This window comes from Novosphingobium sp. B1, assembly GCF_900176395.1.
Classification (GTDB): domain Bacteria; phylum Pseudomonadota; class Alphaproteobacteria; order Sphingomonadales; family Sphingomonadaceae; genus Novosphingobium.
On record NZ_FWXL01000002.1, the window covers coordinates 403,180 to 518,522 of the forward strand.

Sequence of the window (115,343 nt, forward strand, 5' to 3'; positions counted from 1 at the left end):
TCGGCCGCGCTCGACGGTCCTACCGAGCAGACGAAGGCGAGGACGCGCCATTCGGCAAGCGTAAGGGAGAAGTCTTCCTGCAGGTGTCGCGCGGTTTCACGATCGAGCATGCGCGCCAGCAGCAAGATGCGATGCGGCAGGTGCGCCTCATCGAACAGGTCCCAGGTTGGTGGCAGCGTCATGCTGCCTGCGCTGCCAAACCCCAAGGCAGAATGCAAGAGTATGTGTTGACAGATCAACATGTGCGATCATAGGTTCGCAGCATGACGAGCCCCCACCCCTTTCAGCCCACGCTGGATTTCGCCTTCACCATTTCGATCACGCTGACCAAGCCGCACTGGATCACGCCAACGGCGCGGGGCGAGACGCGGGCGGCGATCTATGCCGCGGAAGGGGAAGTCGATGGGCCGCTGCTCAAGGGCAGGGTCATCCCCATGTCCGGCGGCGACTTCCCGCTGACCCGGCCGGGCGGAGTCATCGATTTCGATGCGCGCTATCTGCTGGAGGCCGAGGACGGCGCGGTGATCTATTTGGAGAACCGCGGCTTTCGCTGGGCCCGCAGCGAGGAGATCGCCCAGCGCATGAGCCGCAACGAGCCGGTGGGCTTCGACGACTACTACATGCGCGTGACGCCGCGCTTCGATGCGCCCGAGGGGCCGCACGCCTGGATGTCGCGCCACGTCTTCGTGGGCGTGGCCGAAAAAATCCCGGGTGCCAACCGCATCCATTACTTCGTCGTGCGATAGGCCTGTGGCAGTGCGCTATCCGGTGATCATGCGGCCCGGCGTCGATCCCCACACGGCGCCCAACAAGCCTCCGCTGCCGCCGCCGAACCATGACTTGCGGACAGAACGCGGCCTGCTGATCGAACGCAACTGCCGCATCCCGCTGCGCGACGGGGTGGAAATCCTTGCCGACATCTACCGGCCCGAAGGCGCGATGCGGGGCGTGCCGGTGCTGCTGGCGTGGGGACCTTATGGCAAGCATGCGCTGACCAACAAGGTGTTCTGGCCGCGATCGGGCGTGGACCCCGGCTGGCTTTCCGACCTGACCGCCTTCGAGGCGCCGGACGCGGTGTTCTGGGGGGCGAAGGGCTTCGCCGTGGCCGTCGTCGATCCACGCGGGGCCTGGCTTTCGGGCGGGGACTTTCACCACAACGGCATCCAGGAAGCTGAAGATTGCGCCGACGCGATCGAATGGCTGGCGGGCCGCGCGTGGTGCAGCGGGCGCGTGGGGATGACCGGGGTGTCCTACCTTGCGGCGATCCAGTACCTCGTCGCTCCGCTGCGGCCACCGGCGCTGGCCGCGATCAATCCATGGGAAGGCTTTTCCGACTGGTATCGCGAATTTGCCTATCATGGCGGCATTCCCGAAACCAACTTCGTGCCGCGCGCCTCGGACAACATACGCTTCTCGCTGGGCCGAACCGAAGACACCTGGGCCAATGTCCAGGCGCACCCGCTGATCGATGACTACTGGCAATCGAAGGCGCTCGATCTCGAGGGGATCGTGCAGCCGGCCTATGTCGTGGCGAGCTGGTCGGACCAAGGGCTGCACTTGCGCGGGACGATCGAGGCGTGGAAGCGCATGTCCTCGGCACAGAAATGGCTGGACGTGCACGGGCAGAAGAAGTGGGCGCATTACTACATGCCCGAAAGCCGCGAGCGGCAGTTGGCGTTCTTCGACCAGTTCCTGCGCGACCGGACCGGAGCGATCGCCGCATGGCCGCCGGTGCGGCTGGAGGTGCGCGAGCGCCACGGGGTGCAGGTGGAGCGGGCAGAGACGGCTTTTCCGCCTGCAGACACCCGCTATGCCAAGCTTTTCCTCGATGCAGCGAGCGGGGCGATGCTGGAGGCGCCCGCTGCCGATGCCGTGACAAGCTATGCCGCGTGCGAGGGCCGCGTGGTCTTCGACCTGCGCTTCGATGCCAAGACGGAAATCACCGGCCACGCCGCGCTGCATCTGTGGGTGGAAGCCGAGGGCAGCGACGACATAGACCTGTTCGTCGCCCTGCAGAAGCTTGATGCGGCTGGCGAGGTCGTCGGCTTCACCTTCTACGCCTTCTTCGAGAACGGACCGGTGGCGCTTGGCTGGCAGCGGGTGAGCCATCGCGCAACCGTGCCCGAAGCATCGACGCCCGAGCGGCCGCTTCATGCCCATGATCGCGAGGAGCGACTGGTGGCAGGGCAATGCGTGCCGGTGGCCATCGAGCTCTGGCCATCCTCGACGCGGTTCGCAGCCGGGGAAACGCTGCGCGTGGTCATCGCCGGAGCGGATATCTACCGCAAGGAGGAAGGGGCGATGCTGCCGTTCCCCTTGCACGAGGCCACGCGCAATCGCGGGCGTCACATCATCCGCACGGGCGGGGCGCATCCGTCGCACCTGATCGTGCCGATCATTCCGGAAAGGGACCAGCAAGCATGATGCCCACATTCGCCGATTGCCGGCTTGAGCACGTGTTCGACATCGAGGTGCACTTCGGTTCAGACAGGCAGATATTCGGACCACTGCCAGGCGGTGCGAAGCACGGGTACACCCCTGCCATCGGCGGAACGATCACGGGCCCGCGCCTGCAGGGCAGCGTCGTGCCGCACAGCGGGGCAGACTATGCCGTGGTGCGCGGCGACGGCACGATCGAGCTCAATGCCCACTACCTGCTGCAGGCCGATGACGGGCCGATGATCTACATCCGCAACATGGGCTATCTGGTGCCGGCGCAGCCGGGCAATGCGCAGCCGTCGTACTTCAAGCTGACGCCCTATTTCCGCGTGCAGGAGGGGCCGCACGACTGGCTCGGCCGCACGGTGATCGTCGGCGGGGGCGAGCGGCGCAGCGGGCCGGACCGTTCGCTGTTCCGCTATTACGCGCTGGTCTGAACCGGCGCTTCCTTGAGGCCGCGCGCGGCCTGGAGGAAGCAGGCCGCGGCGATGAGCAGGACGGCGACCGCCAAGGACAAAGCCGTCTGCAGGCCGCTGGCCGAGGCGCGGTGGCAGGCTTCGACCATCGCCGCCGCTGCGCCCGGAGCAGGCAGTCCGCGAGGGCAATCGACCAGATAATTGCCGGCATAGGCGGCACTGGCGAAATGATCGCTCAAGCCTCCGACGAAGACCGGCCCGAGGCCAGAGCCGATCAGCGTATAGAGCAGCGTGTAGAGCGCGACGCCGCTGCTGCGCATCTGCGCCGGAAGGAGGTTCTGGATCATGCCGGCGGTGGGGCCATAGAACACCAACAGCATCGCGCCGGCCACGAGCAGAATCGCGAAGGCCAGTTGCAGGCTCTCGGCATGGAAGGCCAGCCAGTAGAGCGGCGGGGCAAGGCACAGTCCTGCAGCGGCGCCCCATGCCGGCCATCGCGGATCGCGGCGGAGCAGGCGGTCGGTGCCGAAGCTTCCGGCAAGGAGGCCGATGCTGAGCGAGATACCCGAGATGGCGCCGAAGGACGCTGCGGCCTGGCGCACGTCGAGATCGAAGCTGCGCGCCAGGAACATCGCGAGGAACTGCGAGACCGAGGTCATGCCGAACCCGGCGATGCTGCCGCCGGCGATGACCCAGGGCAGCGCGCGGGACTGGCGGACGGTGCGCAGGAATTCACCCAGCGACGGCATCTGCGGCGAAAGGCTCCCAGGTTCGTCCTGCTGGCCGCGCGCCGGTTCGGCCACCAGCCAGACAAGTGCTGCGGCAACGAGGAAACCGGGCAGGGCAAATGCGAAGAAGGCGACGCGCCAGTTGTAGGCGCCGGCAATCAGTCCGGCGAGCGTTGCTCCGGCAAAGGCGCCGAACGGGCTGCCGAGCTGGACCACGGCCATGGTCGAGGCGCGGCGAACGCGGGGCACGACATCTGCCACCAGGGAGGCTGCCGGTGGCGTGAAGCCCGCTTCCCCGAGACCCACGGTCAGCCGGGCGAGGGCGAGTTGCACGAAGCCCGCGGCAAGGCCCGTGGCGGCGGTGGCCGCTGACCAGACGACAGTGGCGGCAGCGATGATGCGGGTGCGCGAAAGGCGATCGGCAAGGCGGCCGATGGGCATGCCGGCAATGGCATAAAGCAGAGCAAAGACGAGGCCCTGCAACAGGCCGAGCTGCAGGTCGGTCAGCCGCAGATCGGCCTTGATCGTCTGGGCAAGCGCCGAGAACACCGAACGGTCGGCAAAGTTCAGGACCGAGGCGAGAAACAGCACGAAGATCAGCGTGCGCCGCCGGGCTGGCGTGGTGCCGTTCTGCGGCTGGTAGGTAGCTCTCATTGGGCAGGATCCTTGCGCTTGACGGCATGGCGCAGCGTGGTGGCTTCGATGCTGGTGAAGCGGCCATCCGCCGTCTGGTAGAGGGCCATGCTTTCGAGCATGAGGCGGTCCCCGGTTGCGAGCACTTCGCCTGCGAGCGGCACGTCATCCTCGAGCGCGGTGAATGTCGATGCCAGCGCTGCGGCAAGGCACTCCTGGCCGACGAGGACTGCGCGCAATTCCATCACGCGGTGCAGGCGCAGGCGGACGCTGGCGTAGAAATCGAGGATCGCCTCGCGGCCTTCCAGCACGGTGCCGCCGCCATTGCGCAGCACGACGTCAGGTGCGTAGAAGGCTCCGTAGACTTCGTCATCGCCGCGGTTGAAAGCTTCGACATAGGCGGCAAGATCAGGGACGGCAGACAAGCGGATTTTTCCTCGACAGGCAGCGTGACTTGCAGCATTCACGAGTTGTGTTGATAGATCAACAATAATATCGGGAAGGGGATGCGGATGGCTGAAGCACCGAAGGGAGCTGCCGAGCGCCTGGCCTATCTGCTGCCGTTCATCGCCAGCGGTCCTGCCCGCTTCGGCCTGGGCGACCTGGCAGAGAGGGCGGGCCTCCCGCAGAGTTCGGTGCACCGCTTGCTCAAGGTCATGCTGCGTTTCGGACTGGTGGAGCGGGGTACCGGACAATCCTATCGGCCCGGTCGTGAATTGCAGCGCATGGCATCGCAGATCGTTTCGCGCTTCGACCTGGTTCGCAGCGCACGGCCGATGCTGCAGCAACTTGTCGATTCATGGCAGGAGACGGCGGTGCTGTGCACTTACAGTCCCGTCTCACGCAAGGCGATCATTGCCGATGTCGTTCATACTCCACACCCGCTGCGCTATGCCGTCGAACGCGATGGCGAGATCACGCTGCCGTGGGGATCGCTGGGGCGTGCAGTGCTGGCCTACCTGCCGCGCGGCGAACAGGAAGCGATCATCCGCCAGTCGAACGCCGGACCGCTGACCGGGCGTCCGCGCTCGAAAAGGGCAGAACTGGATGCCGCGCTGGAGTCGATCCGGGCGGAGGGCGTATCGCGCTATTACGATCCGCAGATCGATATCGCCGGGATCGCCGGGCCGATCTTCGGGCCCGAGGGCGAGATCCTCGGCTGTGTCGGCGTGACCATGCCATCACGCCGGTACCAGCTCCATCTGGCGGATGACCTTGCCAGTGCCGTGGGCAAGGTAGCGCGCGACCTGACCGAACTGGCATCCATGCAAGGCGCTTGAGAGAATTCCGCAATCTGGAAATGTGCTTTCACAATCTGGAAACACGCTTGACAGTTGATTAATCAACATCATGATCAGATCCCGGACCTGCCGCAAAGGATGCAGGCTTGTTTGGGAGAGAGGGAATGGGCTCAGCGAAGTCATCGATGCGCACGACCGTGGCAAGGGCAGCGCTCCTCGTCGCAGCCTTGGCCGCTTCGCCGGCCATCGCACAATCCGCGCCACAGGACCCGCAGGCCGAGCCTGCGCAAGGCAATGCCGAAATCATCGTCACGGCCCAGTTCCGCAGCCAGAAGCTGCAGGACGTGCCAATCGCGATCACCGCAGTGACCGGCGAGACGCTGGAGCAGCGCGGGCAGACCAACCTTGCGGACCTTGGCACAAATGCCCCCAATGTGACCTTGCGGCAGAGCGCGGCCAGCTTCGGCCCGGCGGTTGTCGCCTATATCCGTGGCGTGGGTCAGCGCGATACCAACTTCGCCCTCGAACCCGGCGTCGGGCTTTATATCGACGACGTCTACCTGCCGACCATGCATGGCTCGCTGCTGAACCTTGTCGATCTTGACCGCGTGGAAATCCTGCGCGGTCCGCAAGGCACGCTGGCCGGCCAGAACTCGATCGGTGGCGCGATCCGGCTCTATTCCAAGAAGCCCAGCGCCGATACCGACGGCTATGTTTCGGCGACATACGGGCGGTTCAACCGGCTCGAACTGCGCGGCGGGGCGAACTTCACCCTGGCGCCAGACCAGTTGTTCGCGCGCATCTCCGGTGCCTCGGTCAACAAGGACGGCTACATCACGCGCTACGACTACCGCTGCACCCATCCCGGCAGCACGATCCCGAGCACGGTGACCGGCAAGGACTGCAAGCTCGGCACCGAAGGGGGCAAGAGCTATGTCGCGGGCAGGCTTGCGCTGCGCTGGACGCCGTCTTCGATGATCACGGCAGACATTGCGGTCGACGTTACGCGCGACAACAGCGAGCCGGGGGCATCGACGCTGCTTTACGTTGGTCGCCAAGCCGCGCCGGGCGTGGTGCTAAACGGCCTCGCCACGCCGACGCTGCCGGCCTACGTCCTCAACGGCAATCTCTTCGGCAACGCCACGGGCTCGCCCTATGTCAGCTATTCGCCGTTCGGCAACTTCGCGCAGGATACCTTCAGCAACAGCCCCTACATCAACTACGAGAACTACACCGATACCGCCCCGCGCGACGGGTCGGCGCCCTGGTCGGCCCCGCTCAAGGCGGCGCTCAATACCTGGGGCATTTCGGGCACGCTGACGGCTGACGTTTCGGACAACCTGCAGTTGACGTCGATCACCGCCTATCGCGAATTCGATGGCATCTACTCGACCGGCGATGGATCACCGTTCAATCCGTCGCTGCAGGCCAACAAGGTGTTCAACCACCAGTTCAGCCAGGAACTGCGCGCCTCGGCCAAGGTCGGCGACATCGCCAACATCACGGTGGGCGGCTACTATTTCAACAAGACCAGCCGCTATGAAGCACGCATCACGCTGACCACGCTGGCCTTCCTTGAAGAAGACACGATCCCGGCAACCACCAAGGCCGTCTTCGCCAATGCCGATGTCAGCCCGATCGAGAACCTGACGATCCTTGGCGGCATTCGCTACACCGATCAGTCCAAGTCTTTCCGCTATGGCCGGTTCGGTGTGCCGGGATCGGCTTCGGGCGGGGCGGTGCCGCCATCGCTGGCCCCGCTTAACGGTCTGGTCGGCAAGTTCTCGGGCAGCCGGGTCGATTACCGCGCGGGCGTGCAATATCGCTTCACACCCGAGATCATGGGCTATGCCCAGTTCTCGACCGGCTTCCGCGGTGGCGGCGTCAACCCGCGCCCGTTCTTCCCGCAGCAGGCGCTGCCACACGATCCCGAAAAGCTGAAGGCCTACGAAGTCGGCTTCAAGACCGACCTGTTCGACCGGCGCATGCGGCTGAACACTTCGGCGTTCATCAACAAGTACACCGACATTCTGGTGACCGTGGCCAACTGCCCGATCACCGGGGCCCCTGCGGCACCGTGTTCGCTGCCGCTCAATGCCGGCAACGCCACGATCAAGGGCTTCGAGGCGGAACTGGCGCTGCGCCCGGTCGATGCCTTCACCATCGAAGCCTCGCTCGCCTATCTCAACTTCAAGTATGACTCGATCAGTGCAGCCGCTGCCAATTCCGGGATCGGCCGCGAGGATCGGGGGCAGTATATCTCGCCCTGGCAGTGGAGCCTTTCAGCACAGTACGCGCTGGACCTCGGCGGTGCCGGCACGCTGACGCCGCGGGTCGATGTTTCGCACATCGACAGCTTCAACCGCAACGCCAACAACGTCGATGCCGTCAGCGGCGGCCGCGACATCTTCGGCGAGATCAAGGGCTACACCCTGGTCAACGCGCGGCTGGCCTATGCCACCGAGGACCGTGACTGGGAGATCGCGCTGGAAGGCCGCAACCTGACCAACAAGCTCTACTACGCCGACGTTTTCGACAACCGTGGCTCGACCGCTTCGGTTCAGGGCACCCCGGCCGAGCCACGCACCTGGGCGGTGACGCTCAAGCGGCGCTTCTGATTGCTTAACCCCCATCCCCCGGACACCCCTCCCGTCCGGGGGAAACCCTTCCTGTTTCCTGAAAGGCGCCGCCATGGGCACGCAACCAGTTTCTCCCCTTCGCCCTGCCCCCGGCGTACCGCTGGCGGCCGGACTGCCGATGCCGGCATTCCGGCGCATCACCGTGGAACCGCTGAGTGGCGCGTGCGGCGCCGAGATCGGCGGGGTGGATCTGTCCCGCCCGCTCGATACGGAGACGACCGCCGAGATCATGGCCGCGTTCCAGCAGTTCCTGGTAATCGTCTTCCGCAACCAGGACCTGACCCCGGACCAGCACAAGTCCTTTTCCCGCCTGTTCGGAGAACTGACCGAACTGCCGCAGGCGCCGACCTACAACGGCGACCGCGAAATGCAGGAAGTGCGCCGCGAGGCGGACGAGCCGGTCAACGTCGTGCCTTCGTTCGAGCACTTCCACACCGACAGCCCGTTCCTGCCGCAGCCGCCCAAATGCATCGTCATGCGCGCGCTCGATTGTCCGCAGTGGGGTGGCGATACGGCTTTCTCGAATGCCTATCTGGTCTACGAGAACCTTTCAGAAGGCCTGCGCACGCTCGTCGACGGGTTGCAGATCATCTATTCTGGCAAGGACATCTGGCGCAAGAACGAGAGCCTGCCGCCGGAAAAGCGCCTGCGCTTGCGCGAGACGCACGGTTTCAGCGAAGACCAGCTCGAAAGCATCCACCCGGCGGTGCGGGTCCATCCGGAAACGGGCCGGCGGGCAATCTTTGCCAACACTGCCTATTTCAAGCGCTTCGTCGGCTGGACCGAGGAGGAGAGCCGCGCCTTGCTGGATTACCTCCAGAGCCAGGCGCAGCAGTTGCATTATCACTGCCGGGTGAAGTGGCAGCGCGACACGCTGATAGTGTGGGACAACCGCTTTACCCTGCACCGCGGGGTGCACGACTTCATCTATGAGCGCCGCCACCTGATCCGGACCACCGTCATGGGCGAGCGTCCGCTGGGGCCGGCAGACTGGAAGCGGGCTGGCTGAGCGCGATGAAAGTCAGCACGGCCATTGCCGAAATCCTCGTCCGTGAAGGCGTGGACACGATCTTCGGCTACCCGCGCAACGCCGTGCTGGAACAGGCAGCGGCGCGCGGCATCCGCACGATCATCGTGCGGCAGGAGCGCACCGGCCTGCACATGGCCGATGCCTATTCGCGGATGACGCGGGGCAAGCGCATGGGGGTGTTTGCCATGCAGCACGGCCCCGGCACCGAAAACGCCTATGGCGGCGTGGCGCAGGCCTATTCGGAAAGCGTGCCGGTGCTGGTGCTGCCGCAGGGCTATGCGCGCAGGCTGGCTCACGTGCGCGACAACTACAATGCCAGCCGTTCGATGCGCGACATCACCAAGCTGGCCGAACCGATCCTGCGGGCAGAGGATACCCCGGCGATCATGGCGCGCGCCTTCACTGCGCTGCGTAATGGCCGCTTCCGGCCCGCCCTGGTGGAAATGCCGTGGGACGTGCTGGGCGAGGAGATCGGCAGCAAACTCGATTACCAGCCCGTGGTTTCGACGCGGTGCGGCCCGGACCCCGAGATGGTGGAGCAGGTTGCCGAGCGACTGGTGGCAGCGCGGCGGCTGGTGATCCATGCCGGGCAGGGCGTGCACTGGGCCGAGGCCTATGGCGAACTGCGCGAGCTTTCGTCCCTCCTTGGCGCTCCGGTTTCGACCAGCCTTGAAGGCAAGAGCGCGTTCGACGAAACGCACCCGTTGGCACTGGGATCGGGCGGCGCGGCGATCCCCGGGCAGTTGCGCCATTTCCTCGATGGTGCCGACCTGATCCTCGGCATCGGTTGCAGCTTTGCCGAAACCGCGTTCGGCGTCGCCATGCCGCGCGACGTGGAGATCATCCACGCCACGCTCGACCCTGCGGATTTCAACAAGGGCGTGCGGTGCACGATGGCGCTGGCAGGCGATGCGAAGCTGACGTTGCGGGCGCTGATCGAGGCCTGTCGGCAGCGGTTGCAGGCTGCGCGCGATCCTTCCGCGACGATCGCGGAAATCCGTGAGGTGGAGCAGCGCTGGCTGGCGCAATGGTTGCCCCTGCTCGAGTGCGACGATGCGCCGCTCAATCCCTATCGCGTGCTGTGGGACCTGCAGAAGGCGGTGGGCGGGCGCGACATTGTCATCACGCACGACGCCGGTTCGCCCCGCGATCAGTTGACGCCGTTCTGGAAATCGCGCGCGCCGCTCAGCTACATCGGCTGGGGCAAGTCGACGCAGCTTGGCTATGGCCTGGGCCTGGTGATGGGCGCCAAGCTGGCCTGCCCGGAAAAGCTGTGCATCAACGTCTGGGGCGATGCCGCGATCGGCTTTACCGGCATGGATTTCGAGACCGCGGCGCGCGAGCGGTTGCCGATCCTTTCGATCCTGCTCAACAATTCAGCCATGGCCATCGAGCTTGACCAGATGCCCGAGGCGACGCGGCGGTTCCGCGCGACCGACATTTCAGGTGACTATGCCAAACTGGCCGAAGCGCTGGGCGGATATGGCGAGCGGGTTACCCGGCCCGAAGACATCATGGGCGCGATTGCGCGTGGCATCGCCGCCACCGAGGCGGGTCGGCCTGCGCTGCTCGAATTCATCACCAGCACGGAAACGCGGGCCTCGCGACTGTGACAGGCAAGAGCTGATGCTGCGCCCCGCCTTGCGAGAACTGCGCCGCGACGAGGCGGACGCGCTGATGCGAGGAGACGAGGCGGCGTTAGGCGGGCTTCGCGAAGACCTGCTGCGCGTCTTCCGTTCAGGCCCGAGAGCGGTTGTTGTCACCGGGCTTGATCCCGATTTGCTGGGCGAGGCGCGGTTTGCGCAGACTTTGCTGCAGATGGGATCATGGCTCGGCACACCGGCCATACAATCTCCTGCCGGGGAGACCGTTGCGCGGGTGGAGCGGCGTGCAGGCGATGCGCAGGCGCGGGGAACGCATTCCGATAGCGAGCTTAAGGCCCATACCGATCTCCACGATATCCTTGCCTTGGCCGCCATATGAACTGCGCAGCACGGTGGCGACAGCTTCCTGATCAGCGCTGCCGACCTTTACGCGGCGATGCAGCAGACCGCGCCCAACCTGCTCGAGCCGTTGTACGAGGGCTACTGGTTTGGCAGCAATCCGGCGCTGGATTCCGACCACCCCGTGTCCGTCGCCAAGGCGCCGGTCTTCGTGCGGTGTGGTCGGCAGGTGCAGTGCTGCTTCAACCGCTACTTTCTGGGTGCCGCGGCGCAGGCCCGGGCGGAGGCGCTGCCACCTGATCTGGCAACGGCGATAAACGCTTTGCAGCGGACGGCGGCAATGCTGGCGGGCAGGGCCCTTTTCAAGCTGGAGCGCGGCGATGTGTTGTTCTGGCACAACTGGAGCTGGCTGCACGGCCGAACTGCCTTTGCCGACGGTGAAGGTGACGCTGACGGGGCGGGCCGGTTGCTCTTGCGGCTCTGGCTCCATTCGGATCTGATCAAGCCATTGGACCCGCGTCTCGCCGAGCGCGGGAAAGCGATCGACCGGGACCACAAGCGGGCAATGCTGGAAGGAATGCAAGGATGACACCGGACAAGGCACTGCCGACCGACTTTGCAATCGACGGCCCGGCCGAAGCTCCATCGCCGCGCGAGCCGTGGCCTTGGCGAGCGACATGGCCGCTGGCGGCGCTCACCCTGATCTCGGTATTCAACTACCTCGACCGCTCCCTGCTCGGGCTGGCGCTTCCGGCAATCAAGAAGGAATTCGGCGCGTCCGACACGGTGCTCGGGCTGGTGTCGGGGCTGGCGTTCGTGCTGCTCTATTCGGTGGTCGGGGTACCCATTGCCTGGCTGGCCGACCGTTCCAACCGCCGCAACATCGTTGCCGCAGGCCTCGCCTTCTGGAGCCTGATGACGATGCTGACCGGCTATGTTGCCTCGCTCTGGCAGCTTGCCGCGGCGCGGTTCCTGATGGGGGCGGGTGAAGCTTGCGGCATCGCACCATCCAATGCCATGCTGGCCGACCTGTTCCGGCCGGCGCGGCGCTCGCTGGCGATGGCGATCTTCGGGACGGCCAACTCCATCGCCTTCATCGCCTTCTTCCCGGTGGCGGGGTGGATTGCCCAGAACCACGGCTGGCGCGCCATGTTCGTGGCAATGGGCGCGCCGGGTATCGTGCTGGCGCTGATCTTCCTGCTGACTGTGCGCGAACCCGTCCGCCGCAACCCCCCCCCGCCGCGTCTGGGCGGATCGATTGGCGCAATGGCGCGAGACATCCGGGCGCTGTTTGCAAACCGCTGCTTCGGCTGGATCTTTCTTGGCGTAACGCTGATGGGCGCAAACGTCTGGGCTGCCGGGGCGTGGACGCCGACGTTCTTCACGCGGGTGCACCACATGGGCATGGCCGAGATCGCCGGCACGATCGGCCCGGCGCGGGGCGCTGCCGGAGCGCTGGGCATCCTTGCCGGCGGCCTGATCATCGACCGGCTCGCCGCAGACCGGGCGGGTTGGCGCATCGGGCTTCCGGCGCTGGCCTGCCTGCTTTCAGGACCGGCTGAACTGCTGTTCCTGATGGGCGATGCCCAGTCGGTGTGGCTGGCCGGATTTGCGCTGGCGAGCCTGCTTACCCTGGTGCACCAGGCGCCGATCTATGCCGCGACCGTGGGCATCGTGGCAGAGCATCGCCGGGCGCTTGCCATCGCGGTGATCCTGTTTGGCGCAAGCTTCATCGGCAACGTCGTCGGCCCCAGCGCGGTCGGCTTTGCCACCGACCTGCTCACGCCCCGCTTCGGAGAAGAGGCAGTGCGCTATTCCATGCTGATCATTGCCGTCACGCCGATGCTGGCCGGCCTGTGCTTCCTGCGCGCAGCTACGCTGTTCCGCACAAGTTTTGTCCAGACCGAAGCTTGAAAGTCTCAACTGAAACCACTTATAGCCGCGCGCGTTGACAAGACGCGGCCGGCACAGGCGGCGCAGGAGGGGTTTCGAGATGAATGCACCACGCGAGAGCAAGACCACCATCGGGAGCCGCGAACTGCATCCTGATACCCTGATGCTGAACTACGGCTATGATCCCTTTCTGTCGGAGGGCGCGGTCAAGCCGCCGGTATTCCTGACATCGACTTTCGTCTTCCCGACGGCTGAGGAAGGGCGCGACTTCTTCGATTACGTCGCCGGGCGCAAGGAGCCGCCGCCAGGGCAGGGGCGCGGGCTGGTCTATTCGCGCTTCAATCACCCGAACAGCGAGATCGTCGAAGACCGGCTGGCGGTTTACGAAGGCGCCGAGGCGGGCGTGGTGTTTTCCTCGGGCATGGCGGCGATCACCACGGCTATGCTGGCCTTCGCCAAGCCGGGCGAAGTGATCCTTCATTCACAGCCGCTTTACGGCGGCACCGAGACGCTTCTGGCCAAGACCTTTGCACGCCTCGGCATCGCGGCCGAAGGCTTTTCGGATGGTCTCGACGAAGCCGCAGTGATGGAAGCGGCGCGCCGGGCGATGGCGCGCGGGCGCGTGGCGCTGGTGCTGATCGAAAGCCCGGCAAATCCTACCAATGCGCTGGTCGATATCCAGATGATGCGCCGCGTCTGCGAAGCAGTAGGCGCAGAGCAGGGCGATCAGCGCCCGCTGCTGATGTGCGACAATACCCTGCTTGGCCCGGTCTATCAGCACCCCTTGCGGCACGGCGCGGACATTTCGCTCTATTCTCTGACCAAGTACGTCGGCGGGCATTCCGACCTAGTCGCTGGTGCGGCGCTCGGCTCGGCCGCGCTGATGCGCGAAGTGCGCCTTTTGCGCAGCGCCATCGGCACGCAGCTGGATGCGCATAGCTGCTGGATGCTGGGCCGGTCGCTCGAAACGCTGGGCCTGAGGATGGAGCGGGCCAATGCCAATGCGCTTGCCGCCGTGCGCTTCCTTGCCGATCACCCGGCGGTCGAAAGCGTGGCGCACCCGCACATGGCAAGCCCGGGATCGCATGAACACGAGGTATTTGCCCGCCAATGCTCGGGCGCCGGTTCGACTTTCTCGTTCGACATCAAGGGCGGGCAGCCGGCGGCCTTCCGCTTCCTCAACGCGCTGCAGATCTTCAAGCTGGCGGTGAGTCTTGGCGGCACGGAATCGCTGGCAAGCCATCCGGCGACGACGACCCATTCGGGCGTGCCGGCCGAAGCGCGCGACCGCTTCGGCGTGCGTGACGGCACGGTGCGCCTGTCGATCGGGATCGAGAACGAGGGCGATATCGTTGCCGATCTCGAACAGGCGCTGGCCGCCAGCGCGGGCTAGCGCTCAGGGCAGGCGGAACGTCCACTTGCCCGCTTCGGACGCCGGATCGAAGCGGACAAGCCGCGGCGTGCTGGCTCCGACGGCGGCAAGCGCGAGCGGCTTCATCGGATCGGGCGTGTTCCTGGGGATGATCCGGTAGGTTCCGTCGCCCAGCATGTCGATCCGCCAGAGCTGCTCGGGCGCGCCGGTGAACTGCGGAACGGCGACGACATCGCCCGACGGCGTTGCGGCGAGCGCCCTGCTCGTACCTGCAATGACGATCTTGACGTATGGCGCGCCAAACCAACCGCCAGCCCCGGCGACCGGCTCGATCGTCCAGTGCTGGTTGGGGCGGACCTGATAGGCGCCCATGTCCACGGCAATGGCGCCTAGCGGCCAGACGGTGCGGTTCTGCTCCAGCGTCTGGTCGGGTACGGGCTTGACCGGCTCCTTCGGCGCGCCAAAGCCGGTCCATGACCACGGCAGGCGCACTTCGTCCACCGCCAGTTGCAGCGCGCCGCCGCGTTCGGACTGGATCTCGTAGGTGCCGGGCCGCAGGTTTTCCTGTCCCAGCGGCCAGCCGTTCTTCCAGGTGAGCGGCAGGATCGCGAGGACGCTGCGCGCGGAACGGTCCATGTCGGCCTCGTAGTGGAACGAGAACTTTTCGACGCCATCGCCGAGATCGACCAGGCCGAAATGGCCAGCTCCCCGACCCCGACCGTTCGATCCCCACACCAGCTTGCCGCCGCCCTTCAACAAGGGCACGCCGAAGTTGTCGACGTAAGGGCCGAGCGGGCTCCTCGAACGGCCGACGCGAATGTTGTAGGTCGAGTTCGGGCCATCGCAGCAGGTGCCGTGCGTGCCGAGCAGGTAGTACCAGCCCTCGCGGTGGAGCAGGGCAGTGGCTTCCATGTCGATCGCGATATCGACGGGCTGGTTGCCGGGCAGGCGCTCCGCTGTTTTCGGATCGAGTTCGACCATGCGGATGGCGCCGAAGTAGGTGCCATAGCTGAGCCACAGGCGTCCTTCGGCGAGCAGGAATGCCGGGTCGATCGCATCGTTGATCTCGAAGCCGTCGCTCGAGGCCACGGTGCCGACATCGTGGAAGCCGAAATCCTTCGATGCGGGATCGAGCGACTTCGTCCACATGATCTTGACGTCGCTCTTGTGGCCGCCGTTCATGCCGCCGCCGCCTACAGCCCACGCCACGTAGTAGCGGTGGCCAAGCTTGATCACATCGGGCGCGACGCCGCCGCCCGGGCGAACCGGGCCGCTGGCCCATGTCCAGCCATCGGAGGACACGAGGCCACCCTTGCCGGTGCCGAACGTGTAGAAGCGTCCATCAGATTGCACGATCGTGGAGGGATCATGAATCCACGGTTCGCCCTCCATCTGCGCGACGGGGTTGCTCTGCGCAAGAACGGGGGCGGCAATGCCGGCAAGGACTGCGGCGGCGATAAGCTTGGAGTTCATTGCGGCCTCCTTCAGCGCAGCGTGATCTTGAGGTCGCGGATCGGCTGGCCCTTGCCATCGACGAAGCGGACCGCGAAATCGGACAGGCCGGGGCCGTTGATCACCGCACCTTGCAGCACGTTGCGGCCCTTCTTCAGGCCGAGCGCGGGCGAGACGACATCGTCCATGACCATGCGACGATCGCCGAACAAGGCGGCGGCTTCCTTGCCGTTCAACCACCACATCGATGCAGAGTTGGAGCCGACCGCGAGGTGGGAGTCGGGCATGTCGCGCGGGGCGTCCACTACCGTCGTGGCCCAGAAGATCACGCCGTAAGTCGGCTTGCCGTAGGCGGCGGCGAAATAGAACAGCTTGGCATCCCATTGCGCCGCGTCGAGCGCGTGCCAGGTGAGGGATGCGCCCTTGTGCGTCATGGTCTGGCCGTCCGTCGGCAGTTTGCTGCTGAGGCTCGTCGGGCGGTCTTCGGAGAAGGCCTTGCGCACGTAGTCGCTGGTAAAGAGCTGGTTGGTGCGATTGGGCTTGGCGATCGGTTCGAGCAGCATCCAGCGGCGGATGAAACCGTCTTCGTCGACTCCAGTGGCACCGGATGCGGCGGGCGTGAAGTAAGGCGCCAACGAAGGCGCTGTCTGGCCAAGGGCGGGAGCGCCGGCTGCGCACAGCATCGCGCAAGCCGCCGCAAGCATGCGGGACGTTCGAATCATGGCATCCTCTCAAATTTCACAATTGTATGATTTAAAGTGGAAGCTGATTCAACGATAATTATGGCATATAACTAATAAAAAGCCCGCCCTGAACCCCTGAGGTCCAGAGCGGGATTTCCTATTTACTCAGACCATTAATCAGAACCGGTTGAGCATGTTCTCTAGCCATTCCTGACGGCCCGAAACCGGAGCGGGCTTGAGATTCTGCGCCACGGCGAGGTCGGCGATTTCGGCAAGGCTCGACTGGCGGATGGTTGCCCCGAGTTCGCCGTTCCAGCCGGCATAGCGCTCGGCGCGGAAGGCATCGATGCGACCGTCGGCAATGATCGCTTCGGCGCGCAGCAGGGCCTTGGCGATGACGTCCACGCCGCCGATGTGGCCGTGGAACAGGTCAGCCGCATCAACCGATTGCCGGCGGACCTTGGCGTCGAAGTTGAAGCCGCCATCGGTGAAGCCACCGGCGCGTTCGATCTCGATGCAGGCCAACGTCAGTTCCTCGACCGAGTTGGGGAACTGGTCGGTGTCCCAGCCATTCTGCGGGTCGCCGCGGTTGGCGTCGATCGAACCGAATACGCCCAGCGCACCGGCCATGGCGATTTCATGCTCGAAGGTGTGGCCCGAAAGCGTGGCGTGGTTGGCCTCGATGTTGACCTTTACCTCGTTCTCGAGGCCGAAGCGCTTGAGGAAGCCGTATACGGTCTGGGTGTCGAAGTCGTACTGGTGCTTGGTCGGCTCATGCGGCTTGGGTTCGATCAGGATCGTGCCGGCAAAGCCGATCTTGTGCTTGTGCTCGACCACGAGGCTGAGGAAGCGGCCGAAGTTTTCCTGTTCGGTCTTGAGATCGGTGTTGAGGATCGTGTCGTAACCTTCGCGGCCGCCCCACAGCACGTAGTTCGAGCCACCAAGACGATGGGTCGCCTCGAGAGCATCGCGCACCTGGCTGGCGCCCCAGGCGTAGACTTCCGGGCGGGGGCTGGTGGCAGCGCCGGCAAGGTAGCGCGGGTGGCCAAACAGGTTGGCCGTGCCCCACAGCAGCTTGCGGCCGTGCTGGGCCTGCAGTTCCTCGAGATGGTCGACCGCGCGGGCGAAGCTGGCGCGGAACTCGCCGATGCTTTCGGCCGGCGCCATCACGTCGACATCGTGGAAGCAGTAGAACGGCAGGTCGAGCTTTTCCACGAAGGCGAGAGCCGCTTCACGCTTGGCGCGGGCGGCGTTTTCGTCCTGCGGACCGTTCAGCCATGGGCGATCGAACGTGCCGGCACCGAACACGTCGCTGCCGGGCCAGCAGAAGGTGTGCCACATGCACACGGCAAAGCGTAGGTAGTCTTCCATCCGCTTGCCGAAGACCACGCGGTCCTTGTCGTAGAAGCGATAGGCAAGATCGCTGGTGCTTTCCGGACCTTCGTAGCGGACGGTGGCGAACTCGTCGAAATAGTCGGCTGACATGACTTGTTACTCCTTGATCGGGGCGAGCGCGGCATAGGCGGCGCGGAAACGGGCGCGCTTGGGCGCAAGCTGGGCGGCAAGTGCGGGATCGGGTTCGATCACTGCGCGCACCGGCGGGCGGGTGCAGACCTGGGCGGCAGAAGCGCCGGTGACGGCGATCTGCGCAAGGCGTGCACCGCCCAGCGCCGGGCCGACTTCGCCACCGTGGAGATAGACGAGGCGGACGCCGAGAACGCTCGACAGGATGCGCCCCCAGTGTGTCGAGCGGGAGCCGCCGCCAATCACGCAAAGTTCATCGATCTGCGTTCCGGCGTTGCGCAGGGCGTCGATACCGTCGGCATGGGCGAAGGCGACGCCTTCGAGCACGGCAGCGGCCATGCTTCCCGTAGTGCTCTCGTTTCCGAGGCCGAGGAATGCGGCGCGAATGTGGGGATCGTTGTGCGGGGTCCGCTCACCGGAAAGGTAGGGCAGGAATAGCTCGGGTCCGCAGGCCGCGCCGGCCTGTTCGGCAAGGGCAAAGAATTCCGCAGGGCCCGGCACGTTGCAGGCCTTCGCAGCCCAGTCGATGCACGAAGCGGCGGACAGGTGGACGCTCATCTGGTGCCAGACGCCCGGCAAGGCGTGGCAGAAGGCGTGGACGGCTTCTGCGGGGTTCGGCCGGAATGCGGCATTGGCCACGAAGATCACGCCCGACGTGCCGAGCGAGAGCATGCCTTGCCCGTCTGACAGCACGCCAACGCCAAGCGCCCCTGCGGCATTGTCGCCAGCGCCAGCGACCACCGGCACGCGGTCCATGCCCCAAGCCCGGGCGACGTCCTCACGCAATACGCCGGTGCCGTCGGAGCCTTCATGCAAGCGCGGCATGTGGCTTTCATCAAGGCCAGTAGCAGCGAGCATCTCAGGCGACCACGACCGCCGGGCGACATCGAGCCACAGCGTTCCTGCGCTGTCGGACATGTCGCTCGCCTTTTCGCCGGTAAGGGCGAGGCGGACGTAGTCCTTGGGCAGCAGGACGGTGCGCGTGGCGGCAAAGACGTCGGGTTCGTGTTTGCGAACCCAGGCCAGCTTCGGCGCGGTGAAGCCCGGCATGGCGATGTTCCCGGTGATTTCGCGCGCCCGGGGCTTGGCGGCTTCGATCTCGGCACATTCGGCAAAGCTGCGGCCATCGTTCCACAGGATCGCCGGACGCAGCGGCTTGTCGTCCGCGCCCAGCAGGGTGGCGCCGTGCATCTGCCCGGCAAGGCCAATGCCGCGCATGGCCTTGCGCAAGCTGGCATCGAGGCCGAGCACCGCCTTGTGCGCTGCGTCCACCCAATCCGCCGGGGCCTGTTCGGACCACAGCGGGTGAGGGCGGGAAACGGTGAGGTCGGAACTGCTTTGCGCCAGGACCTCGCCGGTTTCGGCAGTGACAACCGCCTTTACGCAACTGGTGCCGACATCTATGCCGAGGAACATCAGGCTTACTTCGCTTTCATCGGGTCGATCGTCTGGATCGTGCCGTCGAGGTTGAACGTCAGCTCGGTCACCTTGACGTTGCGCAGGTGGTTCTTGTTGGAGAGCTGCGTGTCGGCATAGAACAGCCACCACTTGCCATCATGCTGGATGATCGAGTGGTGCGTGGTCCAGCCCTGCACTGGCTTGAGAATGTGGCCGACATACTTGAACGGACCGTAGGGGCTGGTGCCGATGGCATAGTTTAGGAAGTGCGTGTCGCCGGTGGAATAGGTGTAGTAGTACTTGCCGTCCTTCTTGAAGACCCAGGAGGCTTCGAAGAACCGGCGTTCGTGATCACCGCCCAGCACAGGCTTGCCGTCGTCCCCGAGAATCACCGCATCGCGGGGGCTTTCGGCGAAGGTCTTCATATCGGCGTTCATCTTGACGACCTTGCCTGACAGCGCGGGCTTGTCGTCCTGCATCAGGTCGGTGTCGGAGCCGTTGGGATCGTACTTGCCGCCGGCCCAGCGCTGAAGCTGGCCACCCCATATGCCGCCGAAATACATGTAGGCAGTGCCATCGTCGTCGGTGAAGACCGCCGGATCCATCGAGTAGGAGCCGGGGATCGCTTCCTTTTCGGCGACGAACGGCCCCATCGGATTCTTCGAGGTGGCGACGCCAATGCGGAACGCGCCGAGGCCGTTCTTGTCCTTCGATTTGTCGCGCGCCGGGAAGTACAGGTAGTAGGTGCCGTCCTTGTAGGCGGCATCGGGCGCCCACATCTGCTGCGAGGCCCAGGGCACGTCCTTCACGTCAAGCGCGACGGGACCGACGGTGACCTTGCCGCCGACCTTGTCCATGCTCAGCACGCGGTAGTCGCGCATCGCGTACTGGTTGCCGAGGTCATCGTCGGCCGTCGGCGTTTCGATGTCGTGCGAGGGATAGACATAGATCTTGCCGTCGAAGACGTGGGCCGATGGATCTGCGGTGAAGATTTCGTTGACCAGCGGCTGGTCGCGGAAGGCGCTGGCGTCTGCGCCGCCATTGGCGGGCTTGGCTTCATTGGCCGCCTTCGAGCACGTGGCCAGCGCGAGCGCGCTCGTCAGGCACAGTGCGACGGTGGTGATCTTCGCCTTGATCATGTCATCCCCTTGCAGGCCGCTTGTCCGGCCTTTCACATATCTGCTGCGACGATGATAGCGCTACCTAAACACGACGGCAATCTGAAATATGCGTTCTAATTACCGACGTTCACCTGCCTTGGCAAGCGCAGTGCAGCAAGATCAGCCGGCAGCGTTCCATGCGGAAACCAGCGCCTCGGCGCGAGTGCCTACTATCGCTGCATCATCGCCGGGCCTGTAGAGGCTGCCCCCCACCCCTATGCCGAGTACGCCTGCTGCACGATATTCGGCCACGTTGGCAGGACCAACGCCGCCCACGGCCCACACGCGTGTTGCGGGCGGCAGGACTTCGCGAATTGCCTTCACGTAGCTGCTGCCAAGCACCGAGCCGGGAAACAGCTTCAGATCGCGCGCGCCCGCGCCAATCGCGGCAAAGGCTTCCGTGGGGGTAAGAAATCCGGGGAGGACGTCCATGCCGAGTTCGAGCGAACGGGCGATGACCGCTGGATCCGTATTGGGCGAAACCATGAATGTGCCGCCAGCGTCCGCAAGCTGTTCGGCAAGCGCGATGCTGGTGACGGTGCCACCGCCGAAGGCGGCACGACCGCCAAGCGCTTCGACCATGGCCCTGATCGAACCGCATGGATCGGGCGAGTTGAACGGCACCTCGATCAAACGGACGCCTGCCTCGACCAGCGCGGTCGCGATGCCGACGGCCTCCTGCGTGCGGATGCCGCGCAGGATGGCAACGATGGGCGGGGCGCCTTGGGCAAGGACTTCATCGACTGTCACGGGCGCAGGCTTTCGGCAAGAGTTATGGCGTGGGCAAGGCCGGCCACCACGGCGTTCTCGCCGTCGACCAGTTGCGATGAACCGCCGTGATGTGCAAGCGCGGTCGCATAAAGTGCGGCAAGTGCGGGATCGCCGATCAGCGTCACGTTCTGCGTGCCCATGCCGAACTGCGCTACTTCCGCGCCGATGAGCACGCCTGACAGATAGCCCTTGGCCCACTCGCGCGAGCGGCCGTCGAGCAAGCGCGACGCGCGTGCTTCGAACAGGGTGCCGGGCAACGGCTCTGCCGAACGGCTCAGGCCGTGCGCGAAGCCATCATCAAAGCTGCCCTCGCCGGGCGTATCCGGGCCCGTCAGCGAGGTGTGGCCGGTGATCGCGGCAAAGACCTCGCCGGTCGGAGCCGTGCGGAAGCCGGTGATCGTGCCGTCGCTGGTGCTGACCCATTTGCCGTGGGTTCCGGGAAGCGCGAAGTCGTGATCGCCAGCGTGCAAGGCAGGGTTCAGCGCCATCGCGCCGAAGACCTGCGTCTCCTCGCCGCGCATCACCTCGGGCACGCCATCGGCGGTCCGGTAGGAAAGCCCCGGCAGGATTTCGACATCGTGGCCAAGCACGCGCAGACGGGTGCGGGCATGGTGCCAGCTCTCTGCATCCACCGGGCACGGGGCATAAGGGGCGATGGCAAGGCCGGCAGGCGATCCGACCATGCCGCAAAGCGTTATCGCTTCGATCGCGCCGGCTGCCAGCCAGACGGAGAGGAGCCGGGCAAGGACGCGCTCTGCCGGTTCGACAAGCTGCGTGACACCGGGTCCGTCGAGACGGGCCGTGGTTTCGCCATTTTCAACGAGAAACAGGCGCAGGCGTGTGCTGCCCCAGTCGCCGATCACGCGCCGTGCGCGGCCCGCCACGATCAATCCTCGAACGGTTCGACGCTGACCCGCGTCGCGCGCAGGAAGGCATCGGCAACAAGGCGCAGCGGATCCACGTCGACATCGCTGCGTCCGGTGCGGATAAGCGTGGCGAAGCGGGCATAGAGGCCGGGATATTCGTGGTCCTCGTCGTGGCTGGTGCCCGAAGGCAGCGTCAGGACCGCGCCGCCGCTCGACAGCTTGAGCGTGCCGGCATCGGTCTCCACGACAATGTCCCAGCTTTGCGGACCGGTTTGCCGCCAATCGAGGTCCATGTGGACGGGCGCGCCAGTGCTGTCGCGGAAGGAAAGGTCGGCTGCGATGGGGGCGGCGCGGTTTCCGGGGATTTCGAGCGTGCCAGACTGCAGGAAGATCGGCCGGGGCAGGATGCGGGTCGCGATCGACAGCGCATTGATGCCGGGGTCGAACACGCCGAGGCCACCCGGCTCCCAGATCCACGCCTGTCCCAGATGCCACACCCGCACGTCCTCGCGCCAGGTGATCTCGACCTTGTCGATGCGCCGTTCGGCAAGCCATGCACGTGCCGGCGCGACCCCTGCGGCAAAGCGCGAATGCCAGGCGGCGAACAGTGTGGCGCCGACCTTGTCTGCCTGAGCTTCCAGCGCGGCGACTTCTGCCAGCGTCGCACCGGGCGGCTTTTCGAGAAACACGTGGACGCCGCGCGAAAGCGCCGTGCTCGCCAGATCGTAGCGCACCTGCGGGGGCGTACACAGCGCGATGGCGTCGACAGCCGGACCGCTCGCCAACAGGTCGTTTAGACTGGCAAAATGGGGCACGCCATCCACCCCATGGTCGTGCGGGCTGACGGTTGCAGCGAGCCCGAACGCGCCATTGCCGACGATGGCGGGCAAATGCTGGTCGCGGGCGATCTTGCCCATGCCGACAACGGCGATCCTGATCGGGTCCATGCCGGTTACAGTACCTGCACCTTGAGCGACGCGGAAGCGTCGCCTGCCGTCTGCGTCAGCGGATTGCGGCACGGCAGCGTGAAGGGCTCAGCCTCGATCTCGAACACGTCGCCCACTTGCGTACGCACTGCATCGCTGAACGACAGCGTGGCAGTGCCGAAGAAGTGAACGTGGACATCGCCGGGGCGGCGGAACAGGTCGTACTTGAAGTGATGGTGCTCCAGGTTGGCGAGGCTGTGGCTCATGTTGTGCTCGCCGGTGAGGAAGGGCTTTTCCCACAAGGCCACGCCATCGCGAAGGATGCGGCTGGTGCCGCGAATGTCGGCGGGGGCCTCTCCGATTAGCAGTTCGGGGCCGAGGGCGGCGCGCCGCAGTTTGGAGTGCGCCAGCCACAGATAATTGTGGCGCTCGGTGACGTGGTCCGAAAACTCGTTGGCGAGCGCAAAGCCGAGGCGGAACGGCGTGCCGTCCGGACCGATCAGGTAGATGCCGGCGAGTTCCGGCTCCTCGCCACCATCCTGCGCGAAATTCGGCATTTCGAGCGGCTCGCCGGGACCGACCAGTTGGCTGCCATCACCCTTGTAGAACCATTCGGGCTGCTGGCCGACGCTGCCGTCGCCGGGCTTGCCGCCTTCGAGACCTTCGAGAAACATGCGCATGGAGTCGGTCTGGTGGGCAGCTGCCGCAGCCTCGCGATGCATCCTGTCGCGCCCTTCGGCCGAGCCGAGGTGGGTAAGGCCGGTGCCGGTCAGGGCAAGGTGGGCCGGATCCTCGTGATCGATCGGTGCGAGGAGGCGTCCTGCTGCGAACTCCGTCGCAAGATCCACCGGCACGCCGGCCGAACAGGCCTTCGCCTCCTCCGCCAGCGTGGTGCCCGCAGAGATCGCGCGGCGGGCGAGATCAGTCGTGCGCTCGACGCCTGAAAGGACGTGTGCTGCATCGCCATCGGCAAGGATGACGCTGCGCGTGCCGTCGCTGGCGCGGTGCTGCAGGAGGCGAAGTGACATTGCGTGGTCTCCCGTCAGGCGCTCAGAGCGTCAGCGTCCCGTCGATCAGGCGCGGCGCGCCATCGCCGCGCGCATCGTCGCGCAGTTCGGGCGGCAAGAGATCGGCGGCAAGGTTCTGGTAGCTGACCGGGCGCAGGAAACGGTCGATGGCGAGGCTGCCGACCGAGGTTGTGCGCGGATCGGACGTTGCCGGGAAGGGGCCGCCGTGGACCATGGCATGGCATACCTCGACGCCGGTAGGCCAGCCATTGGCAAGGATGCGCCCGGCCTTGAGTTCCAGCACGGGCATCAACCGCGCAGCGAGTGCATCGTCGGTGGCGTCCATGTGGAGCGTGGCCGTCAACTGGCCCTCGAGACCTGCGAGGACCGAGGTGAGTTCTGCCTCGTCAGCGCATACCACGACCACTGAGGAGGCGCCGAACACTTCGTGGCCCAGCGCCTTGTCGGCGAGGAACGCCTGCGCGGTGGTGCGGAACAGCGCCGCGTGGCCCTGCATGGCATCGCCGGCAACGCCCTCGGCCAACTTTTCAACGCCGGCCGCCGCTTCAAGCGCCGCAACGCCCGACAGGTAGGCCTTGCAGATGCCGCCGGTGAGCATGGTTTGCGCAGTCGCGCCGCTGACGGCTTCGGTAGCAGCGGCGATAAAGGCTTCAAGGCCTTCGCCTGCTATCGCCAGGACGAGGCCGGGATTGGTGCAGAACTGGCCCGCACCCATGGTGAGCGAGCCGACGAATGCGGTGCCGAGCGCCGGGCCACGAGCCTTCAGTGCTTCGGGCAGAAGCAGGACGGGATTGATGCTCGACATTTCGGCATAGACCGGGATCGGTACGTCACGGCCCTGGGCGAGGCGGACAAGCGCAAGCCCACCAGCGCGCGAGCCGGTGAAGCCCACGGCGGCGATGCGTGGATCCTGCACCAGTGCCGCGCCAAGTTCGTTCGATGGGCCGACGAGATGGCCGAAGACGCCAGTCGGGAGACCACAGGAGGCAACCGCGCGCGTGATGGCAGCTGTAACCAGCTCTCCGGTGCGCGGGTGGGCGGGGTGACCCTTGACCACCACCGGGCAGCCCGCTGCCAGCGCCGAGGCGGTGTCACCCCCGGCCGTTGAGAAGGCGAGCGGGAAGTTCGATGCGCCAAAGACGGCAACCGGGCCGACCGGGATCATGCGCAAGCGGATGTCAGGCCTGGGCAAGGGCTGACGATCGGGCATTGCCGGATCAATGCGCAGCTGCTGCCACGCGCCCTTGCGGACCACATCGGCAAATAGGCGCAACTGGCCCACGGTGCGGCCGCGCTCGCCTTCGAGGCGGGCGCGGGGCAGGCCGGATTCGCTCATCGCTGCTTCGATCAGATCGTCGCCGATGGCGAGGATTTCCGATGCTATGGCTTCGAGAAAGGCAGCGCGTTCCTCGCGGCTGGTGGCGCGGTAGGTGTCAAACGCGGCGGCGGCGGCGGCGCAGGCGGCATCGACTTCGGCGGGGCCGTGGACGGCAAAGGCAGGGCCGATCGGCTCACCCGTGGCGGCGACCACGGAACGGAATTCTGTCATCTAACATCTCCTGATTTAGTCTGACATATTATCAGAAAGGCCGGAACGCAATCTCATGCGTCCCGGCCCGATTGCGTTCATAGCTATGCATCAGGCTGGATCGGCGGTGGTCTTCGAACCCCACAGTGCATAGAACAGGACATACAATTCGCATGCTGCCGTCAGCAGGAACGAGGCCTGCAAGCCATAGGCATCGGCCAGCCAGCCCTGAACGACGACCAGCGCGCTGCCAGCGATGGCCATGATCAGCAGGCCCGAGCCCTCCTCGGTCAGCGGGCCGAGGCCCTTGATGCCGAGCGTGAAGATCGTCGGGAACATGATCGAGTGGAACAGGCCTACCAGAATCAGCGCCCACATCGCGGCAGGGCCGGTGGTAAAGACGGTGACGAGCATGACGACGAAGGCGCCAACCGAGAAGGCGGCAAGCACGAGGCCCGCGTCAACCTTCTGCATGATCGCCGAGCCGAGGAAGCGCCCGACCATCATGCCGCCCCACAGGAAGGTCAGGTACTGGCCGGCCTTCTCGTGCGTCAGGTTGGCGATATCGGGCTGGCTGACGAAGTTCACGAAGAGGTTGGCTACACCGATTTCGGCGATCAGGTAGATGAATATCGCCGGAATGCCGAAAACGAGATTGCGGTGCTTCTACAGCGAAAGCTTGGCTCGCTCCTCAGGCGCGAGGCGCTGCGTTGCGCTGCCCATCGAAGGGAGCGGAAAGCGTGCGATCACAATGGCAAGAACGACGAGAACGACCGCAACCAGGCCGTAGGGCAGGATCACTGACTGCGCATCAGCAAGGCGCTCGGCCTGGGTCAGCACGACATCCGATGTGGCTGTGCCGCCCTTCGAGCGACCGAGGATCAGGTAGGCGCCGAACATCGGTGCGAGCATCGTGCCCGCCGAGTTCATCGCCTGGACCAGGTTCAGGCGGGAGGACGCCGTTTCCGGCTTGCCAACCACGGCGACGTAAGGATTGGCCGCTACCTGTAGCAAGGTGATGCCGCTGGCGATCACGAACAGCATCGCCAGCGTCACGCCATAGGATGGGATCGAGGCCGCCAGCATCATGCCCAGAGCGCCCGCCGCCATCACCAGCAACCCGATCACCAGCGACTTCTGGTAACCGATCTTCTCGATCAGCTTTGCCGACGGGATCGAGGCGACGAAGTAGGCTATGAACCACACCGATTCGATCAATGTTGTCTGTGTATAATTCAGATCGAACACGCTGCGCAGGTGCGGCAGCAGCGTGTTGTTGATGACCGTGATGAACCCCCACATGAAGAACAGGCTGGCCAGCAAGGTCAGCGCGGGACCATAGCGTACGCCGGAATCGCCCTCTGTCACGGTGTTTGCCTGGGTTGAAGCCACTGGTGGCATGGACTTGCGCTTCCTCTCTCTTGCCCGGGGCGCGCTGCGGTACGCTTACCGTCTTGCGCAATTTCTATTTGTCGGACTATATCGGCACGCAGACCGCGTCAATGGGCGCAAGAGTGATGCATGTTTTCCGAAAGGACCCTGAGGATGAGGATTGCGGGCAAGCCGAACAACGGCACCCTGCTGGTGCTGGCACTGTCGGCATCGGTTGCCCTGCTGGCACAGACAGCCAGCGCAGCCGAGGCGAAGCAGCAAAGCGCTGGCAAGCTGGCCGACGGCACCGAGGCTTTCGCGATCACGCTGAAGGCTGCCAATGGCGTTTCCGCCCGCGTGCTGACTTATGGAGCAACATTGCAATCGCTGATGGCGCCCTCGCGCGATGGACAGATCGCCGACATCCTGCTCGGCTACGATGATGTCCAGACCTATGAGGCAAAGCCCAACTTCTTCGGCGTAACCGTTGGCCGCTATGCCAATCGCATTGCCAAGGGCCGGTTCACGCTCGACGGCAAGGCCTATCAGCTTGCCCAGAACAACCTCGGCAATTCGCTGCACGGCGGCACCAAGGGCTTCGACAAGCGCAACTGGAAGATTGTCTCGGTCAAGTCGGGCCCGGTGGCGAGCGTGGTGCTGTCCTACGTCAGCGCCGATGGCGAGGAAGGCTATCCCGGCAAGCTCGACACCAGGGTGACCTACACGCTGGACGAACGCGGCAACCTTGGCATCACCTTCGAAACGGCGACCGACAAGCCGACGATCGTCAACATGACCAATCACGCGCTGTTCAACATGGCGGGTGAAGGCGCGCCGATGGGCGCGATGGGCAATCGCCTGATGATCCCGGCGTCGACTTACACCCCGGTGGATGCCACCCTGATCCCCACCGGCGAGCTGCGCAAGGTTGCCGGGACCGTGTTCGACTTCACGAAAGCAAAGCGCATCACCAACGGCCTGCGCGATGGGCGAGACGAGCAGATCGCCATTGGCCGCGGCTATGACCATAACTTCGCGCTCGACAAGGGAGTGACCGCAACGCCGCAGCTTGCCGCAAGGCTGGAAGACCCTGCATCGGGCCGTGTGCTGGAAGTCTTGACGACCGAGCCCGGCGTGCAGTTCTACACCGGCAACTTCCTCGACGGGACGGTGCTGGGCAAGCAGGGGCATGTCTATCGCATGGGCGATGGGATCGCGCTCGAACCTCAGAAGTTTCCGGATGCACCCAACCGGCCCAGCTTTGTCTCGACGCGGATCGAGCCTGGCAAGCCCTATCGCCACCAGATGATCTATCGCGTCAGCGTTGCGCCCAAGGCCCGCTGACCACCCCTCGAAAAAGCCGAAAGCAGCAATGACCGACTCCTCCCCAAAGGCCTCGAAGCTCCGCTCGCGCGCGTGGTTCGACAATCCCGACAATATCGACATGACCTCGCTCTATCTCGAGCGTTACCTCAACTTCGGGTTGAGCCTCGAGGAACTGCGTTCGGGCAAGCCGATCATCGGGATTGCGCAGACCGGCAGCGATCTATCGCCATGCAACCGCCACCATATCGTGCTGGCAGAGCGCGTGCGCGAAGGAATCCGTGAAGCAGGCGGGATCGCGCTGGAGATCCCGGTGCATCCCATTCAGGAAACGGGCAAGCGCCCAACGGCAGGGCTCGATCGCAACCTTGCCTATATCGGACTGGTCGAGGCGCTCTATGGCTACCCGATCGATGGCGTGGTCCTGACCACCGGTTGCGACAAGACCACTCCGGCGCTGCTCATGGCGGCGGCCACGGTCAACATTCCGGCCATCGCATTGTCGGTCGGCCCGATGCTCAACGGCTGGTTCAAGGGCGAGCGCACCGGTTCGGGCACGATCGTTTGGAAGGGCCGCGAACTGATGGCCAAGGGCGAACTGGATGAGGAAGGCTTCATCAAGCTTGTCGCCAGCTCCGCGCCCTCGACCGGCTACTGCAACACCATGGGCACGGCGACGACGATGAACAGCCTCGCCGAGGCGCTGGGCATGATGCTCCCCGGTTCGGCCGCCATTCCCGCCCCCTATCGCGATCGGCAGGAGTGTGCCTGGCGCACCGGCAAGCGCATCGTCGACATGGTGCACGAGGACCTCAAGCCTTCCGACATCATGACGCTGGATGCCTTCCATAACGCCATCGTCGTCAACTCCGCGATCGGTGGATCGACCAATGCGCCGATCCATCTTGCTGCCATCGCCCGCCACATCGGCGTTGATCTGCCGCTGACAGATTGGCAGCGCCTTGGCCACAAGGTGCCGCTGCTTGTGAACCTGCAGCCTGCCGGCGAATACCTTGGTGAAGACTATTACCGCGCCGGCGGCGTTCCGGCAGTGGTGGGCCAGTTGATCGCGCAGGGCCTGATCGCCGAGAACGCGATGACCGTCAACGGCAAGACCATGGGCGAGAACTGCCGTGATGCCGTAATCGAGGACGAGAAGGTGATCCGCCCGTTCGGCCAGCCGCTGGTCAAGGACGCCGGCTTCCTCGTGCTGTCGGGCAACCTGTTCGATTCCGCGATCATGAAGACCAGCGTGATAAGCGAAGAGTTTCGTGCACGCTATCTCTCCAACCCGAACGATCCCGATGCCTTCGAAGGCCCGGCCGTGGTGTTCGATGGGCCGGAAGACTACCACGCGCGGATCGATGATCCGGCGACGGGCATCACGCCCGAAACGCTGCTGTTCATGCGCGGAGCCGGGCCAATCGGTTATCCGGGCGCGGCGGAAGTCGTCAACATGCGTGCCCCGTCCTACCTCATCACCGAAGGCGTGACGGCGTTGCCGTGCATCGGCGACGGACGCCAATCAGGCACCAGCGGCAGTCCCTCGATCCTCAACGCCAGCCCCGAAGCGGCGGCGATGGGTGGGCTTGCCATCCTCAGAACCGGAGACCCCGTGCGCATCGACTTGCGCAAGGGCACTGCGGACATGCTGGTTTCCCAAGAAGAACTGGCTGAGCGGCGTGCGGCGCTCGAGGCGGCGGGTGGCTATGCCTATCCTGAATCGCAGACGCCGTGGCAGGAAATTCAGCGCGAACGCGTCGGCCAACTCTCGCACGGTGCCATCCTCGAAGGCGCGGAAAAGTATCAGCGCATTGCCCAGACCAAGGGCCTGCCCCGCGACAACCACTGAAACTGCTGGCCGGGGCCACGGCGGCCCCCGGCGAGACCTCGATCAACGGAGGAAGCCTGCGCGAAAGCCATCACAAGAGCAGCGTGGACGGGCCTGCGCCTTATCGTGGGATCGAAAGGGAACCCGCGCAACTCGGCCTTGTCAGCGCTTGCGCCTGTTCGCCCAGCACAGCCTTGCGCAGGGCAAGCGACTGGTGGAACAACGGGCCGCTGCATGCAAGGAAGCGGGTGGGCGACATCCCGAGGAACTCATGAGCCTCGCGTACGAAGTGGGGATAATCGGTGTATCCTGCGTCGATGGCGAGTGCGCCGCGGCCGGGGCCACCTCCGATCAGGGCATGAAGCGAGCGCAGGAAGCGGGCCCTGCGCAACAGGAACTTGGGCGGAAACCCGAAGACTTTGCGACAAAGGCGCTCCAGCGTGCGGGGAGCGATGCCGGTCTGCTCGCAAAGTCTCGCCACGCTTCGCACCGCCGGGTCGAGCAGGGCAGAACTCAGCACGGTAATGGCATCGTCATCGCGACCGGGCGGGCGAAGCATCTGTTCAAACCAGCGGTCGAATATTGCGCCGATCATCGCCTCGGGAGCGTTGCGCAATTGCTGCGCCAGAACCTGCACCTGCTTGCCGAAGATACTGGCAGCGGGCGTGACGCGATCCGATAGCGTATCGGCAGGCCGATGACCAAGGCGGGACCAGCCAAGCGGCGTTATGCCGGCTCCAAGGACCGTTCCCCGATCGCTACTTGACCAATGAACAGTGCTCGATGGACCGAACAGGGCGACATCGGGGATGCGCTGCGGCACGCCATCGCCCCATTTGATCGTCCACGCAGTTGCGGGGTCCAGGAGCACGCGCAAGTTGAACCATGAAGGCTGGAATGTGTCGGCATGAACTTGGCCTGCCGGCGGCGCGACGGCATAGAGGTGATAGCCGCTTACGATGCCGTCGAGCGTTTTCGCGGGTTGCCGGTAAGCCATGCGCGGTGCTGCTTCGGCTGCCGGCCCCGCCTCGTGTGTCGGCAAAGATGCCGATGTGCCAAACGCCATTTCGCGATCCCCTTTTTGGTCATCCTCCCAATGGGTTACGGCAGATATAACGTCAATGCGGCGCGGATGTGCCCATGGTTCGACCCAAGCCGGTCTATCGCAGGAGTGGCGCCTGTCCGGCCAAATCGTTGCGGATGGCGGTAGCGGCAACCGCAGCCTCGCCCATGGCATGGCTGATCTGGTCGAGGCCCTTGGTCACGTCGCCCGCGGCATAAAGGCCGGCGATGCTGGTGCGTTGGTGGGTGTCGATGATCAGGCAGCCTTCATCGTTGCAGGCAGCACCCAATGAAATGGCAAGTTCGGAGCGGATGACCGAACCCAGAGCCGGGTAGATCGTATCGAAGCCAAGGCTCTGGCCACCGCAGTTGACCATGATCCGCTCGCCATCAAGATGCAGGCTTTCGCATTTCGCTGGTGCCAGGGCGATGCCGAGTTCGCGCGCCGAATCTTGTTGTGCCTCATCCAGACCATGGCCATCGGGCCAGCCGATCAGGGTCACGTCCGAACTGTAGGATCGAAGAAAGCGCGCCTCGCCCAGCCCGCGCTCGCCATGGCCGATCACGCCGATGCGCTGGTCGGTCACCTCATAGCCATCGCATACCGGGCAATAGCGCAGCAGCCCTCGCGCCAGCGCAGCGTCGTGAAGTTCCGGCGCAAGAGGCGGCGGATTGTTGACGACGCCCGTGGCCAGCAGCACGCTCCGGGCATTCCACGTTGCGTCTGCAGAAGCCACGGTGAAGAGGCCGTCCTCCAATGCGATCTTCTCGACGACCGCGCGTTCGACCCGGACGCCGTGACGTTCCGCCTGCTCCGTCATCAGGCCCAGCAGTTCCGTTCCTGCAATGCCGTTGGGGTATCCGGCGTGGTTGTGGGTCCTTGGGATCGTGGCTGCACGGCTGCGCCCGGCGTCCAGAACCGCAATTCGCAGGTGATAGCGGGCAAGGTAGATCGAGGCCGTCAAACCGGCAGGTCCCGCGCCGATCACGATCACGTCGAGCGGCCCGCCGGGCAGGCTGTCAGCGGCGTCTTCGGGAAGGGAGGAGGGGCCTGCGGTCATCCCTGCGCAAGTCGGGTGCGCAGTTTTTGTTCCGCCGAAGCTGCGGCGGACGTGCGCATTGTTTCTGCGATTAACTGTCTTTGGTTGATAATCGGTCGCAACGACGCCGCAAACCCATCCACCCTGTCCTTTAGGGCATAGCCAGATTTCCGTAATTTCGCATTTCCGACCAATTCAGTCGCATTGCCATAATCCAAGGCTTCCAGTCGTTGGGGAGTGAATATGGCGGTCGCCGCGGATCTGCAGGAACGTATCGGTTTCTACGAGCTCGACAGGAACGAGAGCAGCTTTGGCAGGCTTGCCCGTTTTGTCGGACAGACCGTGGATGGCGGTCTCGAGAAGTTCTACGACAAGCTTGGTGCCACGCCGGCGCTGGGCAAGTTCTTCTCGTCCAGCGACCGCGTTCGCCATGCCCGCAGCGCACAGCGCGATCACTGGATCAAGGTGTTCGAGACGGGTCTCGATCAGGCCTACCACGAGCGTGCGCTCAAGATCGGCAATACCCATGCCCGCATCGGGCTGGAGCCGAAGTGGTACATCGGCGGCTATGCGCTGATCCTCGAACACATGATCACTGCGATGATGCTTCGTGGCGCGGGCCGGTTTTCCCCCGCTCGCCGGCGCATGGCGAACGATCTCGTCGCACTGGTCAAGGTTTCCATGATCGACATGGACATCGCGCTGTCGACCTACTTCGAGATGGCCGAGAAAAACACGCGCGACATTGTGCTGGGCAAGATGGGTGTATCCTTGCGGGCCCTTGCCGAGGGGGACCTCGGCACCCGCATGAGCGATCTTCCCGACAGCTTCCGCCAGGTCGAGGACGATTTCAACGCCGCGATGGACAAGCTGTCCGCCACCATCGGCCTGGTTTCGGAGAGCAGCGGCCATATCGCGACGTCGACCGACGAGATCCGCGCTGCGACCGAGAACCTTGCCTCGCGAACGGAGCGCCAGGCCAACAATGTGCAGGATTGCGCGCGCGGCATGGACGAGCTTACCTCGGGCCTTGCCCGCACCTCGCAATCGATGGCCGAGTTGCGGGTCTCCGCGCGCGAGACGGAGCAGGAAGCAACCCAGGGCCGCGAAGCCGTGCGCGAGGCGGTCAGCGCCATGGACGATGCGCAGCAGAGCGCACAGGAAGTGGTTCAGATCGCCGAAATCATCGACGGCATCGCGTTCCAGACGAACCTGCTCGCGCTCAACGCCGGGGTCGAGGCAGCGCGGGTTGGCGAGATGGGCCGGGGTTTTGCGGTTGTAGCTAATGAGGTTCGCGCTCTTGCACAACGATCGTCAGAGGCGGCTGACAACATCAAGAAGCTGCTGTCGTCCAGCCGCGAGCAGGTCGATCGCGGGGCGGATCTGGTCAAGGGCGCGGGCGGGATGCTGCACGCCATCATCGGCAAGGTCACAGACATCAGCAATGGCGTTGCCGAAGCCGCGCAGCTGACCCAGGAGCAGGCAATCAACGCCCAGACCGTGAACAAGGCACTGTCCGAGATCGACCTTGCAACCCAGCAGAATGCCGCAATGGTCGAACAGAGCGCTGCGGCAACGCGCAGCATGGCCACCACTTCGGGCCGCCTGGCGTCTGCCGTCGCCATCTTTTCGAGGGTCAGCCGTTCCGGTCTGGAGGTGATGCGCCGCGCCGCCTGACCGGTCAGCGCAGCTTGCGCAGTTCGAGCAACAGCATGCGGTAGGTTTCGGGAGTTATCGCGTCCTTCAGGCGATCCTCGCCAGCGCGTGAGGCTTCGTGCAGCCGGGGCATTGTCGTCTTGCCCTCTGGCGAAAGGAACAGGCGGATGGTCTTGCCGGCACCGGGCTCGCGAACGATCCAGTCTCGCTCTGTCAGGCGTGTCACCATCGGCACCATGTTGGACCGCTGGATGTTGAGCATCCGTCCAATCGCACTTTGCGTGATGCCGGGGTTGGCCTCGATCGCCATCATGACCGCCGCATCGGGATGGCGGATACCCAGATCGCCATAGGCTTGGTTGACCGCGCGCAGCGCCATCGTGGCAGTGCGCACGAGATGGAAACCGAGCAGGGGATCGAGCGGGTGCTTCATCACATCGCGTGTATCATTGATGCTGCAATGTTGCACACTGCTGGCGGCGCAAAATATTCTACCATATGTTGCTATTGACCATAACAAGGAATCGGGCATACTCCCCAAATCGCTGGGCATCTGGCTGAAGGCTGCGAACCCGAAAAATCGGATCGTGCCAACAGGTGAAAAGCCTTTCGGCCAATAACCGGGCCCGGCGTGGGAGGAGAGGATGATGAAACTGCTTTGCGCGGGCGCGAGCCTGCTTGCCCTTTCGGTTTCGGCACAGGTCCAGGCGCAGGAAAGCCCCCAGGAGGCGCAGGACCGTACACCGACGGCCGACGAGATCGTCGTTACCGCACAGTTCCGCGCACAGAACCTGCAGGACACGCCGCTGGCGATCACTGCCGTCAGCGGGGAATTGCTGGCGCAACGCGGGCAGACCAATGTGTCTGAAATCGCCTCGCAGGCCCCCAACGTCACGCTGAAGCCGCAAGGCCAGGAACTGGGACCGGGCATCATCGCCTTCATTCGCGGCGTTGGCCAGACCGACCCGAACTTCGCGCTTGAGCCGGGCGTGGGCATGTACATCGACGATGTCTATCTTCCGACGCTGACCGGATCGCTGCTTGACCTGACCGATCTCGATCGCGTCGAGGTGCTGCGCGGGCCGCAGGGCACTTTGGCCGGGCGCAATTCGCTGGGCGGCTCGATCAAGCTTTATTCGAAGAAGCCGCAGGGCAGCAACAGCGGTTCGCTCGAAGGCACCTATGGCCGGTACAACCGCATTGACGTGCGCGGGCTGTTCGATCTCAAGCTGTCGGAAAACCTGTTCATGCGCGTGGCTGGCGTTACCAAGAACATCGACGGTTACGTCAAGCGGCTTGATTACAACCTGACCCACCCTGGCACCAACGTGCCGACCTTCGCCAAGGGCGCGGACCCGGTGCTGGGCAAGGTCGGCGGCACGTCGTCGGTTGCGGGCAAGGTCTCGCTGCGCTGGCAGCCCACCTCGACTGTCGATATCAACCTTACGGGCGACTACACGCGCGAGCGCAACGAGCCGGGCGCGAACGTCCTGCTCTATGCCAACACGTCTGCCGTGTTTGACGGACCCAATGCAACCTTCACCGGTGGCCGGCCGTTCCTGGTTGGCACCAATGGCGCAGGCATTCCGCTAAACTGCGCCTTCGTGCCCAATGGCGTGAACAGCTGCGATACGATCTCGGGTTATGACCGGCGCTTCATTTCCTATGCGACCTATGCCGACCCTTCGCGGCCCGACAGCCAGATGCCCTACAAGCCGACGTTCACCGATCCGCATTCGGACCTCGACAACTATGGCGCGGCACTGACCATCGATGTCGACGTTTCCGACCAGCTCAAGCTCAAGTCGATCACCTCTTGGCGCAAATACACGGCGGACTGGTCCTATGACTCCGATGGCTCGCCCATTGCCAACAACAACCTGAACCAGACGCAGAAGAACCGGCAGTGGAGCCAGGAGCTGCGCCTTTCGGGCAAGGTGCTGGATGACAAGCTCGATTTCACGTTCGGCGGCTTCTATTTCGATAGGCGCGGCACGTTCACCGGGCGCATCAATCTGAACTACGCCGGGATCGACTTCCGTCACGGACCCGATCCGACGCCCGCCAAGAACAAGGCGATTTTCGCCAACTTCACCTATGCGCTGACCGATGCTGCGAACCTGACCGGCGGCATCCGCCAGTCTTGGGACGAGAAGGACTATGGCTATGTCCGCAAGAATCCCGATGGCACCAACATCCAGGGTCCGTGCAACTTCTTCCTCGGCGCACCCACGGCCGGCCCGACCGGGCTGGGCAACCAGCCGAACTGCCTGCTGTTCGGACTGGACGGGCTGAAAGCCAGCTTCCGCGACAACCGCGTCGACTGGCGCGTTGCTGCAGACTACCGCTTCAGCCCCGAATTCCTGTTCTATGCGCAGGTCTCGACCGGCTATCGCGCCGGCGGCGTCAACCCGCGCCCGTTCTTCCCGAGCCAGGCAACCGCCTTCAAGCCCGAGACGATCACCGCCTATGAGGCCGGTTTCAAGTCCGACCTGTTCGACCGCAGGCTTCGCCTCAATGTCTCGGCGTTCTTCAACGATTACAAGAACATCATCCTGTCCAGCGTGAACTGCCTAGATTTGGCCAAGGCAGGCCCCGGAGGGTCTTCGCAGGCAACGCCTTGCCTTCGTCCGTCAAACGTCGGGTCGGCCCACGTAAAGGGCTTCGAGGTCGAAACGTTGATCCGGCCGAGCGAGTATTTCACCATCGACGGATCGGTCAGCTATCTAGACTTCAAGTACCAGAAGGTCGACACGCTGGCGACCGGCGTGACGCTGAAGGACGTGACGCCCTATACGCCGAAATGGAAAGCGGCCTTCGGCATCCAATATGACATTCCGGACGTTCTGAAGGGCGTGGTCACCGCGCGTCTCGATGGCGCCTACCAGTCGAAGATATACACCGAAGCCGCCAATCTCGACAGTCTGGCGGTAAGCAGCACCGTGCCGGCCAACAGCCCGGTCACGCCATCGCCGTTCAGCAATGCCGGCGGCGGCGGTCCGATCACCACGCTGCGCCTTTCGAACCGCATCGATGGCTACTTCCTCGCCAATGCACGGCTTGGCTGGCAGTCCGATGCCAAGGACTGGGGCGTCACTCTCGAAGTGCAGAACCTGACCAACAAGTACTACTTCCTGACCCTGCTGCAGGAAGCGTTCGGTGCCGGCACCGCCTCGGGCCAACCGGGCCGTCCGCGCACATGGTCGGTCTCGGTCCGTCGATCGTTCTGATTGCTTGGGGGAGGGGAACGAGCGCGTTGCGGCATCGCGGCGCGCTCGTCTCGATCAGGGCCGCCGCTTGTCCCTGGTGGGCAGGCGGCGGTCTTCGTTCCCGCATCTTCGCTTGGCAGGGCCATGCTGGCGTGCCACGGCGCTTGCCAATCAACGCGCCAGGCGAGGGACAATAGAAGCGATGACGTTGCGGCTGGAAAAGCATGGACCGGTTTCGCATCTGCTGATCGACCGCGCCGACAGGCGCAATGCCTTCAACCTCGCGATGTGGCGGATGTTGCCGGATCTGCTGGCGCAGGCCGCGGCCGATGCCGAATGCCGCGTGCTCGTGGTCAAGTCTGCCAGCGGCGGTGCCTTCTGCGCCGGCGCGGACATAGCCGAGCTTGTCGCAAATCGCGATGACATGGCTTGGCACGAAGAGAACCAGCAGGCCATAAACCGGGCACAGTTCGAACTGACCCGTTTCCGCCTGCCCACGGTGGCCATGGTCGAAGGCGATTGCATTGGCGGCGGCTGCGGCCTTGCGCTCGCGTGTGACATTCGCATCGCTGGTGCTGGCGCGCGCTTTGGCATCACGCCGGCAAAGCTCGGGATCGTCTATCCGCTTCACGACGTGAAGCTGTTGGTCGATCTCGTCGGACCCGGGCAGGCGCGGCGCATGCTTTTCACGGGCATGCTGATCGATGCGGCCGAAGCGCACCGGATCGGCCTGATCGAGGAACTGGCATCCGCCGAGGATGACCTGATCGCCCAGATCTTGGCGGCATCGTCGCACTCCACCCAGGCGATGAAGGGTTTCGTGCGCGCTGTTCTCGATGGTCAGGCGCAGGACGATGCCCGCTCACTGCAGGTCTTCGCCGCGGCGTTCGGCGGGCGGGACTTCAAGGAGGGCACTGCCGCCTTTCTGGAAAAGCGCAAGCCGACCTTCGGCTGATCAGATCGTCAAAACAGTCGAACCGGTGGTGCGCCGCGCTTCAAGATCGCGGTGCGCCTGTGCCACGTCGCCAAGCGCATAGCGCTGGCCGATCGAGACCTTCACCGTGCCGCTCGCAATCATGTCCCAAACCCGCGCCGATCCTGCTGCGCGCTCGGCCGGCTCGGTGTAGTAATGATAGAGCGTGGGCCGCGTCACGAAGAGCGAGCCCTTCTGCGCGAGCGATCCCAGCGCCACGCCGCTGACCGGGCCGGAGGCATTGCCATAGCTGACGATCAGCCCGCGCCGTGCCGTGGAACCGAGGCTGGCTTCCCAGGTATCCTTGCCCACGCCATCGAAGGCCACGCTCACGCCTGCGCCACTGGTCAACTCGCGCACGCGCGGGGCGACATCCTCTCGGGCATAGTCGATCACGTGATCTGCACCGGCGGCGTGCGCGGCCTCGGCCTTGGCCGGGGTGGAGACGGTGCCGATGACCGTGGCGCCGATATGCTTGAGCCACTGCACGAGCATCAGCCCCACACCTCCTGCCGCCGCGTGGACCAGCACCGGCCAGCCTGCCTCGACCCTTGCGCAACGTTCGACAAGAAATTCCACGGTAAAGCCCTTGAGGATGGCGGCAGCGGCAACCTCATCGGCAATGCTATCGGGCAGCTTGAACAGCGCGCTCTGCGCATAGATGCGCGCCGTGGCATATGCACCCAGCTCCGGCCCGAAGGTGGCGACGCGGTCGCCAACCTGCAATCCGGTCACGCCGTCACCCACCGCGACCACGCGTCCCGCCGCTTCCACGCCGAGGCCGCCGGGGATCGGGATCGGATAGAGGCCGCTGCGATGATAGGTGTCGATCATGTTGAGGCCCACAGCGGTATGCTCGACCAGCACTTCGCCCGCGCCCGGTTCCTTGAGGTCGAAGTCTGTCCACGCGATGACTTCGGGGCCGCCGATAGAGGTGAGGCGGACGGCTTTGGCGTGCATGGCAAGCTCCTGAAGGTAAGGGCAAGGTGAGGGCTAGGTCCGGCCAGGGTTAGACCGGCGATGTCGCAGGTGCAATCAGGCTGACCGATGGGCGGATAGAGGCGACGCGTCGGTGCTGCAAAGGCTTGCGCATTGCCACTGTGCGCCTCTTCCAAACTCCCGGAGAAGCGTGGATGCTACGGATCGTCCTTGCCGGCCTTGCCCTTCTGCTTGCCACGCCAGCGTCGGCGCAGGAGGGGGAACTTGCACCGATGCCGGTGTGGCCGTCCGGTGTGCCACCGATCAAGGGATGGCCCGGATTGGCCAAGGTGCCGGTGCAGGAGGAACTGCGCGACAATGGCGAGCAGGTCTGGAACGTGACAGTGCCGACGCTGCAGCCGTTCCTGCCCGATCCGGCGAAGGCCAATGGCATGGCGGTGGTGATAGCGCCGGGTGGCGGCTTTCGCCTGCTGGCGATCCACCACGAAGGCACGCGCGTGGCCCGCTGGCTGGCAGCGCGCGGAGTTGCGGCGTTCGTGTTGAAATACCGCCTCATCCAGTCGCCTCCGGGCGAGACCAACGAGGCGATGCGCCAGCGGGTGCAGGCGACGCTTGCGCCGGGCGTGGGCGGCGTTCCCGGCGTGGAAGACGGAATGGAGGCGCTGCGCATCGTGCGGGCCAATGCCGCCAGGTGGAAGATCGATCCGCATCGCGTGGGCGTCACGGGCTTTTCCGCTGGCGGGCATGTGGCGGGGATGACGATGCTTGCGCCCAACGCGGCAGAGCGGCCGGATTTCGCCGCGCTGATCTATGGCATGCCTTTCGGCCCCACACCGCCGATCCCTCCGGCGAATCTGCCTTCGCCCGACAGCAATGCGAAGAAGCCATGGCTGCTTCCGCCGCCGACCCCGGCACCGGGCCGATTGCCGCCGATGTTCATGGTCATGGCGCAGGAAGACCGTGCCGTGGATCAAGGCTTTCGCGCCTTTTACGACAGGCTTTTCGCCGCAGGATACCGCCCCGAACTGCACCTTTACCAGCGCGGGGGCCACGGCTTCGGCATGGCCACCCGCGGGTCGACGGCCGACCACTGGATCGACGAGTTTGGCTATTGGCTGGATGCGGAGATGGCGCGCAAATGAGGTTGCGCCTGATCCTTGCACCGCTGCTTGCGGCGATTGCCGGGCCAGCGTTGGCCGATGTGCCGGTGCCCGATTACGGGCAGGCGCAGTACTGGAGCACGGTGGACAGCCTGCCGCAGGGCATGGCGACGCCGAAGGGCTTGCGCGGCGTCGACGTGTTCTGGATCCACCCGACGACGACGCGTTCGCAGACAGATTTCAACCACGATCCGCTTGATCCCGCAGTGATCAAGTGGACCGAGGAAAGCGCGGTGCAGCGGCAGGGAAGCGCATTTTCGGCATGCTGCCGGGTATTCGCCCCACGCTTTCGCGCCGCTACCACCAAGGCGCTGGCTGACCCGGCCAATCGCGACAAGGCCTTTGCGCTGGCCTATTCCGACATCGAGCGTGCGTTCGACTGGTACATGGCCCACGAGAACAAGGGCCGCCCCTTCATCATCGCCGGGCACAGCCAGGGCGGGGCGCACACGACCTCGCTGCTGGAAAAGCGGATCAAGGGCACCAGGCTGCAGGGCCGCATGGTGGCTGGTTATGTCATCGGCATCAACCTGATGGAGGGTGACCTTTCCCCTCGGCTTGCGGGCATTCCGTTTTGCAATACGCCTATCCCAGCCCCTACATCGCCGCGGCGGCGATTTGCGCGCTGTTCTTTCTCGCCTCGACCGCGTTCAGCGTCTATTCCGTGCCATACCTCGCCATAGCGGCCGAGCTTTCGAGCGATCCGCACCAGCGCAACCGCATCATGGTGTTGCGCATGTTCTTTGCGACTCTGGGCGTGCTGGTCGGAGTGGGCCTTGCGCAGCCGACAATCGCGCATTTCGGGGGTGGGGCGGCAGGCTGGCGGGCAATGAGCTGGATTTTCGGCGGCCTGCGCCTCATATCCATGCTTACCACGGCGAGTGCCCTGCGGCGCGTACCGCTGATCAACGCAGGTGCCGTGCCGGGCTCGTTGCTTGACCAGTTGCGCACCGTTGCGGCCAACAGGCCCTATCTCGTGCTTCTTGCCACAACCTTCGTTTCGAACACCGGGCAGGCGGCGAGCTACACGGTCATCGGTTTCGTGTTCCTCTATGCAGTGCAGGCGATCTGGCTGATCCCCGCGTTCATCCTGCGCATGTCCGCTGCAAGCCTTGCCTCGCAACCGCTTTGGCTGTGGCTTCCCAGACGCATTGGCAAGCCGCATGCCTACGTTCTGGCTGCTGCAATCTGGGCAGCGGTCACCATTACCTGGCTGTGGGTCGGCAAGGGGGGCACCGATGTCGCCACGCTGCCTGGCGGGCAACCGATAAACACCCAGCACTTGCTGATCCTGCTGCGTGCGGTGATCATCGGTGCATTCAATGGCGGCTTCATTCTTCTGGCGCTGTCGATGATGACAGACACGGTTGACTACCAGCGCCGGATGCAGGGCGTTGCCAATGAGGGCGTTTTCGCTGGGCTGTTCTCGGCTATGGAGAAGCTGGCTTTTGCGCTCGGGCCGGTCATCGCCGGTATCGTGATGAGCGCGTTCGGCTTCGTGTCCTCCACCGGTGGCGCCGCCGCGCAGAGCGACAGCGCAATCACGGGCATTGTCCTGCTGTATAGCGTGATCCCTGCCACCCTGCAGGTGATCGCGCTGCTGATCTTCAGCCGCTATCGCTTGCCCGAGTCCTGAACGATCGGGAATTCGTAGATCGCCGCCGACGTTGCCGGAATGTTCAGGTGCTTTCCCCGCAGCGCTGCGCGCGCCCTGGCAATAGTGACTTCGGTTGGTAGGCCGACCTTGTTGCGGGCGGACAGGCTCCGTGCCGACAGCGACCAGCTTTCGCCTTTCGGGGCTACCGCAGTTCCGGTCAGCGCAAGGTCGAGCGTCTGTTGCTCGAACGTCGCGTTGACGATCGCCAGCCGCAGGAACTTTCCGTCTGGTGTAAGGCCGGCGACAACATCGAGCGGGAAAGTCGGGCTTCCCGCTTCGACCTGCGGATGGGCATTGCCGACGCGGTACTTCATTTTCGGCTGCGGGCTTCCACCCTCGAGCGCCAGCGGCACGACGCCCTTGCCGAACTTCTCGCCATAGAGCTTGAATACCATGCCTGTTGCGTTCAACACGGCCGCGTGCGGCGTAATGTCCATCGTGGACGCTCCAGTCGTGAAAGCGCCCATCTTCAGGAAGTCGCTGTGGCGCAGCATCTCGTTGAAGACCATGGCGTAGGCGAGTGAGGTTTTCAGCGTCGGCTCGCCAGCCATATAGGCGTATTCATCAATGGCGAGAAAGACGTCGGATTTTGCCAGCTGCGGATACTTGCCGCGATAGATCTCCCATTCGAGCGCATCCATGCGGACGTGGTTGGATGGTGAGCGGACGTATTCCATTAACTCGTCCGCCGGAGCAGCCTGTGGTCGCTCCTCGGCACGGTCATACCAATGCTCCGTGATGCCGTCGAACGTGCCCCAGGCTTTGGCGAAGAAGCCGCCAGTCCAGTCGTGCTCGGTACTGAATTTGGACTGGATCGACTCGAGCGAAGAGTTCTCCTTCACGCCCTTTTCGTGAAGCTGATCGGGCATGCCACCTGATGCGATGAGCAGGATCGACGGATCACGCTGCTTCATCTTGCGGGCAAACTCTCGGTGCTTGATCAAATAGTAATCCAGCGAGGTCTTGCCGATCTGCCACCAGCCGAACGGCTCGTTGCCGATGTTCCACCATTTGACCCGGTAGGGTACGGGGTGACCATTGGCAGCGCGTTGCGACCCCCAGTAGGTCGAAGTGGAGCCGTTCAGATACTCCACCTGCTCGGCGGCAGAGTTTGCGTCGCCCAGTCCGGCGTTGACTGTGACATATGGCTCGACCTCCAGAAGCCGGCACAATTCCATCCATTCGTCCATGCCCAGATCGTTGGTCTGCATCGCCGCCCAGGCATGATCGAACATGGGTGGCCGCTTGTCGCGGTCGCCGAGGGCTTCATGCCAGTCCCAGTCGGACAGGAAATTGCCACCCGGCAGGCGCCACATGCCCGAATTGAGGGACCGGGCCAGAGCGGTGGTATCGGCGCGCCAGCCGTTGATGTTGTCGGCTGGCATCAGTGACACCGCAGCCACGCGGAAGCGGCCGGTGCCAGTGCCGGTGATTTCGATCCGGGCGTCGGCACTGGGGCCTGCGGGTGTGAAAGAAAAGGCGGTGCGCGCCCAGTCACGGGTCGGGGCCGGGAGAGCGATGGACTGGCGTTCGTTGGGGCCGTCACCCCAAACCAGCGCGACCGAAACGGTGGCGCTCGCGTCGCCCGAAAGCCAAAGGCTCCCTGTGTATTTGCGTCCCTCCGCAAGCGCGATGCCCGACTGCATCAGTCCACGTGGTTGCGCACTCACCGCGACCGATGGACTCTGCTCTCCTGCAAGCGGCGTGTCCCGGTCCATGACAACGGCATCTCCACCCCCGATCGGGCGCCAGCGCCGCCATTCGGTCCCGGGGCGACCTTCTGCATTGGGAGGGGGCGGAACATCGCGTGCCGCGTCGACCACCGGGAAATAGAATTTCCGATCGTCCAGCATTTCTGCCCACAATGTGCGGGTCATCAGGTTGCCAATCGGCTCGATGAACATGCCGTAAAGATAGGGGGAGACCGGGGCTGACCGCTTTGTTGCATCGATGCGGGCGATTACGGGCTTCGGCGCGGCATGGGCCGGCACGGCAAGCGGTGCCGCGCACAGGAGGGCGGCAGGCAGGGAGTGCTTCATGGCGGGCTCCGCAGGAACTCGGGGGATACAGGGGGGCCGGGCCATGCTGCTCCGGGAGAGGTGGAACGGCATGGCCCGGACGATTGCGCGATGGTGGTTGTGGTGGGCCGCCGCGCAAGGGATGGGATCAGAAGCGGAAGCGGACGCCTGCGCGATAGATCCGGCCAAGCCCGTCATAGAGCGCGGGGTTGGAGAAGATGTTCGTTCGCGCGGGAGCGTTGTCGAACACGTTGTCGACCTTGGCGTAGGCGACGATTTCCTTGGTGATGTTTACGCTGCCGCCGATGTCGAGGTAGAATGCACCGGGCAGGAAGTTCTGGTCGATCGTCGGCCGCTGCGAAGTGGAGGCCGGGCAATTTCCGGCTGAGCATACCACGTATTGGTTGCCGATCACGCCATCGCTGAACCAGCGCTCCTGCACCAGCAGCGAGAACTTGTCGTTCTCGTAGCTCTGGATCAGCAGGAACTTCCAGTCGGGCGTTGCGCCGTTGTTGTTGCCTGCCGTGTCCACCGGCAGCGTGCCTGGAAGGCCGGTGTCGGTGATGAACTTGATCACGTGAGTGGCGAGCCCACGCAAGGTCAGGCTCCCCGGCAGGCCAAGCGGCTGCTGCCAGCGGTACGAGGCCTCGATGTCGAACCCGCTGGTGTTGATCGAAGCCAGGTTGAACGCCTGCACGTTGATGAAGTTCGGCCCGTTGGTGTTGCTCAGGTTGAATGCGCTGCAGGTGGAATTGAGCACCTTCTGGAAGCAGAGCTGGACGATGTCATTGGCACCAAGGCTCGAGATCACGTCCTTGATCTTGATCTGGTACCAGTCGAACGAGACGTTGAGGCCGGGCAGCCACGACGGGTTGGCCAGCGCAATACCTGCGGTGTTGTTGCGGGCAAATTCTGGCGTCAGCGCCGTGTTGCCGATGGTGTGTTCTGGATCGCCAGCACGTTCGAGTTGGTGAACGGATCGAAGAAGTTGGGCAGCGTCGTGGTGACTGGTGCCGCAAACAGTTCCGACAGGTTGGGAGCGCGCACATCGCGTGACATCACGCCGCGGACGCGCAGGCCATCGACGGGCAGTTCCCAGGTGCCGCCCACCTTCCAGGCCCAGACCGTGCCAGAGGTGCTGTAGTCGGTCACGCGGCCAGCAGCGTTGACGTTGAGCTTGCCCGTGCTGTCGGAGTTGAGGATCGGCACGTCGACTTCAAGGTAGGCTTCCTTGACCGTGTAGGTGCCGTTGCCGTTCTTGTAGTTGCCGGCGTACCAGTTGTTGCCACCAGGTATCAGTAGCGGATCGGCCGGATAATCGCCGCCGGCAGGAGTGTTGGCAAAGCCCGCGCCATAAGGATCGGCAGTAACGCGATAATGTTCGCGGCGCCACTCACCACCGAAGGCGACCGAGAGCGGGCCAGCCCACAGCTCGACCGGAGAGCCCGAGAAGTTGATGCTGGCGACATCCTGGGTCTGGCGGGTGCGCTGGTAAGGCCCGGCTTCGGGCATGATGTAGTTGCGCGCAGCCTCGGACGCCTTGTCGCCAAAGATGTTGAGCGGGACGCAGCCGTTGGCGCGGGCAACCGGGTTGCGGCAGACAATCACGCCATTGTCCAGCACGGCATCCATCGCATTGTTGAAGCGGTTGCTCAGCAGGATGTTGTCGACGTCGATCCGCGTGTTGTTAACGCCATGCTCGTAATATGTGTCGTAAGTCCACTCGGTACCGCCGATTTCGGCGGCGCCCTTGGCACCGATCACTGCGCGCACCTGCTCACGGTCCGTGTGGACCTGCGTGTTGCCGAGCGAGGCATTGCTGGTGCCGAAGCGGAAGCTGGTGATGCCGGCATTTGTGCAGGCAGTGGCAATGCTGGCAGGCAGGTAGGGGTTCGAACACTGGATAGTAAGGCCGGGGCGGTTCTGGCCATTCACTGGCTGGTTCTGGGTCTTCACCCGCCCATAGTTGAACGTGGCATAGACCTCGCTGCCCGGTGTGAATTCGAAGCCGATGCGGCCATAGCCGTTGTAGCGATCGATCCGTGACTTGAGCGAACGGCCCGCATCTACGTTGCCGGTCAGATCACCGCCCAGGCAGAAACCGGGGAAACAGCCCGTGATGGTGCCCGCAGCATTCTTGTCGGGCACGCCGTTCGAGCCGTACTGAAACTGAAACGGGTTGCCTGCTGCATCGAATGCGATGCCCTGGAGCGGGCCCGCCGTGATCAGGCCATACTTGGTGAACGTGGTCGACTGGGCGAAATCGCGCAGAAGGAATTGTGGCGAACCGTCGTTGAGGACGCCACGGTTGATCAGCGTCGTCTGCTTGAACCAGTCGCGTCCGTTGGCAAGGCCGATGCCCCATTCTCCGCCGCCAACGCCGCCTTCGTGCGAATATTCGACATTGCCGATCACGCGCAGGCGATCTTCGGCAAAGGCCGTGCCGAATGCGAGTTGGGCGACAGCCTGTTCGTCATCCCCATAATTGGTGATGCCGCCCTGGATGTTGCCCTTGATCCCCTTGAAGCGGGTATCGGTGACGAAGTTGACGACACCGCCTACCGCGTCCGAGCCGTAGGATGCAGATGCGCCCCCGTTCACCACGTCAACCCGCTGGGTCAGGAGCTGCGGAAACAGGCTGATGTCCGGCACGCCGGTGACATTCGCGCCGACGACGCGCTGGCCATCGAGAAGTGTCAGCGTGCGGATCGTGCCCACGCCGCGCAGCGAGAACGAGCTGAGGCCCTGTGCGCCGCTCGAAGTGCTGAAGGTGTTGACCTGCGTACCGCTCGACCCCTGCAGCGAGGGAAGCTGCGAGATCGTGGTGAAGATGTTGGGCTGCGCGTTGGCGGCGATCTGTTCGCTGCCGATTACCGTGGTCGGCGTTGGCGCGGTGAAGCCACTCGTGTTGATGCGCGATCCGGTAACAATGATTTCAGCCGCACTCGGGCGCTCGTCAGGCTCGGCTGCACTGTCTGCGGCCACGGATGGATTGGCCGCATCCTGCGCCTGCGCCGCGATTGGCATCAGTCCGGCAAGCGCTACGACCCCGAGCGATGCGCCTTGCAGCAACAGGCGACGGCAATCCAGCAAGTTCAACAACATCCCACTCCTCCACATAAATTTCGTTAGAGCTGCATCGGTCTGCGCAGCGTTTTAACTGACAAGTCGAATCAGGGAGGGGCGGCGCTGATACGGCGCGATCCATCAAACCACTGCCTTGCGAACCTCTCGGCGCGACTCGGCGGTCTGACAACACCTCTCCAATCGTCGACTTTCCGGGGATTTACTAAGCCACTTTCCCCAAGTAGTGGTAACGTTAACTCATTTTCGTCTACGTTGCGATTCCATGCTTGTCAATAGTCTGACAAATTGGCAATGCGATGGGCGGGTCAGGGTGGGCCGAGCAGGTCACACCGTGCGATCCGGCAAAAGGCCGAGGTTTGGGAGATAATTGGTTGCGCAGCTTGAAGGCTACCCGAATCCGTTGGACGATCATTGCTCTCTTCGTGGGCGCAATGGTGCTGAACTATCTGGCGCGCTCAGTGCTCGGCGTTGCTGCACCGGTCGTGCTGCAGGAGCAGGGCATCACCAGCCAGCAATACGGCTGGATCACCGGCGCTTTCCAGGTTGGCATCATGCTCCAGCCGCTTGCCGGATATTTCCTCGATAGCGCGGGCCTTCGCATCGGTTTTGCGGTCTGCGCGGGCCTGTGGTCGCTGATCACGATGGCGCATGTCTTCGCCTCAGGCTGGCTCAGCTTCGCCGCACTACGCGGCCTTCTCGGCCTTGCCGAAGGCTCGGCCCAGCCCGCTGGTCAGAAGCTTGTCGCCACGTGGTTCCCGGCGCGCGAGCGTGGCACGGCAGGCGGCATCTACAACATCGGGGCCTCCTTCGGCGCTGTCTTCGCGCCGCCACTCGTGGCTTGGGCAGTGCTTGCCTATTCGTGGCGCGCGGCTTTTGTCGTCGCTGGCGGGCTGGGACTGGTCTGGGTCGTGCTGTGGCTACTCTGGTATGAAAGCCCCGCCCGGCATCGCCGCATCGGCGAGGATGAGCGTGCCCTGATTGCCTCGGGGCAGGAGGCGCACCTCGCCGCAAGCGAGCAGCGCGCCTCGATCGCTGCCATCCTGCGGCGCCGAAACCTTTGGGGCATCGCTCTGCCTCGCCTTCTGGCCGACCCGGTCTGGGGCATGCTGTCGTTCTGGATGCCGCTATACCTCGCGCGGGTCCATCACTTCGACCTGACACAGATCGCGATATTCGCGTGGCTGCCGTTTCTTGCAGCAGACCTTGGCTGCTTGTTCGGTCCCGCGGTTGCTTCCGCGCTCAACCGGCGCGGCGTCAACCTGATCGATGCACGTCGCATGGCCTTCACGCTTGGCGCAGTGATGATGACGGGCATGGCCTTGGTCGGAATGGTCAGCAGCCCTTACGTCGCGATAGCGCTGCTTTGTCTCGGCGGATTCGCTCACCAGACGCTGTCTGTCACTGTCATCACCATGGCATCGGACCTGTTCCGCCGCAACGAAGTGGCAACTGCCGCAAGTCTCGCAGGCCTCGCTGCCAACCTCGGCGTCCTGCTCTTCTCGCTCCTGCTGGGCGGGCTGGTTGATCGCGTTGGTTATGAACCCTTCTTCATCGTTCTGGGTCTGCTCGACCTGATCGGTGCAGCCCTTCTCTGGACCTTGGTGCGAAAGCCCGCATGACCCATTTTGCCAATCCTGTTCTTCGTGGCTTCAACCCCGATCCTTCGATCGTGCGTGTGGGCGACGACTTCTATATCGCCACTTCGACGTTCGAGTGGTTTCCCGGAGTGCAGATCCACCACAGCCGCGATCTCGTGCATTGGCGTACGATTGCACGTCCACTTCGGCGCGCCAGCCAGTTGGACATGCGCGGCGATCCGGATTCCTGCGGGGTCTGGGCGCCGGATCTCACTTACGCCCACGGAAAATTCTGGCTGATGTTCACCGACGTCAAGCGTTACGGCCAGACCACCGTGAACGGCGCCACCGGGGCATCCTTGCGCGATTTTCACAACTATCTCGTGACGGCAGACAGCGTCGATGGTGAGTGGTCGGATCCGGTCCATCTCAACAGTAGCGGCTTTGATCCCTCGCTGTTCCATGATGACGATGGCCGGACATGGCTGGTGAACATGATGTGGGACCACCGCCCGGGCAGCAGCCGTTTTGGCGGCATCGTGCTTCAGGAGCTCGATCGAGCGACCAAGCGGCTTGTCGGCAATCGCCACCTTGTCTTCGCCGGTACCGAGCGCGGCTTTACTGAGGCGCCGCACATCTACAAGCGGGATGGCTGGTATCACCTCATGGTGGCAGAAGGTGGCACCGGCTGGGAGCATGCTGTGGTGATGGCGCGTTCGCGTGACCTGCTCGGGCCATACGATGTGCATCCCGACGGCGCGGTACTGACTGCTGCAGGGACGCGCGACGGTGCGTTGACCCGCGCCGGGCACGGCGATCTTGTCGACCTGCCCGATGGCAGCACATGGATTGCCTACCTCTGCGGCCGACCTCTGCCGCGGCAGGAGCGCTGTGTCCTAGGGCGCGAGACGGCGATCCAGCGGATGGTCTGGTGCGAGGACGGCTGGTTGCGGACGCTTGCCGGCGATGCAGCGCCAGAACCCACCCCCGCCTTGCCGAACCTGCCCGCCGCGCCCGATATTGCAGATCCGGCCTGGGACGGCGCTTTCCAGGAAGGCAATTTGCCGTTGCCGTTGCAATGGTTGCGTTCCCCGGTGCCCGAGCGGCTCTTCAGCCTCTCTGCCCGTCCAGGCTGGCTGCGCCTCTACGGCCGCGAAACTGTCGGCAGCTTCTTCGAGCAAGCGCTCGTTGCGCGCCGGCAGGAGCATTTCGTCTTTACCGCAAGCACGCTTGTGGCGTTTGACCCGCAGGACTTCCAGCAATCCGCCGGGCTCATTTGCTATTACAACAGCACAAAGTTCCACTACCTCAACCTCACGATGGAAGGTGATCGCCGGCAACTGCAAGTGCTGTCGGCCGTGCCGGGCGAGGAAACCGTCGCATTCGTCGTGGCCGATGCACTACCCGAAGGGGAGATCGAGCTGCGTGTCGATGTTAGCGGGGCCGAACTGCGCTTCAGCTGGCGTTGCGGCGAGACTGACTGGAGCGAATGGCCCGTAGTCCTCGACGCGAGCGCGCTGTCCGATGAAGTTTCGCTGCCCGGATTGCCCAACTTTACCGGCACTTTCGTTGGCGTGGCCGCGCAGGACTTGTCCGGGGACGGCGCTCATGCAGATTTTCGCTTCTTCCGTTACGAGGGACTCGCATCGGACTGACCGCCGCGAGATTTTGCCAAGTGCATCCTGCCCAAACGTATGTTAACGTAAAACACAGTGCCAGCAGGGATAAGTCTGATTTAATATGAGGGGGCGGGGCAAGAATAGCGGCCACGAGGCGGAACGCCATCAGCGCGGAGCGACCGTAATAGACGTTGCCGCCCGCGCGGGGGTCTCTGCGATGACTGTGTCGCGTGTGATCAATGGGAACGGCCGGGTCAAAGCCGAAACCCGCGAGGCCGTGGAGCGTGCGATAGCCGAACTGGCCTATGTGCCCAACGTGGCCGCACGCAGTCTGGTGAGGTCGACCGAACTGCGCATCGGTGTGGTCTACTCGAACCCCAGCGCGACCTTCATGAGCGACTTTCTCACTGGGGTTTACGAAGAAGCCTCGGCACGTGGCGCACGCCTCATTCTGGTGAAGGGGGAAGGCGGGCAGCCCCCATCCGAAAAGGCCTTGCAGGAACTCGTCCGCTCGGGCGTGCTTGGCGTGCTTGTCACGCCACCGTTGGGCGAATCGCCACGTGTTCTGCGGATTCTTGGCGAAGCTGGCCTGCCGATCGCCGCAGTGGGTGCCTATGGCAGGACGGGCGTGATCCGCGTCCGTATCAACGATCGCAAGGCGGCCTGCGAAATCACCCGCCTCCTTATCGGGCTCGGCCACCGACGCATCGGGTTCATTCTTGGCAATCCCGACCAGGCAGCCAGCGCCGAGCGCATGGCTGGCTTCCACGAAGCGGTGCGCGAGGTCGAAGGCGTTGAAACCATCGTCGTAGCCGGTGACTACCGCTACGAATCCGGTCTGGTCGCTGGTGAACTGTTGCTTGGCAGCGAGAACCCGCCGACAGCAATCTTCGCCAGCAACGACGAAATGGCAGCGGCAGTGGTTTCAGTAGCCCACCGCCGCCAGCTCCACGTGCCAGACGAGCTTACCGTCGTCGGTTTCGATGATACGACCGCCGCCGTAATGCTCTGGCCCCCGCTCACCACCGTGCATCAACCTGTTCACCGTCTCGCCAAGGAAGCTCTTGGCCTACTGGTCCAGCAGATCGAATCCGGTGCGGAAAAGTCCGGTGAAGGGCGCGACGTCATACTCGGCCACGAGATCGTTGTTCGGCAGTCGAGTGCTGCCCCGATTTAGCGTTGCTTCAGGCCACGGATGATGGTGTTCGGCAGAAAGGCGTTGTCCCATTCCGGGCGCCCGTCCTTGGGAGCAGGCGGCGTAGCCCCGACGCGCAGCACGATCAGCCGAAACTTGGGGCTGATTGCAACGATCTGGTTGGAATTGCCGTCGAACAGGAACAGATCCCTATCGAGAAAGGGCTCGGAATGGAGCACTTGCGGCCCCATGGTGCCCGGCGCACCGAAGCCCCGGCGCTGGCGATACGGCTCGCCAAGCCATACTCCCAGTCCGAAATTGGGATTTTGCGCAGTGCCCTTGCGCATTTCGGCCACATAGCCAGCAGGGAGCAGCCGCTTGTTTTGCCATTTGCCATCATTGATCAGCAGGATGGCCAGGCGCAGATAACTGTCAGCCGGCAAATACGTGCAGCAGCCCGAATGGGCGAGGCCGTTCGGCTTGCCGACCCAGATACGTCCGCCTTGCGCCCAGCGGCTTAAGGACCTCGCTGCTGAGGAAATCCCCATAGCGCATTCCGGTCGCTCCTTCGATGACCATCGCAACAAGATCGCTCGGCGCGTTGGCATAGGAATAGCGTGTTCCCGGCTCGTACGGCATGGGGTAGCTGTCGATGATCTTCTTGCCGAACTCTGTATCCAGCAAAGCCAGATTGTATGGATGGGCGGGATCGGCGCTGAACCCTTGGTCGAGCATGCCCGATCGCATGTCGAGCAAGTAGCGGACTGTGATCTTGGCTTTCGCGGTGCCTCTTGCAGAAGGGATGAACTCGGCAATGGACTGATCGAGCGAGCGAATCTTGCCGATCGCCATCGCGCGACCGATGGCGATCGCCGTCAGTGGCTTTGACAGGGACCTCGAGACGAGCGGTGTCCTCGCATCGACGCCCTTGCCATACCATTCGCTTTCAATCCGGCCATTGCGCCAGACGATGAACGCCGTGCTGTTCATCGCCTCCGCGTAGGAGCGGCTTTCGACCAGAGCCTTCTCGGAAATCGAGCGTTGTGCGGGCGTGACAAGCGGAAGCGGGGTCCAGCGATCCACTCCGGCCAGCGGTTCCATCGGGGCGTAGGGGAAGTTTCCGGGGTCCTTGAAGAACGTGGCCAGCCGGTCCTCGTAGACTTTCTGGGCGTCGGACCAATCGGTCTGCGCACTAGCTACAGTTGTCATGAGACAGGCTACAAGGGCTGACTGCAAAATCAGGAGCGCACTTCTTCCGACATTCATGAATTCGTTCTCCGCCTGCCGGTCAGCCCAGTCGCGCCGCAGACGCGGCGCGTGCTGGAATGCGGATATCCGTGCGGCAGCAACGCCCGTTTTCCTGCCTCCCAACCCTTTATCACCGCAAGGCGGATAGTTTGGCGGCTTTGGCCACGTCTCGCAGCGGCCCGGTCCATATCTCCACCAAGAAGTTAGATTGGAGTCCGCTGGATATGACAGGGGTTGAACGGTGCCAGGTGGCGATTGTCGGAGCCGGTCCCGTCGGGACGGTTCTGGCCACGCTGCTGGCCCAGGCGGGGGTGGACGTGGTCGTGCTGGAAGCCGGGGAGGACTGCGCGCAGGACTTGCGCGCATCCACCTTCCATCCACCGACGCTCGAGATGCTGGATACAATCGGCATCACGCCGATGCTGCTGGACAAGGGCCTGAAGGCGCCTGTCTATCATTGGCGTGACAGGACCAGCGGCGAGGTCATCGATTTCGACTTGAGCGAGATTTCGGACGTGACCCGTTATCCCTTCCGCATCCAGTGCGAACAGTATCACCTGTCGCGCGCGCTGGCTGCTGGGCTCGAGAAGTATTCGAACGCCAAGATGCGCTTCAGCACAAAGTTGCTGACCTTCCAGCAAGATGACAGCGGCGTCGATCTCTGGGCAGAAACGCCTTTCGGCATAAACCGCCTCCGCGCCGATTATCTTGTCGGGGCCGATGGCGCCAATTCGATCGTGCGCAAATGGCTTGGCATCGAGTTCGACGGGTTTACCTATCCCGAGCGCTTCCTGTGCCTGTCCACCGATCTGGAACTCGCCGATCATCTGCCGAACCTGGCTTACGTTAACTACGTGTCGGACCCGAAGGAGTGGCTCGTGCTGCTGCGCGTGCCGTCACTGTGGCGGGTGCTGGTGCCAACCGACGGCTCGCTCAGCGATGAAGAACTGCGTTCGGACAGGATCAAGAACGGCATCTTTGACCGCCTCGTGGGTGATGGTGCGGCTGTAAAGACCGAACACCGTACGCTCTATCGCGTGCACCAGCGTGTCGCCAAGTCGTTCCGCGAAGGACGCGTCGTGCTTGTCCGCGATGCTGCGCACCTCAAAAACCCGCTGGGCGGGTTCGGGATGAACTCGGGCGTCCACGATGCCTTCAACCTGTTCGAAAAGCTTGCGCCGGTGCTCAAGGGCACGGCGGCAATGGAACCAAGTCTCGCCCTCTATGACCGCCAGCGCCGAGAAGTGACGCACAGCTTCACCCAGATGCAGACCAAGGAAAACATGGCCTTCATAAAGGGTGGACAGGACGGGGCGCACGAAGCGCGCCGTGCCAAGATGCTGGAAATCAAGAACAATGATGAAACTCGCCGCAACTACCTGATGCGGCAAGCCATGTTCGACAGCCTCGCCCAGGCGGCTGCGATCGTTTGATGCGGAGTGGCGCTGCAGTGGTGGGACTGCGGCGTGGCTTCTTCTGGAGACAAATCCGATGGTCGACGTCCAGGGTTACCGCGCCTGTCTTGGCGTGATTGCCCCTTCCACCAACACTACCGTCCAGCCCGACATGGAGCGCATGCGCCCTGCTGGTGTGACCAACCACTTTTCGCGGATCTTCGTCGAAGACCCGGTCGCCCTGTCGAATGAGGACTTCATCGCAGGCACCACGGCGATTGCCGAAAACACCATGGACGCCGTGCGCTCGGTGATGACGCTTCGCCCGGAATACTTGGTGCTAGGCATGTCGGCGATCACCTTTTACGGTGGTGTAGAGGGCGGCAGGAAGTTCAAGGCTGAGGTCGAGGCGCTGGCTGGCGTTGGCGCGTCGACTGGCTCTGAATCCATCGCCGCTGCGCTGCATGCCTATGGCAATGTGAAGACGGTCAGCTTCGTTTCGCCCTATTATCCGGTTGCCAACGCAGAAGTGCGCCGTTTCCTGGAGGAATCCGGTTTTTCGGTGGTGCGGGACGTGCCCTTGCAATGCAAGCGGTGGACCGACATCGCCAAGGTCACACCGCAGCGATTGCGCGAGGTAATCGACCATCTCAACGGCAGCGACGTGGATGCCATCGTTCAGGTCGGCACCAACCTTTCCATGGTTAGCCTTGCCGCGGAGTATGAGCAGAAGCTCGACAAGCCCGTGATTGCTATCAACACGGCAACTTATTGGCATGCTTTGCGGAACCTTGGCGTCAACGACCGGATCGAAGGCCTCGGCAGACTTTTGTCGGAGTTCTGACGAAACCCCTGCCGGCTCGACGGGAAGGGATAAGTCCATTCCCGCCGCTACTTAACCGCTTCAGAATAGCCCGTCGTCGTCGTCGTCGTCTGTTGTCGCTTCAAAACCTTGGCCGTCTGGTGCCGTGGCGATGCCGGCGTAGCCTTCGCCAAGCGAGCGGTTGTGGACGTCTCGCTCGTCGGCCATCGTGTAGGTGCAGGCGAGCTGTTTGAGGATCGCCTGAATGGCGGCGACGGTGCCAGGTTCGGTGCTAGCGTCACCGCCGGTGATTGCCCGCAAATTGTCGCACATCGCGCGCATCGACTTTCCGGTGGCGGCAGCTTCCTCGAGCAGAGACATTGCCGACGCCAGATGCGCACGCAATTCCTGAGCTTCTGCTACGACCATCGCCATCGCGGTGCGACCGGCCTGATTGCAATCGGCAATGGTGGCCAGAAACCGCGCAAGGAGCTCCCCCGATGCCGCCGCATTTTCGCTCGAGCGCTCCTGAAGCCGGTGGCATGGCCCTGACAGGTGATCCTGGGTCTTCAGGATCGTCTCGGCAATCGCATCGAGCCGTTCCGAATACGTCCTGATCTCGTTGGCGATGACCATGACCGGTCGACCAACCCCCTGAGCGGTGCGGCAACTGAGGCCAATGTTGATCGCCATGTATTGCACATCAAGCCTCAGCATGGCTATCGACCTTGCGCGCCTGGTCACCTCCTCGACCGTTTCGAGGATGAAGGCGAGCGTTGCCATGCCTTCGCTGTTTGCGCGACCAAGCTGGCCAAGCATGGCCCGCGCTTCACCGACGCTGGCTTCGATTCGTCCGAGAATGTCGATGTCGCCTTCATCGGAACCTGCAGGAGCAAGATCGCCAAGTCTGTCGCATTGCGCGCGCAGGCGCATCACGGATGCGGCAAGCTCGGCGGTTTCATGCACATATTCTGCAGTCGCGGCGTCCGAAAGGGCGGCAAGGACTGCCAGTGCGGGTTGAGCATTCTCAAGGGCAATGACCTTGCCGGTCACCGCCCCCTCGATCAGCCCCAGCCCCTTCTGCACGTGTTCAAAGCGCTGGCGCACCCTGTCGCCGATCTGGATGGCGGAGATGGCGCCGTGCAGTTCGGTCTGGATGGCAGTGGCAGTGGCAGAGACCAGCCGCGCCATCTGCCCGAGGTTGCCTTGGTGTGCCTGCAGGTCAGCTGCACCTTGCAGCAGCGCATCGGGGACCTGGGGGAAAACCCTGGAGCACTCCAGATCCAGCAGGCGGTCATTCCGGCCCATGTCATGGAGGCTTTTGGCCAGCGCTTCCAGCATATGCTCAAGTCCGCGAAGGTCCTGTTCGCCCTGGCCAAGCTTGACCCGCATCGCGTCGGCAAAGTCCATGAACTGCGCAAGACCCGATGCGGTGATCTTGACGTTCATGCCATAGATGTCGAGCACCTGGAGGCAGCGCTGAACCTCGCCGATGCTCGTCCTGATCTCGCGGGACGCTTCATGAAGCGAGGCGATTTCGCCCGAGCGCTGGTGCACGGTGTCACGCACGTTGAGCAGTGAGATGGCGGCATTGTGCAAGCCGCTGATGGCATCGCTGCCCACCCCGCCATCCAGCATCCCGGTCACTTCACCAAGCGCATTCACGATCGTCTCGATCTTGCCAACCGCGTGGCACAACTGTGTGCTTGCACTGTTGAAGTTCTCGTTCATCGGCAGCAGAAATGCGGCGACCTCATCGGCCAGGGACGCGATGTCGGCGTCGGGCAAGGGGCGGGAGGTAACGAGCTTCAGGGCCGGCATCGCTCAGCGTGCCGTCGCGCGGAGGATTTCCCCCGCGATTGCCTGAAGGCCGATCACCCGGTCAGCTGCGCCGCGGGCAATGGCTTCCTTGGGCATGCCGAATACTACTGACGATGCCTCGTCCTGCGCAAAGGTGCGGGCGCCGGCCTCCTTCATTTCCAGAAGGCCGCGTGCTCCGTCATCTCCCATGCCGGTCATGATGACGCCCACCGCATTCGACCCCGCACAACGCGCGGCCGATCTGAAGAGGACGTCCACCGAAGGGCGATGTCGCGAGACGAGGGGGCCGTCGCGCACGGACACGAGGTAGCGCGCACCCTGTCGCTCCAGCAGGGTGTGCTTACCTCCGGGTGCGATCAGCACATGCCCGCGCATGACCGTGTCGCCTTCCTCTGCTTCCTTCACAGAAACCTCACAGATGGAATTGAGCCGGTCTGCAAAGGCCTTGGTGAAGCGCTCAGGCATGTGCTGGACGACGACGATGCCCGGCGAATTGGCGGGAAGTGCCTCCAGCACTTCGCGCAGGGCCTCGGTCCCGCCGGTCGAAGCGCCAAGGCACACGACCATCTCGGTCGTACGGCTCATTGCCCGCCCGCTCGGCGGAGGCAGGACGGCATCGGCTGTCAGCTTCGCCTCCGGACGTATGCGCGGCGGTGCTGGCCGGCGCGACGATACGCGGGCGCGCGCGGCGCCCTTGACGACTTCACGGATCGTGGCGCGGGCTTCGGCTAGGTGGTCGGCCACGCCGATGCGCGGCTTGAGGATTACGTCAACAGCCCCTGCCTCGAGCGCCTGGAGCAAGGTTTCCGACCCTTGCTCGGTGAGCGACGAGCACATCACCACCGGCACCGGGCACTGGCTCATCAACTTGCGCAGAAAGGTTATGCCATCCATCCTGGGCATCTCGACATCGAGCGTGATGACGTCGGGAACCTGTTCCTGGATGATCCGGGCAGCAGCAAAGGGATCGGGGGCCGTCCCGATCACTTCGATCTCGGGATCCTCCTCGAAGATGGCCTTCATCGTCTGGCGCACGCTGGCGCTGTCATCGACGATAAGAACCCGGGTCCGTTGTCTTGCGCTCATCACAGGGGCCTCCGGAAGACTGTGCCGGCAACCTGGGTGAGATTGTGGCGAAAGCCGGTGATCGATTCCGAATGGCCAAGGAACAGGTAGCCGCCCGGCAGCAGCTTTTCGCAAAGCCGCAGGACGACGTCCTCCTGAGTCTTCTTGTCGAAATAAATCAAAACGTTGCGGCAGAAGATCAGGTGGAATGTCTCGTCGATGGGGTTGGCTTCATCAATGAGATTGAGACGGCCGAACGCCACCCGTCGCCGCAACTCGGGGGCGATGCGGATTTCCTCGCGAGATGGATCCTTGGGTTCCAGCACGTATCGGCGACGCAAGTGCGCAGGCACAGGCTCTACCTGTTCGCGCGGATAGATGCCCTTCACTGCCGTTGCGAGCACGTCTGTGTCGATATCGGTGGCGATCACACGATAATCCATGCCGCGGCTGCGCGTGGCGAAATCATCGAGCAGCATGGCAAGGGTGTAGGGCTCGGCGCCGGTCGAGCAGGCTGCGCTCCAGCAGCGGATCTGGCGGCAGCTTTCCTCGGCATAAAGCGGCAGGACCGTGTTGGTCAGGTAATCGAAGTGTGCCGGTTCGCGGAAAAAGTCGGTCTTGTTGGTAGTGACAGCATTGATGAGGTGTTCGAGCTCGTTGCCGCCCAGGTTTCCGGCGAGGACGAGATTGCAGTAGTCGCCGATGCTCCCGACCGCGAGCGCGCGGGCACGTCGCCTGAGCCGGCCTTCGAGCATGGTCTGCTTGCTCGACTTGATATTGATGCCGGTCTCAAGCTGGATCAGCTCGGCAAGCGCCTTGAACTGCCGTGCTGAAATCCGGTCGTCTTCGGATGCAAGGCCAAAAGCGTGGGGGCTGAGATCGTTCAAGTCTGCACCTTTCTGAAAGACCGGTTACGGCCAAGCCTCACTTCACGCCGCGCGCCCGAAATCGCTGTCTTCCTTGTCGGCAGCGCCGCTGGTCAGGTCCAGTTCGAAGCCCTTCAGCCGCTCCTTCTGATGTGCAACCGAGTTCGGCCTGACAGCGTTTGCCTTGGCGCGCGGCTTGAGACCTGGCTTCGGCCTGGCAGCCCGCTCGACGCGCGGACCGTCGTGCAAGAAGCTGCGCTCTTCTTCCATCTTGAAGAATGACGTGGTGTGCTGCAGTTCCTCGGCCCGGGCGGCGAGCCCGTCCGACGTCGAAGAAATCTGTTCCGAAGCGCTCGCGTTCTGTTGCGTGACCTTGTCGAGCTGCTGGATGGCTTCGTTGATCTGTGCCGCGCCAATGTCCTGTTCGCGGCAGGCTGCGCTGATCTCGGTCACCAGTTCAGCGGTGCGGCGGATGTCGGGCACCAGCCGTCCCAGCATTTCGCCAGCCTCGCAGGCAGCCTTGACCGTTTGAGCCGAGACCGAAACGATCTCGGCTGCGGCGGTCTGGCTGCGTTCGGCCAGCTTGCGCACTTCGGATGCGACGACGGCGAAGCCCTTGCCATGCTCGCCCGCTCTGGCGGCCTCTACCGCGGCGTTGAGCGCGAGCAGATCGGTCTGGCGTGCGATCTCCTGCACGATGCTTATCTTCTCGGCGATGGTGCGCATGGCGTTCACGGCCTTGTCGACCGTTGCGCCCGAAAGCTCGGCATCTTTTGACGACTGGCGCGCAATCTTTTCGGTCTGCGCGGCATTGTCGGCGTTCTGCTTGATGTTCGCAGCCATCTGTTCCATCGAGGCCGAAGCCTCCTCGGCCGAGGCTGCCTGTTCGGTGGCGCCTTGAGAGAGTTGCTGCGAACTGCTCGCCATCTGGGCGCTGCCGTCGGCAACCTCATTGGCAGCGAGGCTGACGTTGCGGGCAAATGCACGCAGATTATCGACCAGCATGTTCATCGAATCCCGCATCTTCTGGTGATCGCCGTGGCAATCTAGCTCCATCCGCTCGGTCAAGTCCCCAGCAGATAGCTTGCCGAGCACGCGGTTGCCTTCTTCGATCGGCAGGATCGTGGCATCAAGCATGCCGTTGATGCCACTGATCAGCGCAGCAAAATCACCGACGAAGCGGCGCTCGTCGCCACGCTCGCTGAGGCGTCCTGCGGTTGCTGCGCCGATCAGCACCTGGATTTCCGAGGTGATGGCGCGCAGGTTTTCCCGCAGCGCCTCGATCGTGTCGTTGATGAAGGCCTTCTTGCCGGGAAGCTGTTCCATCGGCGCGTTGAAGTCCCCTTCGCCGAAGGCCTTGATACAGGCCATGGCCCTCTTCTTTACCGCGATATGCCCGGCGACCATTTCGTTGATGCCGCGCGCGACTACGCCGAAGTCGCCTTCAAACTTGCGATCGTCGATCACCACATCGATGTCGCCGCGGTCGTGCTCGCTGGCCATGTGCTTCATCTCGGCAATAAGCCCCACGAGATTGCGGCGCAGCATTTCGATGTTGTCGTTTATAAAGGCCTTCTTGCCCGGCAACTGCGCCAAGGGTTCCTCAAAATTGCCAAGGCTGAACTCGCGGACCACGCCCATCGCGAGCTTTTTCACGGCGATGTGTGCATTCACCAGGTTGTTGACATCGGCGGCCATCCTCGCGACCTCGCCGCTGAACCGCTGCGTGGGGATGACCACGTCGATATCGCCGCGCTCGTGTTCGTCGCTCATCTGGCGGATGCTGGCACCAAGGTCGCTGACCGGCAGGAGCGCCTTGTCCAACAACCCGTTGATCGCGTCGAACACGCTCGCCGTGGTGGCGTTGCAGCTGGCAGGCTGCAAACGTGCTTGCAGGTCGCCCCGGGCAATCGCGTCTTCAACCCGCAGAATTTCCTGCTGTATGCGTTTTGCTGAAACAGCTTTGAATGGGTTGATCGTCATTTCCCGTTCCCGTCCTTTTTCCGGCTCACTTTTGCAGCGGCTCCGCGTCCCTTCGTTTCCGCACGTGTGCTACGCGCTTACCAATTGACCTTGGCTGCCGATCCCGACGGCATCCTCGGTCGTGAAGATGCGGGCGGCGTCGACGATGACGACGAAGCCCGTCTCCCGGCGAACGACGCCGGTGATGTATTGAGAATTCCAGCGGATCCCGATGTCCGGAGCAGGTTCGATCTCTGCCCTCTCAAAGCTCGTGACGCTGAGTACCCGGTCGATGACCACGCCCAATGCGAGAAGACGGTCCGGCAGCGGCACGTCCAGAATCAGGATGCGCGTGGCCAGTGTCGGTTCGACCGCGGGCAGGCCCAGACGCTTGCGGAAATCTACGGTCGGCACGCCTTGACCGCGCAAGTCCGTCAAGCCAACAAAGTGCGCAGGGCCATTCGGCAGTTGCGACGGCGGTGCATAGTCGAGGATCTCGCGAACCAGCGTAACCGGGAAGGCAAAGACCTCCTCGCCCAGACCGAACTCGACGACCTGAAGTTCGCCGCCCTGGAGGTCGGCCCCACTCATGCTGCCCTGCCAAAGTCAGCATCGTCGGCATCGGCGCCGCCGTCGGTGAGGTTTAGCGCAAAGCCGGCGAGACGCTCCTGCTGCGCTGCAACCGTGTTGCGCGGCGCCGCCTTGCTCGGCGCGGCCTTTGCAGGGCGAGCCTGCGCAGCGGGCTTACGTGCCGGAGAAGCCGGACGCCTGGCCGGTGCGCTGCGGCGCATTTCGCCGGCATGATTGTTGCCTGTCTGGAAGAAGGCAATGGCGCTCTGCAGTTCCTCGGCCTGCGATGCCAGCTCTTCGGAAGTGGCCGAAATCTGATCAGATGCGCTGGCGTTGATCTGCGTTACCTTGTCGAGCTGCTGGATCGCCTCGTTGATTTGCGATGCGCCGATGTCCTGTTCGCGGCAGGCGGCGCTGATCTCTGTCACGAGTTCGGCGGTACGGCGAATGTCCGGCACCAATCGCGACAGCATTTCACCGGCGTCGGTCGCAACCTTGACGGTGTCGGCAGAAACCGAGACGATTTCGGCAGCTGCGGTCTGGCTGCGTTCGGCCAGCTTGCGCACTTCCGAAGCGACGACGGCAAAGCCCTTGCCGTGTTCGCCCGCGCGCGCCGCTTCCACAGCGGCGTTAAGCGCGAGGAGGTCGGTCTGCCGGGCGATTTCCTGCACGATGCTGATCTTTTCCGCGATCGTGCGCATCGCGCTCACCGCCTTTTCAACGGCAGACCCGGAAAGCTCAGCATCCTTGGACGACTGGCGCGCAATCTTTTCGGTCTGGGCGGCGTTGTCGGCGTTCTGTTTGATGTTGGCAGCCATCTGTTCCATCGAAGCGGAGGCTTCCTCGGCGGAGGCCGCCTGTTCGGTCGCACCTTGCGAAACCTGCTCTGAGCTGGCTGCAAGCTGGCGGCTTCCTGCCGAAACGTTGTCGACTGCCGCGGCGGTGGTGCCGACCACGCTGCGCAGCCGTTCGATCATTGTTGCAAGCGCGGTGCCGAGCTGGTCGTCCGGCGAGCTTGCCCGATGCTCCACGGTCAGGTCGCCATCGGCGATACGGTCGGCCACTGCGGCGGTCTTGCGCAAGTCTGCCACCAGGCCATTGATCGCATCGCGCATTCCCTGGTGATCGCCGTGGCACTGGATATCGACCGTCTCCTGCAGATTGCCGATGCTGAGAAGCCGCAGCACGCGGTTGCCTTCCTCGATGGGCAGGATGATCGCATCGAGCATGCCGTTGATCCCCGACACGAGCTTTGCGAAGTCGCCGACAAAGCGTGAAGCGGTGCCGCGTTCCGAAAGGAGCCCGTCGGTTGCCGCCTTGATCAGTCGCTGCACTTCGGCAGTGATCTCGCGCAGATTCATGCGCAGCGTCTCGATCGTGTCGTTGATGAAGGCCTTCTTGCCCGGGAACTGCTCGAGCGGGGCGTTGAAGTCTCCTTCGCCGAACGCCTTCACACAAGCCATCGCCTTCTTCTTCACGGCTATGTGACCAGCGACCATTTCGTTGATGCCGCGTGCGACTACCTGGAAGTCGCCGTCGAATTTCGCGCTGTCGATCATGACATCGATGTCGCCACGGTCATGCTCGACCGACATGTGGTTCATTTCGGCGAGCAAGCCGGTGAGGTTTGCGCGCAGCGTCTCGATGGTATCGTTGATGAAGGCCTTCTTGCCCGGGAATTGTTCGAGTGAAGCCTGGAAATCGCATTCACCAAAAGCCTTGACGCAGGCCATGGCCTTTTTCTTCACCGCGATGTGGCCAGCAACCATGTCGTTGATACCCCGGGCAACAACGCCGAAATCGCCGGGGAACTTCGCATGGTCGATGACCACGTCGATATCGCCGCGCTCATGCTCAGCCGACATATGGTTCATTTCGGCGAGCAGGCCCGAAAGGTTCGCGCGCAGCGTCTCGATTGTATCGTTGATGAAGGCCTTCTTGCCTGGCAACTGCTCCATCGGCGCAGTGAAGTTGCCCAGGCTGAACTGACGGACGCATTCCATTGCCTGCTTCTTCACGCTGATGTGCGCATCGACGAGTTCGTTGACTTGCGTTGCCATCACGCCAAGCTTGCCAGGTAGGGTCTTCGCATCGATGACCACGTCGATGTCGCCCCGCGCGTGCTCGTCGGTCATCCGCGCGATCTGCGAGGACAGTGCCTCGACCGGTGCGGTGGCACTGTCCAGCAGGCGGTTGAATGCTGCGATGACAGCCTTGGTCGGGTCATTGCCGGCCGTCTCATCAAGGCGCACCGAGAGATCTCCGGCTGCAAGGGCCTGTTCGACCCGGCTGACCTCCTCGAGTACGCGCTGCTCCGAAACTCTGGACAAAATGCTCATCATGCGGCCTCCGCAAGCGATGTGAAGATGGTGGGAAGATCTGGAATGACGATGACCGAACCGGGCTGGCGCACCAGTTCGCGGGCGAACTCTCGGCGCCAGCGCATGCCCAGCAAGGGTGGTTCGCTGCTGTCTGAGCGATTAAGGATAGTGACTTCGTGAACCTTGTCCGACCGCAGTCCGATCTGCAGAGGTTCGCCCCCGATCTGTGTCTCGATCACGACGATGCGGTTATCGGGACTGGCCTCCTCACCAGTCTCGCGCGTCATGCCGAAGGCAACGCGCAAGTCCGCGATGGGAATGATCTTGCCGCGAAAATTGACGACGCTCGCCACCAGCGGCGGTGCGCCCGGAACCGGCGTTTCGGGAAGGAGATCGAGGATCTCCCGAATGCTGACCGCCTCGATCGCCAGCCGTTCGTCGCCGACGTCAAATGTCAGAACCTCCAACTGGCCCGCTTCATCCCAAGGGGTGGAGCTGCCGGTCATGATCGTGTCATCCTGCTGCACGCAGACGCTCCTCGTGGCTCTGGCCCAGTGCAACGAGCTGGACGACATCGAGAATGAGCGCGACCCCGCCGTCGCCAAGGATGGTCGCGCCCGAAAAGCTCGGGATCGACCGGTGCAGGCTCGACATCGACTTAATCACCGTCTGATGGCTGCCGATGATCTGGTCGACGACAAGGCCGACGCGCTCGCCGCCGGTCGCGATTACCACGATCTTCTGGTAGGGGTCGGGCCGCGTGCCCGTCGCGAAAAGCTCGCGCAGCCGAAGGAACGGGACCAGCCGCTCCCGCAACTGGATCATGCTGCGGCCGCGCGAACGGATGTCCTCTTCAAGGCTCAGCTCAAGGCATTCCTCGACCGCGGCGAGCGGAATGACGTACTTTCCGTCGCCCACCCGGACCAGCAGGCCGTCGATGATCGCCAAGGTAAGCGGAATGCGCAGCGTGATAACCGAACCCTTGCCGGCCTCGCTGGTCATGTCGATGTGGCCACGCAGACCCTCGATCGTACGCTTGACCACATCCATGCCGACGCCGCGCCCGGATAGGTTGGTGATCTGGGCTGCGGTCGAAAATCCCGGCTGGAAGATAAGCTGTAGCAGCTCACTGTCGCTCAGCACCTGGCCGGGCTGGATCAGCCCGTTGGACTCTGCCTTGGCGCGGACGCGATCGCGACTGATACCGCGCCCGTCGTCCTCGATGGTGATCAGCACCTCGCCACCGGCCTGCTGCGCGGAAAGCTTCAGGCGCCCGGAAGCGGGCTTGCCCGCCGCAATGCGCTCCTCCTCGGTCTCCAGTCCATGGTCGCAGGAGTTGCGGATCAGGTGGACGATCGGGTCGGCCAGCCGCTCGGACACGGTCTTGTCGATTTCGGTGCTCTCGCCGTCAGTCTCCAGATCAATGGACTTTCCGGTTTCGCGCGCCAGATCGTGGACCAGCCGACGGAAGCGGCCAAACAACGAGGTGATAGGCACCATCCGCAACACCATCATCGTATCGCGCAACTCGTTTGCCAGCCGTTCAACCTCTTCGGAGATCGACCGAAGGGCAAGCTCGCCTGCAGGCCCGGAAACGCCGTTGCCGGCGAGCTGGGCCAGCCTGCTTTGCACGATGACCAACTCGCCAACCCGGTCCATCAGCAAATCGAGCCGGTCCGCCGGTACGCGAACGCTTTCACTGGGTAATCGCGAGGTGGCGCTGGCTTTCGCTTCCGCTACGGGGATTGCATCTGAAGCTGGGGATGCTGCTGCCGCCTCTGCCCTTGCAGTCCGCTCTTCAGGGTGCTTGGGAGCTGCGGCTTGTTCGCTGACTGCCTCGATGGCCAGTTCCATGTCATCGAGCACGAAGATGAAAACGTCCTCGATCTCCTCGCGTGTCACTGAGGCGGGAAGGGCGAGCGTCCAGCCAAGGTGGCATTGCGTGGGGTCGAGTTCGTCAAGCGGAGGGACTTGCGACAGGTCGACTGAGAGGTTTGTCGCTCCGAGATCGCGCAATTCATCGAGCAGGATGAGGGGATTGGTCCCGTTCGCCAGAACTTCGGGCGCAAACCGGAAAGAAACTCGCCAGCCTTGCCTGGGAGCGGAGCAGCCGTCTGCGCTTGCGGGATCTTTGGCGGCATCGACTGCGTCTACGCCGCCGCCGCTATCGCCCAGCAAGGCGTGGAGACGGTCAAGCAGCGCCTCACCTTGATCACCAGCGCTGGTGCCTTCGCGGTCTTCGACGAGCCTGCGCATGTGATCCATTGCCGCAAGGGTGAGCGCGACAAGCTCTGCCGTTGCCGGGACGTGGCCCTTGCGCACGCTGTCGAATGCGGTTTCGCAATGATGCGTGAACGCGGCCAGGGCATCGAACCCGAACATCGCGCCTGAACCCTTGAGCGTGTGCATCCCGCGAAAGACGGTGTCGATCAGGTCGCGGCTGTCGAGAGCGTGGGCAAGGTCGAGCAGGGCCTGTTCTGTAGCGTCAAGCAGCTCGGCTGCTTCAACCCTGAAGGCCGCGATTGGGTCTGCCCCGGTCACTGTCCAAGCACCTTGCGCGTGACCTTTAACAGGGCGTCGGCCACGAAAGGCTTGACTAGCCAGCCGGTGGCACCGGCGGCCTTTGCCTGCTGTTTCATGCCCTCATCGGACTCAGTGGTCAGGAAAATGATGGGCGTGCCGACCTGCTGCGGCAGCTTGCGGATCTCGCGGATCATCTCCAGCCCGTTCATGTTGGGCATGTTGAGATCGGTGATGATCATGTCGAACTTGGCGCCCGAGGCCTTGTCGAGACCCTCTCGACCATCAGCTGCTTCGGTAACCGCATGGCCCGCTCCTGCAAGGGCGAGGCGGATTGCCATGCGAACGCTCATGGAATCGTCGACTGTAAGGATATTGCTCATTGTCCGGCTACTCCGGCGTTGCAGGAATTGTCTTGCCACCCCGGCAGATTGGCGAAACCGGCACGCTCCATCAGGGCGATGACCGCTTCGCTCGGGGGCTGGCTGTGAGTAAGGGATTTGCTGTCGCGCTCCGCCATCTTCGCCGTGGCGGCCAGGACCTGGAGCAGGGTGAGATCAGCCTCGTTAGCCTGCGACAGATCGAGGCTGCAGGCATCGCTCCTGGCCAAAGCTTCGAGGATCGCCTCGGTTATTTCGCGGATGTTGCCGAGGTTGGCTATCGGACCAATGACGACTGCCATACCCCATCTCCCTCTCAACTTGGTGACAGGGCGACATTCTTGGCAAAACTTGTGTTTTTTGGCTCAGCAACGACTAGCTGAAATTACTACGGGATAGCGGGCCTGCAATCACTAACGAAATCGTCCGGATTCTTTACCGAGATTGCGCACGGCTTGCTCAGTCTGACCTCGCGGCGGACAAAGCGGTTCTTCACTATCCACGGCGTTAAGATGTTCACGGCTTTGCTCAAGGACCTGGGCCTTCAGGCCAGATTCTCTGAAATGACGCCAGCCGCCAGAAGACGTTTTATCTCGTCCTGAACAAGACCCAGCTTCTCGGCAAGCACCGCTGCCGTATCCTCGCCCGAGCGCGGCGGCGCATGGCGATAGGTCGCGGGCGATGCCGAAAGCTGCGCTGGAAAACCAAGGACCTTCACCGGTGTACCATCTGACCGCGCCATTTCATGTACTAGGCCACGCGCCTCGATCTGAGGGTGCGCCAAGACTTCGGGAATCTCGTTGACCTTGCCGCCGGGAAGGCCTGCGCCCTGCATCGCCGCGATCAGGTCTGCCGCCTTCCATCGTGCAATGACGGGGCGCATTACGTCCATCAGCGCATCACGATTGAGGCACCTGCCGCTACTGATGACAAACCGCGGATCATCCGCCAGCCCACTGAGGCCGAGTATGTCCATGAATTGGCGAAATTGCCGATCGTTGCCGATTGCCACCAGCACATCGCCGTCGCTGCAGGTAAAATCCTGATACGGAACGACGGTGGGATGCTGGTTGCCCATGCGGCGGGGCGCCACGCCACCGTTGAGCCAGTTCGAAGCCTGATTGGCGAGCAGCGCCACTTGCGTGTCAAGCAGGGCAAGGTCGATCTGCTGCCCCTCGCCAGTGGCGTGGCGGTGGTTCAGGGCCGCCAGCACCGAGATCGTCGCGTAAAGCCCGGTGGTGAGGTCGCTGATCGGGATGCCGACCTTCATTGGCCCGCCGCCCGGCTCGCCATCGGGCAGGCCGGTGACGCTCATCAGACCGCTCATGCCTTGGACAAGGAAGTCGTAGCCCCCGGTGTTGCGCAAGGGGCCGGTCTGGCCAAAGCCGGTGATCGAGAGGTAGATCAGGTCGGGCTTGATTGCGCGCAGCGATGCATAATCGAGGCCGTACTTGGCCAAGCCACCGACGCGGAAGTTTTCGATCACCACGTCGGCCTGCGCGGCGAACTGGCGGATCAGGTCGGCGCCTGCAGGATCAGCCATGTTGATCGCCACAGAGCGCTTGTTGCGATTGGCGCATAGGTAATAGGCGGCATCGCGGCTGCCATCGTCGAGGAACGGCGGCCCCCACTTGCGCGTGTCGTCGCCTTGACCCGGCTGTTCGATCTTGATCACATCCGCGCCAAGATCACCCAGCGCCTGGCTGCACCAAGGCCCGGCCAGCACGCGAGACAGATCGAGCACAGTAATGCCGGCAAGGGGGCCTATTGTCGTCGCCTTGCTCACTCGCCCTTCAACTCTGGCTTGCGCTTTTCGAGGAAGGCACTGACCGCCTCGTGGTGATCATGGGTGTAATGGGCCAGCGCCTGATAGGCGGCGGAGAGTTCCAGCAGCGGTGCCAGCTTCATGTCCTGCCCTTCGCGCATCAGGCGCTTTGCCATGCGCGTAGCGTGACCGGGATTGGCGGCGATGGAATGTGCGACTTCCAGCGCGCGGGCGAGCAGCCGGTCGGGCGCCACCACTTCACTGACGAGGCCATATTCCAACGCCTTAGCCGCGTCGATGGTATCGCCCGTCAGCGTCATCAGGCTGGCGCGCGCCATGCCGATCACGCGCGGCAGGAGCCATGCGCCGCCATCGCCCGGCACGATGCCGAGCTTGACGAAGCTTTCGGCAAACAGCGCCCTGTCCGAAGCGATGCGGATATCTGTCATGCAGGCCAGATCGAGACCGGCACCGATGGCCGGGCCGTTCACGGCGGCGATGACCGGCACTTCGAGATCGTAGAGCGCGGTCGGGATCATCTGGATGCCGGTCCGATACTGGTTGCGGATCGAGAACGGCGTACCTCCGAACATGCCGGTCTTCTCGGCCATGTGCTTGACGTTGCCGCCCGCGCAGAACGCCTTGCCTGCGCCGGTCAGCACCACGGCGCGTACCGAGGCATCGCGGGTCACGCTGGCGCAGAACTGGGCGATTTCCTCACTGTGTGCGGTTTCGGAGATCGCGTTGCGCGTGTCCGGGCGGTTGAGCGTGGCGATGACCACCGGGCCATCGCGTTCGACGAGCAGGAAGGGGGCGGTGTCATCAGGGATCTTGGCAGACATGGCCTGAAGGGTCCTCTTGGCAAGCACTTAATTGATCGGTTAAGTCCTAGCTGGTTCGGCGAAGCCGGGCAACGATAGAGAGGATAAACGTGTTCGATACCCTGACGCTTGCTCGGCTCCCGGCAGAGGACGAAGCGCTGCGGCCTGCGATCCGCGCCTTTATACAACAGAACATCGCTGGTATCCCCTTGGACCGGCGTGCACGCTCGTGGCAGGGGTTCAGCGCCGAGTTCAGCCGCGCGCTCGGGCAGGCTGGATTTCTCGGCCTCACGCTGCCCAAGGAATACGGCGGGAACGGCAAAGGACCCTTCGCGCGCTTCGTGGTGGTCGAGGAACTGCTTTCTGCCGGCGCACCTGTTGCCGCGCACTGGATTGCCGACCGGCAGAGCGCCCCGCTGCTCCTGAACTTCGGCACCGAGACGCAGCGCCAGAAGCACATCCCCGCAATCTGCCGGGGCGAGCAGCTGTTCTGCATCGGCATGAGCGAACCGGGTTCCGGCTCGGACCTTGCCAGCGTACGCACCCGCGCAGAGCGGACAGCCAAGGGCTGGGTGATTAACGGCCAGAAGATCTGGACCACCAATGCCATGCACTCGGACTACATGATCGCTCTGGTCCGAACCTCCGGCACCTCGGCTGACCGGCAGGGCGGCCTGTCGCAGCTGATCATCGACCTCAAGGCGCCCGGCGTGACCGTGCGGCCCATCGTCGACCTGACGGGTGACGCGCACTTTGCCGAGGTGTTCTTCGAGAACGTGGAACTGGACGAGGATGCGCTTGTGGGGGCAGAAGGCGAGGGCTGGAAGCAGGTCGTCGCCGAACTTGCGTTCGAACGTTCCGGGCCGGAGCGCATCTATTCCAGTGCCGTGTTGCTCGATGCATGGATAAAGCACCTGCAAGCGGTAGGCCGCAGCGATTGCGCTGCGCTGGTCGGGCGACTGACGGCAGAACTCGCAACGTTGCGCGCCATGTCGATTGCCTGCACAGCGCGGCTGGTGGCGGGGGAAAGCCCGGTGGTCGAGGCGAGCATCGTCAAGGATCGCGGCACAGGCTTCGAACAGGAATTGCCGGTGGTGATCGGGGATGACGTCGCCGCGAATCCCGATGAGGCGGTCAGCGAGGAACTATACCGCACGCTGCTCTACGTCACGCACATTGCACCAAGCTTCAGCCTGCGCGGCGGAACGCGCGAGATCCTGCGCGGGATCATCGCGCGCGGCATGGGCCTGCGGTAAGGAGTGAAGAGATCATGGACGTCAACGAATTGCTCAAACCCTTCGTCCGCATGCTTGATGCGGCGGCGACCCCGACGGTGGTGCGTGCCATCGAACATGGCGGCTCAGCCGACGCACTTTGGGGCGAAATCGCCGAATCCGGCTTCCTCGATGCCCTCGTGGCCGAGAAGTACGGTGGCGCAGGGCTGAGCCTTCCCGATATCGAGCCTCTGATCGAGGCCATTGGTGCTCGCGCCGTGCCCCTGCCAGTGGCCGAGACGATGGTTGCGCGCGCGCTGCTGGCGTCTGCACGAGTTACCGCGCCGGAGGGACCGGTCACGCTGGTCGCTTCGCTCGCGCAACCGGTGCCGTGCGGGCTGGTGGCGCAGGCCGCGCTGGTCGATTGTGGTGATGCGCTGGTGCTTTGCGACATGGCGCAGCTTTCGCCCCGATCAACCGGCGTCACCAATTCCTTGGCCGCGCGCATTTCCGGCAAGCCGCAGGGGCAGATCTTGCCCAGGCCCGCAGCAGGTCTGCGCGCCATATCCGCCCTGCTCCGTGCCGCGCTGATCGCCGGCGCCGCCGCGCGACTGTGCGACGTGACCACGGCTTACGCCTCCGAACGCGTGCAGTTCGGCAAGCCCATCGGCTGCCAGCAGTCGCTGCAGCAGATGCTGGCCGTCATGGCAGAGGACATGATCGCCTGTCGTATCGCCGCGCAGCTTGGTACATCGCAAGGCATCGATGTGCCGCTCGCCGTCGCCGCCACAGCCAAGGTCACCACTTCCGCCTCCGCTCCGCGCATCGCCTCCACTGCCCACGCCGTCCACGGCGCTATCGGCATCAGCGAGGAATACGAGCTGCAGCTCCTCACCCGCCGCCTGCACGAGTGGCGCATGGCTGATGGCTCGGAGGGTTACTGGTCAAAGGTGCTTGGGCAACAGCGCCTTGCTGCCAGCGTGACAAGCGTCGACTGGATACGTCAGGCAGTGTTTTCCTGATCCATCACATTCACTTCTTGATGACGGTCTCCCATGGCCGGCAAGCCTTGCGCTTTCTCGGCAAGCAGGGTTGAATCGACCAGCAATCGCCACTATTGGCCACGACAACCGCAAGGACCCGGTGCAATTCTGGGTGGCTATTCCGGCCGCCGATCCGCCGGACAACATCATGCACGACCATCTTCGTTTAAAGCGCATCTGCGCGCGTCGTGCTTTTGTGGAATTCTGATGACAGACAGATTTGAGCGCTACCGTCGCGAGTGGTTTGCCGACGGTGCGGGTGTGCGGGCCAACGTTCTTGCCGGCATCGTGGTGGCTTTGGCGCTGATCCCCGAGGCTATCGGTTTTTCGATCATGGCCGGCGTGGATCCCCGCGTCGGTCTCTATGCTTCGGTTGCGATTGCCATCGTCATTTCCCTGATCGGCGGTCGCCCGGGCATGATTTCCGCCGCGACCGCAGCCGTTGCTGTGGTGGTCGTGCCGCTCGTGCGCGAACATGGCGTTGAATATCTTCTCGCCGCGACGATCCTGATGGGCGTTATTCAAGCGGTCGCCGGGCTTGTGCGGCTCGACCTTCTCATGCAGTTCGTATCACGCTCGGTCATTACCGGCTTCGTCAACGCTCTCGCCATCCTGATCTTCCTGGCGCAGTTGCCGCAACTCGTCGGCATGGGGTGGGAAACCTACGTGATGGTCTCTGCCGGCCTGGCCATCATCTACCTGTTCCCGAAGCTGACCACGGTCTTGCCGTCGCCGCTGGTGGCCATTCTTGCGCTGACTGCTATCAGCCTCAGCCTTGGACTTCCGGTCCAGACAGTTGGGGATATGGGCAAGCTGCCTGAAGGCGTGCCCAGCCTTGCACTGCCGGACATCCCGTTCACTTGGGAAACCCTGCGCATCATTGCGCCCTATTCGCTGACCATGGCGGCGGTCGGGCTGCTGGAATCGATGCTCACCGCGCAAATTGTGGATGACATGACCCAGACCGAAAGCGACAAGCGCCAGGAATGTCTGGGGCAGGGCGGAGCTAACGTCGTTGCTGCGCTGCTTGGTGGCATGGGGGGCTGTGCCATGATCGGGCAGTCAGTCATCAACGTGACATCGGGCGGACGCGGCCGCCTTTCGATGTTTGTGGCCGGCGCATTTCTCCTGTTCCTTCTTGCAGTGCTCGGTCCTTGGGTCGGTCGTGTGCCGATGCCGGCGCTCGTGGCGGTGATGATCATGGTTTCGATCGGTACCTTCTCGTGGAACTCGATCCCGAACCTGCGCCGCCATCCACCGACGTCGTCGGTGGTGATGCTGGTCACGGTAGCGGTTGTGGTGACAACGCGCGATCTCTCCCTGGGCGTGCTGGCAGGCGTGCTGCTTTCGGGCATCTTCTTTGCCGGAAAGGTTCAGCGATTGTTCGCGGTCAACCGCGAAATCTCGGCTGATGTCAGCACGGCAACATACCGTGTGCAGGGGGAAATATTCTTTGCCTCGGCTGATCGCTTCACACGGTCGTTTCAGGCCGAGGAAGGCTCGAGGACCGTCGTCATCGACGTGACCCGGGCGCATTTCTGGTACATCTCGGCGGTCGGGGCACTGGACAAGATCGTTGCCCGCCTGGGCAAGGCCGGCTGTGCGGTAACAGTCATCGGCTACAATGAAGCCAGTTCCGATCTCGTCGACCGGTTCGCTCTTCACGACAAGACCGGGTTCGAACTGGGCGCCGTTCCACACTGAGCGCGCAGGAGGCCGGGTGGCACGGCGCTTGCCGGGATTCCGGGAACTTGATGCACGACGGCTCCGTTGGGCATCAAACCAGGAGATCTGATTGCCTAGCATAGTCGCCGAACTTCCGCAGTGGCTGCAGCCACTTGCGGTGATTGCCATCGCCTTGATTGTCGCGCTCGCGGCTCATCGGCTTCTACTGCTCGTGCTGCGGCGCGTGACGGATCGGGTGTCCGGCCTCTCGGAAGCGCATGTGGCACAGCGTCTTGGCCAACCTTCTAAGTGGCTGACCATCGCCATTGCTCTGTCAGCAGTGCAACCCGCGCTTGGTCTGGAGCAAAATGTGACCGGGCTTTGGCGCCAGGTCGCAGGGCTGGTGGTGCCAGCGTTGATCGGCTGGTTTGTCGTCGCCGTGATCGGCATTGGCTTCACCCTGCTTGAAATACGTGCGGACATCACTGTGGCTGACAATCTGGCCGCACGACGCCGCCGGACCCGTGCCAGCATCCTCCATCGCATCGCTGTGTTCATCGTTCTGCTGGCTACCTTCTGCATGATGCTGATGAGCATTCCTGCGGTGCGCAGCATCGGGGTCACGCTTATCGCATCAGCCGGTCTCGCCGGGCTTGCGGTAGGCGCGGCGGCGCAGCCAGCGTTGAAGAACCTGATCGCCGGCATCCAGATGGCTTTCACCGAACCGATCCGGATCGACGACGTCGTCATCATCGATGGCGAATGGGGTCGGATCGAGGAAATTCGTCTGACCTTTGTCGTCGTGAAAATATGGGACGAGCGACGTCTGGTGGTGCCGGTCTCGAAGTTCCTCGAGGGCAGCTTCCAGAACTGGACGCGGCAGACCAGCCAATTGCTGGGAACGGCCTTCCTCCATGTCGACCCGACAGCAGACGTGCCCAGACTACGGGCGAAACTTGCCGAGGTGGTGAAAGGCAATCCCAACTGGGATGGCAGGGTCGCAGGACTGCAGGTGACCGATACTTCGCCCGATCATCTGGAATTGCGTGCCCTGGTCAGCGCGGCCGATGCTGGCAAGGCCTTTGATTTGCGGTGCGAGGTTCGGGAAGCGATGATCGCCTTCATCCGGGACGAGATGCCCGAGGCGTTCGTGCGTCGTCGCGGCCAGATTGCGCTGCTGCAACAGGATGTCGGCTAGCGCGAGGTGGTCGTCCGTTCACCGATCTCATATGACCGCCCGCGGGTGCGCGGTTCTGCACGAGTAACGCAAAGGCAATCAGAACGGAAAGAAATGATGTATGGCGACGACTGCCACAGCCCAGGTGATCAAGTTTAGCGGTAGCCCCACTTTCACGAAATCGGTGTAGCGATATCCCCCCATCTGGTAGACCAGCACATTGGTCTGATAGCCGAAGGGCGTGGCGAAGGCGGCGCTGGCTGCCATCATTATCGTCACAAGAAACGGTCTTGGGCTGACCCCGAGGCTTTCGGCCAGAGCCACTGCGACAGGCGTCAGCAGCACAGCGACGGTCGCATTAGACAGCAGTTCGGTAAGCAACAACGTCGCGCCGTAGAGCAGGACAAGGGCTGTAAGCGGACCCACGCCATTGACCGACCCTATCATCCAGCGGGTGACTTCAGCGGCAAGACCGGTCTGTTCCATGGCAATGCCGATGACGACCATCCCCGCGATCAACAGCAGGATTTCCGGCCGCAAGCCAGCATAGGCCTGATCGGGCGATATTACGCGAAGCAGGATGAGCAGGACGGCACCGGCAAAGGCCGCTGCGGCAATCGGCACAAGGTTGACTGCCGCGACGACAATGGCACCGACGAAGACCGCCACGGAAATGAGCGCCATTCTCGGTCGGAATTCGTGAACCTGCGCGTAGACCTTCGTGTCTTGCAAGGAATCGCCTGTAAGGTCCACATGGCTGACCGAATGGCGTTCGACGTCGTTGCGGGCTTTTGCCTCGCCCGCCTCCTCGCGCGCTGCCGGCGCGCCCTTTACAAGCCTGCCGGTGAATAGAACCAGATAGATCCCGCCCGCCAGTGCCATGGCAAGCCCAACTGGGGTAATCTCGAAAATGCCGAACGGCGCCTGTCCGGATGAGCGGGCCATGTCATCGACCAGCAGGTTCGTCGATGTTCCAATCAGCGTGCAACTGCCACCAAGCACCGCCACGTAGGATAGCGGCATCAGGAAGCGCCGAGGATCGAGCCCGATGGACTTGGCCACGTCGCGGATCACCGGTGCGGCTACCACCACGATTGGCGTGTTGTTGAGAAAGGCCGATCCAAAGCCCGACATGCCGATCAGGCCCCACAGCCCCGTTGCCCCGGTCCTGCGGCAAAATACGACCGCCTTGGCAATGGCCTTGTCGAGCAGGCCCGAAAGCTCCATCGCGTAGGCAATGACGAAGAGCGATGCCAGCGTGAGAATAGCGGGGCTTGCGAATGCACCCTGAACTTCGCTGGGCCGGACGGCTCCGGTTACCAGCAGGATCGCCGCTCCGCTCAGAGCAACGACATCTGCCCTCATCCGGTCGGCAATCAGCGCGGCGACGACGCCGACAAGGACCACTAGGGTCAGGATCTGTTCAACCGTCATTATTCTTCAATGCTTACAGGCAGATGACGTTGCCGACAATCGATGGTAGGCTTCTGATATGATCAAGGCGCTTCCCAGAATTCCTATCCGTCCCCGATGGTCTTCGGGCCGGACGGTCTTGCTGGCAGCCTTCGTTGCGATGGGAGGCTGCCAGCCCTCCAATCCGGCACCTGAGGCATCGGCAACCCCCGGGCCGACCGAAACTGCGCCCCCTGCAACGAATGCGGCAGTCAAGGCGCTGTCGGCACTGGGGCGGGCAGAGATCCTCGCAGCAGTCGCAGCGGCGGCAGACGAGGTCGCCGCAGGAAACGCCCTGCCTGGCGCCAATCTTGATTTGGCGAACCGAAGCTTTGAACTCGTGATGCCTATTGCTTGCGATGATGGCGTAACCGGTGGGTGGGGGTCGTGGAGCGTTGATCCTGCCACCAAGGTCCTGCGGACAACCTTTAACCGGCAGAACTGGGCAGGCGTGCCACTCTTTGCGGATCTTGCCAAAGGTCAGGTGTACGAGACTGCCGAAGGCTTCTGGATCGAACGGCCTTGGACACGCTCGGAGCAATGTCCGCGCGCTGCAGCCAGTTCGGCGACGCAGGAAAAGCCCGAGGCGACAAGTCAGGAAACCGCAGCATCAGTTGCCCAAGAGCAAGCCACGCCCGAAAGTACGCTCGCTCTTGTGCAGTATTTCTCACCCGATGCGCCGCGCACGCTCCTCCGCGGCAAGCGGCCCTATGCCTACACGGCGAAGCTTCCCAAGGATGCCGACCTGGCACCTCGCGCGTTTCGGGTCAGGATCAAGGGGCGGATCACGACCTTCAGCGATGGCCAGCCGGTCCACTGCGTGACGCGCCAGACGAGCAGACCACCCGTTTGCGCAGTAGCTGTCGAGTTCGGCAAGATTGCCCTCGAGGATGCCGGAAGCGGTGAAACTCTTGCCGACTGGGACAGCTAGGCCTTCGCGCCAGGGGAGGTATGCGTTGATCGTTCCATCCGCTGCAGGATGCCCGCGATCGTTCCCCCCTGTACGATGACGGTGAACAGGACGACCGCGTAGGTCGCCGCAAGGATCAGGTCGCGTTCGCTGCCGTGGGGCAAGCCGAGTGCAAGCGCCACCGAAATGCCGCCGCGCAACCCACCCCAGATAAGCGTGACAGGCACGATGGCACCCGCTGCCCGGGCCTTTCCAAACGCTGAAAGGGGAAGGATTACCGATAACGATCGCGCCAGCAGCGAAAGCACTATGGCTCCTGCGCCGAGCAGGATCAGGCCAGCATCGCGCGGCACGGTCACGACTTCCAGCCCGATCAGCAGGAACAGCACGGTATTGAGAATATCGTCGATCAGATCCCAGAATTTGTGCAGGTAATCGCGCGTGGTATCGCTCATCGCGTGGGCCACCCCGGCGTTGCCGATGATGAGGCCCGCGACCGCCATGGCGACAGGCCCGCTGACATGGAGCGGGCTGGCGATGGCATACCCGCCCATGACGGTCGCCAGGCTGATCAGTACCTCGACCTTGTAGTCGTCGATAGAGCGCATGGCCCGATATGCGATACCCCCAATAACCAAGCCGAGCAGGATACCGCCGCCGGCTTCCTCGACGAACAGAAGCGCGGCGTGGCCGAGATCGAGCGGAGCGCCGCTTGTCGCCGTGGCAAGCAGGATCGCGAAGATCACGACACCCACGCCATCGTTGAACAGGCTTTCTCCGGCAACAGTCGCTTCAAGCAGAGATGACACACTGGTCCGTTTCAGAACGCTCATGACCGAAACCGGATCGGTCGGGCTGATCAGGGCGCCAAATACGAAACACCAGATTGCCGGTATCGTATAACCCATCGTCTTTGTCAGAAAAAGGAACCCCGTGCCGACGATGGCCGTTGAGAGCACGACGCCGACCGTACTGAGCACAAGGATCGCCCAGCGCCCCTTTTGCAGTTGCTGCCAGGAAACGTGAAGTGCCCCGGCGAACAAAAGGAACGAAAGCATCCCGTCCATGAGGGTGGCGTGAAAATCGATTCTGGCAATGAAGCCTGCCAGATCGCGACTGACAGAACTCGACGGCAGGATTTCGTCGAGAGCGACGACCAGCAAGGAAGCAAGCGCTCCCATGACCGTCAATCCGATGGATGATGGCAGGCGCAGGAAGCGGAAGTTTACATAGCCCAGCACGGCCGCGACCACGATCAGCACTGCCGCCGCGTTGAAAGGCGTAAGGTACAAGCTACCGATCACTCGTCTGACTCCTGTCCTGCCGCTCCGTCATGGCCAATAGCGACGGTGTATCCGGTCCAGAAGCGCTCGGTCTGCCTCTGCGGTCATCGCGGCTCTTGCGCGGGTCATCGCGTCGGCAGCTGCGTTGGCGCAATCCCCACGTGCCGCAGGATCCGCCTCTGCAAGGGCGGCAAGCGACTTCTGCAACCTTATCGCTACCTCGATCAGTCCGGCACCATCGCGCGCGATAGGGCGATAGAAATCCTCGAGAAGTTCGGGAAAACTGGGCGAGGGAACAATCACCCTGCCTGTGTCGTCATCTGCGTTTTTCTCCTGTATTGCCAGCATCGAGGACAGTACCCGCGTGCCGGCTTCTATCACCGAAATGGCGGTACCTGGGTCGTTGACGGCCGGTGACAGGGCTCTCGAGGCGATTTCCGAAAGGACGACAAGACCGAAGCGCGGATCGTTGTCGAATGCGCGATCGGGTGCAACGGTAAATGCCGACTGTAGCCTCTCGATCTGCTTGGCGTCTATTTGGGTATTGCTCCATGCCACCATACGCGCAGGATCGGCCATGACCCCGGGCAACGCTGACAGCACGATCTGGCAATCGAGGTCGTCGGCCACTTCCTGTAGCAGGGCGATGTCGACGTGGGTGATGCGGCCGATGTCCTCGAGATGGATCAGGGTTGCACCATCCGGGACACTGCGGCGCTGGCGCGGCCCGAAGCGTAGGGGCCTTCCCACCGCTTGCGCTGCTTTTGCCGCAGCCATTTCGACCCTGGCGATAGTGTCGTTTACCCGCCCGAAGCGCGTGATGTGTTCGATCCAGCGCAGAAAAGTTATGACGATGCTGGCAATGACTAGGATGGTTCCGCCAAGCAGGATGACGCGACCGCTTTCCCCGTAAAAACCCGTGGACAGAGCGATAATGCCGACGATGGCGAACAGGAAGCTGCCGAGGAAGGTTGCCAGAGCATTCTGTGCGGTCGTATCCTCGACCAGCAACTGGACTGCGCGCGGGGTTATGTTGCTCGTTGCCCCTGAATAAGCCGAGACCATGGCCGTCAATGAGAATGTCGTCACCGCCAGCATGCTTGAGGCGAGCACATTCAGTATGCTGTCGACCGACCGGGCGCCGACCTTGGTTGCGAACTCGTACGAGATGGCATGGCCGATGAATGCGCTGGCCAAGGCAAGGCCTATTGCGAACAAGCAGAACAGACCGGCCCGAAACCACATTCGCTTTGTGAGAATGCGCAATGCCCAATGCCATTTCTTCAAGAACCACCCCCATCGCGAGCCTGCTCACGATAGAGAATTGGTGGCGGAACCCATCGTTCCGCATTTGCCGCCGCACTGATGCGGCGGCCGTCATCGGGCGTCCTCACCTTACCGATAGCATATCGGCGGGCAAGCACGGTACGCCATCGGCAGTCCAGTCGATCTCGTAGGTCGCGGGCACCGGTATTGCGGCCTTCGTCCCGGCACCTTTTCCGGCAGGGTCGTACGTGATCCACGCCATGCTGTTATCGAACTTTGCAATGCGCGTGTTGTCGCGCCGCGCGTCTGCTGCAGGAAGTTCCGGTTTTTCAACTCTTGCACCACGTACCATTCGCAAGGTGCCATCACGGACATCGAAAGCGCGGTAATATGTCCTTCCGAAGATGCTGGTGTCGATGTCGTCTTTGTGTGTCCAGTGTTCGGATCTGGTGTTAAGCGGCAGGCGCACCGAAGTAGCGCGGCAATCGAACTCGGGCTTCTTGTAGAACGGCAGATCCTGGTCCTGATCCGCGGGACGGACGCGCTTTTCCGGCGGATTGAAGCCACCGCCGGGCAACGCAAGGGATCGCATGCCATCGCCATCATCGCTCCAGTCGACCGTGCCCGAACCCTTCACCGACAGTACGCTGGCCTGCGTCTTCTGGTCATAACGCCATTCAACCGCGTCGATAGACTGCCAGGTATCGCCTATCGCGTTCTGCTGGAATGCAGTCAGCAATTGGTCTGGCGTCAGCGCTGAGAACTGGAATTGCTGCTTGAGCCCCTCGATGCCGCGCTTGATGGTCGTATTCGTGATGCGGGCTGGCTTGTCGAAGCCATCCCGGGCATCGATCTCGAACAATGTCACTTCGTCGGGCCGCGCCTGGGGCTTCCAAGGCAATTGCTCGAGCGTTTTACCGGTCGCCGAAAGCGGGAGCACCCATTGGTAGGGCATGATCGGATCCTTGCCGGGCGGAACGACCGGTGGCAACGTGCCATCGAGCCAATAGGCCTTTCCACCAATCACTGCGCGGACAAGGACGTGATCGAACATTCGGGCGCTCGGCAGGCGAGCATCCAACCCGTCGTCGGCACCGCCGTTGTTCACCAGAACAGCTTCTGCCTCAATCTCGAATTCGTTCAGCATGGCAAGGAGAAGCGCGGTCTTTGCCTTGCAGTCACCATAGCGTTGTTGCCAGGTCGCTTCGGCGGAAGCCGGCGTAAGATTGCCTCCGTTGAGTCCAACGTAAATGTAGCGCACATCATGTTGGACGAGTTTCAAGGCAGCAGCGGCGCGCTCGAATGGATCAGCATGAGCCGCGGCGATGCGCGCTGCTTCGGCCTTTACGGTTGAATTGGAGGACAAGCGGGAGGAATTGGCGAAGATCGATGCGAAGCGACGCGACAGTGCTTGCCAGTCGGGAAAGCTGCTGTACTCGATCACGCGTTGCCACTGATAACGCGGCGGAGCATCCTTCGGTGGCGCGATCGTCGATGGATTGTCAAACCGGAAGTGCAACTGATTGCCGTGTTGTTCTGCCACAGCAGCCATTTCGGGCGTCATTTTGAGGTTCGGTTTCGCCTCATTCTCCCAACTAAGCATCAAATGATAACGGCCGGGCCCGGGCTGACCGCCAAGAAACAGCAATCCTGCATCATCCTTGCCCAATGTCGGGTCGGTCGTGCGCATGGTAGCAGCAAATTCAAGCTCGTCGCCCACGCGCAAGTCGGGCACGCGCAACACAGCCGTCAGGATGCCATCGATCCGCGAGGCTTCGAGCTGATCTTCGCGGCGCAGCACCTCGAACGAAACTTTGCGCAGCACGTCAATCAGCTGGCCGTCACGATAGACATTTATCGCATGGACCGTGGGTGCGCCTGAAGCGGGGTTCCAGGCAAGCGAGAGATTTCCAGCCTCCAGCGCATTGGGATGCAGTATCTTGATCCGATAGCCGGTGTAGACGAGCTGCCCCTTGCCATCGAGATGAACTTCAACATCCTGTCGCCGGATAAACGATGCGCCGCGGGCATCGGATGGTACGTCCAGCGGCTCGGATTGCGTGACCCATTTCGGCGGTGGCGACTGAAGAATCTGGTCAGCACTTGCCTGCGCCTCTGCACTTGCAAGCAAGGCCAACAGATATGCAGAATTGGTTAGGCGCAAGGTTCCCCCCCTTTTAAAAAGTACGGCCATCATGTCGCCCGCAACTTGAAGCGCAAGCAGATCGTTTTTTTCAGCAGATCTTTCATGCGACCAAAATCGCAAAGCCCCGCATTGGCGAAGGCTATTCATGTGTAGTTTCTTGGCCATTGGGCACACCTGCGGACACAAAAACGGTTTACATTGTATTTTTCGTCATCAGGCGTCCTTTGGGGTCGATTGGTGATCTTCTGGACATGTGCCCGCTAATCGCAAAAGCCTTTATATGCCTCAGCCCGTCAATTTTGAGGCACATATTTCGGTCAGGAAATCGAGGAACACCTCAAGGCGTTTTAGGTTGGCCGCCGGTTCTGAATAGACCGCATGAACCGGGAGAGGGGGCGTGGTCAGTGCTTCGGAGAACAGAGAAACAGCACGACCCGCTGCAATATCATCATCGATCATGTAATCGGAAAATTGCTGGTATCCGCATCCTGCCAGCACCAGCGCGCGCACTGCTTCTCCGTTCTCGGCATGTACTGCGGCGGGCGGGCGCATTGCTTTGACTCGCCCCCTGAACCACCAGTCATTATTCCGCGAGGGATTCACGTATCGCACTTGCTGACGAGTCGCCAATTCGTCGATCGTGCGCGGCTGACCATCCTCCGCGATCCGCGATGGCGCTGTTATCAGGCGCCAGGCCGCCTCACCAAGTTTACGATGGCGTAGCTCGGAATCGGGGAGGTCACCAAATCGGATCGCGATGTCGGCATGAGCGCCGATCAGGTCAACCACGTTGTCGGTCATGTCGAGCGTGAGCTCGATAGCAGGATAGCGAAGATGAAATTCCGGCATCCGTGGAATCAGTACATGCAGCATGAATGGCACCGGCGCGTTTACCCTGACTATGCCGGCAGGCGCCCTTGCCGCGGATCGTTGATCCAGAAGCTGCTCCGTGCTGCTGAGGATCGCTCTGGCCCGAGCCAGAACTGTCGCTCCTTCCTCCGTAAGCACGACCCGGCGCGTCGTTCTTCTCAAAAGCCTGAACGACAGCCGTGCCTCAAGCTTGGCAACGGCACGGCTGAGCGATGAAGGCGCTACATCCAGCCGGCGTCCCGCCTCGGCAAAGCCACCGTCTTCTGAAACGGCGACAAATGCAGCCAGTTCTTTAAGATCTGGCAATTCATGCGATATTGGCAATGGTCCAGTGCTCTCGATGCGCTTTTTGCAGCAATGCATCGAAACTAGATCCGGTTCCATGTTCTCGATCCTGCCGGATCGCAGTGGAGCCATAATCATGTTTTCAGGTAAGAACGCGATGCCGCTTGCATTGTGGGCGCTGACCATCAGCGCCTTTGCGGTCGGTACAACCGAATTCGTCATCGTGGGTCTGATTCCCACAATTGCAGCCGATCTTGGCGTTTCCCTTCCATCTGCCGGACTACTGGTCAGCCTCTATGCGCTTGGCGTCACGATTGGTGCGCCCGTCCTCACGGCCCTGACCGGCAAGATGCCACGCAAGACTTTGCTGCTTTCGCTGTTGGTCCTGTTCACGATCGGCAATCTCTTTGCTGCCCTTGCGCCGGGTTACTACGCGCTTATCGCCGCTCGCTTCATCACCGGTCTTGCGCATGGTGTGTTCTTCGCAATCGCATCCACGATCGCGACCAGGCTCGTCCGGCCCGAGAAAGCCTCATCGGCCATTGCGATCGTCTTCCTCGGACTGACCGTCGCCTTGGTCACTGGCGTGCCCTTGGGTACGTGGATCGGTCAGACATTCGGTTGGCAATCTACCTTTCTGGGCGTCGTAGCGCTTGCCTTGATCGGCCTCGCGTCGAGCGCTCTGCTCGTTCCGTCTGACCTAGCACTGGACGAGCCTGCGACCTTGCGTCAGCAGGCACAGGTCCTCACGGCCCCTCGCTTGCTGCTGGTCTATCTGATCACTGCGGTCGGCTATGGCGGCAACTTCATTGCCTTCACGTATCTCACGCCGATGCTGACCGACGTGACCGGCCTTGGTGCGGGGGCCGTCAGTCTAGTGATCCTTCTCTACGGCATGTCGGTCGCGGTCGGAAACATAGTGGGCGGAAAGCTGTCCGACCGTATCGGTCCTGTCGCGGCCCTGACGATCATTTTTGCAGGCCTTGCCTTATCACTGCTGCTTCTTGGTCTTGGCCTTGCATCGGCATTGGCAGCGGTCGCAGTGAGCCTGTTCTGGGGTGGCTTCGCCTTCGGCAACGTGCCACCGCTGCAGTCCTACGTTGTCGAGATCGCGCGCGATGTTGCTCCCAAGGCTGTGGATGTCGCCTCAGGGCTCAACATCGGTGCGTTCAACCTTGGCATTGCGATCGGGGCATGGGTTGGGGGCCTCGTGGTCGAGGAATTGGGGTTGCGGGCAACGCCATTTGTTGGGGCCGCTATCGTCGCCTTCGGCATCATCTTGACCCGCTGCAGCGGCGCGATTGAAGATCGCGCCCACCGCTGCCGCAATAATGGCGTGGACGTATGCGGTGGGTTTGTGTGACCTTAGCATAACTTGATTGTGTGATTACGCGGTACGGGAAATCGAACGATGGACAGTGGCTCATCGCTCGATTGCAATGCTGACAAAGAACCTTCGGTGATCTCCATAACGAAGGAAACGTGTGCTCATGGGCTGTATCGCTTCGCTTCGAGAACAGCCCAAATCATGACAGCGTGGACTTGAAACGAGGGAGGGTCAGAGCAGGCCTGTAGGCCTCACGCCCTCAATTTTACGCGTATGCGGAGCAGCAGATTGAGGTTGTCGGAGATCAGCAGGTACGCAAGCCAGATCGAAATGCTGATAGTGTGTTAAGTAGCGCTGAGAATTGACCAAGGAAGGGGCTTTGATTGCAAAGTCCTGACCGAGGGCGCGGCAACGAAATCCAATGACGTCTTGATTTGGGCTGTCATGATGTGAAAGCCGGCCTCTACGACGGTGCCGTAAAATCCATCGAAGATTTCGACGCTTAGGCGATGAGGGGGTCAGCCATCCCCCTCCGGATCTACCGCCGCCTGCTGGCCTGCTGCGGCGGGTACAATCGGTGCTGCCTTGACCAGCCCCTCCAGCGAGCCGCCGTCCAGCCCCAGTTCCCTCATCAAGCCATCGATGATTGGCGCCTGCGCGCGATAGCTCAGCGCGGCGGTCAAAGCATCGCTGGCAAGGTTGCCATTCGATGCGGCCTCCCCGTTGCCACCCGAACCGCTCGACGAGCGCGTCAGCCCATCGACTTGGACAATCTTGATCGAATCGATCGCTTCGAGAGGCTTTGCCGACTCGCGCACCAGTTCGGGTAATACTTTGAGCAGCGCCACCTTGGTCTGCAACGAGATCTGGTCGGACGAGAGCAGGTTCGCCGCTTCGTTGATCGCGCGCTGGCCCGCTGCTTCCACTTCGAATCGCACTCGCGCGGCTTCCGAGCGTAATTTTTCCGCCTCGGCCTCGCCTTCTGCTTCAAGCCGCGCGGCTTCGGCACGGTTGGCGGCGGCGGCCTTCTCGGCTTCGGCTTCCACCTTCACCCGGATCGCGTCACGCTCGGCCGCCTTGGAAGCTTCGATAAGTTCGATGCGCTTGCCGCGCTCGGCAACCTCGGTTTCGCGCGAGGTCGTCACCTGTTCCTCGGCAGCGACCGCCTTGGCGCGCGCCTCGTCGGCCTCGGCCTTGGCCTGGCTTTCCTGGCGGCTCTTGTTCTGGATCGCGATCTGCTGTTCCTGCCGTGCGATCTCGATCGCCTGCTGTTGCGCAATGCGCGCCTGTTGCACCGCGCGGTCGGCCTCGATCTGCTGGCTGTCGACCAGCTTCTTGGCCTCGATCCGTGCAGCTTCCGCTTCCTGATTGCGAAGCGACTGTTCGCGCGCCACTTCCGCCGCCTGCTCGGCGCGCCGCATCTCGATCTCACGCTCCTGCTCCAGCCGGGCAAATTCGTTGTCGCGCTTGATCTTAAGCGACTGCTGCTCGGCCTCGAGATTCTTCAGCTCGATCTGCACGCGCGTGTCCTGCTCGATGTCGTTGCGCGCCTTCTTGCGCAGTTCGATCTGCTCAGTCAGCTTCGTCAGGCCCTCGGCGTCGAAGGCATTGTTAGCGTTGAAGTGCTCGATGCTGGTCTGGTCAAGCCCGGTCAGCGAGACCGATTCAAGTTCGAGCCCATTCATTGCAAGGTCGTTCGAGGATACCTGTTGTACCTTCTGCACGAAGTCGGCGCGCTGTTCGTGCAGCTGGTTCATCGTCATGCCGGCCGCGACCGAGCGCAGTGCGTCGACGAACTTGCCCTCGACCAGATCCTTCAGCGCTTCGGGCTGCATAGTGCGCATGCCCAGCGTCTGCGCGGCCATGGCGATGGCTCCGGCATCCGGCCGCACGCGCACGTAGAATTCGGCCTTCACGTCGATCCGCAAGCGGTCGAGCGTGATTAGCGCGTCTGTGTTCTTGCGCTCCACGGCAAGGCGCACGGTGTTCATGTTCACCGGCATCGTCTCGTGCAGCACCGGTAGCACCAGTGCGCCACCGTTGATTACCACCTTCTCTCCGCCGAAGCCGGTTCGCACGAAACCCACTTCCTTGGTCGCTCGGCGATAGAGCCGGGTCAAGGTGAAGGCGATCACCAGCAGGAGCGCAAGGCCAGTGCCCGCATAGATGCCGATGGGAACAAGCTGGTTCATGTCAGTCTCCGAGGAGGAAGAAATCCGGTGTAAGTTCAGTTTGCAAGGCGCAGCGGGCCATCGACCGCAATCGCGTAAAAGGTCTCGCCTTCGCGATGGACGAGCAGGACCTCACAGCCTTCGGCCAAGGTGGCTGTGTCTTCGTGGGGTTCGACCATGACGAGATGGACCTGTCCGTGAATGTCTCGCACCTGCGCCCGCGCCGCGCTGCCACGCATGGCGCGCCCGATCTGGATTGTGCCCTTGCGCCCGAGCAGGGCGTCGACCGGTACGGCGGTGGTTTCGTCATGCGGCCAGACACGCCCTACCAGCCGAGTAATGACGGCATTCACTGGCCAGGCAGCCAGCAGCCCCATCGCGGTCGCTGCGCCAGGGCCGAACGGCGCGCCGAAGAACGAGGTCACCAGCTCCTGCAGCGACAAGCCGACGAGTCCGAAGGTCGCAAGAAAGAACGAGAGCCACACCACGAACGGCAGTGTGCCCAACCCGGTCACGCTGGCCAGCACTGACCCCGCATCAAGGTCGGCGTCGTGCCCATCGGCGTCGCCCAGAAAATCCGATACTCCCGTAATTTGCACTATCACCAGCAGCGCCAGCAGGGCCAGCGCAACTGCAAACGGCAGATTTTCGGGGGCTAGCAGCCCGCCCATCGCAGAACTCCCCTACAGGCCTCGGATCATGGCAACCACGGCGAGCGGCGCAAGCGGAATCGGACATGGACAGCTCTGATTTTTTGCCGGATCGGAAGAGTCAGGGGGGGCGCGAAATTGGGTAACTCTGCGTTCACGACCATCGTGAGCAGGTGCGAGCCGATCGCCACAGATTGGCGCTTTGGCGCACAGTCATGCGCCAGCGGGCTGAGAGGCGTGGGATGTCCGCCGACGGATCAACGTTCGGGGTTAAAGTGATATATTTCTACCGTTTGGGCGTGGAGCGCTCACGATCCCAATTCTAGGTTGAGTAGATCTCAATCTCAGCCTGTCCCAGCGCAATGTCGCAAGCTGCCAATCCCGGTCGTCGAATTTTGTAGGAGAAGATCAATCGTGACACTTTGCCCTCGGACAAAGTGTCACAGGGGACAAATGTGCAGTTATCGGGTCGGGCGGTCGCATGGGGGATTCACAAGAATCCTGTTATGTGCTTTGTTGAATCACGTAATGTTCCACACCAACGCCTTTCAGCCGCAAGATGCCGGAACATCCCCATCGGCCCGATCCGATGTGTCGGTCTTGCTGGACATGCTGGCCCAGGTCAGCTCGCGGCCGCGCTACGCTTTCATGCTGCTAAGCCTCATTGCCGAAGTGGCTGACACTGCGGGCGAGGCGGGCCCCTTCGTGCGGCGCGGGGCCGGGATGGTGACCTTGCGGGACTGGCTGTGCGACAGTCTGGCCCCCATGGGCAACCGCGATCCTCGCCGCAGCGCTCTGGCTGAACGGGTCCGGTCTGACCTCATCCTCGAGGGTACCATGCCCGAAGATCCGGCTGACGCCGCCAGTGCCATTGAAGCCGAGGTCCGCGCGAGGGTGCGTGCCTCGGGCAAGACCAACCTCAGCCGCGCCGTGTCGGAACTCGTCGGCGCTGGCCTGCTGCGCCGCTACTACAAGGGCTATGCCGTGGATCATGAGAACCGTGGCGGCCAGCGTCACGCCGTCTACGTGCTCCAGGGCGCGTCGCGCTGCCTGCTGGCCAAGCGGCCGGCTGCCCCGCCAGCGAAGCGATCAGTGCGGCAGCCCCCCCGGCAGGGTGAGTTACGCTTCGCTTGAAGGGAACCTGGCGGCGGTGCCGTTCATTCTGAACGGCAATGACACAAGCCCAATGGCTATCGATAGCCACTCTCGGGGGGATGATGGCCCTGTTTCTTTGGGGCCGCTTCCGATATGACGTAACTGCGGGGATCGCTCTGCTGGCAGCGATTGCCATCGGTGTCGTGCCCGCCAAATCCGCTTTCACCGGCTTTTCTGACGACATCGTGGTGATCGTCGGTTCGGCTCTAGTGCTCTCGGCTGCGGTCCAGCGGTCGGGCGTGATCGAGCGAATGTTGCAATCGCTTGCTCAGCGTATCAAGAAGCCGCAGCGGCAGATGCTCGTGCTTTCGGCGGCGGTCGGGCTGTCATCAGGCTTCATCAAGAACGTCGGTGCCCTTGCTATGCTCATGCCCGGAGCCGTGCAGATGGCGCGCAAGCAAAATGCGTCGCCTTCGCTCTATCTGATGCCGATGGCGTTTGCCTCGCTGCTCGGCGGCCTGACCACCCTGATAGGCACATCGCCCAACATCATCGTCAGCCGCGTTCGCGAGGAAATGACCGGCGAGCCCTTCCGCATGTTCGATTACCTGCCCACCGGTCTGGCCTTGCTGGCGATGGGGCTGGTCTTCCTCAGCGTTGGCTGGCGTCTTCTGCCGACCGACCGCAACGCCGCGCAAGGAATGGACGAGGCGATCAACATTTCCGCCTATGTGATCGAGGCCAAGGTCAGCGAAGGCTCCCCCGCCGCCGGAACGACGGTTGCCGCCTTCATCGAGCGACACGATGGCGACGTCGGCGTGACCGGACTGGTGCGCGGTGACATGCGGGGCGCAGTGTCGGCGGATATTTGCATCGAGGAAGGTGATGTCCTGATCCTCAGTGGCGAGCCCAACGTGCTTGAACGCGTGGTCGGTGCGGATCGTCTGGTTCTTGCCGGTGGCGACCGCGAGGACGAGGGCAAGGGCGCCGACGGCCTTGGTGTCATCGAGGCCGTGATCCATGCCGATTCCGCGCTGATTGGCCGTACCGCCCGCCGCATGCAGATGCGGGACCGGCTGGGCATAAACCTCATCGCGATCTCGCGCGAAGGCGCGACTATTGCCAGCAAGCCCGGCAATACCCTGCTCCAGGCCGGCGATGTCATCGTCCTGCAAGGGCCGATCGCCTCAATGCCTGCGCGACTATCGGAAATGGGCGTCCTGCCGCTGGCCGAACGCAAGATCGGCCTCGGTTCGCGCAAGTCACGCTGGCTGCCACTGATCATACTTGCGGCTGCCATGGCTGGGGCAGGAAGCGGCGTAATGCCGGCCGCGCTTGCCTTCTTCGCCGCTGCCAGCCTTACCGTCATCACGGGCGCACTGCCGGCAGAGGAAGCCTATCGCGCCGTGGAATGGCCAATTCTGATTATGCTTGCAGCGCTGATCCCGGTGAGTGAATCGTTGCAGACGACCGGTGCTTCAGATGTCATCGCAAGGCTTTTGGCCGATCTTGCCGTTCAGTTACCCACTTGGGGTGCAGTCGCCCTGATCCTTGTGGCGGCAATGGCCGTGACGCCGTTTCTGAACAATGCCGCGACGGTTCTGGTCATGGCCCCGATTGCCGCAGTCTTCGCCGAGCAGTTGCACTATCGGCCCGAAGCCTTCCTGATCGCGACGGCGGTTGGCGCCGGGTGCGATTTCCTGACGCCCATCGGCCACCAGTGCAACACACTGGTGCTGGGTCCGGGCGGCTACCGCTTCGGGGACTATGCCCGCCTCGGCGCACCGCTTTCGCTGCTGGTCATCTGCCTGGGGACGCCGATCATCTTGTGGGCTTGGCCGCTTTAACTGCGAAGCGCATCGCGCCATCTGGCGAGCCTATCTGCCGCCTCGATCAGCATTTTCGCCGGCTTGCAGTGGCACAGCCGCGCAATGTGCACAGGCGCATCCGGCCCTTCCCACAACGCCGAAAGAGGGATCGAGGCGACCTTCGCTTCCTCGACGGCGCGCAGGGCGAAGACGCGATCGTCAAGATCGATCCCGCTTGCCCGCAGATCGATGCAGGCAAACCAGGTGGCCTGGGAAGGAAGTACGGCAAAAGACCTTTCCGACAGGGCATCGAGCAGAACCTTGCGGCTCTCGGCCCAGTCGGCAGTGCAATCGAGTGCAACGTCCGGTTGCTGCAATCCATGTGCCACGGCTGATTGCAGCATCGGTGCCGTCGTGAAGGTGAGGAACTGGTGCGCGCGGCCAAGGACTGCGGCGATGGCGGGATCGGCCACCAACCAGCCTACCTTCCAGCCGGTTGCGCCGAAGATCTTGCCGGCCGACCCGATCTTGACCGCACGCCGTGCCATCCCCTGCTGTGCCAGAAGCGACGCATGGGCCCGGCCATCAAAACGCACATTTTCCCAAACCTCGTCGCAGATGACGAACAGATCATGGGCGACGCAAATCTGCGCCAGCATCGCAAGGTCAGCGAGAGAGGCGACGGCGCCTGTGGGATTGAGGGGATCGTTGAACACGATCGCCCTGGTCCGCGGCGTGATTGTGGCCTCGATTGCCGCACGGTCAAGGGCCCAGCGCGGTGGCTGCAAGGCAACGAACACGGGTGTTCCTCCGGCTCGGCGAACGAGAGGCGCATAGGCATCGTAGGCGGGCGAAAAGAGCAATACCTCGTCACCCGGCCTGATCACTGCAAAAACCGCAGCGGCCACGGCTTCGGTCGCACCGGACGTTATGATGACGCCGTCGGGAGCAACCTCCAGACCTTGCGTCCTCGCGTAGAACGCAGACACCGCTTCTCGCAGGTCGCGCAGCCCGGCCATTGGCGGATACTGGTGCGATCCCTTGCGGCTCGCTTCGGCAAGCGCATCGACCAAGGCCGAAGGCGGGGGGCCATCGGGAAAGCCCTGGCCAAGGTTTATCGCGCCGGTCTGGCGCGCCAGGCTCGACATTTCCTCGAAAATGGTCACCGGCATCTGGGCATAGATCGGGTGAAGCCGGGCGGTGGGATCCGTGATCATGGGCTTCTTCCTGGCCTCAGGAAGCGATGCCCGGCAATGTCACGCTGCCGCCCTTTGCCCCGGAGCGTTTTGCTTCCAGCCGCCCAGGCTTGCGCAGGATGGGCGATCTCTTGCCGGTCATGCCAAAGCGCCGCCTTGTCGAAGATGAACTTCGAGATGCCGCACGAATGCTGACAACCTTGCCGGGATTGCCGGTGCGGGCGCATGAACCGCGAAAATTCCGACGTCGTGCGAACCCTGAAAATCGGGGAGCACGCGCACCAGTTTGCCCTGCCTCAGTTCGTCGCTTACGTCCCACAGCGATCGCAGCGCGATCCCGCACCCCGCAATCGCCAGTTCGCGCACGACTTCGCTGGAATTGGTGCCGACATGGCTCTGCCCATTGTAGATGACGCTGCCGTTCGGCCCGTCAAGCTGCCAGGGCAACTGGGCCGAGGTGGCGAGGATGCGATGCTGCCTGAGGTCTGGCAAGGTGGCAGGCGCGCCGAACAGGGCAATGTACGTGGGTGCGGCACACAACACGCGATGGCTCGTACCAAGGCGCTGGCCGACAAGGCCTGCTCCGATCTGCGCCCCGATACGGATTGCCAGATCGCACGATCCGTCAAGCAAATCGACGAACTCGTCCGACAGATCAAGCGACAGGGCGACATCGGGATGATCGTTCATGAAGCCCGGCAGGCAAGGAACCACGTGCATGCGTCCGAATGACGTAGGCGCTGCAATCCGCAACGGGCCGCCCAGCAGCGCATGCCGTCCGCTGATCCGCTCCTCGGCCGCCTGCAGCGTGCTGCGCAGCGGCAGAAGCGCTTCGTGCAGGTCACGCCCAGCCGGTGTCAGCGTCAGCCGACGGGTCGTGCGGTTGATCAGCCGCACGCAAAGTCGCTCTTCCAGGCGCACCAGCCGCTTGGACAGGGCCGCCGTTGAAAGTCCCCGCTCGCGAGCCGCAGCCGAGATCGATCCGGCTGCGACGATGCTCAGGAAAAGGTCATAGTCTGGGTCGAACATTATAAACCTGAAGGAAAAGCTGTATTGAATTCTTTCCTGCTACCGCATGTTGGAGGCGCGCGGTAGACCCTCCCGCACAAGCAGGAGAGTCTCGATGAACGGTTACGTGGATCGCGCAGGTTTGAAGGTTGCAGGTGTCCTTGCCGAATTCGTCGAGCAGCGGGCGCTGCCGGGCACCGGGCTTGCGGCCCAACAGTTCTGGACTGGCGCCGCCGATGTGTTTGCCCGCTTTGCCCCGCGCAACCGGGAACTTCTGGCAAAGCGCGAGGACCTGCAGGCACAGATCGATGCCTGGCACAAGGAACGGGCCGGCCAGCCGCAGGATCTCGCCGCCTACAAGACTTTTCTGCGCGAGATCGGCTATCTCGTGCCCGAACCTGAAACCTTCACGGTCGCCCCAAGGAACGTCGACCGCGAACTGGCGCAAGTTGCCGGGCCGCAGCTGGTCGTGCCGATCCTGAACGCCCGGTTCCTGCTCAACGCTGCCAATGCACGCTGGGGCAGCCTCTATGATGCGCTCTATGGCACCGATGCCATCCCCGGCGCGGCTCAGGGCAAGGGCTATGACGCCGCGCGCGGCGCGCAGGTCATCGCATGGGCCAAGGCGTTTCTTGATGAAGCCGTTCCGCTCGCTTCCGGCTCATGGGCCGACTGGACCGGTGGTGAGCCGGCGCTGAAGGATAGCAGCCAGCTGGTCGGCCGGGCAGGGGACAACCTGCTGTTTGCCCACAATGGCCTGCATATCGAAGTCGTGATCGATGCAGCCCATCCCATCGGGCGCGACGATCCCGCCCATATCGCCGATGTCGTGCTCGAAGCGGCCATCACCGCGATCTGCGATCTTGAGGATTCCGTCGCCGCCGTCGATGCCGAGGACAAGGTCGCTGCCTATGCGAACTGGCTTGGGCTCATGCAGGGCAGTCTCGAGGATACCTTCGAGAAGGGCGGCCAGATGATGACCCGCCGCCTCAACCCTGATCGCAGCTATGTCGCGCCGGATGGTAGCGAACTCACCCTGCCGGGCCGCTCGCTCCTGCTGGTGCGCAACGTTGGCCATCTGATGACCAACCCCGCCGTGCTCCTGCCCGATGGCAGCGAAGCGCCAGAAGGCATTCTCGATGGCATCGTCACCAGCCTGATCGCCCTTCACGACCTTAAGCGCACTGGCGGATTGCAGAACAGCCGGTCGGGTTCAGTCTATATCGTCAAGCCCAAGATGCATGGGCCTGAAGAATGCGCATTCGCCAACGATCTGTTCGATGCGGTGGAGGACCTGCTGGGCCTTGATCGCCACACCCTGAAGATCGGGGTGATGGACGAAGAGCGCCGCACCAGCGCCAACCTTGCCGCATGCATCCATGCGGTGAAGGACCGCGTGATGTTCATCAACACCGGCTTCCTCGATCGCACCGGCGATGAAATGCACACCTCGATGCAGGCGGGGCCCATGCTGCGCAAGGGCGACATGAAGACCAGCGCGTGGATCTCCGCCTATGAAGATCGCAATGTCCAGATCGGCCTTGCCTGCGGGCTTTCGGGCAAGTCGCAGATCGGCAAGGGCATGTGGGCAATGCCCGATCGCATGGCCGAAATGCTGGCGCAGAAGATCGGCCATCCCAAAACCGGGGCCAACACCGCGTGGGTGCCGTCGCCCACGGCGGCCACTCTCCACGCGACGCACTATCACAAGGTCGATGTCTTCTCCCGGCAGGAAGAGCGCCGTGCCGAAGGCATCGCCAGCCTCGATGCGCTGCTGACCATTCCGGTGGCTGCCGGCAAGAACTGGTCGGAGGCCGAAGTGCGCGAGGAGATTGACAACAACGCGCAAGGCATCCTCGGCTACGTCGTACGCTGGGTCGATCAGGGTGTCGGCTGTTCTAAGGTGCCCGACATCAACGACGTCGGCCTGATGGAAGACCGCGCCACCCTGCGCATCTCCAGCCAGCACATTGCCAACTGGCTGCTGCATGGTGTGGTCACGGCCGAGCAGGTCGATGAAGCGCTGCTGCGCATGGCCGCCAAGGTCGATGCGCAGAACGCAGGTGATCCCATGTACCAGCCGATGGCGGGCAATCCGCAGGGCAGCCTGGCCTTTCAGGCGGCGCGGGCGCTGGTGTTCGAGGGTGTGGAGCAACCCAGCGGCTACACCGAACCGCTGCTTCACAAGTTCAGGCAGAAGGTGAAGGCGACGCGGTAACGAGCCACGGCACGTGACAAGGCGCTGCAGGTGCCTATCCGATAGCTGGAGGATTCCCACGGCGCAGCGATAGGTGCTTGCAGGCCGACCTAGGGTGCGCGGACATTCGCAAACCCCGGGAATCATTCAACCATGGCATCGCCCTACCGACACTATTCTGGCCAGATCGCGTACATCAATGCGGCGGGCAAGGAGTGGGGCCGGGAACATTTCTCGGGCGCGGTCCACGCTCATGGCCGTTCCTTGCGCGCGCTGTGCGAGATGGACGATGCAGGGCTGCTGCGCGAAGCCAGCTGGGCTGTGGATCAGCGCTGGCATCCCAAAGAAGGGTTCGTCCGGAATATCCGCGACGGGAAGACGATCGGGTCATGCTGGTATGCCATCAATGGCAATACTGTGGAATGCGAAGGCATGACGCAAACCGCCGGGCGGATATCGCGACGGATCGAAGCGGATCGGCGCGTGGAGTTTCTCGGGACACATCCGCTTGCCGGAGACGCGATCACCGCCATGGTCCGCGGAACGGATGTGCCAGGATCGGCCAGGAGCGTGCTTTGCGCCGCCAATTCCATGGCGCATCTTGGCGACGAGGATCTCTCGGTAATGCTGGTGGAGCCCGAGGTGTGTTTCGTGGGGCCGGGCCGGATCGACGTTGCCGCCGGCACATTCGACGCGCTGCACTATACCATCCGCTGGAGCGACAAGGTCCCGCATCATACCGACTTCTGGATCGACCCGGTCGACTGCCTGCCCCTGCTGACCGTGTTACCTGCCATCGGCGAACGCTACGAACTTGTCTCGCTAGACCGCCAGTAGCTTGAGCGAGGCGGGAACGCTGGCACGCAGGCACCCAAGCTTGCACCTTGTGCGCCGACGCCCCATCTTCGGAGCGCCGACCGCCCAAGGAATGATCGCTTGACCCACGCCAATGCCCGTCTGCCCACGTTCTTTCTCAACCACGGCGGGGGCCCCTGGCCGTGGATGGATGGCCCGATGCGGCGCGGTTACGACCGGCTCGAGGCTTCGTTGCAGTCCGTCCTGCCCTCGCTTGGCGATATCATGCCCAAGGCGATCCTCGTCGTTTCCGCGCACTGGGAGGAGCCGGTGCCGCATGTTTCGGCTCACCCGCAGCCGCCAATGCTCTATGACTACTTCGGTTTTCCCGAGCATACATATCATATCCGCTATGCCGCGCCGGGCAGCCCAGAGCTTGCGGCGCGGATAAGCACACTGTTGCGCGCAGGCGGGCTAGATTGCCGCGAGGACCTCGAGCGCGGTTTCGATCATGGCACTTTCTCGATGATGCAGCCGATCCGGCCACAAGCCGATCTGCCGATCGTCCAGCTATCGGTGCTGACCAGCTTCGATGCTGCCGCCCATATCGCAATGGGGCGCCTGCTTGAACCGTTGCGTGACGAAGGTGTGCTGATCCTCGGATCGGGATTGTCGTATCACAACCTGCGCGCATTCGGCGCCAGCGGACAGGCGGCTTCGCATGCCTTCGATCGCTGGCTGCGCGAGAATCTGGATGGCGTCGGCTCGGCAGAACGCAGGAATGCCCTCGAACAGTGGGCCGAGGCGCCAGCGGCCTTTCAGGTTCATCCACGGCCAGAACATCTTCTTCCGCTGATGGTCGTTGCAGGCGCTGCCGGAGAAAGTCCGTGCAGCGTGCAATTCCATCAGGATGACTTCTTCGGCGGACTCGCGGTCACCAGCTTCCGTTTTGGATAAGTGATCTAAGACTGTTACCTTGTTGAAGGATCGCCAAGCGGTATTTTTAGCAGGCGCCTGCTCGTCCGGAATGACCGGCAGAGGCCATTGCTAACCCATATGGAGTGTTTCCCCGGGGAAACAAACCATCTTTATTCGCGTGATGGTGCCCTTATACGGTGCAGCTAGCATATCCGCAGCAGCGCATCTCGCGATAGCCGTCGTTCGCCCCAGTGGTGCTGGTCAGCATGCAAAGTCATGCCTGTCGCTGGATGATCCTGCCGATGCTGAATGTTCGGCAGAAGCTACCGAGTGCAGGTCTTTGCGGGACTGACCTTGTCCGCACCGCCTAATTTCCGGTGCCTGGGCAAGCGCGCCAGACCGGCACCACGGCACAAAGGCATCGGTGTCATCTCATTTTCACAATAATCGTTCGTTGCCGCGCGCCCTTTCGACCAAAGATTCGTCTGCACAGGCATAAGCTGGATGCATAACAACAAAGACGCAGGACGGTTCGAACCGACGGTTTCGCTTGCAGGCTATGTAACATTGTTACATGGTCCGGGTGGGAGCGGAGACACGCATCATAGACGAGGGGTGAAGTTGCGATGAAGAGAATGTCCGCCATTAGAGGCGCGCTTATTGCCAGCGTGGCCATGGGAGCGATGCCGATCACGGCCCAGGCGCAAAGCCAGGCCCCCGCAGAGGAAGAAGCGGCTCCGGCCGACGAAATGGTGGTCATCGGACAGCGTCAGCAGTATCGCGGCGACGTACCGCTCGCCTCAATCCCGCAGAGCGTCCAGGTGCTGGACGCCAAGGTCTTGCAGGACCTCAACATCACGCGCTTCGATTCCGCCCTGGAATTGACCAGTGGCATTGCCAAGCAGAACAACTTCGGCGGGCTTTGGGATGCCTTTGCCGTTCGAGGCTTTGCCGGTGATGAAAACTTCCCTTCGGGCTTCCTCGTCAACGGTTTCAACGGTGGCCGCGGTTATGGTGGCCCGCGCGATGCTTCGAACATCGAGCGGATCGAGATCCTGAAGGGTCCGAACGGCGCCGTGTTCGGCCGCGGCGAGCCCGGTGGTACGGTCAACATCATCACCAAGAAGGCCCGTACCGACGAAACCTTCGGCTCGTTCGCCGTTCAGGGCGGCAGCTGGAACAATTACCGTGTCGAGGGTGACTACAACCTTGCCTTGACCGATACCCTGGCCATTCGCCTCAATGGTGCGGCGCAGGACGGTGATAGCTTCCGCGATACGGTGCACCAGACAAAGTACGTTGCATCGCCTTCAATCCTGTTCAAGCCGACCGACAGCACGAGCTTCAGCTACGAGATGGAGTTCGTCGACAACAAGGTGCCGTTCGATCGCGGCGTTCTTGCCAAGCAGGACGGCACCCTCGGCATCATTCCGAACTCGCGCTTCTTGGGCGAGCCCGGCGACGGCAACATTCACGTTAAGGTGCTTGGTCATCAGTTGCAGTTCCAGCAGAAGCTTTCCAAGGACTGGTTCTTCCTTGCCGGCTTCGGTTACCGCGATACGAGCTTTTACGGTTTCGGCACGCAAGCGGAATTGGCACTGGGACGCCAGGCGTTCGACAACGACGCCACCAATTTGACCCGCCAGCGGATCCTGCGTGATTACGAAACGACCAACACCTCGGTTCGCGGAGAACTTTCGGGCAAGCTGTATACTGGTTCGATTACGCATCACGTGCTTGTCGGCGCAGACTGGGATCGCTTTCATATCGATCTGTTCCAGTCACGCTATCGCCCACCCTCCTACACCCCAGGTCGGCCTTTCACCGCGGCAAACAACGTCATCAATGTCTTCGACCCGGTTTACGGCCAGTTGCCGGCGCCCACCGCCGTCACCGTCAATACCGATGAAGTGCAGAAGGCCTACGGCATCTACTTCCAGGACCAGATCGACCTGACCGAAGCCCTGAAGGTGCGCGTCGGTGGCCGTTTCGACCACTTCCAGCAGGACATCCTCAACCGCGCAAACAATCGGCCGTTCAGCGCCACGGTAAAGCAGTTCAGCCCCACGGCCGGCGCGCTCTACAAGGTGACCGAGGATTTCTCGATCTACGGCGGTTACGGCGAAGGCTTCCGTCCGAACAGCGGTACCGACTTCTTCGCCAATGCCTTCCCGGCGGAATTGAGCAAGTCCTACGAAGTGGGCATGAGGTTCGCGGCACCCGGCGATGCGATAACGGCATCGGTTGCAGTCTTCGAGATGAAGAAGAACAACGTCCTGACGGCAGACCCCAACCCCGATCATGCCGGGTTCTCGATCGCGGGCGGTGCGGCCAAGTCGCGCGGGCTTGAATTCGATTTCAGCGCCAACCTGCCAGGCGACCTGTCGATCCTCGCATCCTATGCCTACATCGATGCCTTCTGGACGACCGCTTCGGCAGACAAGGACTTTGGCCTGACGATCAATCCGGGCGACCGCCTGATCAATGTTCCGAAACACTCGGCCAACGTGTTCGTCAACAAGGGCTTCCTGATTGGCGGGCAGCGCTTCACTTTTGGCGCTGGGCTGAACTACGTGGGCAAGCGGCTCGGTGAGACGGCAACGGCATTCGAGCTTCCGGGTTACGTGCTCGGTCGTCTGACCGCCAGTTATTCACCGGCAGACAACGTCAAGATCAACGCCGACGTGACGAACCTGTTCGACAAGCAGTACTATGCTGCGTCGTATTCACGGTTCTGGATCGCTCCGGGTGCACCACGCGCGTTCAACGTGCGCGCCACGTTCTCGTTCTGACAACGGGGCTGCCGGGGTCACCGCTCCGGCAGCCTGACTCCCTTTGAGCAGGCTTGATGCGGCGTAGCGCTTTTCTGACATGGCATCGGCGCCTGGCGTTGCTGTTTGCGCCGCTGCTCCTGCTGCAGGTGCTGACCGGCGCGGTGCTGCTGCTGAAGGAACCGCTGGGCCGTGTGATCGGCCCACAGGCGTCAGATGGACCGCCGCTCCATCCTTCGGCGCTGGTTGCTGCGGCTGTCGCAACCGGCTTTCGGGTGATGCGGCTTTATCCGGCTTCCCATCCGGGTGCTCCGGCAATGGCGCATCTGGCTGCGGCAGACGGGACGGCCCGTTATGCTGCAATCGAACCGACGTCTGGCGTTGTGCTCCGGCAGGGCGGAATCGCGGACTTTCCGATCGAGAGCGCGCTGGAGTGGCACTATCGACTGATCTGGGGCACGACCGGGCTTGCCGTGGTGGCGCTTAACGGTCTGGCACTGCTGGTTCTTGCCGGGACCGGCCTTGCCTTCTGGTTGCCGCCGAAAGGGCGCTGGCGCAAGTCGCTGTCAGTCAACAGCCGGATGCCCGCGCGGATCAAACTGCGGCATTGGCATCGCAGCACAGGCGTGGTCGTTTCGCTGATGGTACTGTTCAGCGCTTTCACCGGAATCCTGCTGGCGGTGCCCGACCTGATCCCGGCAACCGCTGCGCCGGCAAATGCATACGCGGCGAGCCCGGCACAGATCGACCGTGCCGTGGCGGCTGCGCAGCGCACCTATCCTGACGCGGCGATCCGCGACATCCGTTTTCCACCGGCCGACCGCATCGACGTCAACCTTCTGGCGCCAGAGGTCAGGCCCCTGGCAGTGCACGCCGTGCAGGTAAGATTGTCCGACGCCAAAGTGCTCAAGATCGTGCCGGCAGCGCAGAGCACGGCGCTGTGGATGACGGTCATGCCCCTTCATACCGGGCAAAGCGCGGGCGTCGCAGGCATGATCGTGTTGATTCTCGAGGCGTTGGCGCTGGCAGCGCTTTCGATTACCGGCCCCATGATGTGGTGGCAGCAAAGGAAATTGCGCAAGTGACATTGCTTTATCACGGCCTCGAAGAGCGGGGGCTGGTATGGCGCGATATCGTGGCGGCGCGGGTGCCGCAGATGCCGTTACTGCGTTGGGGGCATGACGAAGTCGATCCGCAAGAGGTGCGCTATATTGCAGCATGGAATGCGCCTGCCGAATTTTTCGGGCAATTCCCAAATCTGGAAATACTGTTCAGCGTCGGCGCCGGGATAGACCAGTTGCCGATCAATGCTCTCCCCCCGCATGTTCGGGTGGTGCGAATGGTGGAACAGGGCATAATCACCGGCATGGCCGAATATGTTGCCCTGGCCTGCCTGGCGCTGCACCGCGACTTGCCGTTCTTCATTTCGGAACAGCGCGCCGGACGCTGGTCTTACCGGCATACCCGGTTGGCTTCGCAGAGCCGCATCGGGGTGATGGGGCTGGGCGAGCTGGGGCGCGCCGCGCTGGATGTGCTTAGGCCACTGGGCTTTCCGCTTTCGGGGTGGAGCCGGTCTGGGCGCGAAATCGAGGGCGTGACCTGCTTTGCCGGGACGAGCACGCTCGATGCCTTTCTGGCGCAAAGCGACATCCTCGTGTGCCTGCTGCCGCTGACCGACGAAACGCGCGGAATCCTGTGCCGCGCAAACTTCGCGAAAATGCCGGCAGGGAGCGCCGTGATCAACGCCGGGCGTGGCGGACACCTGGTTGCCGACGACCTGATCGAAGCGTTGGATGCGGGGCGGTTGCGCGCTGCGATGCTTGACGTGACAAACCCCGAGCCGCTGCCCGAGGGTCATCCATTCTATCGTCATCCTGCGATTTTCCTGACCCCCCATGTGGCTGCAGAGACGCGGCACGATACGGCTGGCAATGTCCTTGCAGACAATCTCGAAAGGTTGCTGGCGGGCGAAGCGCTGCTGGGCGAAGTCGACCGAAAGCGGGGTTACTGAGGTGCGGCACGACATGCTGCAAAGCTCGGTCAGAACGGTTTCAACCCGCTTGCCAAGCCGTGTCGAACAGGTGCAAGTTCCGCTCGAACGGTGGTCATCTTTCCACGTCACAGGGCCTGCATGCGGGTCAGTAACAGGGAACGAGTTCAGATCATGAGCACAGCCGTTTTCAAGCCCAAGTTCATCAGCTTCGACTGCTACGGCACGCTGACCCGCTTTCGCATGACCGAGATGGCGACGGCATTCTATGCCGACCGGATCGCCGCAGAAGCGCTGCCCGAGTTCTGCAAGGATTGGAGCGCCTACCGTTTTGACGAGGTGCTAGGCCCGTGGAAGCCCTACCGCGAAGTAATCGCCAATTCGCTGGAGCGCTGCTCGAAGAAGTGGGGCGTGGAATTCCGCGAGGACGAGGCGAACGCAGTGTACGAGGCGGTGCCGACATGGGGTCCGCACGACGACGTGCCCGGCGGCCTTTCCAGGATATGCGACAAGATCCCGCTGGTAATCCTGTCCAACGCGATGAACAGCCAGATCATGTCGAACGTCGAGAAGCTCGGCGCAACCTTCTACAAGGTGTACACGGCCGAGAGCGCGCAGGCATACAAGCCGCGCATGCAGGCGTTCGAATACATGTTCGACCAGCTTGGCATGGGGCCCGAGGTCGGCATGCACGTCTCGTCCAGCTTCCGGTATGACCAGAACACCGCAACCGACCTCGGCTTTGGCTGCCGGGTGTTCGTCGGCCGCGGGCACGAGCCTTCCAACGGCAACTACCGCGATGTCGAAATCCCGCACATCGGCGCGCTTCCGGCGGTCGTCGGCCTCTGATGCTATCGCGCCGCCTCCTGCTGGGCAGCCTTGCGGCGGGGGTGGCGCTTGCCCCTGCCGAACGGCTGATCGGCAAGCCGCGCAGGGGGGGACGCATCCGCGTGGCCGGGATCGTGGCGTCGACTTCGGACACGCTCGACCCGGCGCGCGCCGGAAACTCAAGCGATTTCATGCGCATGTTCCTGCTCTACAGCGGGCTTATGCAATACGACCGCGGGCTGGCGGTGAAGCCCGGGCTAGCTGAATCCGTCGAGTCAACTGACAACGTGGTGTGGACGATCCGACTGCGGCGCGGCGTGCAGTTCCACAACGGCAAATCGCTCGACGCAAGCGATGTCGTCCATTCGCTCCTGCGCCATCGAGATCCGGCGGTTGGATCGAAGGTCAAGGCCGTGGCCGAGCAGTTTGCCAGCGCGCGCCGCGTGAACGCGCACGAGGTGGAACTGCGGCTGACCGGGCCGAACCCCGATCTGCCGATCATCCTGGCGCAGCCGCAGTTCGTGATCGTCGAGAACGGACGGCGTGAATTCAGCAAGGCCAATGGCACAGGACCGTTCATGCTCAAGGCCTTTGCGCCGGGCATCCGCACGATCGTGCAGCGCAACCCCAATTACTGGAAGCCGGGTCAGCCCTATCTCGACGAGATCGAGGTGATTGCAATCCCGGACGAGCTTTCGCGCGTCAACGCGCTGCTTTCGGGCGATGTGCAGATGTGCATCGCGGTCAGCCCCGGCTCGGTCAAGCGGGTGCGGGCATCGTCATCGCATCTGGTGATGGAGACCAAGTCCGGCCTCTACACCGATCTGGTAATGCGGCAGGACAATCCGGTGACCGGCCATCCCGATTTCATCCTGGCGATGAAGCACCTGATGGACCGCAACCTGATCAAGCGCGCGCTGTTCCGGGGCTTTGCGACGGTGGCCAACGATCAGCCGATCTCGCCGCTCGACCCCAACTTCAATGCCGAGATCCCGCAGCGCTCGTTCGATCCGCACATGGCCAAGTTCCTGCTCAAGCGCTCGGGACTGCTCGGCACGCGGCTCCCCGTCTATGTCTCTCCGGCGGCGACACAGTCGGTCGACATGGGTTCGATCCTGCAGGAACATGCCGCGCAGATCGGGCTGAACCTTGCGATCAACCGGGTACCAAGCGACGGGTACTGGTCGACCCACTGGATGAAGCATCCGCTGACATTCGGTAACATCAACCAGCGTCCGACTACGGACATGATGTTCAGCCTGTTCTTCAAGTCGGGTGCGACGGAAAATGAGGCGGGCTGGAACAGCCCGCGGTTCGACAAGCTCCTGATCGAGGCGCGGCAATCGCGCGACCCGGTTCTGCGCAAGGCAATCTATGGCGAGATGCAGTGGATGATCCACCGCACCGGAGGTTTGGGCATTCCGGTGTTCATCAGCCTGCTCGACGGGTACGACCGGCGCATCCGCGGGCTGGAGCCGATCCCGTTCGGCGGCCTCATGGGCTATACCTTCGGCGAAAACGTTTGGCTTGAAGCATGAGCGGTGCACCCTCAGTATCTGCATGGCGCGGGCCAATCAGGCTGGTGGGCAAGCGCATCGGGCTTGCCCTGATCACGCTGCTGCTGGTTTCGGCAGTGGTCTTCACGATTAGCGGGTTGCTGCCGGGTGACGCCGCGCAGGAAGTGCTGGGGCAGGGTGCAACCCCCGAGCAGGTGGCGGCGCTGCGCCACGAGATGGGGCTCGATCGCCCAGCGGCGGTTCGCTATTTCGAATGGCTCGCAGCCATCGCTGCAGGTGATCCCGGCAATTCGATCGTGGCCAACAAGCCGGTCGCCGACATCATTTCGGAGCGGCTGCCCAATACGCTGACGCTGGCGGGGCTGACGACCGTTTTTGCGGTGCCGTTTGCCTTTCTGGTCGGCATCTGGTCGGCCGTCACGCGGGGGCGGGCGACGGACCGCTCGCTCAACATCATGACGCTGGCGATGGTGGCATTGCCGGAATTCCTCGTCGCGACGATCGCGGTGATGGTGTTTTCGGTCAAGCTGCTGTGGCTGCCCTCGATCACGATCGTGCCGCAGGACCCGACGCTGGGCGAATTCCTGCGCGCCTATGCCTTGCCGGTGATGGTGCTGGGCGTGGGCGTGATTGCGCAACTGAGCCGCATGATCCGTGCCGCGATCATTGCCGAACTGGACCGGCCCTATGTGGAAATGGCCCGGCTCAAGGGCGTTTCGCAAGCCCGCCTGATCGTGCGCCATGTTCTGCCCAATGCCGTTGGCCCGATCGCAAATGCGATGGCGCTGAGCCTGTCATACCTGTTCGGCGGGGCGATCATCGTCGAGACGATCTTCAGCTATCCGGGGCTGGCGAGCCTGATGGTAAATGCGGTAACCTCGCGCGACATGCCGCTGCTGCAGGCCTGCGCGATGATCTTCTGTGCCGCCTACCTGCTGCTGGTGCTGATCGCCGACACCGTTGCCATCCTTGCCAACCCCCGCCTGCGACAAGGATGACAATGGCCAATCTCATCCGCCGCGCCACACGCTTGCCGCTGCCGGGCAAGATCGGTCTTGCGCTTGTCCTGTTCTGGATCGTCATTGCGGTGATCGGGCCGTGGATCGCGCCCTATCCGCCAGGCTCCTTCGTGAACGAGGAAGTGTTTGCCGGGTCAAGCCGGGCGTATTGGTTGGGGAGCGATTTTCTGGGACGTGACGTGCTGAGTCGTCTCGTTTCGGGCGCGCGGTTCACGGTAGGACTTTCGGCCATCGCGGTGACAATCGCGGCCAGCATCGGCACGGGGCTGGCGCTGACGGCAGCCGTTGGCCCGCGTTGGCTCGATGAACTGCTGTCGCGCGCAATGGATACGCTGATCTCGATCCCCAGCAAGATCTTCGCACTGGTGCTGGTGGCAGCGTTCGGTTCGTCGATGGCGCTGCTGACGCTGATCATTGCCATTACCTACATACCCGGCAATTTCCGCATTGCCCGTTCGCTGGCGGTGGGCTTGGCGAAGCTGGATTACGTGGAAGTGGCGCGGGCGCGGGGCGAGGGGCGGCTGCACCTTGCAGTGGTGGAGATTCTGCCGAACATTCTCAAGCCGCTGTTTGCCGATATCGGCCTGCGCTTCGTGTTCATCGTGCTGCTGCTCTCGGGGCTCAGCTTCCTTGGCCTTGGCCTGCAGCCACCGGATGCCGATCTGGGATCGCTCGTGCGCGAGAATACCTCCGGGCTCGCCGAGGGCGCGCTGGCGATCATTGCGCCGGCTGCCGCGATTGCGAGCCTGACAGTGGGCGTGAACCTGCTGATCGATGCCGCCACGCAGGGGAAGGCCGAATGACCATGACTCCCCATGTCGACGTGCGCGGCCTGTGCGTGACGGTGCGGGCGCCCGATGGATCGCCCTTGCGCATTGTCGATAACGTCTCCTTTGCCATTCCGCGTAGCGAGGTGCTGGCGCTGATCGGGGAATCGGGTTCAGGCAAGACCACGATTGCATTGTCGCTGATGGGCTATGCCAGGGGCGGGGCAAGGATTTCGGGCCAGATCACTGTTGGCGAGGCCACGCTTGATGGCGCTGGCGACAAGGGCCTGGCAGCGCAGCGCGGCCACCGCATCACCTACGTGGCGCAGAGCGCTGCTGCCGCGTTCAATCCGTCGCGACGGGTGATCGAGCAGGTGATCGAGCCTGCGCTGATCCACGGCACGGCAACGGATGCCCAGGCACGGGCGCGTGCGGTCGAGCTGTTCGCGGCTCTTGCGCTCCCCAATCCGCAGACCATCGGCAGCCGTTACCCGCACGAGCTTTCGGGCGGGCAGTTGCAACGGCTCATGGCGGCGATGGCGCTGATCACGCGGCCAGACCTGGTGATCTTCGACGAGCCGACCACGGCGCTGGACGTGACGACGCAGGTGGAAGTGCTGCAGGCCTTCCGCAAGGTGGTGCGCGAACAGGGCGCGACCGGGGTCTACGTTTCGCACGACCTGGCAGTGGTCGCGCAGATGGCGGACCAGGTGCTTGTGCTCAATCGCGGCACCGTGCGCGAACAGAATGCCGTGCGAGCGGTGCTTGAAGCGCCCGCAGACGATTATACGCGCACGCTTCTGGCCGCCGCACAGCCGGTGCTGAAGACAGTGGTCCCGGTTGCCGTCAAACCCGCACCGCTGCTTTCGATCAGCGGGATCCATGCAGGATACGGGTCGATCGACCGGCAGGGACGGCCAGCGCATCCCGTGTTGAGCGACGTCAGCCTGACCGTACCGCGCGGGGGTGCTGTCGGAGTCATCGGGGAATCCGGTTCGGGCAAATCGACCGTTGCGCGCGTCGTGGCTGGTCTGCTGGCCCCCACTGCGGGGGAGGTTGTGCTGGATGGTCAGACGCTGGCGGCATCGCTTAGCGAACGCGGCCGCGAGGAATTGCGACGCATCCAGATCGTGTTCCAAAATGCCGACGTGGCGCTGAATCCGGCCCATAGCGTCGGCGATATCCTGGGGCGGGTCCTGCGCTTCTATCATGGCATGAGCGGCAGGGCAGCCACCGCCCGCGTGGCCGAACTTCTTGACCTGATCCGCCTGCCATCTGCGGTGGCGGGGCGACGCTGCGATGAACTTTCGGGCGGGCAGAAGCAGCGCGTGAACCTTGCCCGTGCGCTGGCCGCCAATCCTGATGTGATCCTGTGCGACGAGGTGACCTCGGCGCTGGACACGGTGGTGCGCGAGGCGATCCTCGATCTGCTGGCCGAATTGCGGCGCGATCTGGGCGTTGCCTACTTGTTCATCAGCCACGACATCGCGACGGTGAAGGCGCTGTGTGACGAGATCGTGGTGCTCTACAAGGGCACGCGCGTGGAAAGCGGGCAGAGCGGGACCTACAACGCACCGCCCTATCACCCCTATACCGACCTGCTCATTTCTTCGGTTCCTGAACTGCGCACCGACTGGCTTTCCGGCGTGGGGCCGAAGGCCACGCCGCAGTTGGGCGCAGTTACGGACGATGCAGGACTTTGCCGGTTCCTGCCGCGCTGCCCGGTGGCGATCGCGGGCCGCTGCGATACCAGCCCGCCGCCGCTGCGCCTGATGGATGCGGGCAACGCCGTGCTGTGCCACCGGACCGAATCCGAGCTGGCCCACTGACCATCCGACCCAACAGGAACACGATGTGAAGTTCATCTCCGAAGAAGAATCTGCAGCGCTCGTCAATCACGAGATGGCCTTTGCCGCCGCGCGTGAGGCGCTGTGCGCAGTGGTCGAGGATGCCGTGCTGTTCCCGGCGGTACTGGCGCATGGCACTGCGCCGACCAACCGCTTTTCGATCAAGTCAGCTTCGACCGGGAGTTTCGCCGGGCTGAAGGTCGGCTCGTTCTGGCCAGACAATCCCGACTTGGGACTGCCCCGGCACAACTCCGTGATCCTGCTGTTCGATCAGCGCATCGGCCGGGTCGAGTGGGTGATCGAGGCAGGCAAGGTCAATGCCTATCGCACGGCCGCCGCCGACGCGGTTGCCGCTGACGTGCTGGCGCGGCCTGACGCTTCGGTGCTGGCGGTGTTCGGTGCAGGCAACCAGGCCTTGTTCGAATGCCTTGCCATTTCGCGCATCCGCCCGATCAAGCGAATCCTGGTCGTGGCACGGGACGAGGCGAAGGGGCGCAGCTTCGTCGAGGCGCTGCAGGCCGAAGGGCTTGAAGCCGCTCAGGCCGACGCGAAGGAAGCTTGCGAACGGGCCGACATCATCGTGACGGCGACACCGGCGCGTGCGGCGCTGTTCGAAGCGGATTGGGTCCGCCCCGGTGCGCACGTTGCCAGCATGGGATCGGACGCGGCGGGCAAGCAGGAAATGCCGCCGGCGCTGTTCGACCGCGCTGCGCTGTTCTGCGACCATCCGGCGCAAGCGGTGGTGATGGGCGATCTGCAGCACTTTACCGGCGATCGCAGCCGGATCACGCCGATCGGCGATGTCTTGCTGGGCCGGGCCGAGGGCCGCACTTCGCCTGACCAGATAACGGTGTTCGACAGCTCGGGCATCGCCCTTCAGGACCTGACGATCGCCCGCAGCCTGATTACCGCATGGGAAAGAGAGTACGCATGACGACTTTGCAAGCTGGGCAGACCGCAGTTGGTGCGGTTGTGGACATTCGCGCCTATGCGCCGGTAGCCAAGCCTGCGACCGACTGGCTTGAAGGCCGTGCCGCACCAGCCTTTGCCGACGAAAAGGCAGCAATTTCAGCCTTTGCGCTGCGTGGGAAAGGGGAGGTTTCTGCCCTTCCGACCGATGAGTTCGTGCTTGTGCTGAAAGGCAGGCTGGAGATTGCGGCGGAGGACGCGATGCTGGCATTGGGCGCTGACGATTGCTGTGCGCTGCCGTTTGGCTGCAGCTTTTCATGGACGGCGTCGGACGACCTGCTGGCGGTGGTCTATTCGGCGCCAACCGATCGTGCGGGGAACCGGACCACGCCGGTCATGATCGACAAGAATGCGCCGCTCAATCCCTCGAGCCCGCCTGCGAATGAAAACCTGCTCGGGGAAGTGCCGACCTGTCGCGGTTTCTCCGACTACGTTTCGGCCAATGCCGAATTCTGTGCCGGGACGTGGGATTCCACCCCCTATCATCGCCGCCAGATCCCCTACCGCCAGGTGGAGCTGATGCTGTTGATGGCAGGGGCGGTGACCTTCACCGATGGGAACGGCAGCGTATCTTTCAGCCAAGGCGATGTGTGCATGTTCGTGCGCGGCGACGGTTGCGCCTGGTTGAGCGAGGAATACGTGAAGAAGGTCTTCGCGACGCAACGGCCGCTTGGCTGATAACGGAGTTTGCGGGTGCGGCATATTATTCCGCGCTCGGCAGCATCTAGCGCAGGACCGTGGCGAAGATTTTCGGCTTTCGGAACAATTTGCCAGCGCAAATCCGCTTTAACCTTGGCCACTGCGCCGTAATCTGAATTCAGCCAGCGCTGGTGTGGAGGAGTAACCTTGGAAATGTCGGGGGCCATGGTCGCAAGCGACAGCAACGGCGTGATCGCGCTGCGGGCTGACCATCTCGAACAGGCTCACGGTCTTTCGGAGGTGCTGAAGTGGCCCTACCGGCTGGAAGACTGGCAATTCGCGCTGGAACTGGGCCGCGGCTTTGCCGTGGAGGTTGATGGCAAGCTGCTGGGAACTGCCCTGTGGTGGCCTTATGGCGAGGATTTCGCGACCATCGGCATGATCATCGTTTCTCCCGATGCGCAGCGCCGGGGAATCGGCGGCAGGCTGATGGCTGCGCTGCTGGCAGACGCGGCAGGGCGGCGGATCACGCTGATCAGCACCAAGGATGGCGAACCGCTTTATGCAAAGCTGGGCTTTGCACGTTGCGGCTTCATCACCCAGCATCAGGCGGTGCTGGACAAGGTTCCCGCCATCGATACCTCAGTGCCGGTGCGCGCTGCCACAACCGCCGACCGGGCTGCGATCGACGCGGTCGACGCGGCCGCGGCGGGCATGGATCGCCGGTTGCTGCTCGACGCGTTGCTTGCTGTGGCAGATGCCGTCGTGATCGAACGGGCCGGCGTCATCTCCGGCTATGGCTGCGTCCGGCGTTGGGGGCGCGGGGTGGTGATCGGACCTGTGGTCGCAGCGACTGCCGACGACGCCAAGGCGATCGTTGCCGTGCTCGCTTCGGCCTATGAAGGCGTTTTCGTGCGGGTCGACGTCACGGATGCGAGCGGACTTGCGCCGTGGCTGGTCGAGATCGGCCTGCCGCAGGTGGACCGGGCACCGATCATGGCGCTGGGCGCGCCGCCGATCTCTGAACCGGGGGCCATGCTGGTGGCGCTTTCGAACCAGTCGCTGGGCTGAAGCCATTGTTACAGGCGGGATAATGATGACGAAAACTGCAGTTCTCGACGCCGTAACGGCAAACCCGGTTTCGCTTGATACGGTGGCGACCCCGGCACTTGTCCTCGATGTGAGCAAGGTGGATCGCAACATCGCCCGGCTACGGGCGCACCTCGCAAAGCTGGGCACGGGGTTCCGGCCGCATGTCAAGACGAGCAAGTCGCTGGACGTGGCGCGCAGGCTGTTTCCCGAACGAACCGGCCCGATCACGGTTTCGACCCTTGCCGAAGCCGAATACTTCGCCGACGGAGGCTTTACCGACATCACGTACGCCGTGGGCCTGAGCTTCAATCGCATCGAGCGGGCGCGCAAGCTGGTGGCCCGGGGCGTGCGGCTTTCGGTGCTGATCGACACGCCGGAGCAGGCCCATGCCCTGGCAGAAGCTGCGGCGGATGGCGGTCCGATGCCGGCGGTACTGATCGAGATCGATTGCGACGGACATCGCGGTGGTGTTCTGCCCGATGATCCCGCGCTTGTCGCCATTGCCGACGTGGTGCGAGACGGCGGGCTGGAACTGGCGGGCGTGCTGACCCACGCCGGGGAATCCTACAATGCACGCGGAGGCGCCGGGTTGCCCGAAGCGGCAGAGGGCGAGCGCGCTGCTGCGGTGGCGGCGGCTGAAGTCTTGCGGGCTGCCGGCCATCACTGTCCCGTGGTCAGCGTTGGTTCGACGCCGACCGCGCATTTCGCGCAAAACCTCTCAGGGGTGACCGAAGTGCGCGCAGGCGTGTTCAGTTTCTTCGACCTGGTCATGCACGGGATCGGCGTGTGCGCGGTGGAGGATATCGCTGCGTCGGTGCTGCTGACGGTGATCGGCCATCGCCCGGAAAAGGGCTGGATCCTTACCGATGGGGGTTGGATGGCCCTTTCGCGCGATCGCGGGACGCAGCGCCATCCGGTCGACCAGGGCTATGGCATGGTCTGCGACATCGACGGCAAGCCCTTTGCCGACGTGATCGTGGAAGATGCCAGCCAGGAGCACGGCATCATCAAGGTTCGCCCGGGAAGTGGCGGCAGCCTGCCCGACCTGCCGATCGGTTCGCGGGTGCGCATCCTGCCCAATCACGCCTGCGCCACCTGTGCGCAGCATGAAGCCTACAACGTGGTAGATGGCGCGGGTCGCGAAATCGTGGGCCATTGGCCACGCATGCGGGGTTGGTGACACCGCCTTGTCTTCCGCAACCCGCAAGGGTGGAGAAACGACATGAAGATGACCTCCTATTGGCTCGATAGTGCCAGGCCCTTTGCCTCTGGCGCGCAGGGCGGACCGAGCGGCACTGCCGACGTTGCCGTGATCGGAGCGGGCTTTACCGGCCTGTCGGCGGCGCTGGCGCTGGCAAAAAAGGGGGCCAAGGTCGTTGTTCTCGAAGCGGACCGGGTGGCCGGTGCGGCATCGGGGCGCAACGGCGGCATGTGCAACAACGGCTTTGCACAAGACTATGGCGGCATGGTCGAGAAGTTTGGGTCGGAACGTGCAAACATGTTCTACCGCGCCTTCGACGCGGGCGTTGACCTGGTCGAGCAGATCGTGGCTGACGAGGGGATCGACTGCCACTTCGGCCGCGTCGGCAAGCTCAAGCTGGCGGCAAAGCCCGGGCATTTCGAGAAGATCAAGCGATCGCAGGACCTGCTGGCGCGCACCGTCGATCCCGAGACAAGCCTGGTCTTGCCGCAGGACCTGCATGCAGAGATCGGCTCGGACATATTTTGCGGCGGCATGCTCTACGGCAAGAGCGCCAGCATGCACATGGGCGAGTACGGGCAGGGCCTGGCCGAAGCGGTGGTACGCCGTGGCGGCACGATTTTCGAGCATAACCCGTTGATCAAGATGCGTCGCGTTGCTGGCACGAGCCACGAGCTGACGACGCCCCATGGCAGCCTGATCGCCAATCAGGTGCTACTGGCCACGGGCACGTCGCGCGTTGGACCATTGGGATGGTTCCGGCGCCGCCTGGTGCCGGTGGGAGCCTACCTGATCGCGACGGAACCTCTGCCGGTGGAATTGCTGGACAGGTTGACGCCGCTTCGGCGCAACACAGTCGATACGCGCAACTTCGTCAGCTATTTCCGCACGACGCCTGACAATCGCATCCTGTTTGGCGGCCGGGCGCGCTTTTCCAGTCGCAGCGATCCGGCCGCGGACGCCAGGAGCGGCGCGATCTTGCGGCGTTCAATGGCGAACTTCTTCCCCGAACTGGCCGAAGCGCGCATCGACTATTGCTGGGGCGGCATGGTGGACATGACCAGCGATCGCCTACCCCGCGCAGGGGAACGCGACGGCCTGTTTTATTCGATGGGCTACAGCGGCCACGGCACGCACATGGCGACATACATGGGCAAGATCATGGCCGACGTGCTGGACGGCAAGGCCGAGGCGAACCCGTGGCGCGACTTCGACTGGCCTGCGATCCCCGGCTACTTCGGCACGCCGTGGTTCCTGCCGTTCGTCGGCGCATATTACCGGTACAAGGATATGGTTGGATGAGCGATCCAGCACAGGACGCACTGCAGGCAGTGCTGCCGCTGACAGGCAAGGCCTATATCGGCGGCGAATGGATCGACCTGCCAGGCGCCGAAAGGCTGCCGGTGATCAATCCGGCCAACGGCACCTGCATCGCGCAAGTGGCCGCGGGCACGGAGGCGGATCTTGACCGGGCGGTGGCAGCGGCGCGCGCGGCCTTCGGCGGGTTTTCGCAAAGCCCGGTGGCAGAGCGCATTGCCCTGCTGGAGCGCATTCACGCGCTGATGACCGAACGAGCCGAAACGCTGGCGCAAGTGCTTGTGATGGAAATGGGTGCTGCGATCAGCTTCGCCCGGGCATCGCACGTGCCCTTCGCGATGGCCCATGTGCAGGCCGCGATCGAGGTGCTGCGGGACTATGATTTCCTGACGATGCGCGGGACAACTGCCATCGTACGCGAACCCATAGGCGTTGCCGGGCTGATCACGCCGTGGAACTGGCCGCTCTATCAGATCACCGCGAAGGTTGCACCGGCTCTGGCCGCAGGATGCACGGTAGTGCTCAAGCCCAGCGAGCTTTCGCCGTTGAGCGCCATAATGTTTGCGCAGGTCATGCATGACGCAGGCGCGCCCGCAGGCATCTTCAATCTACTGAACGGCACTGGCAGCGAAGTGGGGGCAGGGATGGCAGCCCATCCCGACGTCGACATGATCTCGATCACCGGATCGAACCGTGCAGGCGTGCTTGTTGCGCAGGGCGCAGCGCCGACCGTGAAGCGGGTGACGCAGGAGCTTGGCGGCAAATCTCCCAACGTGCTGCTGCCCGATGCCGATTTCGAGCGGGTCGTCCCGCTGGGCGTGATGGCCGCGTTTCGCAACGTCGGTCAATCGTGCAGTGCGCCGACACGGATGATCGTGCCGCGTTCTGCCTTGGCGCAGGTCGAAGCCCTTGCGCGCAAAGCGGCCGAAGACATCGTCGTAGGCGATCCCACCGAGGATGCGACGACAATCGGCCCGATTGCCAATGCTGCGCAGCATCGGCGGGTCCAGACGATGATCGCTGTAGGCATCGAAGAGGGCGCGAGGCTGGTCTGCGGCGGTCTTGGCAATCCTGAAGGACTGGACCACGGGCTGTTCGCGAAACCGACGATCTTCTCGGATGTCACAACTGCGATGCGCATCGCGCAGGAGGAAATCTTCGGGCCGGTGCTGGCGATCATCCCTTACGATGACATCGACGAGGCTGTCGCTATCGCCAATGACACGGACTATGGGCTCGGCGGCCACGTGCATGGTGCCGACCTGGAGCAGGCGCGCAGCGTCGCGCTGCGCATCCGCACCGGGCAGGTCCACATCAACGCCCCGGCGTGGGACCGGCACGCGCCGTTCGGTGGCTACAAGCGGTCCGGCAACGGCCGCGAGTACGGCCTTTTCGGCTTCGAGGAATATCTCGAGGTGAAGGCCATCCTCGGTTTCGCATGACTTCACAAGATCACCGGAGAAGTACGACATGCCCGCGCCCTTGAGGTTCATCGAGTCCACCCCGGAGCTGCCAAAGCAGGCTGACGTCGTCGTTATCGGCGCGGGCATTGTCGGCAGTTTTACCGCCTATTTCCTCGCTAAGCGTGGGCTGAAAGTTGCGCTCATCGAAAAGGGTGTGGTCGGTGGCGAGCAATCGAGCCGCAACTGGGGCTGGTGCCGCCAGCAGAACCGGGACGAGCGCGAGTTGCCATTGGCAACCAAGGCGCTCGACCTGTGGGAGCAGTTCGGGATCGAGAGCGGTGAGGAAACCGGGTTCCGTCGGTGCGGCCTGTTCTATGTCAGCAACGACGAAGCCGAGATCGCAACGTGGGCGAAATGGGGCGAGTATGCCCGCTCGATCGGCGTGAAGACCCGCATGCTGAACAGCCAGCAGGCGACCGAAAAAGGCAGCTTCACCAAGCAGGTCTGGAAGGGCGGCGTGCATTCGCAGATGGATGGAATCGCCGACCCCGGCCTTGCCGTGCCAGGAGTCGCGCGTGCCATCATGGCGCTGGGCGGCACGGTCCACCAGGCCTGCGCGGCACGTGGGATCGAAACCATCGCTGGCGCTGTCAGCGGCGTGGTAACCGAGCGCGGCACCATCGCCACCAAGCTCGTCATCCATGCAGGTGGCGCCTGGGCATCCTCGTTCATGCACCAGTTGGGCGTGCGTTTTCCGCAAGCGACAGTCCGCCAATCCATCCTTGCCATTGGTACGGGCCACATGAGCCTGCCCGACGCCTTCTATGGCAATTCGATGTCGATCACCCGTCGCGGCGATGGAGCCCACGCGCTGGCCTACAGCGGGCGCGCCAAGGTGGACCCGACGATGCAGTTCATGCGGTTTCAGAAGCAGTTTCTGCCGATGTTCAAGCAGCGCTGGAAGAAGGTGTCGCCCGGAGGCCTGCAGGGATTGCAAGCCGGCCACGAGACGCTTTCTCGCTGGGCACTGGACCGGCCGACCCCGATGGAAGCACGTCGCATCCTCGATCCGAAGCCGGACCCCAAGACCATGCGGCTGACCATCGAGCGCGTATCGCAGTTGATCCCTGCCGTGAGGCAGGCACCGATTGTCGGCAAGTGGGCCGGGTTCGTCGACAGCACGCCCGATGGCGTTCCGGTGATCGGTGAGATACCTGCCATTCCGGGCTTCATCCTGGCCGCCGGCTTCAGCGGCCATGGCTTCGGCATCGGGCCGGGGGCGGGGCACCTTGTCGCCGACATTGCCTCGGGCCACGAGCCGATCGTCGACCCACGGCCCTACCGGCTGTCGCGTTTCGACCCCGGTGGCAGGATCGCCGTATCCGAGTTCTGACCTCAAGCAACGCTTTCGGTTTTCGCCATAATGTTTCGAAATCCTGCGCAAACCGGCAGCTTCTTTTGAGCATTGTTCGCTAAAGCCGGAACATCAACGGCGGCGAGGTCGGCGTTACACAGGGATGTGCGCGGGAGTATCGGATGACAGTTCAGGACGTGACGAAGATCGTTCTGCGGGACATGACGGAAGACGATATTCCGTCCGTTGCCGATCTGTGCTTCGAGCAGCAGTGGCCGCACCGCGAAGAGGATCTCGAGAAGCTGCTGGCAATCGGTGGCGGGATGGTGGCCGAAGCAGATGGCAAGATCTGCGGGACGATCATGGCCTGGCGCTTTGGCCAATCCTTCGCAATGTTCGGCGTGATCATCGTGGCAGTGGCGCAGCAGGGCAAGGGACTGGGCCGCCAGATGGCAGAGGCCATGTTGGCACGCTTTGAGGGCGTGACCGTGCTGGTCAATGCCACCGACGAAGGTATTCCGCTCTATTCGAAGCTGGGCTTTGTCCCGCTGGGCAAGGTGCTGCAGCATCAAGGCACCGCACCGGTGCAGCCCCTTGTCGAATTGCGCTCCGGCGAGCGGGTCCGCCCGATGGGTGCAGCCGATGCTGGCGCGCTGGAGACGCTCTATTCCTCGGCCACGGGCATGGACCGGAAGGCCTTGCTCGACGCGTTGCTGGCAGATGGCAGCGCGGTGGTCTTGTGCCGCGAGCATGTGCAGACGGGCTTTGCTGTGATCCGTCGGTTCGGGCGGGGTTGGTTGATTGGCCCTGTCATTGCCCCCGACGCGATAGGAGCCAAGGCGCTGATTGCGCATTGGCTAGGCACACAGACTGGCAGCTTCTGCCGCGTCGATGTGCCCGAGGCGACGGGTCTTGGACCTTGGCTGGAGGAGGTGGGGTTGCCTGAGGCCGGACGGGTGACCCGGATGGTGTACGGCCCCGCCCCGGTCCCCGGAGAAGATGTCGCCATTTATGGTCTTGCTGCACAGGCGCTTGGATAACATGCTGAACTTGAACGATCCCTCACTGTTGCGGCAAGCTGCCCTGGTTGATGGCACATGGCTATCCGCAGGTCTCCCGGCGCTTGCGGTGACCAACCCTGCAACTGACGAGGTCATCGGCACCGTGCCCGATTGCGGCACCGCCGAAACCGAAGCTGCGATTGCTGCGGCGCAGGCTGCATGGCCCGAGTGGCGGCGGCGCACCGCCGGCGAGCGTGCCGCCCTTCTAGAAGCGTGGCACGCGCTAGTCC

At 63.2% G+C, this 115,343-nt stretch carries 93 protein-coding genes, 4 pseudogenes and 1 other annotated feature (2 of these 98 only partly in view); of the genes and pseudogenes, 53 read left to right on the plus strand and 44 right to left on the minus strand.

Going from position 1 to position 115,343, the window contains the following annotated elements:
- Positions 1-182, minus strand: partial view of a MarR family winged helix-turn-helix transcriptional regulator gene (locus B9A23_RS05240; protein WP_176217886.1) — the beginning only. It extends 274 nt beyond the left edge of the window; the window shows 182 of its 456 coding nt (coding positions 1-182); the start codon lies at positions 180-182; its stop codon lies beyond the left edge, outside the window.
- 81 nt (positions 183-263) lie between these two features.
- On the opposite strand from B9A23_RS05240, the gene B9A23_RS05245 reads away from it, so the two are divergent.
- The 3 genes from B9A23_RS05245 to B9A23_RS05255 are packed head-to-tail and all read left to right on the plus strand — an operon-like array spanning position 264 to position 2,876.
- Positions 264-746, plus strand: coding sequence for a DUF3237 family protein (locus tag B9A23_RS05245; protein ID WP_084277778.1), 483 nt, complete (start codon positions 264-266; stop codon positions 744-746).
- 4 nt (positions 747-750) lie between these two features.
- Positions 751-2,424 carry a CocE/NonD family hydrolase gene (locus tag B9A23_RS05250; RefSeq protein ID WP_176217887.1) on the plus strand — a complete coding sequence of 558 codons (1,674 nt, stop codon included), beginning with the start codon at positions 751-753 and terminating at the stop codon, positions 2,422-2,424.
- A complete protein-coding gene (locus tag B9A23_RS05255) occupies positions 2,421-2,876 on the plus strand; it encodes a DUF3237 domain-containing protein (protein WP_084277780.1) in 456 nt (151 codons plus the stop codon). Before B9A23_RS05250 ends, B9A23_RS05255 begins: the two co-directional genes overlap by 4 nt.
- Here B9A23_RS05255 and B9A23_RS05260 read toward each other — a convergent pair.
- Both B9A23_RS05260 and B9A23_RS05265 read right to left on the minus strand, forming a co-directional pair.
- Complete coding sequence (locus tag B9A23_RS05260; RefSeq protein WP_084277781.1) at positions 2,861-4,237, minus strand: spinster family MFS transporter; 1,377 nt, start codon at positions 4,235-4,237, stop codon at positions 2,861-2,863. The two genes, B9A23_RS05255 and B9A23_RS05260, sit on opposite strands and share 16 nt — an antisense overlap.
- On the minus strand, positions 4,234-4,641 hold the full coding sequence (locus tag B9A23_RS05265) for a nuclear transport factor 2 family protein (RefSeq protein WP_176217888.1): 408 nt from the start codon (positions 4,639-4,641) through the stop codon (positions 4,234-4,236). Before B9A23_RS05265 ends, B9A23_RS05260 begins: the two co-directional genes overlap by 4 nt.
- An 87-nt stretch (positions 4,642-4,728) precedes the next feature.
- Between B9A23_RS05265 and B9A23_RS05270 the strand changes: the two genes are divergently transcribed.
- The 8 genes and pseudogenes from B9A23_RS05270 to B9A23_RS05305 all read left to right on the plus strand — a co-directional run bounded on the left by B9A23_RS05270 (position 4,729) and on the right by B9A23_RS05305 (position 14,355).
- Complete coding sequence (locus tag B9A23_RS05270; protein ID WP_176217889.1) at positions 4,729-5,496, plus strand: IclR family transcriptional regulator; 768 nt, start codon at positions 4,729-4,731, stop codon at positions 5,494-5,496.
- A gap of 146 nt (positions 5,497-5,642) precedes the next feature.
- A complete protein-coding gene (locus B9A23_RS05275; RefSeq protein ID WP_176217890.1) occupies positions 5,643-8,075 on the plus strand; it encodes a TonB-dependent receptor in 2,433 nt (810 codons plus the stop codon).
- 73 nt (positions 8,076-8,148) lie between these two features.
- Positions 8,149-9,105, plus strand: coding sequence for a TauD/TfdA dioxygenase family protein (locus tag B9A23_RS05280; protein WP_084277785.1), 957 nt, complete (start codon positions 8,149-8,151; stop codon positions 9,103-9,105).
- Between the two features lie 5 nt (positions 9,106-9,110).
- Complete coding sequence (locus B9A23_RS05285) at positions 9,111-10,739, plus strand: thiamine pyrophosphate-requiring protein (protein WP_084277786.1); 1,629 nt, start codon at positions 9,111-9,113, stop codon at positions 10,737-10,739.
- Positions 10,740-10,752: 13 nt separating this feature from the next.
- Positions 10,753-11,109 carry a hypothetical protein gene (locus tag B9A23_RS05290; RefSeq protein ID WP_084277787.1) on the plus strand — a complete coding sequence of 119 codons (357 nt, stop codon included), beginning with the start codon at positions 10,753-10,755 and terminating at the stop codon, positions 11,107-11,109.
- A 15-nt stretch (positions 11,110-11,124) separates the two neighbouring features.
- Positions 11,125-11,658: pseudogene (locus B9A23_RS05295) on the plus strand (TauD/TfdA family dioxygenase); the annotation flags it as partial.
- Positions 11,655-12,983 carry a spinster family MFS transporter gene (locus B9A23_RS05300; protein ID WP_084277789.1) on the plus strand — a complete coding sequence of 443 codons (1,329 nt, stop codon included), beginning with the start codon at positions 11,655-11,657 and terminating at the stop codon, positions 12,981-12,983. The pseudogene B9A23_RS05295 and the gene B9A23_RS05300, both read left to right, overlap by 4 nt.
- 79 nt (positions 12,984-13,062) lie before the next feature.
- Complete coding sequence (locus B9A23_RS05305; RefSeq protein ID WP_084277790.1) at positions 13,063-14,355, plus strand: cystathionine gamma-synthase family protein; 1,293 nt, start codon at positions 13,063-13,065, stop codon at positions 14,353-14,355.
- A gap of 3 nt (positions 14,356-14,358) precedes the next feature.
- Here the strand turns inward: B9A23_RS05305 and B9A23_RS05310 are convergent, their stop codons facing one another.
- The 11 genes and pseudogenes from B9A23_RS05310 to B9A23_RS05360 form a co-directional block, all read right to left on the minus strand.
- Positions 14,359-15,807: a family 43 glycosylhydrolase gene (locus B9A23_RS05310; protein ID WP_084277791.1), complete on the minus strand. Its 1,449-nt coding sequence runs from the start codon at positions 15,805-15,807 to the stop codon at positions 14,359-14,361.
- An 11-nt stretch (positions 15,808-15,818) separates the two neighbouring features.
- Complete coding sequence (locus B9A23_RS05315) at positions 15,819-16,508, minus strand: acetylxylan esterase (protein WP_084277792.1); 690 nt, start codon at positions 16,506-16,508, stop codon at positions 15,819-15,821.
- 138 nt (positions 16,509-16,646) lie between these two features.
- Positions 16,647-17,954 (minus strand): xylose isomerase, encoded by a 1,308-nt coding sequence (gene xylA, locus B9A23_RS05320; protein ID WP_084277793.1) that lies wholly within the window; start codon positions 17,952-17,954, stop codon positions 16,647-16,649.
- Positions 17,955-17,960: 6 nt separating this feature from the next.
- Entirely contained in the window at positions 17,961-19,409 is a 1,449-nt protein-coding gene (xylB, locus tag B9A23_RS05325) for a xylulokinase (protein ID WP_084277794.1), read from the minus strand.
- A 5-nt stretch (positions 19,410-19,414) separates the two neighbouring features.
- Entirely contained in the window at positions 19,415-20,530 is a 1,116-nt protein-coding gene (locus B9A23_RS05330; RefSeq protein ID WP_084277795.1) for a glycoside hydrolase family 43 protein, read from the minus strand.
- 141 nt (positions 20,531-20,671) lie between these two features.
- The gene (locus tag B9A23_RS05335; protein WP_084277796.1) at positions 20,672-21,301 is read right to left on the minus strand and encodes a 2-dehydro-3-deoxy-6-phosphogalactonate aldolase; all 630 of its coding nucleotides are present in this window, start codon (positions 21,299-21,301) and stop codon (positions 20,672-20,674) included.
- Entirely contained in the window at positions 21,298-22,206 is a 909-nt protein-coding gene (locus B9A23_RS05340; protein WP_254895004.1) for a 2-dehydro-3-deoxygalactonokinase, read from the minus strand. The genes B9A23_RS05335 and B9A23_RS05340 overlap by 4 nt, the downstream gene beginning before the upstream one ends.
- A gap of 2 nt (positions 22,207-22,208) precedes the next feature.
- The gene (locus B9A23_RS05345) at positions 22,209-23,135 is read right to left on the minus strand and encodes a Gfo/Idh/MocA family protein (RefSeq protein ID WP_084277797.1); all 927 of its coding nucleotides are present in this window, start codon (positions 23,133-23,135) and stop codon (positions 22,209-22,211) included.
- Between the two features lie 5 nt (positions 23,136-23,140).
- The gene (araD1, locus tag B9A23_RS05350) at positions 23,141-24,142 is read right to left on the minus strand and encodes an AraD1 family protein (protein ID WP_084277798.1); all 1,002 of its coding nucleotides are present in this window, start codon (positions 24,140-24,142) and stop codon (positions 23,141-23,143) included.
- A 22-nt stretch (positions 24,143-24,164) separates the two neighbouring features.
- Entirely contained in the window at positions 24,165-25,691 is a 1,527-nt protein-coding gene (locus tag B9A23_RS05355) for an aldehyde dehydrogenase (NADP(+)) (protein WP_084277799.1), read from the minus strand.
- Positions 25,692-25,781: 90 nt separating this feature from the next.
- A pseudogene (locus B9A23_RS05360) lies at positions 25,782-27,071 on the minus strand (sugar MFS transporter).
- Between the two features lie 144 nt (positions 27,072-27,215).
- Here B9A23_RS05360 and B9A23_RS05365 point away from each other — a divergent pair.
- Together B9A23_RS05365 and B9A23_RS05370 are read left to right on the plus strand one after the other, a co-directional pair.
- Positions 27,216-28,385, plus strand: coding sequence for an aldose epimerase family protein (locus tag B9A23_RS05365; protein ID WP_084277800.1), 1,170 nt, complete (start codon positions 27,216-27,218; stop codon positions 28,383-28,385).
- 28 nt (positions 28,386-28,413) lie between these two features.
- Positions 28,414-30,216 (plus strand): IlvD/Edd family dehydratase, encoded by a 1,803-nt coding sequence (locus B9A23_RS05370; protein ID WP_084277801.1) that lies wholly within the window; start codon positions 28,414-28,416, stop codon positions 30,214-30,216.
- A gap of 100 nt (positions 30,217-30,316) precedes the next feature.
- Here B9A23_RS05370 and B9A23_RS05375 read toward each other — a convergent pair whose 3' ends face one another.
- Together B9A23_RS05375 and B9A23_RS05380 are read right to left on the minus strand one after the other, a co-directional pair.
- Positions 30,317-31,261, minus strand: a complete 945-nt coding sequence (locus B9A23_RS05375) for a helix-turn-helix domain-containing protein (RefSeq protein ID WP_176217891.1) — start codon at positions 31,259-31,261, stop codon at positions 30,317-30,319.
- Between the two features lie 94 nt (positions 31,262-31,355).
- Positions 31,356-32,318 (minus strand): NAD(P)/FAD-dependent oxidoreductase, encoded by a 963-nt coding sequence (locus B9A23_RS05380; protein ID WP_084277803.1) that lies wholly within the window; start codon positions 32,316-32,318, stop codon positions 31,356-31,358.
- Between the two features lie 222 nt (positions 32,319-32,540).
- Between B9A23_RS05380 and B9A23_RS05385 the strand changes: the two genes are divergently transcribed.
- Positions 32,541-33,974: a methyl-accepting chemotaxis protein gene (locus B9A23_RS05385; RefSeq protein WP_084277804.1), complete on the plus strand. Its 1,434-nt coding sequence runs from the start codon at positions 32,541-32,543 to the stop codon at positions 33,972-33,974.
- Positions 33,975-33,978: 4 nt separating this feature from the next.
- Here the strand turns inward: B9A23_RS05385 and B9A23_RS05390 are convergent, their stop codons facing one another.
- Complete coding sequence (locus B9A23_RS05390; protein ID WP_176217892.1) at positions 33,979-34,386, minus strand: MarR family winged helix-turn-helix transcriptional regulator; 408 nt, start codon at positions 34,384-34,386, stop codon at positions 33,979-33,981.
- A 214-nt stretch (positions 34,387-34,600) separates the two neighbouring features.
- Between B9A23_RS05390 and B9A23_RS05395 the strand changes: the two genes are divergently transcribed.
- Complete coding sequence (locus B9A23_RS05395) at positions 34,601-37,183, plus strand: TonB-dependent receptor (RefSeq protein WP_254895005.1); 2,583 nt, start codon at positions 34,601-34,603, stop codon at positions 37,181-37,183.
- 181 nt (positions 37,184-37,364) lie between these two features.
- Complete coding sequence (locus B9A23_RS05400; protein WP_084277807.1) at positions 37,365-38,117, plus strand: enoyl-CoA hydratase/isomerase family protein; 753 nt, start codon at positions 37,365-37,367, stop codon at positions 38,115-38,117.
- On the opposite strand, the gene B9A23_RS05405 is transcribed toward B9A23_RS05400, so the two are convergent.
- Positions 38,118-39,095 (minus strand): quinone oxidoreductase family protein, encoded by a 978-nt coding sequence (locus tag B9A23_RS05405; RefSeq protein WP_084277808.1) that lies wholly within the window; start codon positions 39,093-39,095, stop codon positions 38,118-38,120.
- 173 nt (positions 39,096-39,268) lie between these two features.
- On the opposite strand from B9A23_RS05405, the gene B9A23_RS05410 reads away from it, so the two are divergent.
- Genes B9A23_RS05410 through B9A23_RS05420 form a run of 3 tightly spaced genes read left to right on the plus strand, consistent with a single transcriptional unit; the run spans position 39,269 to position 41,870 of the window.
- Complete coding sequence (locus B9A23_RS05410; RefSeq protein WP_084277809.1) at positions 39,269-40,216, plus strand: alpha/beta hydrolase; 948 nt, start codon at positions 39,269-39,271, stop codon at positions 40,214-40,216.
- A complete protein-coding gene (locus tag B9A23_RS05415; protein WP_084277810.1) occupies positions 40,213-40,917 on the plus strand; it encodes a DUF3089 domain-containing protein in 705 nt (234 codons plus the stop codon). The genes B9A23_RS05410 and B9A23_RS05415 overlap by 4 nt, the downstream gene beginning before the upstream one ends.
- Complete coding sequence (locus tag B9A23_RS05420) at positions 40,809-41,870, plus strand: MFS transporter (protein WP_084277811.1); 1,062 nt, start codon at positions 40,809-40,811, stop codon at positions 41,868-41,870. Before B9A23_RS05415 ends, B9A23_RS05420 begins: the two co-directional genes overlap by 109 nt.
- Here B9A23_RS05420 and B9A23_RS05425 read toward each other — a convergent pair.
- Positions 41,849-43,930, minus strand: coding sequence for an alpha-L-arabinofuranosidase C-terminal domain-containing protein (locus B9A23_RS05425; protein ID WP_084277812.1), 2,082 nt, complete (start codon positions 43,928-43,930; stop codon positions 41,849-41,851). The two genes, B9A23_RS05420 and B9A23_RS05425, sit on opposite strands and share 22 nt — an antisense overlap.
- 127 nt (positions 43,931-44,057) lie before the next feature.
- Positions 44,058-46,936, minus strand: a pseudogene (locus B9A23_RS05430) (TonB-dependent receptor).
- 491 nt (positions 46,937-47,427) lie between these two features.
- Between B9A23_RS05430 and B9A23_RS05435 the strand changes: the two are divergent.
- The 3 genes from B9A23_RS05435 (at position 47,428) to B9A23_RS05445 (ending at position 51,369) form a co-directional block, all read left to right on the plus strand.
- The gene (locus tag B9A23_RS05435) at positions 47,428-48,615 is read left to right on the plus strand and encodes an MFS transporter (RefSeq protein ID WP_254895017.1); all 1,188 of its coding nucleotides are present in this window, start codon (positions 47,428-47,430) and stop codon (positions 48,613-48,615) included.
- The gene (locus tag B9A23_RS05440) at positions 48,612-50,228 is read left to right on the plus strand and encodes a glycoside hydrolase family 43 protein (RefSeq protein WP_084277814.1); all 1,617 of its coding nucleotides are present in this window, start codon (positions 48,612-48,614) and stop codon (positions 50,226-50,228) included. Before B9A23_RS05435 ends, B9A23_RS05440 begins: the two co-directional genes overlap by 4 nt.
- 85 nt (positions 50,229-50,313) lie before the next feature.
- Positions 50,314-51,369, plus strand: coding sequence for a LacI family DNA-binding transcriptional regulator (locus B9A23_RS05445; RefSeq protein ID WP_084277815.1), 1,056 nt, complete (start codon positions 50,314-50,316; stop codon positions 51,367-51,369).
- On the opposite strand, the gene B9A23_RS05450 is transcribed toward B9A23_RS05445, so the two are convergent.
- Both B9A23_RS05450 and B9A23_RS05455 read right to left on the minus strand, forming a co-directional pair.
- Positions 51,366-51,770, minus strand: a complete 405-nt coding sequence (locus tag B9A23_RS05450; protein ID WP_084277816.1) for a serine hydrolase domain-containing protein — start codon at positions 51,768-51,770, stop codon at positions 51,366-51,368. The two genes, B9A23_RS05445 and B9A23_RS05450, sit on opposite strands and share 4 nt — an antisense overlap.
- Positions 51,760-52,536 (minus strand): serine hydrolase domain-containing protein, encoded by a 777-nt coding sequence (locus B9A23_RS05455; protein WP_176217893.1) that lies wholly within the window; start codon positions 52,534-52,536, stop codon positions 51,760-51,762. The genes B9A23_RS05450 and B9A23_RS05455 overlap by 11 nt, the downstream gene beginning before the upstream one ends.
- A gap of 263 nt (positions 52,537-52,799) precedes the next feature.
- Between B9A23_RS05455 and B9A23_RS05460 the strand changes: the two genes are divergently transcribed.
- Positions 52,800-54,008, plus strand: coding sequence for an FAD-dependent oxidoreductase (locus tag B9A23_RS05460; RefSeq protein WP_084277818.1), 1,209 nt, complete (start codon positions 52,800-52,802; stop codon positions 54,006-54,008).
- A gap of 58 nt (positions 54,009-54,066) precedes the next feature.
- Positions 54,067-54,813, plus strand: a complete 747-nt coding sequence (locus B9A23_RS05465) for a maleate cis-trans isomerase family protein (protein ID WP_084277819.1) — start codon at positions 54,067-54,069, stop codon at positions 54,811-54,813.
- 60 nt (positions 54,814-54,873) lie between these two features.
- On the opposite strand, the gene B9A23_RS05470 is transcribed toward B9A23_RS05465, so the two are convergent.
- From B9A23_RS05470 to B9A23_RS05525, 13 genes and pseudogenes are all read right to left on the minus strand, one after another.
- Positions 54,874-56,592 carry a hypothetical protein gene (locus B9A23_RS05470; protein ID WP_139797333.1) on the minus strand — a complete coding sequence of 573 codons (1,719 nt, stop codon included), beginning with the start codon at positions 56,590-56,592 and terminating at the stop codon, positions 54,874-54,876.
- Between the two features lie 3 nt (positions 56,593-56,595).
- On the minus strand, positions 56,596-57,678 hold the full coding sequence (locus tag B9A23_RS05475; protein WP_084277821.1) for a protein-glutamate methylesterase/protein-glutamine glutaminase: 1,083 nt from the start codon (positions 57,676-57,678) through the stop codon (positions 56,596-56,598).
- Positions 57,678-58,544 (minus strand): CheR family methyltransferase, encoded by an 867-nt coding sequence (locus B9A23_RS05480; protein WP_139797334.1) that lies wholly within the window; start codon positions 58,542-58,544, stop codon positions 57,678-57,680. The genes B9A23_RS05475 and B9A23_RS05480 overlap by 1 nt, the downstream gene beginning before the upstream one ends.
- Before the next feature lie 42 nt (positions 58,545-58,586).
- Positions 58,587-60,506: a methyl-accepting chemotaxis protein gene (locus tag B9A23_RS05485; protein WP_084277822.1), complete on the minus strand. Its 1,920-nt coding sequence runs from the start codon at positions 60,504-60,506 to the stop codon at positions 58,587-58,589.
- A 69-nt stretch (positions 60,507-60,575) separates the two neighbouring features.
- Positions 60,576-61,076: a chemotaxis protein CheW gene (locus B9A23_RS05490; protein WP_084277823.1), complete on the minus strand. Its 501-nt coding sequence runs from the start codon at positions 61,074-61,076 to the stop codon at positions 60,576-60,578.
- Positions 61,073-63,190, minus strand: coding sequence for a methyl-accepting chemotaxis protein (locus B9A23_RS05495; protein ID WP_368655929.1), 2,118 nt, complete (start codon positions 63,188-63,190; stop codon positions 61,073-61,075). The genes B9A23_RS05490 and B9A23_RS05495 overlap by 4 nt, the downstream gene beginning before the upstream one ends.
- Positions 63,191-63,244: 54 nt before the next feature.
- A pseudogene (locus B9A23_RS23275) lies at positions 63,245-63,397 on the minus strand (hypothetical protein); the annotation flags it as partial.
- Positions 63,394-63,903 carry a chemotaxis protein CheW gene (locus B9A23_RS05500; RefSeq protein ID WP_368655927.1) on the minus strand — a complete coding sequence of 170 codons (510 nt, stop codon included), beginning with the start codon at positions 63,901-63,903 and terminating at the stop codon, positions 63,394-63,396. The pseudogene B9A23_RS23275 and the gene B9A23_RS05500, both read right to left, overlap by 4 nt.
- Positions 63,890-65,917: a chemotaxis protein CheA gene (locus tag B9A23_RS05505; protein ID WP_084277825.1), complete on the minus strand. Its 2,028-nt coding sequence runs from the start codon at positions 65,915-65,917 to the stop codon at positions 63,890-63,892. Before B9A23_RS05505 ends, B9A23_RS05500 begins: the two co-directional genes overlap by 14 nt.
- Entirely contained in the window at positions 65,914-66,279 is a 366-nt protein-coding gene (locus tag B9A23_RS05510) for a response regulator (protein WP_084277826.1), read from the minus strand. The genes B9A23_RS05505 and B9A23_RS05510 overlap by 4 nt, the downstream gene beginning before the upstream one ends.
- Entirely contained in the window at positions 66,276-66,578 is a 303-nt protein-coding gene (locus B9A23_RS05515) for an STAS domain-containing protein (protein WP_084277827.1), read from the minus strand. The genes B9A23_RS05510 and B9A23_RS05515 overlap by 4 nt, the downstream gene beginning before the upstream one ends.
- 242 nt (positions 66,579-66,820) lie before the next feature.
- The gene (locus B9A23_RS05520; protein ID WP_084277828.1) at positions 66,821-68,062 is read right to left on the minus strand and encodes a CaiB/BaiF CoA transferase family protein; all 1,242 of its coding nucleotides are present in this window, start codon (positions 68,060-68,062) and stop codon (positions 66,821-66,823) included.
- A complete protein-coding gene (locus tag B9A23_RS05525) occupies positions 68,059-68,883 on the minus strand; it encodes a crotonase/enoyl-CoA hydratase family protein (RefSeq protein ID WP_084277829.1) in 825 nt (274 codons plus the stop codon). The genes B9A23_RS05520 and B9A23_RS05525 overlap by 4 nt, the downstream gene beginning before the upstream one ends.
- Positions 68,884-68,972: 89 nt before the next feature.
- Between B9A23_RS05525 and B9A23_RS05530 the strand changes: the two genes are divergently transcribed.
- From B9A23_RS05530 to B9A23_RS05545, 5 genes are all read left to right on the plus strand, one after another.
- A complete protein-coding gene (locus B9A23_RS05530; protein ID WP_217806584.1) occupies positions 68,973-70,118 on the plus strand; it encodes an acyl-CoA dehydrogenase family protein in 1,146 nt (381 codons plus the stop codon).
- A 14-nt stretch (positions 70,119-70,132) separates the two neighbouring features.
- Complete coding sequence (locus B9A23_RS05535; RefSeq protein WP_084277831.1) at positions 70,133-71,098, plus strand: acyl-CoA dehydrogenase family protein; 966 nt, start codon at positions 70,133-70,135, stop codon at positions 71,096-71,098.
- Positions 71,099-71,168: 70 nt separating this feature from the next.
- On the plus strand, positions 71,169-71,327 hold the full coding sequence (locus tag B9A23_RS22715) for a hypothetical protein (protein ID WP_176217874.1): 159 nt from the start codon (positions 71,169-71,171) through the stop codon (positions 71,325-71,327).
- Positions 71,210-71,265 (plus strand) — a sequence feature (sul1 is cis-regulatory element that is thought to sense ions involved in sulfur or methionine metabolism; They are found in Alphaproteobacteria). It overlaps the preceding gene by 56 nt.
- On the plus strand, positions 71,327-72,823 hold the full coding sequence (locus tag B9A23_RS05540) for a SulP family inorganic anion transporter (RefSeq protein WP_084277832.1): 1,497 nt from the start codon (positions 71,327-71,329) through the stop codon (positions 72,821-72,823). Before B9A23_RS22715 ends, B9A23_RS05540 begins: the two co-directional genes overlap by 1 nt.
- Before the next feature lie 91 nt (positions 72,824-72,914).
- Positions 72,915-73,982 (plus strand): mechanosensitive ion channel family protein, encoded by a 1,068-nt coding sequence (locus B9A23_RS05545; protein WP_084277833.1) that lies wholly within the window; start codon positions 72,915-72,917, stop codon positions 73,980-73,982.
- A gap of 78 nt (positions 73,983-74,060) precedes the next feature.
- Here B9A23_RS05545 and B9A23_RS05550 read toward each other — a convergent pair whose 3' ends face one another.
- Complete coding sequence (locus tag B9A23_RS05550; RefSeq protein ID WP_084277834.1) at positions 74,061-75,395, minus strand: SLC13 family permease; 1,335 nt, start codon at positions 75,393-75,395, stop codon at positions 74,061-74,063.
- Positions 75,396-75,453: 58 nt separating this feature from the next.
- Between B9A23_RS05550 and B9A23_RS05555 the strand changes: the two genes are divergently transcribed.
- Positions 75,454-76,344, plus strand: a complete 891-nt coding sequence (locus B9A23_RS05555) for a hypothetical protein (protein WP_084277835.1) — start codon at positions 75,454-75,456, stop codon at positions 76,342-76,344.
- On the opposite strand, the gene B9A23_RS05560 is transcribed toward B9A23_RS05555, so the two are convergent.
- From B9A23_RS05560 to B9A23_RS05575, 4 genes are all read right to left on the minus strand, one after another.
- On the minus strand, positions 76,341-77,627 hold the full coding sequence (locus B9A23_RS05560) for a cation:proton antiporter (RefSeq protein ID WP_084277836.1): 1,287 nt from the start codon (positions 77,625-77,627) through the stop codon (positions 76,341-76,343). The genes B9A23_RS05555 and B9A23_RS05560 overlap by 4 nt on opposite strands.
- 27 nt (positions 77,628-77,654) lie before the next feature.
- Positions 77,655-78,851: a DUF2254 domain-containing protein gene (locus B9A23_RS05565; protein ID WP_084277837.1), complete on the minus strand. Its 1,197-nt coding sequence runs from the start codon at positions 78,849-78,851 to the stop codon at positions 77,655-77,657.
- Between the two features lie 145 nt (positions 78,852-78,996).
- Positions 78,997-81,009, minus strand: coding sequence for a DUF3857 domain-containing protein (locus tag B9A23_RS05570; RefSeq protein ID WP_254895006.1), 2,013 nt, complete (start codon positions 81,007-81,009; stop codon positions 78,997-78,999).
- 294 nt (positions 81,010-81,303) lie between these two features.
- Positions 81,304-82,359 (minus strand): LysR family transcriptional regulator, encoded by a 1,056-nt coding sequence (locus B9A23_RS05575; protein WP_217806585.1) that lies wholly within the window; start codon positions 82,357-82,359, stop codon positions 81,304-81,306.
- Here B9A23_RS05575 and B9A23_RS05580 point away from each other — a divergent pair.
- Positions 82,331-83,536, plus strand: coding sequence for an MFS transporter (locus B9A23_RS05580; protein ID WP_084277928.1), 1,206 nt, complete (start codon positions 82,331-82,333; stop codon positions 83,534-83,536). The genes B9A23_RS05575 and B9A23_RS05580 overlap by 29 nt on opposite strands.
- Positions 83,537-84,018: 482 nt before the next feature.
- On the opposite strand, the gene B9A23_RS05585 is transcribed toward B9A23_RS05580, so the two are convergent.
- Together B9A23_RS05585 and B9A23_RS05590 are read right to left on the minus strand one after the other, a co-directional pair.
- Complete coding sequence (locus tag B9A23_RS05585; protein WP_084277838.1) at positions 84,019-85,692, minus strand: flotillin family protein; 1,674 nt, start codon at positions 85,690-85,692, stop codon at positions 84,019-84,021.
- A 35-nt stretch (positions 85,693-85,727) separates the two neighbouring features.
- Positions 85,728-86,342 (minus strand): OB-fold-containig protein, encoded by a 615-nt coding sequence (locus tag B9A23_RS05590; RefSeq protein WP_084277839.1) that lies wholly within the window; start codon positions 86,340-86,342, stop codon positions 85,728-85,730.
- A gap of 507 nt (positions 86,343-86,849) precedes the next feature.
- Here B9A23_RS05590 and B9A23_RS05595 point away from each other — a divergent pair.
- The gene (locus tag B9A23_RS05595; RefSeq protein WP_084277840.1) at positions 86,850-87,455 is read left to right on the plus strand and encodes a hypothetical protein; all 606 of its coding nucleotides are present in this window, start codon (positions 86,850-86,852) and stop codon (positions 87,453-87,455) included.
- 83 nt (positions 87,456-87,538) lie between these two features.
- Positions 87,539-89,263 (plus strand): SLC13 family permease, encoded by a 1,725-nt coding sequence (locus tag B9A23_RS05600; protein ID WP_254895007.1) that lies wholly within the window; start codon positions 87,539-87,541, stop codon positions 89,261-89,263.
- Here the strand turns inward: B9A23_RS05600 and B9A23_RS05605 are convergent.
- Together B9A23_RS05605 and B9A23_RS05610 are read right to left on the minus strand one after the other, a co-directional pair.
- Positions 89,260-90,441 (minus strand): aminotransferase, encoded by a 1,182-nt coding sequence (locus B9A23_RS05605; protein WP_084277842.1) that lies wholly within the window; start codon positions 90,439-90,441, stop codon positions 89,260-89,262. The two genes, B9A23_RS05600 and B9A23_RS05605, sit on opposite strands and share 4 nt — an antisense overlap.
- A 117-nt stretch (positions 90,442-90,558) precedes the next feature.
- Positions 90,559-91,449, minus strand: a complete 891-nt coding sequence (locus B9A23_RS05610; RefSeq protein ID WP_084277843.1) for a LysR family transcriptional regulator — start codon at positions 91,447-91,449, stop codon at positions 90,559-90,561.
- Between the two features lie 94 nt (positions 91,450-91,543).
- On the opposite strand from B9A23_RS05610, the gene B9A23_RS05615 reads away from it, so the two are divergent.
- The 20 genes from B9A23_RS05615 to B9A23_RS05710 all read left to right on the plus strand — a co-directional run.
- Positions 91,544-93,646 carry a malate synthase G gene (locus tag B9A23_RS05615; RefSeq protein ID WP_084277844.1) on the plus strand — a complete coding sequence of 701 codons (2,103 nt, stop codon included), beginning with the start codon at positions 91,544-91,546 and terminating at the stop codon, positions 93,644-93,646.
- Between the two features lie 132 nt (positions 93,647-93,778).
- Entirely contained in the window at positions 93,779-94,462 is a 684-nt protein-coding gene (locus tag B9A23_RS05620) for a hypothetical protein (protein WP_084277845.1), read from the plus strand.
- Between the two features lie 99 nt (positions 94,463-94,561).
- The gene (locus B9A23_RS05625; protein ID WP_084277846.1) at positions 94,562-95,377 is read left to right on the plus strand and encodes a DODA-type extradiol aromatic ring-opening family dioxygenase; all 816 of its coding nucleotides are present in this window, start codon (positions 94,562-94,564) and stop codon (positions 95,375-95,377) included.
- Between the two features lie 587 nt (positions 95,378-95,964).
- Positions 95,965-98,130, plus strand: a complete 2,166-nt coding sequence (locus tag B9A23_RS05630) for a TonB-dependent siderophore receptor (RefSeq protein ID WP_084277847.1) — start codon at positions 95,965-95,967, stop codon at positions 98,128-98,130.
- Between the two features lie 56 nt (positions 98,131-98,186).
- Positions 98,187-99,194: a PepSY-associated TM helix domain-containing protein gene (locus B9A23_RS05635; RefSeq protein ID WP_084277848.1), complete on the plus strand. Its 1,008-nt coding sequence runs from the start codon at positions 98,187-98,189 to the stop codon at positions 99,192-99,194.
- Positions 99,191-100,120, plus strand: coding sequence for a 2-hydroxyacid dehydrogenase (locus B9A23_RS05640; protein WP_254895008.1), 930 nt, complete (start codon positions 99,191-99,193; stop codon positions 100,118-100,120). Before B9A23_RS05635 ends, B9A23_RS05640 begins: the two co-directional genes overlap by 4 nt.
- A gap of 153 nt (positions 100,121-100,273) precedes the next feature.
- The gene (locus B9A23_RS05645) at positions 100,274-100,948 is read left to right on the plus strand and encodes a haloacid dehalogenase type II (RefSeq protein WP_084277849.1); all 675 of its coding nucleotides are present in this window, start codon (positions 100,274-100,276) and stop codon (positions 100,946-100,948) included.
- Positions 100,948-102,465 (plus strand): ABC transporter substrate-binding protein, encoded by a 1,518-nt coding sequence (locus B9A23_RS05650; RefSeq protein WP_084277850.1) that lies wholly within the window; start codon positions 100,948-100,950, stop codon positions 102,463-102,465. Before B9A23_RS05645 ends, B9A23_RS05650 begins: the two co-directional genes overlap by 1 nt.
- On the plus strand, positions 102,462-103,442 hold the full coding sequence (locus B9A23_RS05655) for an ABC transporter permease (RefSeq protein ID WP_084277851.1): 981 nt from the start codon (positions 102,462-102,464) through the stop codon (positions 103,440-103,442). The genes B9A23_RS05650 and B9A23_RS05655 overlap by 4 nt, the downstream gene beginning before the upstream one ends.
- Before the next feature lie 2 nt (positions 103,443-103,444).
- Entirely contained in the window at positions 103,445-104,266 is an 822-nt protein-coding gene (locus B9A23_RS05660; RefSeq protein ID WP_084277852.1) for an ABC transporter permease, read from the plus strand.
- The gene (locus B9A23_RS05665; protein WP_084277853.1) at positions 104,263-106,059 is read left to right on the plus strand and encodes an ABC transporter ATP-binding protein; all 1,797 of its coding nucleotides are present in this window, start codon (positions 104,263-104,265) and stop codon (positions 106,057-106,059) included. The genes B9A23_RS05660 and B9A23_RS05665 overlap by 4 nt, the downstream gene beginning before the upstream one ends.
- A 25-nt stretch (positions 106,060-106,084) precedes the next feature.
- Entirely contained in the window at positions 106,085-107,011 is a 927-nt protein-coding gene (locus B9A23_RS05670; protein WP_084277930.1) for an ornithine cyclodeaminase family protein, read from the plus strand.
- Positions 107,008-107,724, plus strand: a complete 717-nt coding sequence (locus B9A23_RS05675; RefSeq protein WP_084277854.1) for a cupin domain-containing protein — start codon at positions 107,008-107,010, stop codon at positions 107,722-107,724. The genes B9A23_RS05670 and B9A23_RS05675 overlap by 4 nt, the downstream gene beginning before the upstream one ends.
- 186 nt (positions 107,725-107,910) lie before the next feature.
- Positions 107,911-108,756 (plus strand): GNAT family N-acetyltransferase, encoded by an 846-nt coding sequence (locus B9A23_RS05680; RefSeq protein WP_084277931.1) that lies wholly within the window; start codon positions 107,911-107,913, stop codon positions 108,754-108,756.
- A 25-nt stretch (positions 108,757-108,781) separates the two neighbouring features.
- Positions 108,782-109,957: an alanine racemase gene (locus B9A23_RS05685; protein ID WP_084277932.1), complete on the plus strand. Its 1,176-nt coding sequence runs from the start codon at positions 108,782-108,784 to the stop codon at positions 109,955-109,957.
- Between the two features lie 42 nt (positions 109,958-109,999).
- Positions 110,000-111,280 carry an NAD(P)/FAD-dependent oxidoreductase gene (locus B9A23_RS05690; protein WP_084277855.1) on the plus strand — a complete coding sequence of 427 codons (1,281 nt, stop codon included), beginning with the start codon at positions 110,000-110,002 and terminating at the stop codon, positions 111,278-111,280.
- Positions 111,277-112,737, plus strand: coding sequence for an aldehyde dehydrogenase family protein (locus B9A23_RS05695; protein ID WP_084277856.1), 1,461 nt, complete (start codon positions 111,277-111,279; stop codon positions 112,735-112,737). The genes B9A23_RS05690 and B9A23_RS05695 overlap by 4 nt, the downstream gene beginning before the upstream one ends.
- A gap of 28 nt (positions 112,738-112,765) precedes the next feature.
- Positions 112,766-114,091, plus strand: coding sequence for an NAD(P)/FAD-dependent oxidoreductase (locus B9A23_RS05700; RefSeq protein ID WP_084277857.1), 1,326 nt, complete (start codon positions 112,766-112,768; stop codon positions 114,089-114,091).
- A gap of 143 nt (positions 114,092-114,234) precedes the next feature.
- Positions 114,235-115,092 (plus strand): GNAT family N-acetyltransferase, encoded by an 858-nt coding sequence (locus tag B9A23_RS05705; RefSeq protein ID WP_084277858.1) that lies wholly within the window; start codon positions 114,235-114,237, stop codon positions 115,090-115,092.
- A 1-nt stretch (position 115,093) separates the two neighbouring features.
- Positions 115,094-115,343, plus strand: the start of a protein-coding gene (locus B9A23_RS05710; protein WP_084277859.1) for an NAD-dependent succinate-semialdehyde dehydrogenase. Its footprint extends 1,205 nt past the window's final position; only the first 250 of its 1,455 coding nucleotides appear in the window; the start codon lies at positions 115,094-115,096; its stop codon lies beyond the right edge, outside the window.

Bases quoted from the DNA above. Each gene is read 5' to 3' on its own strand.
- B9A23_RS05245 (WP_084277778.1), top strand. From the start codon at position 264: ATGACGAGCCCCCACCCCTTTCAGCCCACGCTGGATTTCGCCTTCACC.
- B9A23_RS05255 (WP_084277780.1), top strand. From the start codon at position 2,421: ATGATGCCCACATTCGCCGATTGCCGGCTTGAGCACGTGTTCGACATC.
- B9A23_RS05260 (WP_084277781.1), bottom strand. From the start codon at position 4,237: ATGAGAGCTACCTACCAGCCGCAGAACGGCACCACGCCAGCCCGGCGG.
- B9A23_RS05270 (WP_176217889.1), top strand. From the start codon at position 4,729: ATGGCTGAAGCACCGAAGGGAGCTGCCGAGCGCCTGGCCTATCTGCTG.
- B9A23_RS05275 (WP_176217890.1), top strand. From the start codon at position 5,643: ATGCGCACGACCGTGGCAAGGGCAGCGCTCCTCGTCGCAGCCTTGGCC.
- B9A23_RS05280 (WP_084277785.1), top strand. From the start codon at position 8,149: ATGGGCACGCAACCAGTTTCTCCCCTTCGCCCTGCCCCCGGCGTACCG.
- B9A23_RS05285 (WP_084277786.1), top strand. From the start codon at position 9,111: ATGAAAGTCAGCACGGCCATTGCCGAAATCCTCGTCCGTGAAGGCGTG.
- B9A23_RS05290 (WP_084277787.1), top strand. From the start codon at position 10,753: ATGCTGCGCCCCGCCTTGCGAGAACTGCGCCGCGACGAGGCGGACGCG.
- B9A23_RS05300 (WP_084277789.1), top strand. From the start codon at position 11,655: ATGACACCGGACAAGGCACTGCCGACCGACTTTGCAATCGACGGCCCG.
- B9A23_RS05305 (WP_084277790.1), top strand. From the start codon at position 13,063: ATGAATGCACCACGCGAGAGCAAGACCACCATCGGGAGCCGCGAACTG.
- B9A23_RS05310 (WP_084277791.1), bottom strand. From the start codon at position 15,807: ATGAACTCCAAGCTTATCGCCGCCGCAGTCCTTGCCGGCATTGCCGCC.
- B9A23_RS05315 (WP_084277792.1), bottom strand. From the start codon at position 16,508: ATGATTCGAACGTCCCGCATGCTTGCGGCGGCTTGCGCGATGCTGTGC.
- xylA (WP_084277793.1), bottom strand. From the start codon at position 17,954: ATGTCAGCCGACTATTTCGACGAGTTCGCCACCGTCCGCTACGAAGGT.
- xylB (WP_084277794.1), bottom strand. From the start codon at position 19,409: ATGTTCCTCGGCATAGATGTCGGCACCAGTTGCGTAAAGGCGGTTGTC.
- B9A23_RS05330 (WP_084277795.1), bottom strand. From the start codon at position 20,530: ATGATCAAGGCGAAGATCACCACCGTCGCACTGTGCCTGACGAGCGCG.
- B9A23_RS05345 (WP_084277797.1), bottom strand. From the start codon at position 23,135: ATGGACCCGATCAGGATCGCCGTTGTCGGCATGGGCAAGATCGCCCGC.
- araD1 (WP_084277798.1), bottom strand. From the start codon at position 24,142: ATGTCACTTCGCCTCCTGCAGCACCGCGCCAGCGACGGCACGCGCAGC.
- B9A23_RS05355 (WP_084277799.1), bottom strand. From the start codon at position 25,691: ATGACAGAATTCCGTTCCGTGGTCGCCGCCACGGGTGAGCCGATCGGC.
- B9A23_RS05365 (WP_084277800.1), top strand. From the start codon at position 27,216: ATGAGGATTGCGGGCAAGCCGAACAACGGCACCCTGCTGGTGCTGGCA.
- B9A23_RS05370 (WP_084277801.1), top strand. From the start codon at position 28,414: ATGACCGACTCCTCCCCAAAGGCCTCGAAGCTCCGCTCGCGCGCGTGG.
- B9A23_RS05375 (WP_176217891.1), bottom strand. From the start codon at position 31,261: ATGGCGTTTGGCACATCGGCATCTTTGCCGACACACGAGGCGGGGCCG.
- B9A23_RS05380 (WP_084277803.1), bottom strand. From the start codon at position 32,318: ATGACCGCAGGCCCCTCCTCCCTTCCCGAAGACGCCGCTGACAGCCTG.
- B9A23_RS05385 (WP_084277804.1), top strand. From the start codon at position 32,541: ATGGCGGTCGCCGCGGATCTGCAGGAACGTATCGGTTTCTACGAGCTC.
- B9A23_RS05390 (WP_176217892.1), bottom strand. From the start codon at position 34,386: ATGAAGCACCCGCTCGATCCCCTGCTCGGTTTCCATCTCGTGCGCACT.
- B9A23_RS05395 (WP_254895005.1), top strand. From the start codon at position 34,601: ATGAAACTGCTTTGCGCGGGCGCGAGCCTGCTTGCCCTTTCGGTTTCG.
- B9A23_RS05400 (WP_084277807.1), top strand. From the start codon at position 37,365: ATGACGTTGCGGCTGGAAAAGCATGGACCGGTTTCGCATCTGCTGATC.
- B9A23_RS05405 (WP_084277808.1), bottom strand. From the start codon at position 39,095: ATGCACGCCAAAGCCGTCCGCCTCACCTCTATCGGCGGCCCCGAAGTC.
- B9A23_RS05410 (WP_084277809.1), top strand. From the start codon at position 39,269: ATGCTACGGATCGTCCTTGCCGGCCTTGCCCTTCTGCTTGCCACGCCA.
- B9A23_RS05415 (WP_084277810.1), top strand. From the start codon at position 40,213: ATGAGGTTGCGCCTGATCCTTGCACCGCTGCTTGCGGCGATTGCCGGG.
- B9A23_RS05425 (WP_084277812.1), bottom strand. From the start codon at position 43,930: ATGAAGCACTCCCTGCCTGCCGCCCTCCTGTGCGCGGCACCGCTTGCC.
- B9A23_RS05435 (WP_254895017.1), top strand. From the start codon at position 47,428: ATGGTGCTGAACTATCTGGCGCGCTCAGTGCTCGGCGTTGCTGCACCG.
- B9A23_RS05440 (WP_084277814.1), top strand. From the start codon at position 48,612: ATGACCCATTTTGCCAATCCTGTTCTTCGTGGCTTCAACCCCGATCCT.
- B9A23_RS05445 (WP_084277815.1), top strand. From the start codon at position 50,314: ATGAGGGGGCGGGGCAAGAATAGCGGCCACGAGGCGGAACGCCATCAG.
- B9A23_RS05455 (WP_176217893.1), bottom strand. From the start codon at position 52,536: ATGACAACTGTAGCTAGTGCGCAGACCGATTGGTCCGACGCCCAGAAA.
- B9A23_RS05460 (WP_084277818.1), top strand. From the start codon at position 52,800: ATGACAGGGGTTGAACGGTGCCAGGTGGCGATTGTCGGAGCCGGTCCC.
- B9A23_RS05465 (WP_084277819.1), top strand. From the start codon at position 54,067: ATGGTCGACGTCCAGGGTTACCGCGCCTGTCTTGGCGTGATTGCCCCT.
- B9A23_RS05470 (WP_139797333.1), bottom strand. From the start codon at position 56,592: ATGCCGGCCCTGAAGCTCGTTACCTCCCGCCCCTTGCCCGACGCCGAC.
- B9A23_RS05475 (WP_084277821.1), bottom strand. From the start codon at position 57,678: ATGAGCGCAAGACAACGGACCCGGGTTCTTATCGTCGATGACAGCGCC.
- B9A23_RS05485 (WP_084277822.1), bottom strand. From the start codon at position 60,506: ATGACGATCAACCCATTCAAAGCTGTTTCAGCAAAACGCATACAGCAG.
- B9A23_RS05490 (WP_084277823.1), bottom strand. From the start codon at position 61,076: ATGAGTGGGGCCGACCTCCAGGGCGGCGAACTTCAGGTCGTCGAGTTC.
- B9A23_RS05495 (WP_368655929.1), bottom strand. From the start codon at position 63,190: ATGACCGACGAGCACGCGCGGGGCGACATCGACGTGGTCATCGATGCG.
- B9A23_RS05510 (WP_084277826.1), bottom strand. From the start codon at position 66,279: ATGAGCAATATCCTTACAGTCGACGATTCCATGAGCGTTCGCATGGCA.
- B9A23_RS05515 (WP_084277827.1), bottom strand. From the start codon at position 66,578: ATGGCAGTCGTCATTGGTCCGATAGCCAACCTCGGCAACATCCGCGAA.
- B9A23_RS05525 (WP_084277829.1), bottom strand. From the start codon at position 68,883: ATGTCTGCCAAGATCCCTGATGACACCGCCCCCTTCCTGCTCGTCGAA.
- B9A23_RS05535 (WP_084277831.1), top strand. From the start codon at position 70,133: ATGGACGTCAACGAATTGCTCAAACCCTTCGTCCGCATGCTTGATGCG.
- B9A23_RS05540 (WP_084277832.1), top strand. From the start codon at position 71,327: ATGACAGACAGATTTGAGCGCTACCGTCGCGAGTGGTTTGCCGACGGT.
- B9A23_RS05550 (WP_084277834.1), bottom strand. From the start codon at position 75,395: ATGACGGTTGAACAGATCCTGACCCTAGTGGTCCTTGTCGGCGTCGTC.
- B9A23_RS05555 (WP_084277835.1), top strand. From the start codon at position 75,454: ATGATCAAGGCGCTTCCCAGAATTCCTATCCGTCCCCGATGGTCTTCG.
- B9A23_RS05565 (WP_084277837.1), bottom strand. From the start codon at position 78,851: ATGTGGTTTCGGGCCGGTCTGTTCTGCTTGTTCGCAATAGGCCTTGCC.
- B9A23_RS05580 (WP_084277928.1), top strand. From the start codon at position 82,331: ATGCCGCTTGCATTGTGGGCGCTGACCATCAGCGCCTTTGCGGTCGGT.
- B9A23_RS05575 (WP_217806585.1), bottom strand. From the start codon at position 82,359: ATGGTCAGCGCCCACAATGCAAGCGGCATCGCGTTCTTACCTGAAAAC.
- B9A23_RS05585 (WP_084277838.1), bottom strand. From the start codon at position 85,692: ATGAACCAGCTTGTTCCCATCGGCATCTATGCGGGCACTGGCCTTGCG.
- B9A23_RS05590 (WP_084277839.1), bottom strand. From the start codon at position 86,342: ATGGGCGGGCTGCTAGCCCCCGAAAATCTGCCGTTTGCAGTTGCGCTG.
- B9A23_RS05595 (WP_084277840.1), top strand. From the start codon at position 86,850: ATGTTCCACACCAACGCCTTTCAGCCGCAAGATGCCGGAACATCCCCA.
- B9A23_RS05600 (WP_254895007.1), top strand. From the start codon at position 87,539: ATGGCCCTGTTTCTTTGGGGCCGCTTCCGATATGACGTAACTGCGGGG.
- B9A23_RS05605 (WP_084277842.1), bottom strand. From the start codon at position 90,441: ATGATCACGGATCCCACCGCCCGGCTTCACCCGATCTATGCCCAGATG.
- B9A23_RS05610 (WP_084277843.1), bottom strand. From the start codon at position 91,449: ATGTTCGACCCAGACTATGACCTTTTCCTGAGCATCGTCGCAGCCGGA.
- B9A23_RS05615 (WP_084277844.1), top strand. From the start codon at position 91,544: ATGAACGGTTACGTGGATCGCGCAGGTTTGAAGGTTGCAGGTGTCCTT.
- B9A23_RS05620 (WP_084277845.1), top strand. From the start codon at position 93,779: ATGGCATCGCCCTACCGACACTATTCTGGCCAGATCGCGTACATCAAT.
- B9A23_RS05630 (WP_084277847.1), top strand. From the start codon at position 95,965: ATGAAGAGAATGTCCGCCATTAGAGGCGCGCTTATTGCCAGCGTGGCC.
- B9A23_RS05635 (WP_084277848.1), top strand. From the start codon at position 98,187: ATGCGGCGTAGCGCTTTTCTGACATGGCATCGGCGCCTGGCGTTGCTG.
- B9A23_RS05645 (WP_084277849.1), top strand. From the start codon at position 100,274: ATGAGCACAGCCGTTTTCAAGCCCAAGTTCATCAGCTTCGACTGCTAC.
- B9A23_RS05650 (WP_084277850.1), top strand. From the start codon at position 100,948: ATGCTATCGCGCCGCCTCCTGCTGGGCAGCCTTGCGGCGGGGGTGGCG.
- B9A23_RS05655 (WP_084277851.1), top strand. From the start codon at position 102,462: ATGAGCGGTGCACCCTCAGTATCTGCATGGCGCGGGCCAATCAGGCTG.
- B9A23_RS05660 (WP_084277852.1), top strand. From the start codon at position 103,445: ATGGCCAATCTCATCCGCCGCGCCACACGCTTGCCGCTGCCGGGCAAG.
- B9A23_RS05665 (WP_084277853.1), top strand. From the start codon at position 104,263: ATGACCATGACTCCCCATGTCGACGTGCGCGGCCTGTGCGTGACGGTG.
- B9A23_RS05675 (WP_084277854.1), top strand. From the start codon at position 107,008: ATGACGACTTTGCAAGCTGGGCAGACCGCAGTTGGTGCGGTTGTGGAC.
- B9A23_RS05680 (WP_084277931.1), top strand. From the start codon at position 107,911: ATGGTCGCAAGCGACAGCAACGGCGTGATCGCGCTGCGGGCTGACCAT.
- B9A23_RS05685 (WP_084277932.1), top strand. From the start codon at position 108,782: ATGACGAAAACTGCAGTTCTCGACGCCGTAACGGCAAACCCGGTTTCG.
- B9A23_RS05690 (WP_084277855.1), top strand. From the start codon at position 110,000: ATGAAGATGACCTCCTATTGGCTCGATAGTGCCAGGCCCTTTGCCTCT.
- B9A23_RS05695 (WP_084277856.1), top strand. From the start codon at position 111,277: ATGAGCGATCCAGCACAGGACGCACTGCAGGCAGTGCTGCCGCTGACA.
- B9A23_RS05700 (WP_084277857.1), top strand. From the start codon at position 112,766: ATGCCCGCGCCCTTGAGGTTCATCGAGTCCACCCCGGAGCTGCCAAAG.
- B9A23_RS05705 (WP_084277858.1), top strand. From the start codon at position 114,235: ATGACAGTTCAGGACGTGACGAAGATCGTTCTGCGGGACATGACGGAA.